Annotated in this window: 115 protein-coding genes, 1 other RNA gene, 5 pseudogenes, 3 riboswitches and 1 other annotated feature; of the genes and pseudogenes, 27 read left to right on the forward strand and 94 right to left on the reverse strand. The window is 40.1% G+C overall.

Annotation, left to right across the window (positions count from 1 at the left end; translation table 11 throughout):
• Positions 1-526: 526 nt before the first annotated feature.
• Positions 527-647: riboswitch (SAM riboswitch) on the forward strand.
• Between the two features lie 91 nt (positions 648-738).
• The 7 genes and pseudogenes from metK to OMHG_RS09890 all read left to right on the forward strand — a co-directional run bounded on the left by metK (position 739) and on the right by OMHG_RS09890 (position 8,162).
• Positions 739-1,925 (forward strand): annotated as a pseudogene (gene metK / locus OMHG_RS09860) (methionine adenosyltransferase).
• Entirely contained in the window at positions 1,922-3,421 is a 1,500-nt protein-coding gene (locus OMHG_RS09865; RefSeq protein ID WP_237566179.1) for an aminotransferase class I/II-fold pyridoxal phosphate-dependent enzyme, read from the forward strand. The pseudogene metK and the gene OMHG_RS09865 overlap by 4 nt, the downstream one beginning before the upstream one ends.
• Positions 3,422-3,433: 12 nt before the next feature.
• Positions 3,434-3,853: an adenosylmethionine decarboxylase gene (gene speD / locus OMHG_RS09870; protein WP_202594350.1), complete on the forward strand. Its 420-nt coding sequence runs from the start codon at positions 3,434-3,436 to the stop codon at positions 3,851-3,853.
• Positions 3,854-4,708: a polyamine aminopropyltransferase gene (gene speE, locus OMHG_RS09875; RefSeq protein ID WP_010650546.1), complete on the forward strand. Its 855-nt coding sequence runs from the start codon at positions 3,854-3,856 to the stop codon at positions 4,706-4,708.
• Positions 4,701-5,558, forward strand: a complete 858-nt coding sequence (speB, locus tag OMHG_RS09880) for an agmatinase (protein ID WP_010650547.1) — start codon at positions 4,701-4,703, stop codon at positions 5,556-5,558. Before speE ends, speB begins: the two co-directional genes overlap by 8 nt.
• A gap of 345 nt (positions 5,559-5,903) precedes the next feature.
• Positions 5,904-7,367 carry a glycoside hydrolase family 32 protein gene (locus OMHG_RS09885; RefSeq protein ID WP_010650548.1) on the forward strand — a complete coding sequence of 488 codons (1,464 nt, stop codon included), beginning with the start codon at positions 5,904-5,906 and terminating at the stop codon, positions 7,365-7,367.
• Positions 7,368-7,601: 234 nt separating this feature from the next.
• Positions 7,602-8,162: a histidine phosphatase family protein gene (locus tag OMHG_RS09890; protein WP_010650550.1), complete on the forward strand. Its 561-nt coding sequence runs from the start codon at positions 7,602-7,604 to the stop codon at positions 8,160-8,162.
• Positions 8,163-8,281: 119 nt separating this feature from the next.
• Here OMHG_RS09890 and OMHG_RS09895 read toward each other — a convergent pair whose 3' ends face one another.
• Positions 8,282-9,148 carry a protein-glutamine gamma-glutamyltransferase gene (locus tag OMHG_RS09895; RefSeq protein ID WP_010650552.1) on the reverse strand — a complete coding sequence of 289 codons (867 nt, stop codon included), beginning with the start codon at positions 9,146-9,148 and terminating at the stop codon, positions 8,282-8,284.
• Between the two features lie 191 nt (positions 9,149-9,339).
• On the opposite strand from OMHG_RS09895, the gene OMHG_RS18320 reads away from it, so the two are divergent.
• From OMHG_RS18320 to OMHG_RS09950, 12 genes are all read left to right on the forward strand, one after another.
• Positions 9,340-9,486: a hypothetical protein gene (locus tag OMHG_RS18320; RefSeq protein ID WP_154648231.1), complete on the forward strand. Its 147-nt coding sequence runs from the start codon at positions 9,340-9,342 to the stop codon at positions 9,484-9,486.
• 36 nt (positions 9,487-9,522) lie between these two features.
• Positions 9,523-9,708, forward strand: a complete 186-nt coding sequence (locus OMHG_RS09900; protein ID WP_010650555.1) for a hypothetical protein — start codon at positions 9,523-9,525, stop codon at positions 9,706-9,708.
• A 93-nt stretch (positions 9,709-9,801) separates the two neighbouring features.
• Positions 9,802-10,329, forward strand: a complete 528-nt coding sequence (locus OMHG_RS09905; protein WP_010650556.1) for a P-loop NTPase family protein — start codon at positions 9,802-9,804, stop codon at positions 10,327-10,329.
• A 23-nt stretch (positions 10,330-10,352) separates the two neighbouring features.
• Positions 10,353-10,565 (forward strand): DUF6366 family protein, encoded by a 213-nt coding sequence (locus tag OMHG_RS09910; RefSeq protein ID WP_010650557.1) that lies wholly within the window; start codon positions 10,353-10,355, stop codon positions 10,563-10,565.
• A 165-nt stretch (positions 10,566-10,730) separates the two neighbouring features.
• Positions 10,731-10,984, forward strand: a binding site (T-box leader).
• A 51-nt stretch (positions 10,985-11,035) separates the two neighbouring features.
• Positions 11,036-12,034 (forward strand): tryptophan--tRNA ligase, encoded by a 999-nt coding sequence (locus tag OMHG_RS09915; protein ID WP_010650559.1) that lies wholly within the window; start codon positions 11,036-11,038, stop codon positions 12,032-12,034.
• 348 nt (positions 12,035-12,382) lie between these two features.
• Positions 12,383-12,526, forward strand: a riboswitch (cyclic di-AMP (ydaO/yuaA leader).
• An 89-nt stretch (positions 12,527-12,615) separates the two neighbouring features.
• Positions 12,616-13,272: a potassium channel family protein gene (locus OMHG_RS09920; RefSeq protein ID WP_010650561.1), complete on the forward strand. Its 657-nt coding sequence runs from the start codon at positions 12,616-12,618 to the stop codon at positions 13,270-13,272.
• A complete protein-coding gene (locus OMHG_RS09925; protein ID WP_010650563.1) occupies positions 13,272-14,636 on the forward strand; it encodes a TrkH family potassium uptake protein in 1,365 nt (454 codons plus the stop codon). The genes OMHG_RS09920 and OMHG_RS09925 overlap by 1 nt, the downstream gene beginning before the upstream one ends.
• 47 nt (positions 14,637-14,683) lie before the next feature.
• Positions 14,684-15,637 carry a WD40/YVTN/BNR-like repeat-containing protein gene (locus OMHG_RS09930; protein WP_010650566.1) on the forward strand — a complete coding sequence of 318 codons (954 nt, stop codon included), beginning with the start codon at positions 14,684-14,686 and terminating at the stop codon, positions 15,635-15,637.
• On the forward strand, positions 15,624-16,487 hold the full coding sequence (locus OMHG_RS09935) for a hypothetical protein (RefSeq protein WP_010650568.1): 864 nt from the start codon (positions 15,624-15,626) through the stop codon (positions 16,485-16,487). The genes OMHG_RS09930 and OMHG_RS09935 overlap by 14 nt, the downstream gene beginning before the upstream one ends.
• 147 nt (positions 16,488-16,634) lie before the next feature.
• Positions 16,635-17,084, forward strand: a complete 450-nt coding sequence (locus OMHG_RS09940; RefSeq protein WP_010650569.1) for a GNAT family N-acetyltransferase — start codon at positions 16,635-16,637, stop codon at positions 17,082-17,084.
• A gap of 497 nt (positions 17,085-17,581) precedes the next feature.
• Positions 17,582-19,918: an RNA polymerase recycling motor HelD gene (gene helD / locus OMHG_RS09945; RefSeq protein ID WP_010650570.1), complete on the forward strand. Its 2,337-nt coding sequence runs from the start codon at positions 17,582-17,584 to the stop codon at positions 19,916-19,918.
• A 573-nt stretch (positions 19,919-20,491) separates the two neighbouring features.
• The gene (locus OMHG_RS09950; protein ID WP_010650572.1) at positions 20,492-21,211 is read left to right on the forward strand and encodes a sulfite exporter TauE/SafE family protein; all 720 of its coding nucleotides are present in this window, start codon (positions 20,492-20,494) and stop codon (positions 21,209-21,211) included.
• A gap of 677 nt (positions 21,212-21,888) precedes the next feature.
• Here the strand turns inward: OMHG_RS09950 and OMHG_RS09955 are convergent.
• From OMHG_RS09955 to OMHG_RS09965, 3 genes and pseudogenes are all read right to left on the reverse strand, one after another.
• Positions 21,889-23,031, reverse strand: a complete 1,143-nt coding sequence (locus tag OMHG_RS09955) for a glycosyltransferase family 4 protein (RefSeq protein ID WP_010650574.1) — start codon at positions 23,029-23,031, stop codon at positions 21,889-21,891.
• Positions 23,032-23,261: 230 nt separating this feature from the next.
• Positions 23,262-24,790: pseudogene (locus OMHG_RS09960) on the reverse strand (FAD-dependent oxidoreductase).
• 236 nt (positions 24,791-25,026) lie between these two features.
• The gene (locus OMHG_RS09965) at positions 25,027-25,266 is read right to left on the reverse strand and encodes an indolepyruvate ferredoxin oxidoreductase subunit alpha (RefSeq protein WP_010650580.1); all 240 of its coding nucleotides are present in this window, start codon (positions 25,264-25,266) and stop codon (positions 25,027-25,029) included.
• Positions 25,267-25,410: 144 nt separating this feature from the next.
• Between OMHG_RS09965 and OMHG_RS09970 the strand changes: the two genes are divergently transcribed.
• On the forward strand, positions 25,411-26,601 hold the full coding sequence (locus OMHG_RS09970; RefSeq protein ID WP_010650582.1) for a M14 family metallopeptidase: 1,191 nt from the start codon (positions 25,411-25,413) through the stop codon (positions 26,599-26,601).
• Here OMHG_RS09970 and OMHG_RS09975 read toward each other — a convergent pair.
• From OMHG_RS09975 to OMHG_RS10020, 11 genes and pseudogenes are all read right to left on the reverse strand, one after another.
• Positions 26,596-27,159, reverse strand: a complete 564-nt coding sequence (locus OMHG_RS09975) for a histidine phosphatase family protein (RefSeq protein WP_010650583.1) — start codon at positions 27,157-27,159, stop codon at positions 26,596-26,598. The genes OMHG_RS09970 and OMHG_RS09975 overlap by 6 nt on opposite strands.
• Positions 27,160-27,328: 169 nt before the next feature.
• Complete coding sequence (locus OMHG_RS09980) at positions 27,329-27,535, reverse strand: DUF6501 family protein (protein ID WP_010650585.1); 207 nt, start codon at positions 27,533-27,535, stop codon at positions 27,329-27,331.
• A 46-nt stretch (positions 27,536-27,581) separates the two neighbouring features.
• Positions 27,582-28,541: a peptide-methionine (S)-S-oxide reductase MsrA gene (gene msrA / locus OMHG_RS09985; RefSeq protein WP_010650587.1), complete on the reverse strand. Its 960-nt coding sequence runs from the start codon at positions 28,539-28,541 to the stop codon at positions 27,582-27,584.
• Between the two features lie 159 nt (positions 28,542-28,700).
• On the reverse strand, positions 28,701-29,099 hold the full coding sequence (gene vrrA, locus OMHG_RS09990) for a VrrA/YqfQ family protein (RefSeq protein ID WP_010650588.1): 399 nt from the start codon (positions 29,097-29,099) through the stop codon (positions 28,701-28,703).
• Between the two features lie 324 nt (positions 29,100-29,423).
• On the reverse strand, positions 29,424-29,546 hold the full coding sequence (locus OMHG_RS19240; protein WP_272913374.1) for a hypothetical protein: 123 nt from the start codon (positions 29,544-29,546) through the stop codon (positions 29,424-29,426).
• Positions 29,547-29,740: 194 nt separating this feature from the next.
• The gene (locus OMHG_RS09995) at positions 29,741-29,956 is read right to left on the reverse strand and encodes a YozE family protein (RefSeq protein ID WP_010650590.1); all 216 of its coding nucleotides are present in this window, start codon (positions 29,954-29,956) and stop codon (positions 29,741-29,743) included.
• A gap of 12 nt (positions 29,957-29,968) precedes the next feature.
• Positions 29,969-30,733: a twin-arginine translocase subunit TatC gene (tatC, locus tag OMHG_RS10000; protein WP_010650592.1), complete on the reverse strand. Its 765-nt coding sequence runs from the start codon at positions 30,731-30,733 to the stop codon at positions 29,969-29,971.
• Between the two features lie 73 nt (positions 30,734-30,806).
• Positions 30,807-30,986, reverse strand: coding sequence for a twin-arginine translocase TatA/TatE family subunit (locus tag OMHG_RS10005; protein WP_010650594.1), 180 nt, complete (start codon positions 30,984-30,986; stop codon positions 30,807-30,809).
• Between the two features lie 19 nt (positions 30,987-31,005).
• Complete coding sequence (locus OMHG_RS10010; RefSeq protein ID WP_010650595.1) at positions 31,006-31,218, reverse strand: twin-arginine translocase TatA/TatE family subunit; 213 nt, start codon at positions 31,216-31,218, stop codon at positions 31,006-31,008.
• Between the two features lie 107 nt (positions 31,219-31,325).
• Positions 31,326-31,826 (reverse strand): dihydrofolate reductase, encoded by a 501-nt coding sequence (locus OMHG_RS10015; RefSeq protein ID WP_010650596.1) that lies wholly within the window; start codon positions 31,824-31,826, stop codon positions 31,326-31,328.
• Positions 31,827-31,848: 22 nt separating this feature from the next.
• Positions 31,849-32,804, reverse strand: a pseudogene (locus tag OMHG_RS10020) (thymidylate synthase).
• Positions 32,805-32,959: 155 nt separating this feature from the next.
• On the opposite strand from OMHG_RS10020, the gene OMHG_RS10025 reads away from it, so the two are divergent.
• Positions 32,960-33,931: a C40 family peptidase gene (locus OMHG_RS10025; protein WP_010650599.1), complete on the forward strand. Its 972-nt coding sequence runs from the start codon at positions 32,960-32,962 to the stop codon at positions 33,929-33,931.
• Between the two features lie 64 nt (positions 33,932-33,995).
• On the opposite strand, the gene OMHG_RS10030 is transcribed toward OMHG_RS10025, so the two are convergent.
• Together OMHG_RS10030 and OMHG_RS10035 are read right to left on the reverse strand one after the other, a co-directional pair.
• Positions 33,996-34,586, reverse strand: coding sequence for an HD domain-containing protein (locus tag OMHG_RS10030; protein ID WP_010650600.1), 591 nt, complete (start codon positions 34,584-34,586; stop codon positions 33,996-33,998).
• Complete coding sequence (locus tag OMHG_RS10035) at positions 34,586-36,253, reverse strand: formate--tetrahydrofolate ligase (protein ID WP_010650601.1); 1,668 nt, start codon at positions 36,251-36,253, stop codon at positions 34,586-34,588. Before OMHG_RS10035 ends, OMHG_RS10030 begins: the two co-directional genes overlap by 1 nt.
• A gap of 345 nt (positions 36,254-36,598) precedes the next feature.
• Between OMHG_RS10035 and OMHG_RS10040 the strand changes: the two genes are divergently transcribed.
• Positions 36,599-36,799 (forward strand): cold-shock protein, encoded by a 201-nt coding sequence (locus OMHG_RS10040; RefSeq protein ID WP_010650602.1) that lies wholly within the window; start codon positions 36,599-36,601, stop codon positions 36,797-36,799.
• Between the two features lie 161 nt (positions 36,800-36,960).
• On the opposite strand, the gene OMHG_RS10045 is transcribed toward OMHG_RS10040, so the two are convergent.
• The 10 genes and pseudogenes from OMHG_RS10045 to OMHG_RS10085 all read right to left on the reverse strand — a co-directional run bounded on the left by OMHG_RS10045 (position 36,961) and on the right by OMHG_RS10085 (position 44,929).
• Positions 36,961-37,503 carry an isoprenylcysteine carboxyl methyltransferase family protein gene (locus OMHG_RS10045; protein WP_010650603.1) on the reverse strand — a complete coding sequence of 181 codons (543 nt, stop codon included), beginning with the start codon at positions 37,501-37,503 and terminating at the stop codon, positions 36,961-36,963.
• A complete protein-coding gene (locus OMHG_RS10050) occupies positions 37,500-38,588 on the reverse strand; it encodes a type III polyketide synthase (protein ID WP_010650604.1) in 1,089 nt (362 codons plus the stop codon). The genes OMHG_RS10045 and OMHG_RS10050 overlap by 4 nt, the downstream gene beginning before the upstream one ends.
• A gap of 44 nt (positions 38,589-38,632) precedes the next feature.
• Positions 38,633-40,132, reverse strand: coding sequence for a carboxypeptidase M32 (locus OMHG_RS10055; protein ID WP_010650605.1), 1,500 nt, complete (start codon positions 40,130-40,132; stop codon positions 38,633-38,635).
• A 2-nt stretch (positions 40,133-40,134) separates the two neighbouring features.
• A pseudogene (locus tag OMHG_RS10060) lies at positions 40,135-41,272 on the reverse strand (THUMP domain-containing class I SAM-dependent RNA methyltransferase).
• A 319-nt stretch (positions 41,273-41,591) separates the two neighbouring features.
• Positions 41,592-41,962, reverse strand: an RNA gene (gene rnpB / locus OMHG_RS17935) — RNase P RNA component class B.
• A gap of 69 nt (positions 41,963-42,031) precedes the next feature.
• Positions 42,032-42,340, reverse strand: coding sequence for a cell division regulator GpsB (gpsB, locus tag OMHG_RS10065; protein ID WP_010650606.1), 309 nt, complete (start codon positions 42,338-42,340; stop codon positions 42,032-42,034).
• A 192-nt stretch (positions 42,341-42,532) separates the two neighbouring features.
• Positions 42,533-42,937 (reverse strand): cytidine deaminase, encoded by a 405-nt coding sequence (locus OMHG_RS10070; protein ID WP_010650607.1) that lies wholly within the window; start codon positions 42,935-42,937, stop codon positions 42,533-42,535.
• An 85-nt stretch (positions 42,938-43,022) separates the two neighbouring features.
• Positions 43,023-43,370: a DUF1798 family protein gene (locus tag OMHG_RS10075; RefSeq protein ID WP_010650608.1), complete on the reverse strand. Its 348-nt coding sequence runs from the start codon at positions 43,368-43,370 to the stop codon at positions 43,023-43,025.
• Between the two features lie 76 nt (positions 43,371-43,446).
• Positions 43,447-43,656 (reverse strand): hypothetical protein, encoded by a 210-nt coding sequence (locus OMHG_RS10080; RefSeq protein WP_010650609.1) that lies wholly within the window; start codon positions 43,654-43,656, stop codon positions 43,447-43,449.
• A gap of 307 nt (positions 43,657-43,963) precedes the next feature.
• The gene (locus OMHG_RS10085) at positions 43,964-44,929 is read right to left on the reverse strand and encodes a DUF2515 family protein (protein ID WP_010650610.1); all 966 of its coding nucleotides are present in this window, start codon (positions 44,927-44,929) and stop codon (positions 43,964-43,966) included.
• Positions 44,930-45,043: 114 nt separating this feature from the next.
• Between OMHG_RS10085 and recU the strand changes: the two genes are divergently transcribed.
• A complete protein-coding gene (gene recU, locus OMHG_RS10090; RefSeq protein ID WP_010650611.1) occupies positions 45,044-45,637 on the forward strand; it encodes a Holliday junction resolvase RecU in 594 nt (197 codons plus the stop codon).
• 18 nt (positions 45,638-45,655) lie between these two features.
• Entirely contained in the window at positions 45,656-48,472 is a 2,817-nt protein-coding gene (locus OMHG_RS10095) for a transglycosylase domain-containing protein (protein WP_010650612.1), read from the forward strand.
• A 59-nt stretch (positions 48,473-48,531) separates the two neighbouring features.
• Here OMHG_RS10095 and nth read toward each other — a convergent pair whose 3' ends face one another.
• The 14 genes from nth to OMHG_RS10165 form a co-directional block, all read right to left on the reverse strand.
• Complete coding sequence (gene nth / locus OMHG_RS10100; protein WP_010650614.1) at positions 48,532-49,182, reverse strand: endonuclease III; 651 nt, start codon at positions 49,180-49,182, stop codon at positions 48,532-48,534.
• A gap of 3 nt (positions 49,183-49,185) precedes the next feature.
• Positions 49,186-49,866, reverse strand: a complete 681-nt coding sequence (locus tag OMHG_RS10105) for a DnaD domain-containing protein (protein WP_010650615.1) — start codon at positions 49,864-49,866, stop codon at positions 49,186-49,188.
• A gap of 100 nt (positions 49,867-49,966) precedes the next feature.
• Complete coding sequence (gene asnS / locus OMHG_RS10110; RefSeq protein ID WP_010650616.1) at positions 49,967-51,259, reverse strand: asparagine--tRNA ligase; 1,293 nt, start codon at positions 51,257-51,259, stop codon at positions 49,967-49,969.
• Between the two features lie 16 nt (positions 51,260-51,275).
• Positions 51,276-52,463: a pyridoxal phosphate-dependent aminotransferase gene (locus OMHG_RS10115; protein ID WP_010650617.1), complete on the reverse strand. Its 1,188-nt coding sequence runs from the start codon at positions 52,461-52,463 to the stop codon at positions 51,276-51,278.
• 15 nt (positions 52,464-52,478) lie between these two features.
• Positions 52,479-52,994, reverse strand: a complete 516-nt coding sequence (locus OMHG_RS10120) for a cell wall elongation regulator TseB-like domain-containing protein (protein ID WP_010650618.1) — start codon at positions 52,992-52,994, stop codon at positions 52,479-52,481.
• 324 nt (positions 52,995-53,318) lie between these two features.
• A complete protein-coding gene (gene dinG, locus OMHG_RS10125; RefSeq protein WP_044476949.1) occupies positions 53,319-56,117 on the reverse strand; it encodes an ATP-dependent DNA helicase DinG in 2,799 nt (932 codons plus the stop codon).
• Positions 56,118-56,205: 88 nt separating this feature from the next.
• Positions 56,206-56,589: an aspartate 1-decarboxylase gene (gene panD / locus OMHG_RS10130; RefSeq protein WP_010650620.1), complete on the reverse strand. Its 384-nt coding sequence runs from the start codon at positions 56,587-56,589 to the stop codon at positions 56,206-56,208.
• Between the two features lie 11 nt (positions 56,590-56,600).
• Entirely contained in the window at positions 56,601-57,473 is an 873-nt protein-coding gene (gene panC / locus OMHG_RS10135) for a pantoate--beta-alanine ligase (RefSeq protein ID WP_010650622.1), read from the reverse strand.
• Positions 57,474-57,521: 48 nt separating this feature from the next.
• Positions 57,522-58,511: a biotin--[acetyl-CoA-carboxylase] ligase gene (locus tag OMHG_RS10140; RefSeq protein ID WP_010650623.1), complete on the reverse strand. Its 990-nt coding sequence runs from the start codon at positions 58,509-58,511 to the stop codon at positions 57,522-57,524.
• The gene (locus OMHG_RS10145; RefSeq protein ID WP_010650625.1) at positions 58,487-59,686 is read right to left on the reverse strand and encodes a CCA tRNA nucleotidyltransferase; all 1,200 of its coding nucleotides are present in this window, start codon (positions 59,684-59,686) and stop codon (positions 58,487-58,489) included. The genes OMHG_RS10140 and OMHG_RS10145 overlap by 25 nt, the downstream gene beginning before the upstream one ends.
• 22 nt (positions 59,687-59,708) lie before the next feature.
• Positions 59,709-60,833, reverse strand: coding sequence for an N-acetyl-alpha-D-glucosaminyl L-malate synthase BshA (bshA, locus tag OMHG_RS10150; protein WP_010650627.1), 1,125 nt, complete (start codon positions 60,831-60,833; stop codon positions 59,709-59,711).
• Positions 60,830-61,252: a methylglyoxal synthase gene (gene mgsA, locus OMHG_RS10155; protein WP_010650630.1), complete on the reverse strand. Its 423-nt coding sequence runs from the start codon at positions 61,250-61,252 to the stop codon at positions 60,830-60,832. The genes bshA and mgsA overlap by 4 nt, the downstream gene beginning before the upstream one ends.
• 27 nt (positions 61,253-61,279) lie before the next feature.
• The gene (gene dapB / locus OMHG_RS10160; protein ID WP_010650632.1) at positions 61,280-62,074 is read right to left on the reverse strand and encodes a 4-hydroxy-tetrahydrodipicolinate reductase; all 795 of its coding nucleotides are present in this window, start codon (positions 62,072-62,074) and stop codon (positions 61,280-61,282) included.
• Between the two features lie 60 nt (positions 62,075-62,134).
• Positions 62,135-62,428 (reverse strand): nucleotide pyrophosphohydrolase, encoded by a 294-nt coding sequence (locus OMHG_RS10165; RefSeq protein WP_010650634.1) that lies wholly within the window; start codon positions 62,426-62,428, stop codon positions 62,135-62,137.
• Positions 62,429-62,634: 206 nt separating this feature from the next.
• On the opposite strand from OMHG_RS10165, the gene OMHG_RS10170 reads away from it, so the two are divergent.
• Positions 62,635-63,510, forward strand: coding sequence for a YitT family protein (locus OMHG_RS10170; protein ID WP_010650635.1), 876 nt, complete (start codon positions 62,635-62,637; stop codon positions 63,508-63,510).
• A gap of 55 nt (positions 63,511-63,565) precedes the next feature.
• Here OMHG_RS10170 and OMHG_RS10175 read toward each other — a convergent pair whose 3' ends face one another.
• The 37 genes and pseudogenes from OMHG_RS10175 to prsW form a co-directional block, all read right to left on the reverse strand.
• On the reverse strand, positions 63,566-64,246 hold the full coding sequence (locus OMHG_RS10175; protein WP_010650637.1) for a zinc metallopeptidase: 681 nt from the start codon (positions 64,244-64,246) through the stop codon (positions 63,566-63,568).
• Positions 64,247-64,310: 64 nt separating this feature from the next.
• Entirely contained in the window at positions 64,311-64,580 is a 270-nt protein-coding gene (locus tag OMHG_RS10180) for a sporulation protein YpjB (protein WP_010650638.1), read from the reverse strand.
• 63 nt (positions 64,581-64,643) lie between these two features.
• Positions 64,644-65,219 carry a lipoprotein heptaprenylglyceryl N-acetyltransferase LhaT gene (gene lhaT, locus OMHG_RS10185; RefSeq protein ID WP_010650641.1) on the reverse strand — a complete coding sequence of 192 codons (576 nt, stop codon included), beginning with the start codon at positions 65,217-65,219 and terminating at the stop codon, positions 64,644-64,646.
• An 87-nt stretch (positions 65,220-65,306) separates the two neighbouring features.
• Positions 65,307-66,080: a menaquinol-cytochrome c reductase cytochrome b/c subunit gene (locus OMHG_RS10190; protein ID WP_010650643.1), complete on the reverse strand. Its 774-nt coding sequence runs from the start codon at positions 66,078-66,080 to the stop codon at positions 65,307-65,309.
• Between the two features lie 15 nt (positions 66,081-66,095).
• Positions 66,096-66,770, reverse strand: coding sequence for a menaquinol-cytochrome c reductase cytochrome b subunit (gene qcrB, locus OMHG_RS10195; protein ID WP_010650645.1), 675 nt, complete (start codon positions 66,768-66,770; stop codon positions 66,096-66,098).
• A 6-nt stretch (positions 66,771-66,776) separates the two neighbouring features.
• The gene (locus OMHG_RS10200; RefSeq protein WP_010650648.1) at positions 66,777-67,289 is read right to left on the reverse strand and encodes a QcrA and Rieske domain-containing protein; all 513 of its coding nucleotides are present in this window, start codon (positions 67,287-67,289) and stop codon (positions 66,777-66,779) included.
• A 167-nt stretch (positions 67,290-67,456) separates the two neighbouring features.
• Entirely contained in the window at positions 67,457-67,918 is a 462-nt protein-coding gene (locus OMHG_RS10205; RefSeq protein WP_010650650.1) for a YpiF family protein, read from the reverse strand.
• Positions 67,919-68,008: 90 nt separating this feature from the next.
• The gene (locus tag OMHG_RS10210; protein WP_010650653.1) at positions 68,009-68,584 is read right to left on the reverse strand and encodes a ReoY family proteolytic degradation factor; all 576 of its coding nucleotides are present in this window, start codon (positions 68,582-68,584) and stop codon (positions 68,009-68,011) included.
• A gap of 35 nt (positions 68,585-68,619) precedes the next feature.
• A complete protein-coding gene (locus OMHG_RS10215; protein ID WP_010650654.1) occupies positions 68,620-69,888 on the reverse strand; it encodes a tetratricopeptide repeat protein in 1,269 nt (422 codons plus the stop codon).
• 229 nt (positions 69,889-70,117) lie between these two features.
• Complete coding sequence (gene aroA, locus OMHG_RS10220; protein WP_010650656.1) at positions 70,118-71,404, reverse strand: 3-phosphoshikimate 1-carboxyvinyltransferase; 1,287 nt, start codon at positions 71,402-71,404, stop codon at positions 70,118-70,120.
• A 27-nt stretch (positions 71,405-71,431) separates the two neighbouring features.
• The gene (locus OMHG_RS10225; protein WP_010650658.1) at positions 71,432-72,535 is read right to left on the reverse strand and encodes a prephenate dehydrogenase; all 1,104 of its coding nucleotides are present in this window, start codon (positions 72,533-72,535) and stop codon (positions 71,432-71,434) included.
• Positions 72,535-73,638, reverse strand: a complete 1,104-nt coding sequence (gene hisC / locus OMHG_RS10230; protein WP_010650659.1) for a histidinol-phosphate transaminase — start codon at positions 73,636-73,638, stop codon at positions 72,535-72,537. Before hisC ends, OMHG_RS10225 begins: the two co-directional genes overlap by 1 nt.
• A gap of 3 nt (positions 73,639-73,641) precedes the next feature.
• Complete coding sequence (aroH, locus tag OMHG_RS10235) at positions 73,642-74,016, reverse strand: chorismate mutase (protein ID WP_010650661.1); 375 nt, start codon at positions 74,014-74,016, stop codon at positions 73,642-73,644.
• A complete protein-coding gene (aroB, locus tag OMHG_RS10240; protein ID WP_010650663.1) occupies positions 74,013-75,086 on the reverse strand; it encodes a 3-dehydroquinate synthase in 1,074 nt (357 codons plus the stop codon). The genes aroH and aroB overlap by 4 nt, the downstream gene beginning before the upstream one ends.
• On the reverse strand, positions 75,086-76,255 hold the full coding sequence (aroC, locus tag OMHG_RS10245) for a chorismate synthase (protein WP_010650665.1): 1,170 nt from the start codon (positions 76,253-76,255) through the stop codon (positions 75,086-75,088). Before aroC ends, aroB begins: the two co-directional genes overlap by 1 nt.
• 138 nt (positions 76,256-76,393) lie before the next feature.
• A complete protein-coding gene (locus OMHG_RS10250; RefSeq protein WP_010650667.1) occupies positions 76,394-77,191 on the reverse strand; it encodes a CheR family methyltransferase in 798 nt (265 codons plus the stop codon).
• 45 nt (positions 77,192-77,236) lie between these two features.
• Positions 77,237-77,683, reverse strand: coding sequence for a nucleoside-diphosphate kinase (ndk, locus tag OMHG_RS10255; RefSeq protein ID WP_010650669.1), 447 nt, complete (start codon positions 77,681-77,683; stop codon positions 77,237-77,239).
• A gap of 75 nt (positions 77,684-77,758) precedes the next feature.
• Positions 77,759-78,730 (reverse strand): heptaprenyl diphosphate synthase component II, encoded by a 972-nt coding sequence (gene hepT, locus OMHG_RS10260; RefSeq protein ID WP_010650671.1) that lies wholly within the window; start codon positions 78,728-78,730, stop codon positions 77,759-77,761.
• Between the two features lie 50 nt (positions 78,731-78,780).
• A pseudogene (menG, locus tag OMHG_RS10265) lies at positions 78,781-79,487 on the reverse strand (demethylmenaquinone methyltransferase).
• Positions 79,488-79,490: 3 nt separating this feature from the next.
• Positions 79,491-80,291: a heptaprenyl diphosphate synthase component 1 gene (locus OMHG_RS10270; RefSeq protein WP_049887941.1), complete on the reverse strand. Its 801-nt coding sequence runs from the start codon at positions 80,289-80,291 to the stop codon at positions 79,491-79,493.
• Between the two features lie 107 nt (positions 80,292-80,398).
• Entirely contained in the window at positions 80,399-80,623 is a 225-nt protein-coding gene (gene mtrB / locus OMHG_RS10275; RefSeq protein WP_010650675.1) for a trp RNA-binding attenuation protein MtrB, read from the reverse strand.
• Positions 80,624-80,749: 126 nt separating this feature from the next.
• On the reverse strand, positions 80,750-81,022 hold the full coding sequence (locus OMHG_RS10280; RefSeq protein WP_010650679.1) for an HU family DNA-binding protein: 273 nt from the start codon (positions 81,020-81,022) through the stop codon (positions 80,750-80,752).
• Positions 81,023-81,486: 464 nt separating this feature from the next.
• The gene (spoIVA, locus tag OMHG_RS10285; protein ID WP_010650681.1) at positions 81,487-82,965 is read right to left on the reverse strand and encodes a stage IV sporulation protein A; all 1,479 of its coding nucleotides are present in this window, start codon (positions 82,963-82,965) and stop codon (positions 81,487-81,489) included.
• Positions 82,966-83,163: 198 nt separating this feature from the next.
• Positions 83,164-83,892, reverse strand: coding sequence for a hypothetical protein (locus tag OMHG_RS10290; RefSeq protein ID WP_010650683.1), 729 nt, complete (start codon positions 83,890-83,892; stop codon positions 83,164-83,166).
• 22 nt (positions 83,893-83,914) lie between these two features.
• Complete coding sequence (locus OMHG_RS10295) at positions 83,915-84,112, reverse strand: DUF2768 domain-containing protein (RefSeq protein ID WP_010650685.1); 198 nt, start codon at positions 84,110-84,112, stop codon at positions 83,915-83,917.
• Positions 84,113-84,363: 251 nt separating this feature from the next.
• Positions 84,364-84,624 (reverse strand): stage VI sporulation protein F, encoded by a 261-nt coding sequence (locus tag OMHG_RS10300; protein WP_010650687.1) that lies wholly within the window; start codon positions 84,622-84,624, stop codon positions 84,364-84,366.
• A gap of 59 nt (positions 84,625-84,683) precedes the next feature.
• Positions 84,684-85,721 carry an NAD(P)H-dependent glycerol-3-phosphate dehydrogenase gene (locus OMHG_RS10305; RefSeq protein WP_010650689.1) on the reverse strand — a complete coding sequence of 346 codons (1,038 nt, stop codon included), beginning with the start codon at positions 85,719-85,721 and terminating at the stop codon, positions 84,684-84,686.
• A gap of 18 nt (positions 85,722-85,739) precedes the next feature.
• Complete coding sequence (der, locus tag OMHG_RS10310; RefSeq protein WP_010650692.1) at positions 85,740-87,050, reverse strand: ribosome biogenesis GTPase Der; 1,311 nt, start codon at positions 87,048-87,050, stop codon at positions 85,740-85,742.
• Positions 87,051-87,134: 84 nt separating this feature from the next.
• Complete coding sequence (locus OMHG_RS10315; RefSeq protein WP_010650694.1) at positions 87,135-87,320, reverse strand: capping complex subunit for YIEGIA; 186 nt, start codon at positions 87,318-87,320, stop codon at positions 87,135-87,137.
• Positions 87,317-88,213 (reverse strand): YIEGIA family protein, encoded by an 897-nt coding sequence (locus tag OMHG_RS10320; RefSeq protein ID WP_010650696.1) that lies wholly within the window; start codon positions 88,211-88,213, stop codon positions 87,317-87,319. The genes OMHG_RS10315 and OMHG_RS10320 overlap by 4 nt, the downstream gene beginning before the upstream one ends.
• Before the next feature lie 172 nt (positions 88,214-88,385).
• Positions 88,386-89,519, reverse strand: coding sequence for a 30S ribosomal protein S1 (gene rpsA, locus OMHG_RS10325; RefSeq protein ID WP_010650697.1), 1,134 nt, complete (start codon positions 89,517-89,519; stop codon positions 88,386-88,388).
• 118 nt (positions 89,520-89,637) lie between these two features.
• Positions 89,638-90,222, reverse strand: coding sequence for a lysophospholipid acyltransferase family protein (locus tag OMHG_RS10330; RefSeq protein WP_010650699.1), 585 nt, complete (start codon positions 90,220-90,222; stop codon positions 89,638-89,640).
• Positions 90,223-90,266: 44 nt separating this feature from the next.
• Positions 90,267-90,950 carry a (d)CMP kinase gene (gene cmk / locus OMHG_RS10335; RefSeq protein WP_010650701.1) on the reverse strand — a complete coding sequence of 228 codons (684 nt, stop codon included), beginning with the start codon at positions 90,948-90,950 and terminating at the stop codon, positions 90,267-90,269.
• 105 nt (positions 90,951-91,055) lie between these two features.
• Positions 91,056-91,715, reverse strand: a complete 660-nt coding sequence (locus tag OMHG_RS10340) for a flagellar brake protein (RefSeq protein ID WP_010650704.1) — start codon at positions 91,713-91,715, stop codon at positions 91,056-91,058.
• 86 nt (positions 91,716-91,801) lie between these two features.
• Positions 91,802-93,145, reverse strand: coding sequence for a germination protein YpeB (gene ypeB, locus OMHG_RS10345; RefSeq protein ID WP_010650705.1), 1,344 nt, complete (start codon positions 93,143-93,145; stop codon positions 91,802-91,804).
• Positions 93,146-93,162: 17 nt separating this feature from the next.
• Positions 93,163-93,981 (reverse strand): spore cortex-lytic enzyme, encoded by an 819-nt coding sequence (gene sleB / locus OMHG_RS10350; RefSeq protein ID WP_010650706.1) that lies wholly within the window; start codon positions 93,979-93,981, stop codon positions 93,163-93,165.
• A gap of 265 nt (positions 93,982-94,246) precedes the next feature.
• Positions 94,247-94,933 (reverse strand): glutamic-type intramembrane protease PrsW, encoded by a 687-nt coding sequence (prsW, locus tag OMHG_RS10355; protein ID WP_010650707.1) that lies wholly within the window; start codon positions 94,931-94,933, stop codon positions 94,247-94,249.
• Positions 94,934-95,020: 87 nt separating this feature from the next.
• Here prsW and OMHG_RS10360 point away from each other — a divergent pair, with 87 nt between their 5' ends.
• Entirely contained in the window at positions 95,021-95,983 is a 963-nt protein-coding gene (locus tag OMHG_RS10360) for an asparaginase (protein ID WP_010650708.1), read from the forward strand.
• Between the two features lie 471 nt (positions 95,984-96,454).
• Here the strand turns inward: OMHG_RS10360 and OMHG_RS18325 are convergent, their stop codons facing one another.
• From OMHG_RS18325 to OMHG_RS10405, 10 genes are all read right to left on the reverse strand, one after another.
• Positions 96,455-96,658 (reverse strand): hypothetical protein, encoded by a 204-nt coding sequence (locus OMHG_RS18325; protein ID WP_154648232.1) that lies wholly within the window; start codon positions 96,656-96,658, stop codon positions 96,455-96,457.
• A gap of 49 nt (positions 96,659-96,707) precedes the next feature.
• Positions 96,708-97,682 (reverse strand): YpdA family putative bacillithiol disulfide reductase, encoded by a 975-nt coding sequence (locus OMHG_RS10365; RefSeq protein ID WP_010650709.1) that lies wholly within the window; start codon positions 97,680-97,682, stop codon positions 96,708-96,710.
• 123 nt (positions 97,683-97,805) lie between these two features.
• Positions 97,806-99,086 (reverse strand): Glu/Leu/Phe/Val family dehydrogenase, encoded by a 1,281-nt coding sequence (locus tag OMHG_RS10370; RefSeq protein WP_010650710.1) that lies wholly within the window; start codon positions 99,084-99,086, stop codon positions 97,806-97,808.
• A 120-nt stretch (positions 99,087-99,206) separates the two neighbouring features.
• Positions 99,207-100,142 carry a D-alanine--D-alanine ligase gene (locus OMHG_RS10375; RefSeq protein ID WP_010650711.1) on the reverse strand — a complete coding sequence of 312 codons (936 nt, stop codon included), beginning with the start codon at positions 100,140-100,142 and terminating at the stop codon, positions 99,207-99,209.
• 43 nt (positions 100,143-100,185) lie between these two features.
• Positions 100,186-100,773: a genetic competence negative regulator gene (locus tag OMHG_RS10380; protein ID WP_010650714.1), complete on the reverse strand. Its 588-nt coding sequence runs from the start codon at positions 100,771-100,773 to the stop codon at positions 100,186-100,188.
• A gap of 133 nt (positions 100,774-100,906) precedes the next feature.
• The gene (locus tag OMHG_RS10385) at positions 100,907-101,626 is read right to left on the reverse strand and encodes a metallophosphoesterase (RefSeq protein ID WP_237566180.1); all 720 of its coding nucleotides are present in this window, start codon (positions 101,624-101,626) and stop codon (positions 100,907-100,909) included.
• An 82-nt stretch (positions 101,627-101,708) separates the two neighbouring features.
• On the reverse strand, positions 101,709-102,005 hold the full coding sequence (locus OMHG_RS10390; RefSeq protein ID WP_010650719.1) for a hypothetical protein: 297 nt from the start codon (positions 102,003-102,005) through the stop codon (positions 101,709-101,711).
• Complete coding sequence (locus OMHG_RS10395) at positions 102,002-102,583, reverse strand: CPBP family intramembrane glutamic endopeptidase (RefSeq protein WP_044476910.1); 582 nt, start codon at positions 102,581-102,583, stop codon at positions 102,002-102,004. Before OMHG_RS10395 ends, OMHG_RS10390 begins: the two co-directional genes overlap by 4 nt.
• Positions 102,570-104,150: a RecQ family ATP-dependent DNA helicase gene (locus OMHG_RS10400; RefSeq protein WP_044476911.1), complete on the reverse strand. Its 1,581-nt coding sequence runs from the start codon at positions 104,148-104,150 to the stop codon at positions 102,570-102,572. The genes OMHG_RS10395 and OMHG_RS10400 overlap by 14 nt, the downstream gene beginning before the upstream one ends.
• Before the next feature lies 1 nt (position 104,151).
• On the reverse strand, positions 104,152-105,213 hold the full coding sequence (locus OMHG_RS10405; RefSeq protein ID WP_010650723.1) for a YpbB family protein: 1,062 nt from the start codon (positions 105,211-105,213) through the stop codon (positions 104,152-104,154).
• Positions 105,214-105,462: 249 nt separating this feature from the next.
• On the opposite strand from OMHG_RS10405, the gene OMHG_RS10410 reads away from it, so the two are divergent.
• Positions 105,463-105,714, forward strand: coding sequence for a ferredoxin (locus OMHG_RS10410; RefSeq protein ID WP_010650724.1), 252 nt, complete (start codon positions 105,463-105,465; stop codon positions 105,712-105,714).
• Between the two features lie 247 nt (positions 105,715-105,961).
• Here the strand turns inward: OMHG_RS10410 and OMHG_RS10415 are convergent, their stop codons facing one another.
• From OMHG_RS10415 to OMHG_RS10440, 6 genes are all read right to left on the reverse strand, one after another.
• Positions 105,962-107,149, reverse strand: a complete 1,188-nt coding sequence (locus OMHG_RS10415; protein ID WP_010650725.1) for a hypothetical protein — start codon at positions 107,147-107,149, stop codon at positions 105,962-105,964.
• Entirely contained in the window at positions 107,146-107,682 is a 537-nt protein-coding gene (locus OMHG_RS10420; RefSeq protein WP_010650726.1) for an RNA polymerase sigma factor SigX, read from the reverse strand. Before OMHG_RS10420 ends, OMHG_RS10415 begins: the two co-directional genes overlap by 4 nt.
• A gap of 232 nt (positions 107,683-107,914) precedes the next feature.
• Positions 107,915-108,430, reverse strand: coding sequence for an ECF transporter S component (locus tag OMHG_RS10425; protein WP_010650727.1), 516 nt, complete (start codon positions 108,428-108,430; stop codon positions 107,915-107,917).
• 3 nt (positions 108,431-108,433) lie between these two features.
• Positions 108,434-108,859 (reverse strand): DUF4430 domain-containing protein, encoded by a 426-nt coding sequence (locus OMHG_RS10430; RefSeq protein WP_010650728.1) that lies wholly within the window; start codon positions 108,857-108,859, stop codon positions 108,434-108,436.
• Positions 108,860-109,017: 158 nt separating this feature from the next.
• Positions 109,018-109,186, reverse strand: a riboswitch (cobalamin riboswitch).
• 56 nt (positions 109,187-109,242) lie between these two features.
• Positions 109,243-111,006, reverse strand: a complete 1,764-nt coding sequence (locus OMHG_RS10435; RefSeq protein ID WP_010650729.1) for an ATP-binding protein — start codon at positions 111,004-111,006, stop codon at positions 109,243-109,245.
• Entirely contained in the window at positions 111,006-111,722 is a 717-nt protein-coding gene (locus OMHG_RS10440) for a response regulator transcription factor (RefSeq protein ID WP_010650730.1), read from the reverse strand. Before OMHG_RS10440 ends, OMHG_RS10435 begins: the two co-directional genes overlap by 1 nt.
• Positions 111,723-111,791: the final 69 nt, after the last annotated feature.

Below are 111,791 nucleotides of genomic sequence, written 5' to 3' on the forward strand. Positions count from 1 at the left end.
GTCAATTGTTTGTAGAAATTATGGTGTGGTAACCTCCGCTCCGGAAATACACTGCGCTTTCCGCGGGCTCGCGCTAAGCCAGGGTACTACTTGCGTTTACTTCTTTGTTCCCTTGCACCGAGGAAGCCAGCTACGAAGCGTTACTGGAAAACGCAGGTGCATCTAGTGGGGTCTTAGCGTCTTCGCTTTCCCGCAGGAGTCTTCGTGTATTTCCTCCGCTAAGATTTAGCTTTCTGAATCGAATTACTGTTATTCAATTGTTAAGCTGATTGATTGGAGCGCAGGGAAGTCGACTCCAGCGGGAAAAGCAACGGCTGAAGATCCCGCAGGAAGCCGGGCTTGCTTCCGAGGAAGCTGAAGCGTTGCCCGCGGAAAGCGACTGCCCGTAGCGAAAATCGGGAATTGCTATTACGTCGCAGTTTATATATTTTATGAAAAACAACAATCTTTGAGAAAACAGCCTAAAAAAATAAATTGACATGTTATTCGATTTCGATTAACATTGTCCTCAGCATGAATAAAGTCTATCTTATTAATAGCCGTTGAGACGAGGGGTCGAAGAAACGGTGGCAAACCAATCTGGATCAAAATCCGAATATGGTGCCCAACCTGAGCACAGAGCATTCCGGTTCTGTGAACAATAAGAGGATAAGCAGCTGATCTTAATCGAAGCTTTCCTTAGGTTGTAGGAGAGCTTTTTTTGTGCCTAAAAAAGGAAATTTTTAGGAGGTTTTCGAATTGGCAGAGAAGGTTTTATTTACTTCTGAATCTGTATCGGAAGGACATCCGGATAAAATAGCAGATCAGATTTCTGATGCTGTTCTGGATGCAGCACTTGAGCAGGATCCTTTTTCCAGGGTGGCCTGCGAAGTATTCAACACAACCAATACCATCATTGTGGGTGGAGAAATTACAACTACAGCGACTTTGGATATTGAAAAAATAGCACGTGACACATTGATCGAAGTTGGTTATACGAATGATCAGTTCGGAATTGATGGACACACTTGCGATGTACAGGTTCTCGTCCACACACAATCACCAGATATTGCCATGGGGGTAAATTCATCAAGCGATACGAAGGAAATTGGAGCTGGTGATCAAGGTATCATGTTCGGTTTTGCAACAAATGAAACAGATAGTCTGATGCCATTACCGATTGAAATGGCACATACCTTGGTAAAAAAAGCTTCCTCTTTAAGAAAAAGCGGCAGCTTCAAATGGGCACGTCCCGATATGAAATCACAAGTAACGATTGATTATACGGTCCCTGATGCGCCTAGAATAGATACGATTTTGATGTCCATTCAGCATGATGGGGATTTTAATAAAAAGAATTTGAGAAATATGTTATCGAAAATATCATACAGGAAACGGCAAGGGAATTTCGTTTAAACAAAACATTTCGTACTTTAATCAACCCAACAGGAAGATTCGTGGTAGGCGGTCCGCATGGTGATGCGGGATTAACTGGACGTAAAATTATTGTCGACACGTACGGAGGAGCTGCCAGACATGGCGGTGGGGCTTTTTCTGGTAAAGATTGTACGAAAGTCGATCGGTCAGCGGCATATGCTGCACGTTATGTAGCTAAGAATATTGTTGCAGCTGGTTTTGCCGGGAAATGTGAGATTCAGTTATCCTATGCCATTGGAGTAAGTGAACCGATCAGCATTTCACTTGAAACGTTTCATACGGAAAAGGTGACACATGAGCAATTGCTACTTGCCATACGAAAAGTTTTTAACTTAACGCCAAGCGGTATCATTGACATGCTGAACCTCCGCAAGCCTCGTTACAAACAAGTTGCCGCATACGGGCACTTTGGCAGAAGCGATCTTGATCTTCCTTGGGAAAGAACCGATAAGGTGGAGGAACTACATCAGGCAATTGAAACGGCTGCATTTGCTGGAGTCGGACAATGATGAACAATGTCCATGACCTTGTTGCCAGCAAAAAGACATTGGGAGAACAGAATGAGATGCCTTTATTTGCTGCATTGGTACGTTATGCCGAGCAGGAGGTCACACCGTTTGACGTACCAGGACATAAAATGGGGGCGCAAATGAATCCCTTAAAAGAGGCTCTAGGGGAAATGACCTTGCGTATGGATGTGAATTCAATGGAAGAACTTGATCTATTAAGCCATCCGCAATCCGTCATTAAGAAAGCACAGAAGTTGGCAGCAGCCGCTTTTGGTGCAGACCATGCCTTTTTTCTCGTCAATGGTACAACAATCGGGATCCTGGCAATGATCATTGCTGTTTGTAAACCGGGAGAAGCAATGCTGGTGCCTCGTAATGCCCATAAGTCGGTAATGGAAGGGATTATTCTCAGTGGGGCAAATCCGATATTCATTCAGCCGGAAATCGATTACCATTTTGGCATATCCCATAATGTTTCAGTATCGAAGGTTAAAAAAGCAATCGACATGCATCCAGAAGCAAAAGTGATGCTGCTTACGTATCCGACCTATTTTGGTTCCATGACAGATCTAAGTGAAATCTGCCGTCTTGCTCACGAAAGGAATATAACGGTTATTGTTGACGCGGCACATGGTGCTCACCTTGGTTTTATGCCTGGTGATCTGGCTGATCCAATATCGGCTGGGGCAGATGCAGCAACAATCAGCATGCATAAGACCGGCGGTTCGTTGACGCAAAGCTCATTACTGCTTTTGCAGAATGATAGAATCCCGCCTCAAAAGATTCAGCAGGCATTGAACATGCTGCAAACAACAAGTGCGAATTACTTGCTGATGAGCTCGTTGGATGTAGCGAGAAGAGAGCTAGTCCTATATGGCAGTAAGCAATACGACGAATTAAAGCCAATTGTTGAAGAGGCAATCAAAACTATCGAATGTGCATCTAATTTTGAAGTTTTAAAAGCATCTTATGTGAAGAATCAATACAATCAAGCATATGACTGGACAAAATTAGTCATCCGAGTGAATGGGATAGGTTTAACAGGATTTGAAGTTTATAAACTATTAAAAGAAAAATATAACATTCAAGTGGAATTGGCAGAAGGCTATGTCATTATGGCAGTAATAACCAGTTCCGACTCAAAAGAATCGATTGATAGACTTGTTTTTGCCTTAAAAGAAATTGAAAGACGGTTTGGAAAGCAGATGGTGGTCATGTCCACGAATGTAACGGCCGATCTGGTGAATGAACTTGTTTTGAATCCACGCGATGCCTTCTACGCAGAACAGGAATCGATTGCAATCGAAGACGCAGCCGGCAGGATCAGCGGCGATACATTGATGATCTATCCGCCTGGAATACCTTTAGTCATTCCCGGAGAGATCATTTCAAAGGAAGTCATTCAACAGTATCATTATTATTGTGAGACCTTGGGAAATGTATTGACGGAAACCAAAGAAGCGGATCATATTACAGTTATAAAGGAGAATGTATAGATGGGATTGGAAATTACAGCATTAGGGAGACATGTGTTGATTGAATATTATGGCTGCCCAAGCGAAATTATTGAAGATAACGCCTTGATTGAGAAGTTTATGCGCGGAGCGGCAGACTATTCTGGTGCAACTATAGTGGAGTCGGTTTTCCATCATTTCAATCCATATGGAGTTTCCGGAGCCGTGATTATTGCTGAATCGCATTTGACAATCCACACATGGCCGGAATATGGTTTTGCTTCTGTTGATGTCTACACTTGCGGTGATTCTGTGAATCCTTGGAAAGCGGCAGACTATCTTTCTGAGAAACTGCAGGCCAAAAAAACAGAATCATTTGAAGTGCCTCGTGGAATGGTAGATAAAATCCGTCAATTTGCAGAGCAGGAAATCGAAGAAGTAAAAGTCAAACAAGCATTAGAAGGTGTTAATTAAATGAACTGGTATACGGAACAATGGAGCGGTGAAACTAAATTTTCCATCGCATATGATAAACAATTATATAGTGAAAAAACCCCGTTTCAGCAGATTGATTTTTATAAGGGTAATGAGTTCGGCACTTTTTTCACGCTTGATGGCTTGATGATGGTGAATGAAAAGGATGAATTCATCTATCATGATATGATTGTCCACCCGGCATTTGCCACGAACCCTGGAATTAAAAGTGTCCTGATCATTGGCGGAGGAGATGGCGGAACGGCCCGCGAAGTATTACGTTACCGGATAGTGGAAAAAGTGGTCATGGCTGAAATTGATGAGCAGGTCTTCCGTCTGTGCCAGGAATATTTGCCGATTACTGCAAGTGGTATAGAAGAAGATAGCCGGATGGAGCTGCGTTTTGAGGATGGCCTTGCATATGTAAGAAATACACCCGATCAGTCCTTTGATTTGATTCTTGTAGACTCTACAGATCCTATTTCCGTTGGAGAAGGACTCTTCACAACGGAGTTCTATAAGGAATGCTATCGTGTACTGAATAAACATGGCATCTTGATAAATCAGCATGAATCACCATATTTCGCCGAATATGCAGCCAACATGAAAAAGGCCCATCAAAAGATTAAAGCAATATTTCCAATTACAAATGTTTACCAATATCATATGCCGACATACCCTTCTGGCCATTGGCTGTTCGGATTTGCTTCCAAGTCCTATGATCCACTGCAGGATTTGCAAGCAGAAGCGTGGAATAAATTTGGCCTGGAGACGAAATATTATAACACGGACTTGCACCGGGGAGCATTTGCTTTGCCGAATTACGTCAAGGAGGCACTTGTACGCGATGAATAAATCATTGAATCTAAGTACTTTTATAGGCTGTGAAAGTTCTTATAAAGAAGCAGAAATAGTCCTGTTTGGTGTCCCTTTTGACGGTACAACGAGTTTTCGGCCGGGGACACGGTTTGCCATGCAGGAAATCAGACCAGATTCATTTGGTCTTGAAACGTATTCCCCTTATTTGGATAAGGATCTGGAAGATGCAGCAATCTTTGATGGCGGTGACTTGGAATTGCCGCTTGGAAATACGGCCAAAGCAATGGATCAGATCCATGCGTATACTCGGGAAGTATTGCAAGACGGAAAAAAATTCCTGATGGTGGGTGGAGAGCATTTGGTGAGTCTGCCGACTATTCAAGCAGCATATGAAAAGTATCCAGACTTGCATTTGATTCATATCGACGCCCATACGGATTTGCGAGAGGACTATTTGGGTGAAAAGCTCTCCCATGCATCGGTTATTCGTCGCTGCCATGAATTTCTTGGAGACGGAAGGATTTTTCAGTTTGGAATTCGTTCCGGTCTGAAGGAAGAATTTGAATGGGCTGGGACCCATACGTATCTGGAGCGTTTTTCTCTTGCAACATTAATGGAAAAGATACAAGAGCTAAAAGATGTGCCAGTCTATATCACGATTGATCTGGATGTTCTTGACCCGGGCATATTCCCGGGAACTGGAACCCCGGAACCGGGCGGCATAACCTACCGGGAACTGTTGAAAGCGATCGAACAGATGCAGCAGCTGAATCAGATTGTGGCTGCCGATGTCGTTGAATTGTCTCCACCATACGATCCATCAGGGGCATCGACTGCTATTGCGTGCAAAACAATAAGGGAACTCTTACTGACACTTACAGCATAGGACAAAAAGTCCACCGTTTGACTGAATGATGGTGGACTTTTTGGTTCAAAAACGCCGTATGATAATAGAAATACCAAGAACCGAAGAACTGGGCATATTTCCACCAGAAGTATATATACTTACAATTAGAAATGAAGATACTAAATACAGGCTGCTATTTTCCCGGCAGTTACAACAAACCCTCGGGATTTTTAGAGAATAGCTTAAGTTTAATTAAGGCGGAATACGGTAATGGAAAAATAAGATGCGTATTGTCCAGAAAATATCACAAAGAAGATAAACACAAAACGATTGGTCACTATGCATTTCTGGCCGACCTTATTTTTTAAGGAGGACTTTCTTTTAATGACAAAAACGATTTTTGAAATTGAAACGCTAATCAACAATCGAATAAAAGAAATACAGAATATGGTAGCAGATGATCCATATCGGCTGCATTATCATTTGATGCCTCAAATCGGACTGTTGAACGATCCGAATGGTTTTGCCTATTACAAGGGGCAATATCACATTTTTTATCAATGGAATCCTTTTGAAACAAAACATGGGATCAAGTATTGGGGACATTATGTTTCGGATGATCTTGTACATTGGAAAGAGCTCCCGATTGCCCTGGCACCCGATCAATGGTATGACATAAATGGCTGCTATTCTGGAAGTGCGGTTGTTCACGAAGACAAGCTGTATTTATTTTATACAGGAAATGTTATGGATGAGGAAGGAAACAGAGAAGCCTATCAGTGTATAGCTGTTTCTGAGGATGGCATCAATTTTCAGAAAAAAGGACCCATCATTCATGTGCCTGAAGGCTATACACCTCATTTCCGCGACCCAAAGGTTTATTATAAAGCAGGGAAATGGTATATGGTAATTGGTGCACAGACTTCAGAAGGGAAAGGGGAAGCAGTATTATATACTTCTCCTGACCTTGAAAGCTGGAGCTTTCAGGGCCCGCTTGCAGGAAGCGGGCATAATGGACTCGGCGATTTCGGCTATATGTGGGAATGCCCGGACTTATTTGAGCTCGACGGCCATGAAGTCCTAATTATCTGCCCACAGGGCCTAACTCCAAGAGGCTACGAATTTAATAATATATTTCATGCAGGTTACCTTGCAGGGGAAGTAGATTATCATAATGTATCGTTCCAGCATGGCCCTTTCACAGAATTGGATAGAGGTTTTGACTTCTATGCCCCTCAGACGATGATGGATTCCAAGGGAAGAAGACTTCTGATAGGCTGGATGGGAAATGCAGAGGAGGGAGAGTCAATTCATCCCACTACAAGATATGAGTGGATACACACTCTGACACTTCCACGACAGCTGGAATGGAAAAATGGCAAACTATTGCAGTACCCTGTGGTGGAACTTGAAAGCTTGCGTGAAAATCAAATAGAGTATGAGGACGTACCTGTGCATGAAGGTGAACTGTCATTGCCTAACATTCAAGGGAGTGTTTTTGAATTGGAAGTGACTATCAAATCTGGAAATCCGGATGTTTTCTCCATTAAAATCGGGCAAAATAATCAATTAAGCTATGATCAATCGACTAACACCTTTTCCTTGCAGCGGATGGACCTTGCTGACAACCATGCATTCGAGAAAAGGTATTGTGTGCTGGAGGAACTTAGGAGCATTCGGCTTTATAAAGACACTTCATCAATTGAAGTGTTTGTGAATGAGGGAGAAGAAGTATTCTCAGCAAGGATTTTTGACTATCCGAATGAGCAGGATATTAACTTTTATGCCAATGGCAGTCTCACAATGGATGTAAAGAAATGGGAGTTAAAAAAATTAAAGTGCCTTTAACACGAACCATGTGAACAAGACAATGGAAATATAAAAAAATCAAAGAAGGACAGATTCGTTAATCCGCAGAATCTGTCCTCTTTTATTTTGATTTCCCTAATTTACTAACTATTCCATTTATTGATCAAACGTTTGATCAATAAAAAATATAATCTCTTTCATGAGCAAAACTCATGTTTATAGTATAATTATTTCATATTTTATCATTGACTAATTGTCAGGGGAGCGTGACCAATGCAAACCAATTTATATTTTGTAAGGCATGCACATTCTATCTATACGCCAGATGAGATAAACAGACCGTTGTCTGAAAGTGGCATTGCTGATGTAAAAAGGGTAGCTGAGTGTTTATTCGGACAGCGGATAGACACCGTAATCTCAAGCCCATATAAAAGAGCCATTCAAACGATTGAGGCGGTTGCCGAATCGGTTGATAAAGAGATAATAGTTATGGAAGATTTTAGAGAAAGACAACTGTCTGAGACAAGCGTTGACGATTTCCAGTTCGCTGTTTCGAAACTTTGGTCCAATCCGGCATTTTCCTGGAAGGGCGGAGAGTCTAATGACACTGCGCAAGATAGAGGCATAAAAGCTACTTTTGAAGTGCTGGAAAGGTATATGGGCAAGAATGTAGTAATTGGTATGCATGGTAATTTAATGGTTCTGATTATGAATTATTTTGATGACAGATTTGATTACACTTTCTGGAGAAATTTGACAATGCTTGATGTCTATAAATTGACATTCGAGGCAAGGAAACTTTTGTTTGTCGAGCGATTATGGAAGCAAGATTAAGACATACAATCTATTCGTTCAGAAAGATCAAATGAAGCAAAAGCTTATTGTTAATATGGAGCTTACCCGACTATTAATTAAATGAAAGTAAATGTTTTCCTTATCCATCTCACAATAGATCAAAAAGGATTTCGAAATGCCGCCGGATTGTACGCCATATTCAAATAGAATAGATATTGACTGCAGGAAATCGAACTTTCATTATGGTGGATAACGATATACGGAATTTTACGTGATTGAAGCCCACGCATATTCAGAGAAAGATTTGCCAGATGTCTGAAGGATGGACTCGTTACAACATTTGCCAGATAGGCTGATTGCGTACTGCCTGCCTTTCTCATGCTATTCAAACTCTCAATCATCCTATCCGCAGTCATAATGCCTAACCCATGTCCAAAAAAGGTTCCATCGCCCATAACAACTGCGTTTTCTCCACGCCACCATGAAGCTGCCGGGTCAAAATCGGGATTGTTGAAATATACGACATCTCCAGGCAAAAAATGATTCGAATGCAGGCTTCTTATTCCAAAATCAGGGTCGAAATGCCAGCTGTATAAATAGAGATCTTGGAATAGATCATTAAACAGCTGTAAGCCAATACTTGTTAAAAGCGCATGGTAATAAATAATAACATTTGCCACAGCACATTCAAATGCATATAGGTAACTGTTTCGGTAAATATCCAGAATTGCTTCTGATGGCAATACATTAGGCTTCAGCTGGAAGCCTCCCGCATCTGTCAAATCCCAATACATCGGATTACATCTTGAATTTGCAAAATTGGCGAATTGCATATCACTCTGCTCCATGGCTCTTGCACTAGCTATTATATTTTTTCGGAGTTCAATTTCAAACATTAATTCATCTTTGGACTGATAAGCGTAAACCGTTACGCTTTCTTTCATGTTTCGGATAATGATACTTTCAATGCTGCCAGGGGCAAACAAATTGTCTCCGCTAAAGCTGATTCCTGAAACTTCAATCATTTAATTCCCTCACTCTCACCATTAAAGGATCACTTGTGTTACTACCCAATCTATTCAGTTGTCACCAAAATGTTAAAGGGCCGGAATATAGACCAATTATGAAATGTTGTCTTGATTGGCGCGACGAAAATGCTGATATTTTGATTGAATATGCTGATGTTCACGGGGAAAATGCTGATGTTCACAAATAAATGGCTGATGTTCACAAGAAAAATGCTGATGTTCATATTTGGCACCCTACACTTGTTCCAGACTTCCTGATTACAATCAGAATAACGCCTGCTAATCATCCTGTCAGTATAAAAATTTTGAAACCTTTAAGTTATGCAATCGTATAATAAGTAACCATTGATTTATGTAAAGGGGAATGTGCAATGAAAAGAAAACAGCAGCTGTATCCACTAATGGCAGGACTGGCTGGATTCGGATTGACGTTTATCGTTACGTTGCTGATTGAATCAACCCACCCTTTTTTGGCTAGTCTGGTGCTGGGTTTTATAATATTTGAAATAAGCTTTTATTACTTTCATAGCGAAGAAAAGCGGATTAATGAACTATAGCTAGCTGGCTTAATCAATGATAATTTCGATTATTATTCATTAAGCCTATTTTGTCCGCGGATTTGCAAATAAATGATAGATTCAGGTGGTCTTATGAACAGTACTGTACCGAAAAGAATACATATTATCGGCTCTGTCGGAAGCGGCAAAACTACTTTGGCAAAAGAATTATCTATTATGCTGGAGATACCATATTACGAATTGGATAATGTGGTTTGGAGAAGGTGTAATTCCGGGGACAAAAGAAGATCTGAAGAAGAAAGAGATGAGCACCTATTTCGAATCATACAATCTCCTAGCTGGATAATGGAAGGGGTCCATAATGAAGATTGGGTAAGCAATAGTTTTCATCAAGCAGATCTGATTATTTTCTTGGATACAAGGTATTCTTTAAGAACTTATCGGATTATCAAACGGTTTTTCAAACAAAAACTACGGCTAGAGAAATCGAATTATAGACCAACATTAGCAATATTTTTTAAAATGTTTAAATGGAACCGACATTTTGAAGAGGTGGGAAAAGTTAATTTCTTCAGCAAGTATGGCATGCTCCATGACAAGACAGCTGTTATTACCAATAATAACGGTATAACGGAACTCTTCAAAGCAAATAATCGATAGTTTAAACAAAGGGGGAAGATTGTGTGAACGAAAAAGAGGCTCCCGAACAGAAAAGGGAAAGATTAAGGCAAGAAGAATTGAAAAAAAATCCAATTGGTAATGCGGGCGATGCCTTTAACAGTGCTGATAGCGGCAATCTTGCTGATCTGGTAGGAGGTTTGGGCTGGAAAGGTACTGGGTTAATTATTGCTGCAATAATAGTTGGATTGCTCTTATACTCTCTCTTCTTTCGATAAGGAATAAGGAAATGTAAGCAGAGGTTTCTTTTTTCGTTGAGAATAATCTATAGAAATATAGTCCTGGCAACTGTCCTATGGTATGAGCCAGAATATTTTAATGATAGGCACTTTAAATTTAGCCTTGACCTTTTATTTTCGATAACATAGAATTAATTCAATATCAAATGAGCGATGATGAAGAATAGTAGGCTATAAGAACGGTCAAGAGAGCTGGTGGTTGGTGAGAACCAGTACGGAATTATTGCTGAATGGGCTTTTGAGCTTCTGAACTGAAAGAGATGAGTAGGTTCAGCGGAATGTCTTACCGTTAAAAGAGACCAAGTATCGAAGCAAGTCCAAGTACTGTTTCGGTATGGCTAAGTGCGTTTACATATGTAAACGAATAAAGGTGGCACCACGGGTTACTCGTCCTTATTTTTGGGATGGGTAATCCTTTTTTGTATAGATTTTATCAATGGAGGGGTAGTATGAAAAAGACGATTTTGACTGGAATAAAGCCTACGGGACAGATTCATTTAGGTAATTATATTGGAGCCATTAAGCCGGCATTGGAGCTTGCTGTAGAGGAAGATTATTCGCCAATATATTTCGTGGCTGATTATCATGGCCTAACTAAAACCATTGACTCTGAAGACTTCCGCTCCTTCTCCTATGGAATAGCTGCTGCTTGGTTGGCTCTTGGACTTAATCCGGAGAAAACGATTTTTTATAGACAATCCGATGTCCCGGAGATATTTGAATTGAATTGGATATTGAGCTGCCTTGCATCCAAAGGATTGATGAATAGGGCCCATGCCTATAAAGCCATTGCAGATAACAATAGAAAAGCGCAAAAGGATAAAGATTACGGGGTCAATATGGGCTTATACAACTATCCTATATTGATGGCAGCGGATATTTTAATGTTCCGGACAGGAATTGTTCCTGTTGGAAAGGACCAGATACAGCATGTAGAAATAGCCAGGGATATTGCCGAAAGTTTCAACCGTAAGTACGGAGAAACATTTGTTTTACCAGATTATAATATTCAGGAAGATACTGCAGTTTTGCCGGGATTGGATGGCAGGAAAATGAGTAAAAGCTATCATAATACGATTCCAATTTTTAGTGAGCAGGCGAAATTGCGAAAGCTAATAAATAAAATCAAAACGGATTCGTTGCCGCCAGAGGTTCCGAAAGATCCGGATAAATCAACTATTTTTATGCTCTATAAGGAATTTGCACTTCCGGCAGAAGTCGAAAGTATGAGACAGCAATTTTTGACAGGTGTAGGCTGGGGAGAAGCGAAAGGGCAGTTATTCCATGTTATGAATCGATTTTTGGAACAGCCGCGGGAGAGATATAAAGAACTTATGGAAAATCCGGAAACAATTGACAAGGTATTAAAAGAAGGAGCAGATAAAGCGAGAGAAATGAGTGTTCCATTCTTAAAAGAAATTAAGCGTAAAATAGGATTTTATTCATAAGTTCAGCAGGAACCGGGTTCTAAATTGTGATTAGATTTCAGTCTATGAAAGTGACTTATCGGAAGGCGCAGAAGAATGACCTTTCCATCCGGCACGGCTCTAACAACTAAAATAAGTGATTGACAAAGACGTAAAATGGGAGTATTTTGTGATTAATTGAAGCTGTTTTCTAAAGGATTGTTATATACGACGGATAATCAAAACTGTGAGTTGAATAGTAGCCCAGTTAATCAATGCTATCAGTAATTGTCCATTATTTTACAAATGACGGTATGGTTGTCTGCTTCGCTTTTAGCGGATTTTCACTCACCATACGAAAAGAGCCTTCATTAACTAAAAAATTATCTGAGCCTTTATTCGCTTAATCTATTTGAGCGGGGGAACCATATTTGATAGATATAATCTATCTGGGGTGAATCTTACCTGAGTAAGAAGGGATACTCTCCGTCCCTAATCCGACAGCTAACCTCGTAGGCGTTGAATAGTTTTCGAGAGAAGGGTCAATGGCAAAAGCCAAAAGACCAATCTTATTTCTGATGGTCTTTTTCTTTTTGGAATTTACTTAGAAAAGAGGATGTGTATTGGAAAAGCAAGTAGTCGTAATAGGGCTTGGCAGATTCGGAAGAAGTGTTTGTAAACAATTGCATGAGCTGGGTCATGAAGTACTGGCCATTGATAAAAAAGAAGAGAGAGTTAAACTTGCTTCTAATTATTCCTATTATGCTGTCGTTGCAAATGCTTCAGACGAAAGCGTACTAAAGAACTATGGAGTAAGAAACTTCGATCACGCCATCATTGCGATAGGAGACAGTATCGAATCCAGCATTCTGTGTACCTTGATTCTCAAGGATATGGGGGTAAGCAATGTCTGGGTTAAAGCAAGAGATCTGCATCATCAGAAGATACTTGAAAAGGTTGGAGCAGATCGGATTATACAGCCAGAAAAGGAAATGGGTGTGCGAATTGCCAATCAACTCGATTCTGGAAAACTATTAGATTATATAGAGCTTTCCAAGGACTATAGCATTGTTGAATTAATCGCAACTAAAAAATTGTCTGGGAAGTCTTTGATTCAATTGGATATCCGTGCAAAGTATGGTTGTACAATACTTGCCATTAAACAGGATGAAACGGTCAATGTTTCTCCTATGCCGGAAGATATCATTTCAAAAGGGGATGTATTGGTTGTGATGGGCCAAGTAAATGACTTGAAACGTTTTGAAGATAAGGGATTCTAATGAAAATATCTTTAAAGAGATTTAAGCTTACCTACTTATCAACGATTCGACTTATCGTTTTATTTTATATTGTCGCTGTCATATTTTCAGTAGTATTATTGGGTCTGCCTTTTCTTCATCATGCAGGTGAAGAACTATCGCTTATTGACCTCATGTTCACTGCAGTGAGTGCCATCAGTGTTACGGGACTTGCTGTTGTTTCCACTCCTGAAACATTTAATACTGCAGGTAAGATTGCGCTTACCTTTGTGATGCAATTTGGCGGTATTGGAATTATGACCCTCGGAACGATAGTTTGGGTAATACTTGGGAAAAAAATAGGTTTGCGAGGAAGACAGCTAATTCAAATAGATCATAACCGAGCTTCCTTAGCGGGCTCCGTTAAGCTAATTTTAAAGATCCTAAAAACCATTCTTCTAATTGAATTGATCGGTACTGTTATACTGAGTGCCTATTTCATGAATTATTTTGATTCATGGCAAGAATGTTTACTGCAAGGATATTTTGGTGCAGTAAGTGCTACTACAAATGCTGGATTTGATATAACGGGGTCATCCTTAGAGCTCTTTGCAGACGATTATTTCGTTCAATTTGTAAATATTATACTATTGACATTAGGAGCTATCGGATTTCCGGTGTTAATTGAATTGCAAAATTACATGCGAGGAGACCATTTGGATGGTAATCCAAGAAATAGCTTTTCCCTGTTTACAAAGCTGACCACACTTACTTTTTTTGCGCTTATCGCAGCTGGTGCCATTCTAATCGTTCTATTGGAATGGAATGGGTTTATGGCTGATAAGGTATGGCACGAAAGGCTATTTTTTAGTCTTTTCCAATCTGTGACGACGAGAAATGGAGGGCTTGCTACCATGGACGTAGGTGAGTTTTCTTCACCCACACTTATCGTGTTGTGCTTTCTCATGTTTATCGGTGCCTCGCCAAGCAGTGTAGGGGGCGGCATAAGAACAACTACTTTCGCTATAATGCTGCTTGCCATTTATAATTTTGCCAAAGGAAGAACTGGAATTAAGGTATTTGGACGGGAATTAGAGCAGGAAGATGTTATTGGTTCATTTATGGTTATTACAACTGCTTCCATGTTATGTATGATTGCAATTATTACACTTACTTATATTGAACCATTTTCCCTGATCGAGATTGCATTTGAAGTTTCATCAGCATTCGGAACAACAGGTTTATCTCTGGGGATTACTCCGGAATTAAGTACTGCTGGAAAATGCATTATTATATTTTTAATGTTTGTGGGCAGAATAGGAATTTTTTCATTCTTATTCCTAATAAGAGGTAAAGAAACAAAAGAAAATTATCATTATCCAAAGGAAAAGGTAATTATTGGGTAATTTGTAGTATTGAAAGCAAGATGAATCGCCGCAAAGGAGTGGACCTCATGAAACCTTTTATACTTAGTGGATCAATTCTCATATTGGCCGGCTTAATTGCTGCTACAGTGATCTATCATCAAAATTCCAGAGAAATCACATATCCTCAATTGGGACAGGCCGGAAATGTACAAGATAATCAAGTGTCCGATAGTGAACCGGAAGGACCGCAGACCGAGCAGCTGCAACCAGTAAATCGTAATGAGGCGATTACTTACACTTTGCAGAACAACGAACTAAAGATTTCTTTCAATAATGGAAATGACTGGATTAGCGTCCCTGTTGAAAAAGATGAACTATTTGGCGGGGAATATAATGGAAACGGGCAGGAATTGATTGAAAACAGCTACATTCTTAGAGAAGATCTGGCTGCGTTCTTATATGCGGACGGCGATAACTGGGAGAGTCAAAGAATAATGTTAGTCTATACGCGGGATAAAGGACAGTCCTGGGAGGAGTCAGTTGTTATAGAACCATATCCTGGTATTCGTTTCAGAAAAATTGATTTTCTGAATGAGAATTTTGGCTATGTGATTATTTCTGGTGGCCGGAGCATGTCGCAAGAAGGTTCAAGTGTCTTCTTAACAGACGACGGCGGCCAAAGTTGGAGAGAAACGAACAGCTCCGGAGTAACGAGACTAATTTCTTATGGGGGATTTATCGATGAAACGACAGGGTTCTTATCTTTTGGGACTATTAATCCAGAGGAACCTGATCTGCATGTTACCCAAGACGGAGGTAATACATGGACGAAAGCGATCGTTAACGTTCCAGAGGAGTATCAGCAGATCTTTGTAGCAGCGGAAACGCCAGTAATAGAGGATGACCATTTGACAGTACTGGTTAATCAAGGCCCCAATGGGGATTATGAGGGCGGACTCGTAAAGGGGAAATTTATATCTGAAGATAACGGTAAGACATGGGAATTTTTAATGGAGGTGATTCCTGATGAAGCAGAATAGCGCTAAATGGATGAAAATTGTTGGGTGGGCGCTATTGGTTTTCGCGATTGGATTATTCTGTTTGCAAATGGGTTATCTCGTAATCCATGAAAGACTACAAGTCGAATTTGCGGATAATCGATTATTCTATTTGATCAATATATGCTCCTCCATCTTTCTGTTACTAGCTGTCCTGCTTCTGCTTCAACTCACTAAACGCTTTAAAGCGGCAGGTTCTGTGATTGCCGCTATTTTCATATTCACCCAAGTTATATTGCTTGGTATCAGTAACCAGGAGATAAGGAACATAGTAAGTGTATCACCTGATATGAAACATGTCCTATCGATCAAAGAAAATCTGGAAAACGGAGAAGCGGTCTACTATAGAACCTATTATGGTATTCTTGCTCGTCCAAAAGAAAGATTGCCCCATAAAACGGACGGAAAATTTCAAGTGAAGTGGTTAGCCGATGACGTTGCAGCTGTTACATACAAAGCTGCAGATAATACCATTCAGCAATATATCGGCACATACGGAGATCGCGGGAGCGGCATTTCCTATTATTATGTAGGAGCGGAAATTCATGGAAAGTGGCAAGGTGATAACATCGAGGTGGTAAGTAATACAGAAGGAATTTCTGTAACCGAAAATGGAGAGACTGAATTATTTGAATGGGATAATATCGATCAATTCGGTACGCTTGCTGTTGTCTTAAAGAAAAACAACTCAGCCGTATGGAGTCTATCTTTAGATAAGAATTTTGAGGTCGATTCTGATTCTGCTAATCCCGCAGCAGGAAATATTAGCTTATATAAAGCAGACATGGAGGGCAATCAGCCAGCTACTCTCGATTTTATTGCTCCCAATTAAGTCTGTTAAGGAATCCACAGAAATTTAGAGTGAGACATAGTGAAAGAGTTGTCATGTATGCTACTGTACTATTAGGTAATAAACCATGTTAACCAATGATTACAATGGTTAATAAATCAGCATGTAATAAGGGGGAGTCATTTAGCTATGAACTATCGTAAAGCAAGTATCGAGGATATTGACAATCTGATTGGTTTAAGGAAAATTCAATTGGCTGATGAGGGGATAGAACCGAGTCTCGATATCGATAAAGAACTATATTTTTTCTTTAAAGATAAACTGGATGATGGATCCTTAATTCAGTGGGTGGTAGAAGACAATAATAAAATGATTGCTACGGGAGCGGTCATCATTTACGAATTTCCGCCAAGTTATACCAATCCGTCTGGTAAAAAGGCCTACATTACAAATATGTATACAAGAGAAGATTACCGCGGACAGGGTATTGCTACTAGTTTATTGGCAAAATTAGTGGATGAAACCAAAAATGCGGATGTAACCAAACTGTGGCTGGGAGCTTCAAAATTAGGGAGACCAGTCTATAAAAAATTTGGTTTTAAGGAAACCGATGAATGGTTAGAATTAGATCTATTGTAGAATGGAATGTGATGAATAATCCTGGATTATGGCTAAGGTGCTTAAGAACTTAAGTACCTTGCAACTCCGACTATGTGATTTTATGACAGAATCCAAGTTTAGGAAGGATAGGTTAATTGAAGAGATTTCACCAAATCCTGTATGGTTTAAAAGAGATGATTTAAATAAAACAACCTGATTGCATGTAATGTATTAATCGAGATTAGTAAAAAAACTTTGAGTTTGTAACAATCTGGGGATGTCCTTATAACGAAAGGAAAAAATGATGCCTAAAATTAATTTCGACAGGTCCTTATAAGAGATAGATGGAAACTCATTCATGAATCTGACAATAATAGAATTCTAATCAAACACATTGAAAAGCAGGGGGATTTGTGGTAAATTAATAAAGATGTATATTGTTAATTGGATTAAAACATACTCATCCTTATCTTAATTATACAATGTAATCGATTCGTTTGTCAACCTTTTTATCAACCTTTTAAGGAGTGTTCGCTATGCATTCAGAATTCCAGCCGGAGCAAAAACGATTAGACAGTGTAATGGAGACAATTAAGGAGGAAATTGGCAGACTAGAAGAGGAAACTAACAAGCGTAAAAATGAGGTAGTTGATATCCGCAAACACTTTTGGGATGAAGTCAAGGTGAGTACGGATAGTTTTGATGATTACCTTGAGACAATCATCGGCCTAAGGCAGGAGGCTCAGGCTCTGTCCGTTCAGCAGAGCACCCATAGACATACATCCAATCGATTGGCAACGCTACACCGTATGAAAGAGATTCCTTACTTCGGTCGTATTGATTTTATTGAAGAAGGAACTTCAGCAGAGGAGCAAATCTATATTGGCATCTCGACGCTCAGTGATAATGGTGGCGAAGATTTTCTTGTCTATGATTGGAGGGCTCCGATTTCGAGTATCTACTATGATTACGAGCCTGGTCCGGCCAAGTATACAACCCCTGAAGATGATATCCAAGGAATTTTAAAGAAAAAGTGGCAATATCTTATCCGCGGTGGTGTTCTTCAATCCATGTTCGATACGAGTATCACGATTGGAGACGAGATTTTGCAGCAAGTTCTTGGTCAGGGTACCGACAAACATATGCACAATATAGTTGCCACCATCCAGCAGGAACAAAATAGGATTATCCGTCATGATCAGGGGAGACTGCTTATCGTTCACGGTGCAGCCGGAAGCGGTAAGACATCGGCCGCCATGCAGCGGATTGCCTATTTGCTCTATAAATATAGAGAACAGCTGAATGCTGATCAAATTATTCTTTTTTCGCCTAATTCTATGTTTAGCAGTTATGTATCCAATGTTCTCCCAGAACTTGGTGAAGAGAATATGCAGCAAGTGACATTTCAGGAATACTTAAATCATCGTTTGAGTAAAGATTTTCTCGTTGAAAACCCCTATGAGCAATTGGAATACGTTTTATCTGCTGTAAGCACTCCATCCTATAAATCGAGACTTATTGGTATCCAATTAAAAGCATCCAGCCGATTTTTCGATGCAATCCAATCATATAGGCAGTCTCTGGAATCATCAGGTATGATATTTAAGGACATTACCTTCAGAGGGAAAACAATCATTACTGCACAGGAACTAGCTGAAAGGTTTTACAGTCATGACACTTCACTCCGCTTCCAAAATAGACTTGAAAAATTGAAGGATTGGCTAATGAAAGATATAAAAGATTTCCAGAAGGCTGAAAGGGCAAAGCCGTGGGTGCAGGAGGAAATCGAGCTGCTGAGCAACGATGATTACCATAAGGCTCATAACTATTTAGCCAAAAAACGAGGATTCAAAAGAGAATCGATTGCCGACTATGAGGTCGATCCAAAAGATCTTGCGCAATTGATTGTTTATCAGAAATTGAAGCCACTTCGCAAACGAATCCGGTCCTTTCGTTTTATAGATTTTAAAAGTCTATACAAGCAGCTTTTTACTGATCCGCTGAAGATTAAGGAGTGGATGGAAGGGGAGCCGCCATTGGAGTGGGGCGCTATATGTCAAATGACGCTGGAAATGCTGGATGAAGGCAAATTATTTTATGAGGATGCCACGCCTTTCTTATTTTTGAAAGAGCAGATTCAAGGCTTTCAGTCGAACAACTCGATTAAACACATTGTGGTTGATGAGGCTCAGGATTATTCGCCATTTCAATTTGAGTTCTTGAGGCGATTGTTTCCTTTGGCCAGGATGACAGTACTCGGTGACTTCAATCAGGCGATATTTGCCCATGCCAGCGATAAGGTTAATTTCAATCAACTCACCAGTCTTTATGGGCCGGATAAAACCGAGGTGATCAATATGACACGGAGTTACCGTTCCACCAAGCCGATCATTGAGTTTACACGAAGAATAATTCCGAATGGAGATAAAATAATACCTGTTGAACGTGATGGTGAGCGCCCTGTACTGAAACAAGTAGATAATCACGCAGAATTGCACGGCAGCATCTCTTCCAAAGTAGCGGATTTGCAAAGCCTCGGCTGCCATAGCATTGCGATAATATGCAAATCAGCCGAGGAGAGTAAAAACGCATATGAAGCTCTTGCCAGTATTGATGAAATTAAACTCCTGAAGAGCAGCTCGACTGAATATGAGCAGGGAGTAGTTGTAGTCCCTTCATATCTGTCAAAAGGTATTGAATTCGATGCCGTCATCATTTATAACGCATCAGAACTCACGTACGGAGACGAGAGCCTGCGCAGACTATTCTACACATCCTGTACGAGAGCCATGCATTACCTGCAGCTTTACAGCATAGGTGAACCGAGTCCGTTTTTACAACATGCATTGAAGGAGGATTTGATTCAAATCTGATTCATATGGTTGATTAGAGTATGAAAAAGCGATATATATTTCTTTGATTTAGTTTCTGATAATAAAAACCAAATCTTTAAAAAGAGCCAAAATCCTAGCATAATCCTAACAAAATAGAGATTTTGGCTCTTTTTACTCTAATAACTTCTCCAACACACAAAATGCGTCTTACTAGAATGGGTCATCTTCGGTATTGATAAATTAGTCGAGATGTCGCTCCAAAAAATCGATTGCTTGCATTAACCAGCCTTTTGCCTCTGTGCCAGTATATAAATGCCTTTTTATTACCTGATTTCTTTTGCTCCAAAAGCAGGGTCTGTTATGCTGAACTCGAATAGTTCTTTGTTCAAATTTGGTTTGCGCTTGATTCGGCCTTAGGAGGAATAGCAGTAAGCAGTAAGATTACTTATCTTGAAGGGCTTTAAATACAACAATTGTGTTATCATAAAATATAATTGGTTCGCTTGTTTCATTGATGATCTCAGCAAATAAATAATTAAGATTCATTTTCTGTTTTAGAGCGATTTTGAAAGGTAGCACATGCTGAATTTGATGCTTTAGGTTGGTGATCGTATGGGGGAAGAGTGGGCTGTTCTCGTGTTGGTTGTGCTGGCAGCCTCGGTATTACAGACAAGCACCGGTTATGGATTTTCCATTATTGGTACTCCTTTCTTATTGATAATGTATCCACTGCATACAGCGGTTCAAATTAATATTATCCTTTCTATTTGTCTTTCTGCTTTTATGATATTCAGAATTAGGAAAGAAGTGGATAAGACTCTTTTAATTCGACTGATTAAGGGTAGTGTTGCAGGGTTGGTTTTCGGTATTTTTATTTATCTTTTTGCAGATATACAGCTACTGAAACTAGCAGTTGGTGCTCTGATCTTTAGTTTGACGGTACTTCTTATTTTAAAAATAACAGTAGACCGAACAAAGAATAAGGATATTCTAATAGGAGGAGTTTCAGGATTATTAACAACAAGTATTGGTGTACCAGGTCCGCCGCTATTATTGTATTTTTCAGGGGCAAGAGTAGATAAAGTGACCCTTCGCAGTACGACATTGGCTTATTATCTGTTTGTTTACTTCGCTAGCCTGGTAATGCAAATATCGTTTGGCGGAACTAGTAAAGAAGCATGGATATCCTCGTTGTTAGCTATCTTACCACTATTTGCAGGAATTTTATTAGGGCAGTTACTTTTTAAATGGATTAGCCAAAATACGTTTCGGATCATTACATATATAATTTTGATATTTACAGGAGCTTATTTAATAGTTACCAGTCTATAAATTGATTTAAAATCTATTAAGCAAACGAGCATGCTTCTGGAACAAAGTGTCCTTCAGAATCAACAAATGATTGTTGACTAAGAAAGTTGTTAAAAGGTGCTATATCAGAGATAGAACACTCTCTAAGCATAAAAGCCGAATTACCCTAAGAGGAGGGGGATTCGGCTTTTATATTTGGCTTAGCTTATTTAGTATATCTATCCGTTGAAAATATGGCTGCACACTATCAGATACAGCTGTGTTATAATACCAGATCTTGAATAAACAGGCGGACGGCCTGGAAGATATACTATCATAAAGAGCGCAGGAAAGGTCTAATTTTTTGAGCTACAAAACAGAATAGACCTAAATTATATAGGCGAGTAGTTTTTCTCGACAAACAGAAGAGGATTATCCTTCTTAAAGTAATCAGTCTGTTTGAGTTTGTCCCTAGTTTACATAATATTTATTATAGGAAGTTAAATAAATGAATCGATTTTTGTCTCATTATTTAAGTATACTTGTGATAGTGAGATAAATTGAAAAATTATAGTTAAATTTTATCTTGAAATTATTACTTCTTTATTTTCATTTTCTTTTCTTATCAATTTCTCGTCAAATTCTTGCCCGTTGTTAATCCTTCTAAACTGAATCCATGATTTCATTAGATTATGTATGGAACTAAAACATGGCTGCATTTAATTTGCAACCATGTTTTGTAGATTATTATGTTTTTCGATGGTTTGATAATAATAATCCAATAACTGCTGGGATGCTTTTTCCCAAGCATGTTTCTCAGCTTCAATTCTTGCTTTTTGTTTCATTAGTTCCATTAACGCTTTATTTTCAAGTTTGCTGACTGCTTGGATCATGCTGTCGACATTTTCATTTTCAAATAATAGTCCTGTTTCTTCGTCTTTTATTTGTTCCATTGTTGGTCCGCTTTTGGCGGCAACTACCGGTAATCCGGATGCCATTGCCTCCAGTATTACCAGTCCCAGTGTTTCTGTTACGGATGGGAAAACAAATGCATCAGCTGACGCGAACGCTTGGGAAAGCTCTTCTCCATGCATGAAGCCTGTAAAGACTGTATTTGTTCCGCTGAAAGTATGCTGCAGTTCTTTTCTGGCTGGGCCATCACCGATAATAGCAAGTGTGATGTCGTCTCTTGATTCCAGCAAAGGCTTGATTTTGTGAATTTCTTTTTCGATTGCAAGTCTTCCGATAAATACGAGTAATGTTTTTGACTTATCGCCTCTCGTAAGTCGATTTCGCATTTTCTCATTGGCATAGCGTGGATTCCTATGATGGATATCAACACCGCGCTGCAGTACGTGTAGATTCTGGATTTCTTTCTCTATCAGCTCCTGTTTGATCGCTTCTGAAGTACATAGGTTTAAATCTGCAGCATTATGAAGTTTTTTGATATGTCGCCAAAGTATCGGTTTTGCAGGCTTGTATGCCCAATAATAATCCAAATATTTCGGTATATGTGTGTGGTATGTGGCGATTAAAGGAAAATCAAGTTTCTTGGCGTAATGCACTGCAGAGGCTGCAAGTAAAACCGGGTTTGCTGCATGTACAATATCAGGTTCGAAGTTTTCTAAGAGCTCTTTTACTTTTGCCGTTGGTAATGTGAATGGCCGGTAACGGTAAAAAGGAAGTGTTATCGGTTTGATGCCGATAACTTTAGCGCCTTCATAGTCTTCCACACCCAGGTCAGGAGCTATGACGAGCACCTCGTGTCCCTTTGAACGGAAATATTTGATTGCTTGGGTGAGTCGTGTAACTACCCCGTCAGTTGATGGTAGGAATGTTTCTGTTACAATTGCTATTTTCAAAACTGTACTGCTCCTTTATTCCCATGTAATGATATATTTTGTTCGATTACACGGTCAGTGTAGTTCAGGTATGATAGGAAAGAATTTATAAGCTGCTAAAAATCATTTAACAGGCTACTTAGGCCTTATGCGTATTCTATTATAATATAACTTATGATTTAACCAAAAGATAAACCATTGAAGTAAGCGAAATTTACATAGAATAAACAAAAAAAGCAGTACTTGACTGCTTAGTTGTTTGCTCTAATTCGCTTTAGCGGTTTTTTGGCCGGTCCCTCCATTACTTCACCAGTGTAACTGAATCTTGATCCATGGCATGGACAATCCCATGTCCGGTCACCGGAATTCCATTTCACTTCGCAGCCAAGGTGCGTACAAGTTGTGTCAACCATATGAATGGCTTCGTCCTTATCTTTGTAAACACCGACCCGCTTGCCATCTATCCGTGCTAATGTAGCATCATCTCGCTCCAGTTTATCGATATTGTTTTGGGTGAATTCCAGTTTTCCTTTAATCATATGCTTTGCGACATCCGCATTAATTTCCATGAATTTCTTTACTGCCGGATCAGCATGAAACCGTGATGGCGTAAATAAATCAAAATATGGGTTTTCTGTTCCGGTAATATAGTCAGTTAATATTTTTCCGGCAATCGTTCCATTGGTCATCCCCCATTTTCTGAATCCGGTTGCTGTCAGGTATGTCTTGTTGTCCTTGGTAGCTGGACCGATATAGGGAACTTTATCCAATGTTGTGAGATCTTGCGCCGACCAGCGATAATCGATTTCCTCAATCTCGAAGAATTCCTTGGCGAATTTCTGTAATGCCTCGTAATGGGACATCGTGGACTTTCCTTGTCCGGTTTTATGGTTTTCACCGCCAAACAGCAGCATATCTTTACCATCGATGTTCGCTGATCTTATGGATCGTGTTGGAGATTCTGCATTGATATACATCCCTCCTGCAAACTTTTCGTTTTGCTTGCCTGCCACTAAATAAGATCTTTCAGGATACATACGGGCAAAATAAAAGCTCCTGCTATCATGAAATGGAAAATGGGAAGCAGCTATAATATATTTGCATGTAATGCGATGCCCATTGCTTGTTAGGATGCTTGTTTTTTATTAAATTCAATATCGGCAGCAATCGTATTCTCATATACGGTCAATTGATTTTTGATCGCTTCCTCCAATAGTGCCTTTAAATATTTCAATGGATGGAATTGTGCTTGATTGTACATCACAAGACTGCCTTTTATCGGGAGATCCAGTGGCATATTATCACTTAATTTACCCTTTATTTTTAATTTGTCGTATGCCTTCTTCTCTGTGTCCAGTTTTTTTAAATAGGAAGAACTGTTCGTATATATGTATGCATCTTCGTTCCGGAAATCGCATTTAATGGCATTTTCCTTTACAGTATGCTCAATGAACTGTTTGGCCTCCTCTGCAGCCTTATAATAGAGGGATGCCTTTTCCAATCCGAAATGGCTGAGTAATTCATCGTAAATGAGTCCATGCTGTGCGGTGATTTTCGCTGTTGTATGTCCTGTTGTACCGTTTAGAATCTGACTTGCATCCAGCAATACGACTTTAAGGTTCTGCTGAGTAAGTAAATATGCTGCCGTGATTCCGGTTATCCCTCCACCGACGATAGCTACATCTGCTTTGATCGACTCTTTTAATGCGGGAAAACTTGGTAAAGAAACACTTTCCCGCCATATTGGTTCTGGTTTTTGTGGCATGTTAAATCCGGCCATTGTCCTCTCTCCTGTCTTTTCTCTAATAAACTCATTATGGACATAACAGGAAATATTATGTATTTAATCAATAATAAACTCCATTAAATAAGGAGGATGATTAACATGGACAATAAAAAAGTTGCTGTAAATCTATAAAAAAATAACCTAAAAGCTTATTCAATCGCTTTTAGGTTATTTAAATTAAAGGCTATTTTACAGATCCAACATCTTATCAGGTGTTTTACGTAAGCCGTTTATTTGTTTTCAAAAAATAAGCGGTTTAATGAAATGAATTCTGTTTCTTCAGCGGGAACCTCGTCTTCCATATAGATTGCTTCAACTGGACAGACTGCCTCGCACGCCCCGCAATCTATACAAATATCCGGATCGATGAAAAACATGTCTTTACCTTCTTCTATACAATCAACAGGACATACTTCAACGCATTCCCCTGCTTTTTCACTTTTACATGGTGAGGTAATTACAAATGCCAAGCTTATTCTCCTCCTTCTAGCTATATCAAATTAAATTTGTATGTGTATTGCATCATTATACCTTATAATCTTCAAAAATAAAAGATTCATCATTCTTTACATCTATCATATGATATATTATTCGTGACTGAAAGGAGATCGTTTATGGAAATTGCTGTTCGACCAGGCGATACATTGTGGTACTACAGTCAGTTGTTCAGTGTACCGCTAATATTAATCGAAACTTCAAATACCGGCACCGATTTTACCCAGCTGCACATTGGGCAGGTGCTGCAGATACCAGGATATGTCCAAAGCAGCTATACTATTGAAGCAAATGATAGTTTTTGGACGATAGCCAGAGAATATAACATTCCACTGGACATGCTGGAGTTGACTAATCAGGAGGTCGATCCCTCACAGCTGCAAGTCGGACAGGTTATTGTCCTTCCCGAGAGAATTACAGAGCTAGTGGTAGATGATATCAACAATTATACGTATGAAAATATGCTGGATGACATCCGGATACTGGAGACAATATATCCATTTATCACAAGGCGTGCAGCCGGGAGTTCTGTGATGGGCAAGGAAATTACAGAACTGCAGATTGGTGCCGGCATGAAGGAAGTGCATTTAAATGGATCCTTTCATGCAAATGAATGGATTACAACTCCGATTATAATGCAGTTTATTAATCAATATGCGTTATCCCTCACAAACGGATTGCCTATAAGGGGATTGGCGCTGCTGCCGCTCTATAATGCTACACAACTATCTGTTGTGCCAATGGTAAATCCGGATGGCGTTAACCTTGTACTGGGAGGCGCCTCTGCTGCCGGTTCATATAGTGACACAGTATTAGCCATTAATCAGCAAAACACGGATTTTTCTGGATGGAAAGCAAACATTAATGGAGTGGACTTAAATAATCAATACCCTGCTTTATGGGAAGTTGAAGCGGAGAGAAAGCCAGCGTCGCCCCAACCGAGAGATTTCCCTGGGTACGCCCCGTTAACAGAAGCAGAGGCAATCGCTATGGCAAATCTTGCAGTAGAAAGGAATTTCATTCGGATGAATGCCTTTCACACACAGGGACAGGTGATTTTTTGGGGATTTGAAGGATTGGCTCCTGCAGAATCATTGGAAATCGTAAGCGAATATGAGCGCGTCAGCGGATACACTCCCATTCGCTATATCGACAGTTATGCAGGTTATAAAGATTGGTTCATACAAGTTTTCGGGAATCCGGGATTTACAGTTGAACTGGGATTAGGTACCAATCCGCTTCCAATTGAGCAGTTCCCGGAAATTTATGAGGAGAGCCTAGGAATAATGCTGGCGAACCTTTATTTATGATTGTGAGACATCCCATATACATTCCAGCTCAGCAGGATGATTTTGTTCCTTTTGCAGCAAATAAATATCCGGATTTCTCAGTTCCTTCCACTGCTTGAAGCCAAAACTTGGATCGAATTGATGGAAAAAATGTGATAGTAGATTTCCATGGCTCACTATTATAGCATTACTGACAGAACTATCATCATAAATGCAACGGAGCACATCATTGCTGCGAGCAACGACATCCTTTGCAGACTCTCCGCCTGGCAGAGAGAAACCATCATCGATAAAGGACTGTTCGAGAGCTTCCAGCCAATCATCAATCGGCTCTTCGCTGAGGATTCTCTCTTGCAGACGTTCATCCGTTTTGATCGTCAATCCATTTGCTTCTGCATATGGTTTAATGCTTTCAATAGCTCTTAAAAAGGGACTCGAAAGGATTAGATCAAATGATATGTCCAGTTCTTTAAAAAAATCAGAAAGTGCTGCTGCCTGCCTGATTCCCTCTCTCGTTAGAGGAGAATCCCTGTGTTGCCCATTAGCGGCACAATGCCTAACCAAATAGATTCTTTTCATTATCGATCAGCCCTTTCGGTAATTGTCGAGATTTAGCAGATTTCCATAAATAACTAGTTATGATAGATAAATTATAACATCATCTATTTATTTAACATATAATATAATTTAATTTTACAATAAGTTTAAGGAAGTAAAAAAATAACAGGAGAAAATCCTGTTATTTTTACTACTTTACCTCTTTAAAATAATCTTTTCTAAAACCGCCGATCCGTTCACTATTATCAATTACAAAGTAAAATTCATCCGTCTCATTTTTAACGTCATATTTTTTCCCTGGTGTCAGTTTATTGTGGACGATGAATTTTTTTGCGTCTGCATGCACACATTCTATTTGCTTGATTGTCTCTCTTTGCTCCCAGTTTAAATGAATCATTTTTATTCCCTGCCTTTTCTAGTTTGCATAATAAAGTTATTGTAAATCAGTCAAATAAATATAAGTAATTTTCATACCCTTTTTCTTTCATTTCCTCTTTTGGGATGAAGCGCATTGCAGCAGAATTCATACAATAGCGCAATCCGCCGGCCTCTGTAGGTCCATCTTCGAAAACATGTCCTAAATGCGAATTAGAGCTTTTACTTCTAATTTCCGTTCGAATCATTCCATGTGTTGTATCCGTGTTATTGTTTACCTGATAGTGATCTATTGGCTTTGTAAAGCTTGGCCAACCGCAGCCTGCATCATATTGGTCCCTCGAGGAAAAGAGAGCCTCTCCGGATACCACATCGACATAGATGCCTTCTTTATCATTATCCCAATATTCATTTTGGAAAGGTCTTTCTGTTCCGTTCTCCTGTGTGACATGATATTGGATAGGTGTTAGCTTTTTCTTTAACTCGGATTTATCGAATTCCTGCTGCCAATTATTTTTAATAAAATCTTCTCTTCCGGAACCTTTTTTATAAAGTCGGTAGTGAAAAGATTGTTTTTTATAATAATCCTGGTGATTCTCCTCAGCAGGATAAAATGGCTTTGCTGGCAGGATTGGGGTTACAATCGGTTTGGAAAATTTTCCGCTCGCTTCCAGTTCCTGTTTTAACTTTTCGGCTATTTGTCTTTGCTGATCATCATGATAGAAGATGGCTGTTTGGTACGACTCTCCCCTATCATTGAATTGACCTCCAGGATCTGTTGGATCGATTTGCTGCCAGAAGGTTGAAACCAACTGCTCATAAGGCATAATCTTTGGATCAAAAGTGATTTGTACTGCCTCTACATGTCCAGTCGTATCGGAACAGACCTGTTCGTATGTTGGATTTTCTACATGTCCTCCAGTATAGCCTGAAACAACACTTTCGACACCTGGACGCTGATCGAATGGCTCTACCATACACCAAAAACATCCACCGGCAAATGTCGCTTTCTCAAAATTATTAGACATGAAACTAACCTCCTGTCCTAGTCTTTAATTAACAGTGAACCATAGAATACTCTTTTATACAATTATCTTGAAGCAGATAAACAGTTCAAGTAAGAGTGATTACTTCTATTTTTCCCTTTTTTGGTTTAAAAATCAAGTACTCTGACTTACAGATATTGCTTAGATGAACAATTTGGGTTTCGGTACACCGTCGTCTTTCGTTTTTTTGATTGGTTGTACGGGTTTATCCGGCTTGTTTTCATTCGCTTCCGGCCGTTGGACTGGATTCGTATTTGCAACTTCTTCATCACTTTTTTCTATCTCGTTAAAGGCCTTCATCATCCGGTACATCGCTGGAAGGTTTTTGATCATTGGCCCATATTCCTGCACAAGTGGCGCACCCGTCTGTACCATATTTAAAACTTGCTGTACCCCATCCAATGTCTTGGAGACATTATTCAAGCTCTTGCCGCCAAGCAGTTTGGCCGGACTGAATTTACCTGGCAGCGTTGTATTCCTTGCTGTTCCCTGAATCGGCTGCTGGTATCTGTTAAAAGGTTGTCGTGTTGGAAATAGCATTGGTATCCCCCTTTATTTTTGTTTAATTCTCTAAGAATAGTTTACGTATGCCACGGGAAATGCGTGTAGGCAATAACAGTTGTCCATTAAATATTTCCCGGGTAACCGCAGAAATCTACAAAAAACAGCTGTGCAATGCTGATTAAAGAGAAAAATTGTCAGATTTTGAGGATGTTTGACTGAAGAGGAATGGAGCTTCAGACTGTTTTTTGTGCAGATGGATGAAAAAGACACGCTCTAGCTTGCTATCCGTGGGAAATGCTGTTTAGCGGACTAGCTGGCCACCTACCTAACTGCAGTCTGAAAAGCCTGCAAACCAACGTGTTAAATATGAACATCAGTATTTTTCTTGTGAACTTCAGCCATTTTGTCATGAACATCGGCATTTTTCCGATGAACATCAGCATCTTCATTCAAAATATCAGCATTTCCGACGATTAGTCCCATTGTTCAAAAAATTGATCAAACGTTTGATCAATTTTTATAGACTGGTGGCTGAGAATTCTATTTTTCTGTGAAACTTGGTCCGGATGGAAAGCGAAAAGCTGCTGTTACCTGTCACTGCCAGATAGTCCCCAGCAAAATTAGCATAGTGGCAATCAAAAAAAACGACCATGGAATAAGCTCCAGGTCGTTTTCAATTAGTTTCTTGATTGATAGGTTTCCCAAATCTCATCAAATACACGCAGTGCACCTGGGAAAGGACTGTTCCACTCCAGGTAGTTGCTGATTTCATCATAACTTGTTGAATGCTTTGGGAAATTATGATCGGTAAAAGCCCAGTCCGCAAGTTTGGACTTATCATCCGGCTTTATTTTCCCTCGGTATGTCATTAAAAAAAGATAGAAGGAACGCATCTATTCACCCCACTATTTACCTTCGTTTTCCATAAATTCTTTATGCTTGTTCATCTTTTTGCGATAGATGATTTTAGACATTTGGATACTGATTTCATACAGGATGATTAAAGGAACAGCTACAACAATCTGCAATACAAAGTCTGGTGGTGTAATGATAACACCAATAACAATAAGTATAAAGTATGCATATTTTCTATTTTTCGACATAAAGTCCGGAGTAAGGATTCCGAGACTTGTCAGGAACATTGCTATAATCGGCAATTCGAACAACAAGGCAAATGGCAATGTTACCTTCAGCAGAAATTTAAAGTATTTATCGACTGTGAACATTATATTAAACATGCCATCATTCAGAGAAAGCAGGAAAGGCATGACTAGTTTGGTGAACACAAAGTACCCGAAGACCAAACCTAAGATAAATAACAAAAACAGTGCCGGTATGTAAGACAGTGATGCAGTTCTTTCTTGCGGCGTCAATCCCGGTTTAATAAATGCCCAAATTTGATAGGCCAAGACTGGAATAGTACCGATGATGGCAACAAGGCCAGCCATTGAGAAATATATCCAGAGAATTTCGGTCGGACTTATTGCGGTTAATACAAGATCAATATCGTTTACGAAAAACCAGTAAATATCTTTAACATAGATAAATCCTATAATAAAAAACACAATAAAGAAAACAGCAGTCACAATCAGTCTGTTTCTTAGCTCGGATAGATGACCAACCAGATTCATTTCCTTTTCACTCTCATTTTGTTGCTGATTTTCTGTCATTTTGAACACTCCCTATGAATAGCACAAAAGAAGATGTAAGGAATAACCCTACACCTCCATTTTTATCTATTAATTACGTATTAATGTTTTTTTCTTCTTCTTTATCACTTACAATATCCCTTGTTGCGTTTTTGAATTCTCTTAGAGAACTGCCAAAGGCTCTGCCGATCTCCGGAAGCTTTGATGGACCAAAGACAATTAAAGCAACAATAAGAATAAGTATTAACCCCGGAATACCAATGTTACCGAACATACCGAATCACTCCGAAAAATTATTTATCCTCTTTCTTTTCACCTTTAACGATTGTTTTTACCTCATTAATTTCGTTTTTAGCATCATCCGTTAAGTCACGAGTCGAATCTTTAAATTCCCGTAAAGTATTTCCGGCTGCTTTACCAATTTCCGGCAGCTTTTTAGGTCCAAAAACGATTAATGCAAGTACTACAACCAATATTAATCCAGGTACCCCAATATTTGCAAACATACATTCACCATCTCCATCAGTAGTCATATAATCATTTCATGTTACTTGTCCAGTTTGCAGTAAAGTACAAGTTTATAATACACGTTTAGCTTACTTTAAACAAGTTATTACTTTGCTGGTCTCCTGCGGTCATATTGGATAAAATAATAGTCATATGGATTCGTGTCGTTCTTTTCACCTTTTATTTTCGAGGTAACTGTCCACTTCTCTTTCTGGAAATCCGGGAAATAAGTATCCCCTTCAAATTCATTGTCTATCCAGGTAATATACATACGGTCTGCTATGTCCAATACTTGATTGAAAATATTCCCTCCGCCAATGATGAAATATTCCTTTTCTGGGTTTTCCCGATTCCACCTGGTTATTGTTTCGAGATTGTCAATCACTTCAATTTCTTGCGGAAAATCGTCTTTAGTTCGTGACAGGACAACGTTTGTTCTGTTTGGCAGTGGTCCTCCCATTGAATGATACGTTTTTCTCCCCATAATAATCGTATTTCCTGTTGTTTTTTCTTTGAAAAAACGTAAATCTTTCGGTAAATGCCAAGGCATTCCGTTATTAAGTCCGATAACATGGTTCTTATCCATTGCAACTAATAATGAAATCATCTTTTTTCCTCCGTTAAACTATTCAGACTGCGATAGGCGCTTTTATGCTTGGATGGGGATTATAATCAACTATTTCAAAATCCGTTAGCTCAAAATCAAAGATGGAAGACTTCCCTTTATTGATTATCAATTCCGGAAATGGTCTTATGTCCCTTTTCAACTGGGTTTGAATTTGCTCAATATGATTTGAGTAGATATGTGCGTCGCCAAGTGTATGCACGAATTCACCGACTTCCAGGCTGCATTCATGGGCAATTAAATGGGTTAAAAGCGCATAGCTTGCAATATTGAAAGGCACACCGAGAAATACATCCGCACTCCGCTGATACAGCTGGCAGGATAATTTGCCATCTGCTACATAGAACTGAAATAATGTATGACATGGTGGAAGCGCCATATTCGGAATATCTTCTGGATTCCATGCAGACACAATATGTCTGCGTGAGTTTGGGTTATCCCGTATCGCGTCAATTACCTCTTTCAGCTGGTCAATCGTTCCCTCTTTAGATGTCTTCCATTCTCGCCATTGCTTACCATACACCGAGCCGAGATCACCAAATTTTTGTGCGAAATCATCGTCTTGAAGTACTTTTTCTTTAAATAATTGCATCTGCTCCTGGTACTCCAAATTAAATTCAGGATTTTCCTGACTTCTGATTCCGAAATTAGTCATATCAGGACCTTGATAGCAATCGCTTGTCACCCACTTTTCAAAAGCCCATTCATTCCAAATATTATTATTGTTCTCCAGTAGATAGCGAATATTTGTATCCCCTTTGATAAACCATAATAATTCGCTTGCGACTAGCCGAAACGGTATTTTTTTGTTGTCAGCAATGGGAAGCCTTGCTTTAAGTCGAAACGCATCTGATGACCGAAAACAGAATAAGTTCCCGTGTTTGTTCGGTCGCCTTTTTCGGCACCTGTATCCAGTATGTGTCTGCATAGCTCCAGATATGCCTGCTCACCTTTTACCATCGTATCTCTCCTAACCTATATATCTATGTATGATCTGTTTTGATATGAATGTTTTTATTATAACAGACTTTGTAACTGAATCGTAATTCATAGTAGGATCTTTTCTCCATAATTCTAGTATAGAGAAGAAGAAAGGTAAAGGGGGATTTCATCAAGTGAATGGGACGGTAGAACATGTGTTAAAACACTCCATCCTGTACAGCTATGTGTTAAGTCAGCAATTTACCACTCTGGGGACTGCTCCTTTTGATGTAAATAAAGATATCACTGCAGGTGAACAGCCCACCTACCAATTTCATGGAGAAACAATTCGCTCGTTACAGAAGAAACGTTCCCAAATGAATTATCCGGTAGCAGTAAAGGAAATAAAGGAGATGGCTGCTGCGACAGAACAAATCATCCCTAAGATTCAGGATGGCCACCATCTCGAGGTGGAAAGAACTGCAGAACGGAAAACGTTATCCGAAATGATTGAATCGGAAAAACGGATATGGCTTAAGCGGCTAATGAAGTCAGCGGCATTAATTGAACCAGGAATATCGAGAAATGAACATGTACAAAATGTACAGGAAGCATTACATTATATGGGCTATTTTGAGGACAATGTGGATGGAATATATGGACCTCTTACATATGCTGCACTGATCAGGGCGGAAGAAGGGCTGAATCTGAAGCTGACAACAGCAAATGCAAAGGAAGATCTGGATGCCTTATATTCTAAAAAAAGCGCAGCTAAACCAACAGGGAATGTTCATAAAGCAGAGGTGAAGTCCAGTAACGCGGATGTTATCCAATCCGCTCGCGCACTGCTTGGCACTCCATATATGTATGGAGGGACTTCGCCATCGGGGTTTGATTGCAGTGGATTTATTCAGTATGTATATAGCAATCAAAAGATTACGATTCCCCGAACGGTAAGGGATATGTGGAATTTCAGCAGACCAGTTGACGTCCCTTCTGTTGGAGACATTGTATTTTTCAACACAAACAATACAGGTCCATCCCATGCCGGCATATATATAGGCAATAGTAAATTTATCCATTCGGGTTCTTCGCGTGGTGTGGAAATAAGCGAAATGAATAATGTCTACTGGAAGGAACGTTATTTGGGAGCGAAGCGGATTTAAATAGCGAATTTAATAAAGGAACAAGCAGCACTCCGTCTGCTTGTTCCTTTGAATTGGTACGAGATCATTTCCATTCTTTAAAGAATTGGTCTATAAAATCCACCATGTACTGATGGCGCTCTGCTGCAATTAACTTCGCTGTATTTGTGTGCATCAGTCCACGCAGTCTTAATAATTTATCATAAAAATGCTGGATTGAATTTTTTGTCTCGGATGGATGATAGATCAGTTGATGGTTTGCTCCACCATAGGCAAATGTCCTTGCGATACCAATCGCTCCGATTGCATCAAGGCGATCTGCGTCCTGAACAATTCGGCCTTCCAGTGTAGCTGGAACAGTTTCTCCTTTACTGTAGGAAACACCGTCGATTATCGTTATAATGTCCGAAATATCCGACTCCAATATAGCTATGCTTCGCAAAAACTGTTGCATCTCCTTTTTTGCAATCTCGGGATTGTCAAAGAGCTTATGGTCACCAATATCATGCAGCCAGGCAGCAGCTTCGCATAACGCAATATCCGCATGTTCTGCTTCGGCAATTTGTCCGGATAGTTTAACGACTCGCTGCATATGGTAGAAATCATGCCCGGTGGCATCGCGTTTAAAGGCTTCATATACATATCTCTGGATGGACTCGAGTTGATCTCTGTCCATCAAAATAGCCCCGTGATTTTACCGTCTTCAGCAACATCCATATTTAAAGCTGCTGGATGTGCTGGCAGTCCTGGCATTGTCATGACCTCACCTGTTAAGACAACAATAAATCCCGCTCCTATCTGGGGTTTCAGCTCTCTAATGCTTATTGTAAATCCACTCGGCCTTCCCAGCAGGACAGGATTATCGGATAAGGAGTACTGGGTCTTGGCCATACAGATGGGCAGCTTTCCCCAGCCTTGTTTCTCAAAGAAAGCAATTTGCTTTCTAGCTTTTGGTGAGAGATCAATATCGTCAGCACCATAAACAAGCTGGGCAATTTTTCTAATCTTTGTCTCGATATTATCATTCAATTCATAGATTCTTTTAAAATCTGATGGTGTTTGTGTCTTTTTCACGACTTTCCTTGCAAGCTCCACTCCGCCTTCTCCGCCTTTTGACCATACATCGGTCAGAGCGACTTCAATTCCTCTCACCTCACACCAGTGCTGAATGAAGTCTGTTTCTGATCTTGTGTCACGGGGGAACTTATTGATTGCAATAACATAGGGCAGACCAAAATGCTCAATCGTTTCGATATGTTTCTGAAGATTTTCCATCCCCGCTTCTAATGCCGGGAGATTCTCTTCATTTAATTGATCAATGGAGCTTCCGCCATGCATTTTTAAAGCCCTTACTGTGGCTACAATTACTACTGCATCTGTCGTAAACCCGCCTGCCAAGGATTTGATGTCGAGAAACTTTTCTGCTCCCAAATCCGCCCCGAACCCCGCTTCGGTTACAACATAATCACCTATCTTTGCGGCAGTTTTTGTAGCGATTATACTGTTGCAGCCATGGGCGATATTAGCAAATGGGCCACCATGGATAATAGCAGGTGTATTTTCTGTTGTCTGCACAAGATTAGGTCTGATGGCATCTTTTAACAGTAATGTTAAGGCACCTTCTACCTTTAGGTCTTTAACGGTAACCGGTTCTTCATCATAGGTATAGCCAATTACAATTTTAGAAATCTTTGTTTTAAGATCTGCGAGATTCTCAGATAGGCATAATACTGCCATGATTTCGGAAGCAACGGTTATGGTAAACCCATCTTCTCTTGGAATACCTTGTAATGGCCCACCCAAACCAATGACGACATTTCTTAACGCTCGATCATTCATATCCATGACACGCTTCCATTCCATTCTCCTTGGGTCAATCTTTAATTCGTTTCCACGATGTATATGATTATCTATCATAGCAGAAAGCAGATTGTTGGCACTTGTTATCGCGTGGAGATCGCCGGTGAAATGAAGGTTGATTTCTTCCATTGGAAGTACTTGGGAATAGCCGCCACCTGCAGCACCTCCCTTTAGTCCCATCACAGGACCAAGTGATGGTTCCCGCAGAGCGATAATCGCTTTTTCTCCTATTTTATGTAATGCCTGTCCGAGTCCAACAGTTACCGTTGACTTGCCTTCCCCTGCCGGCGTTGGATTTATTGACGTAACAAGTATGATTTTACCATTCGGCCTGCTGCCTAGCTTATCGAGCAGCTTATCAGACAGTTTTGCCTTGGTATATCCATAAGGCTCATAGTCCTCGTTACTCAGATTCATTGCTGCAGCAACTTCTGAAATGGGTTTTAAGGTTGCCTGTTGTGCGATTTCTATATCTGGATTCATGTTATTCTCCCCTCTATGTAGTTTATTATTAGTATAACCTTCTGACAGAATTTTTTTCAGTTATTTCTCGTTATTTTATTAGAGGAATTAATTTGCCCAACAATTTAAAAAAGATAAATTATTTAACAGATATTGAGCCCATTTTCTTGACGATGAATTCGTAATAAGCTAATATTATATATAAGCAAAGAAGATGTACGGAATCATTAATGACACAGGCAGCTTCTATAGAAGTGGATGTAATAGTGATCCTACACTTCTATAGAAGCTGCCTTTTTTTAATATTCCCGCTCGACTTTGTATTAACACGCGTTACACGTGGAATTATTAGGAGGAAAAGTTTACATGGAAAACGGAGTAGTAAAATGGTTCAATGCAGAAAAAGGATACGGATTTATTCAATTGGAAGAAGGAAATGATGTATTCGTACATTACTCTGCCATCCAGGAAGAAGGTTTCAAATCCCTGGAAGAAGGACAGGAAGTTTCTTTTGACATTGTTGAAGGCGAACGTGGCCCACAAGCTGCAAATGTTGTAAAAAGATAATCGGCATCATATATATGAAGCGGGAATCTAATTTATGGATTTCCGCTTTTTTTGGTATGCGAATTTGCTCCTCCCATCCTTTGTTAATACGAGTTGCCGTTTGAAGCTTACGATTCGCTGATCGTATAAATTAAAAAAACAGCCGAAAAGCTAAGAGCTGCCTATTTGCGCGTCTCTTTCGTTTTCGGCTGAAGCTGGACTTCATTTAGTGCCCTTTCCTCAGCTGGAATACGGACTGTTAATATCATGATATGAAGCAAAGGGAAAATGATTGCTGTATAGATCGCCCCAAAAAGTAAAGGAATGACAAAAAGTTCAATTCCTACGATAATATAGTTTGGATGTTTTACAAATTTATATGGCCCCTTGGATACCAGCTCTTCACCAGGTAAAATAATGATTTTGGTATTCCAAAACCTTCCCAGAGAATAGATACACCAAATTCGTACAAGCTGTGTCAGTATAAAAATGGCCAGCAATGTATAATTTAAGGGATAATCTATATTGTTGTTTAACCATGTTTCAAGGAGAATCGAAATAAAGAAAAGGGTGTGCAATCGAATAAACCATTTATAATGATCTGCTTCCTTCTCGATAGCTCCCCTTTCTTTCATCCACCTTTCATTACTTCTGGCAATTACGAGTTCGATAAGCCGCTGTAAAACAATAACAGTAAATAGAATCCACATATATACGGCCATCATTCATTCCACTCCAGTAATAGTAATTCAGAGCTGAATCCTGGACCGAGCGCCGACAGTATACTTTTTTCGCCAGCTTTGATATTCTGCAGCATCCATTCCCGCATAACATATAAAACCGTTGCGGAAGACATATTCCCATGATCTGCAAGGACATTATAGGAATACTTTAATTTATCTTTCGGGCAATGAACAACCTCTTCCATTGCTTCCATCACTTTTCTTCCTCCCGGATGTGAAATAAAGGAATGAATCTGATCTACCGAAAGTCCTGAATCATGGAAAAATGTATCAACATGTTTCCGCCAAAAGGAGTCGACAAGGGCAGGTATACTCTTTTTAAAGACAACTTCAAAGCCGGAATTATTAATATCCCATCCCATTACATCAACGCTGTCCCTTTTTAAATAAGAACTTGCCGATGTAATGCTTGGGACTGATTTTTTTCTATAGGATAAGTAGGGTGAATCGTCCCCGACCGCCAATGCAGCACTTACTCCATCGCCAAATAAGGCTGTCCCAACCATGTTGCTTTTCTTGCTGTCCCCTTTTTGGAAGGTCAGACTGCAAAGCTCGCAACAGATAATCAGTGCTGTTTTGGTTGGGTGGGCAGTTATCCAGTCGTGAGCACGAGCCAGACCAATCGCTCCTCCGGCACAGCCAAGTCCCCATAATGGCATACGGTTCACATCTTGCCTAAATGGTCGGGCATTCATCAGATGTACATCCATAGATGGCGTACTTATCCCGGTACTTGATACGAAAATAATCATGTCAATTGCTTCATAGGGGGGTGCACTATTCAAAAAATCAGGATTTTGCAGACAATCATCAATGGCAGCCAGTGCATATTTTTCCGCAGCTTTCTGATAGATATCGTTTCGCTCTTTAAAGCTGTGCTCTTCCACAAACCATGATTTATCTACAACAAACTGCCTGCGCTCAACTGCCGCATTATCAAATACAGGCAGCAGCCGTTTAATTTGTTTATCCGAATAGGAAAATATATCTTGTACGATCTCTTTAATTTCTGCTTGTTCAATCGTATACTCTGGTATGCCCCGCCCAATGGAACAGATATTCGTCAATTAAATCACCTATTAATATTATTTTCCCCCTGGCAAATATCAAACTATAATTTATATATATCTGTATACTTTTCGGTTAAATAATTTACAAGATAGTCTGGATTTAAGGATTCATTGGTGACGTCTTTAATAATTTCAAGCGGTTTTTTCATTTTTCCATATTGATGAATATTTTCTGTCAGCCAAATTCTTACCCTGTCGAAATTACCGGCTGAGATTAGGTCATCTATATTCATTTCTTTTAACAGGGCTGACTGGAATTGTGCTGCATACATATATCCGAGAGCATAGGAAGGGAAATAACCAAAATCCCCACCGGCCCAATGAATGTCCTGCAGCACTCCTTCTCTATCTGTAGGTGGCTCTATTCCTAGATAATCGACCATTTTTTCATTCCATAAATGAGGAAGATCCTTTACTTCTATTTCACTATTGATCAATGCCTTTTCCAGCTCATACCGAATCATGATATGGAGCGGATAGGTGAGTTCATCTGCTTCGATCCGAATGTTGGATGGCTTAACTTCATTTATGGCACGATAGAATTCATCCATGCCCACGGTCTGGAAATGCTCCGGGGCATAGGTTTGGAACCGCTGATAATGATTGCTCCAAAATGATTTGCTCCTGCCTATAAAGTTTTCCCAGAATAGTGATTGTGATTCATGAATACCCATGGATGTTCCAGTTGCAAGAGGCGTATTGGCAAGCTTTGCACTAATATTTTGCTCATAAAGTGCATGGCCGCCCTCATGAATTGTTCCAAATACGGCCATCCGAAAATCCTCTTCATCGTATCGGGTTGTTATCCGTACATCGTTTAAATTTAATGTGATTGCAAATGGATGGATTGTGTCGTCAACGCGTCCCGATTCAAAATCATATCCCATTTGTTTTAAAATTTCGATTGTAAAATCTTTCTGGTTTTGCTTGGGGAAATGCGCCTTCAGTATGGACGAATCCGGTTTAGCATGACTCGCATTTATTTTGTCAACAAGATTACTGAGTGAATCTCTAAGTTTCGGAAATACAGTATCTAAAGTTTTCGTTGTGATGCCAGGCTCATAATTATGTAACAACGCATCATAGATATTATCTTGATATCCCCAGTATTCAGCAAACCTTTTGTTATATTCCACAAGCTTTTCTAAGTATGGCTGAAATAATGAAAAGTCCGCCTTTTCCCTTGCTTCCTGCCATACGGCTTCAGACTTGGATTGAAGCATAACATATTCTTTGTATTCATCGTTCGGTATTTTGCCGTTTCTGTTATAGGTTTCCTCGCACTCCAAAACAAGTTTTTGCAGCACTTTATCTTCAGTATTATTTTTAAGCATATCGATAAAGAACTTCATCTTCTCGGAGGTTTCCAATTGATGCAGTTTGTCTGCCAGAAATCCGACGACTTCGGAACGCTGCCCGACTGCCTTTTTAGGAATTTTCGTGCGCATATCCCAATGTGCCAGGCTCAGAGCTTCACGGTAAGCATTCTGTTCATTCAATAAATCTTTGAAATCCTGTTCATTTTGATAAGTGTTCTCCAAATTTATTCCTCCCTTACTTTTTGTCCGAAATACTGAAAATAATTGGTTTGAATAAATCCGTTAAATAATTTCCGTTTCTTGGTTGCTTTTTGACCATACTCTTTTTCGAAAGCTTCAAACGCTGTAATGATATATACGCTCCAGGAAGGATGGTTTTTCATGATATTTCCGAGATCACTGTACATTTCTGCAACCATATCTTTATCTCCGATACGTTGACCATATGGAGGGTTGCTGATGATATACCCATTATTACTGCGTATAAATAAATCGCTTACCTGCATTTGCTTCCAGCTAACCAGATCGCCCAGTCCCGCTTCGATTGCATTGTCTTTGGCAATCTCGATCATTTTATGGTCAATGTCAGACCCTGTAATATCCAGTTTTTTGATCATAGTTTGCCAAGTCTTCTGCCTCTTCAAATGCATCTTCCCACAATTTTCTTCTAATAAACATCCAGTCTTCAGAGGCGAATTCACGATTGAACCCTGGTGCGATATTCTGGCCGATAAGTGCCGCTTCGATTGCTAATGTACCCGACCCGCAAAATGGGTCAATTAAAGGATATTCTGGTTTCCAGTTCGTCAGCAGCACGAGCGCAGCAGCAAGTGTCTCCTTTAATGGTGCTTCCCCCTGCCCGACACGATAGCCGCGCTTATGCAGGCCAGCTCCGGACGTATCAAGCGTCAAGGTTACAACATCCTTAAGAAGCGCAACTTCCGTTTTATATAATGGTCCGGTTTCAGGCATTTTGCTTGCGAGACCGTACTTTAACTTCAAACGTTCAGCGATTGCTTTTTTAACAATTGCCTGGCAATCGGAAACACTGAAAAGCTTTGATTTGATGGATTTACCGGAAACAGGAAATTGTCCATCCTCGGAAATAAATTGCTCCCATGGCAATGCCTTTGTTGCCTCGAAAAGTTCATCAAATGTTAATGCTTTAAACTGGCCGACAACCAGTTTAATCCGGTCTGCCGTTCTCAGCCATAAATTACAGCGCGGAATAGCTGAAAAGGGCGCTTCAAAAATGACCTTTCCATTATCCACTGTTACTTCATATCCCAATGATCTAACCTCTTGTGCAACTACGGATTCCAATCCCATTGCAGCAGTTGCAATTAATGTTACTTTCTGCATTTAACTATTCCCTTCAAATTTAAATTAATTTCAGTTTACCACCAATAAAGACGGAACAAAAGCGGAAGCCCCCCGTTCAGCGAGTGCGGACTGGACTGAGCCGCAGGAGATAAAGGAACCACTGCGAACCGAGTGAGCGGATGGTGACTTATCGAACGGAGGTAAAGGAAGTCCAAAAATCGCTGGGGACAGAAGCTGGATGAACAAAAGCGGAAGCCCCCGTTCAGCGAGTGTTTTAATTCACGCAAAAAAACCCTTTCTTGAGTCATTATTGACAGAGAAAAGGTTTCGATTCATATTTATTTAAGACCGTTAAATGCTCGGTAAGCCATGTTCTGTGCCATTGTACTGCAAACGGTGGTCATCCTCGTACTCCGGCTGTAATCATCTATCTACAAGTAATACTTGTCCCTTTTTCGGTTGAATTCCCTACTAAAGGATGCCCCTACCATTATTTGGGTTGCTCACTCGCGGGGTTTACCTCGTTCCACCTGAAATGTTTCCATTTCAGCTACGTCACTGTGGCACTTTCAAGAATAATTCCGTATCATTACTGACTTAGGAATATCTTCTGCCGTTAGCTAAAAGCTACCTTGACTTATGAATTCATCAAGCGCGAACACTACAAACATCTCAGTTTGTGTGAGCATGGACTTTCCTCTGCACGGTATGCAGCGATTACATGAGCATTTAAGTAACATATTACATTTTATCATAATTGCACTGCTTTATCAATCCAAATTAAAAATGGAAAGCGTATTACTCGCCTGCATCAGCAAACTTTTTACCGAAAACAGCCTTTTCCAGATTGGATAGACGTTTTAGAACATCATAGTTAACCTGAGGATTCGCTTGTGGCGCCCTTGTGCGTGTCTGCTCAGTTGTATTTTTTCTAAGCTTCTCATTCTCTGCCTGTAAGCGGTCGATTTCCTGTTTGAAAATGTCATAGTCCTGAATCACAACATCAAGAAACTCATCTACTTCTTCTTGATTATATCCTCTCATTGCTGTTTTGAAATCTTTCTCCAGAATGTCTTTTCCACTTAATTGAATACGGTTAATACTCATTTTATCACCTCATGATCTGCAAATACTTGTTTATTCAAATTTTTTTCGCTTCATTTTAAGTTTATTATTCCATTTTTACTTTAGTACTGAAATATTACTTTTTATTATACCATAAAAAAGGAAACTGGATATCAGTCTCCTGCCATATATGAGAATTGCCAATAAATAATGCAACAGATCCGCCCAGTGTTATTAGCCGTTTTCGGGCATATCATGCGTTTCGAAGGAGAACGGTAGAAGTTCTTCCATCGTAAAAGTTTTAGTCTCGTTTTTTAAATTTGTCAAATGAATATTCATGGTTTTCGGGAAGAATTCACTCATCACTTGCCGGCATGAGCCGCATGGAGGCACAGGCCGAGCGGAATCAGCTGCAACTGCCAGCTCCTGGAATTCTGTTTCCCCTTCGGATATAGCTTTAAATATAGCTACCCGTTCCGCACAGCAGGTTACAGGATATGCAGCGTTTTCTATATTACAGCCCGTATATACCTTCCCTGACTTGGTAAGTAATGCTGCACCAACCTGGAACTTGGAATACGGTACATATGCTTGTTCTCTGATTTTTAATGCAGCTTCCACTAACTCTTTATTTATCATCGTCGTATTCACCCTTTATTGTTTGTGCAGGTAATTATAAGAGAAATAAGAATTATTGTAAAGTTTTGCCTCCATTACCTAGATTTTATATTTCACTTAAAAGCAGGTCAAACACATAAAGAATGGAGTTATGCAATTCCATAAATCGTTTTCTTCTTGCATCGACATAATAACTGTGCATTAGAACCAGTTCCATATTTTCCTTTGTAGAGGTTACCTGCTGTGGATGCACCTTTGCTTTCCTTGCTTTAACAACCTCCAATGCCGCCTCTTCCCACTCTTCCAAAAGCTGATATACAGGGTTCGTTTCCTCTTTTACTTTCTGGAAAAATTCCTTGTCTTTTGTATTTTCTGGTGGCGTGCTATGTTCGAAAATATCTTTCAATCTTGTCAAATGCCTTTTTAAAAGCTCTGTTTGCTCTCTTAATTCCATAAATTTTCCGCCTTTATACATTAGTAGCTATATTTACTACTTTATCATCTTTGCATGCAGAAGGCATCTAATCCGTTCAGCCGTTAAGTTTTTCAATTGCGTTTTTCGTATAGTCAATCTGATGAATTTCTTTTTGGAAATGCATCCATACTTCCCTATCCACATTAACCTTTAGCTTTTGATCGATGAATCGGAGCTGTTCGGCCATTACCATTAATGTTGCATGTGCATCTTTTTTGCTGATGCCGTTTCTGCTGGCTTCTAATTCATTCAAAACTGCAGTCATGTCCATCACCCTCGTTATTTATTTTGGTTAGTAAATAATTCGCTGTACCGCTCTTGTTCTCCTCTGACTTCGACAAAACTAGAAGGAATGATACAAAACTAGTGCAATTACTTATCTTTTTACTAAAATTAGACAAACTAAAGTAAAAGGAGGTGTTCCGTGTTGAGAAAATCCAATAAAAATAAAGAAACAAATATGAAAAGCCAACATGAAAAATCGTTAAAGACTGGTGACAAAAAATTGGACGGTCCCAATCGACCATCTACTTAACCAATAATTAGTTTAAGAAAAAGAGGATTTGTACATTCTAATGGTACAAATCCTTTTTAATGAGCTGTTTAAGATGAAAGTAAGTATAGAGCAACTTTCTTTTCAAGTAGAATGACTTTCCGATTTCAAGGTTGGACGGCAGACCTTGCGACTGCTGCCATTTCCTTTTTACACCCCCTCTTTTGTACCAATCATTTCGAATGATATCCCGGTGGGCAATGATTGGGTAAACCGCTCTTAGAAACGGGGCTCCCGGAAGATTCAGATTTAAAAACTGTTCGTACTCCCGACGTGATCCCGTTGGTTCAACGGACACAATAAAATCAAGGATACCTTCCTGGATATTGGGAAATTCGAGCATAGCCGCAATTTTCTGGCCAACGTCTATTCGTCTGTCTATTTTTGTGAAGTTGTGTACATAGGTACCATGCAGATGACCGAAACAGTCAGGAAGCAATACGGCATTCATGAATAAATGATTTTGCAGTCTGTATGGAAATGCCTTGAACACTTTTTTGTCAAAGAATTGCTGTTCAATGGTAGGATGCTGTATCAAATTCTGTTCATTGATTATCAAGGCGTTCAGCAGCCTAGCCTTATCATTGGATTTCCAGAAGTGATTCCATTCCATAACCATGAAACGAGACACATGGAATTTCGTCAGCAAATGAAATAATGGGCGGTTATATTTTCTGGATAGCTGGTACATGAGCAGCTGTGGAAATGCATCGGAGAATATTAGCCAGTTTGCCCTTTCATAGGTTGTAAATAAAAGTTCCCGTTCTTTAATGCCTAATAACCCCCGAAATGGGGGTAAATATAAATCAGTCATGTTCCAACCGGCGTTTCGGGATACAATCGCTGCAACGAGAGACCATCTTATCTCTGGAAAGCGAAAATAGAAGTTCTGATATGCCTTTGTTCTTGAGATGTTATCTACATTATGTGCTTTCGTCTTGAATGTTATATAATGTAAGATAGAATGGTGTTGTTCGGTTACCATGGACGACACGTTCTTTCTTTTCTAATAATGGCTGATACAGATCAGGTGATGTTAAAAGTTATCATTTACCTTTTTTTCTGATATCATACTGTATTATGCTGGGAGGGGAAATTTTTGAACTATCCAAATGGACAGAGAAAAACTTTGCCGGTAAGGAAGTCTACATCGGAACAGGATAATAATATTTTCAGTAATCGGGGAATGACATTAGAAGAAGATATCAATATAACGAATCAATTTTATCTTGATACTGATCAGGCTATTATTCATAAAAAGCCAACGCCGGTACAGATTGTAAAAGTCAATTATCCGAAACGCAGTGCTGCTGTGATAACGGAAGCATATTTCAAACAAGCTTCCACAACAGACTATAATGGACTTTACCGTGGCAGATATGTTGATTTTGAGGCAAAAGAGACCAAAAACAAAACACTTTTCCCTTTAGCTAATGTTCATGATCATCAGATTCGCCACATGGAATCAATCGTAAACCATGGGGGGATTTGTTTCATGATTATACGATTTGCGGCATATGAAGAAACCTATTATATGCCAGCAGAGAAACTTTTTTCATACTGGTACGACAAACTACAGGGAGGAAAAAAATCAATCTCATATGAACATATCAAACAGGATAGTCATTTGATCCCTTTTCATTATCAAAGACGAGTCGATTATATATCTATCATAAATAAGCTTTATTTTTAGAGACGGAGGTATGAAACGATGGCAGAAAATAGCCAAAGTCGAACAGCAAGACGAAACCAGAAGAAATCAAAAAGCAAGAAGAAACCTGCATGGAAAAAGATCTTGAAAATAGCTCTTATTGTTATATTAGCACTTGGAATTGGTACAGTGGGCTTAATTACGTATTGGATAGCAACAGCTCCGGATTTGGATGAATCAGAGCTTTCTGTCCCCTTCTCTTCTACTTTATATGACAAAAATGGCGAAGAATTTGCAGATTTAAGCGGTGAGCAGAAACGGAAACCCATTCAGGCTGAAGACCTGCCACAGGTACTGGTAGATGCCGTAACAGCTACGGAGGATGCAAGATTCTTCGATCATCCTGGGGTTGATATCCGAAGAGTTGGCGGTGCTGTATTAGCTAACGTGACCGATGGCTTCGGGTCCCAAGGGGCAAGTACCATCACACAGCAGGTCGTGGAAAGAGCATTCCTGACACCAGATAAGAAAATCAGTCTAAAAGTACAGGAAGCATGGCTTGCATTGCAATTGGAACGCGAGTATTCGAAAGATCAGATTCTGGAAATGTACTTGAACGGTATATTCTATGGAAGCAATTCCTATGGTGTTGCCCAAGCAGCCGAAACCTATTTTGGAAAGACGGATTTAAATGATCTAACGCTGCCTGAAGCAGCTATATTAGCTGGCTTGCCACAGCGTCCAACAGCATATAACCCATTTGAAAATCCGGATTTGACGAAAGAAAGAATGAATACTGTACTGACCCTGATGGTTAGACATGGAAAGATTTCCCAGGATGAAGCGGATGAGGCAAGAGAAGTCGATATCCCTTCCCTTCTCGTGGAATCCCGTCCAAATCCAACAGCATATCAGTCATTCATCCAACAAGTTGAAAAAGAAGTCAATGAAAAAATCGAAGGAACTGACATCAATACGGCCGGATTGAAAATCTATACGACATTGGATTCGAGCATCCAGGAACATGTGGAGTATTTACTGACAGATTCTGATGAAAATCCAATAAAATATCCGGATGATACCCAGGCAGCTATGGTTGTATTGGATACGAAAACGGGTGCAGTTCAAGCTATTGGCGGTAGCAGAAATAATGACGGCAATTATGGTTACAATTATGCTACGCGCGGCGGAACCCAATTGGGGTCGACAGCAAAGCCAATCATGGCTTACGGACCTGCAATCGAATATAATCAAATGTCCACCTATCATCAGATAAATGATGACGAACCATTTGCCATACCAGGAACTGAAACTTCAATCCGGAACTGGAACCGTCAATATGGGGGATGGATGAGTGCAAGACACGCATTAAACCAATCATTAAACGTTCCGGCTGTAAAAACCCTCCAAGAGGTTGGCATAGATAATGCCCAGAAGTTTGCAGAAGGACTCGGAATTAAATTTGCCGATGATCAAATGGTTCTTACGGATGCAATTGGTGGTGCGGGTACGAATGTAACACCGCTTCAATTGGCAGGCGCATTCCGTGCGTTTGGTAATGAAGGGATCTACAATGAGCCATATACGGTTACCAAAGTAGAATTCCCAGATGGCAAAGTAGTTGAACTAAAACCAGAGCCTAAAGCGGTAATGGCCGATTCTACTGCTTATATGACAACAGATATGCTCAAATCGGTTGTTACGGAAGGTACTGGTCAAGCTGCAAATGTACCTGGTGTCCCTATCGCAGGAAAAACGGGTACAACTAACTTTACGGATAAAGAAGGAAGCCCGGACGCTTGGTTTGCAGGCTATTCGACGAATTACACCATTAGTGCCTGGACAGGCGGCTATGATGAAAATAATAAGCGTGTAGCACTGCAAGATACGAATATATCGAAAGCCTTATTTAAAAATACAATGACGAAAATCTCGGAAGGAGTCGAAACTGCAGATTTTGAAAAACCAGACTCGGTTGTAGAAGTTGCAGTTGAAAAAGGTTCCAATCCCGCTGCCCTTCCAAGCGATTACACACCGTCTTCTGAAATTGTGAAGGAATTGTTTGTTAAAGGAACAGAGCCGACAAAGACATCCGAAAAATTCGACGAGCTTGATCCAGTTTCTGGATTGAAAGCCAATTATGATGAAGAGTCAGGTGCTGTACAGATAGAATGGGATTATGATTCAGATGCGGAAGTATCGTTCGAAGTCAGTGCAAGCGTAGATGGAGGTCAGATGCAAGGACTTTCATCAACGGAAGATACCTCCATGGAAATTTCCGAAGTGGAACCTGGGTCTGTTTATGAAATCCAAGTTGTCGCAACAAGCGGATCCATGTCAAGTGAGCCAGCTGCAACTTCCATAACCATACCTGGCGGAGAAGATGATGAAGAAATTCCAGCTGTAAGCGGCCTATCTGCCCAATATATTGCCGATCGATCGCTGATTGATGTTTCCTGGAGCTATGATGGCCCTTCAGCGTCCTTTGAAGTATCTGTCAATGGCCAAACACAGACCGTACAGTCTGAAGGAATTGAAGTAAGCGGCGCAGCCCCAGGTGAGTCCTATAGCATCGAAGTTACTCCAATCAGTCAGACAGATGATGGTGATGTAAGAGGTCCTACCCAAACCACCACTGTCGATGTACCTGCTGAAGAAGGACAAAATGGCAACGGTGGAAACAATGGCAATGGAGGCAACAATGGAAACGGCGGGAATAACGGTAACGACGGCAATGACGGCAATGAAAATGGCAATAACGAAAATAATGGCAATAGCAATAACGGTGATTCCGATAATCAGGACGAAGCAGATGAAAATGAACCAGATGAAGACGAACCAGATGAAGATGAGCCAGAAGAGAATCCCGAAGAATAACCAAAAAGAGGAAAACTCGATTATGAGTTTTCCTCTTTTTTATTGCGGGCTATTCTATATTAAAGGACTTTTTTCATCCGTTTCTGCCCTTCCCTGCATAGTTCAAGCAATGGGCATTCCGGACAATTGGGATTTCTTGCTTTGCAATGATACCTGCCAAAGAAAATCATTCGATGATGGGTAACACTCCATTCATCCCGCGGAACCTTGCGCATTAAGGTCTCTTCCACTTCTATAACAGAATCTTTCCATCTGCTAATACCTAAACGTTTAGAAATTCGTTCCACATGTGTATCCACGGCAATTGCCGGTTCATTAAATGCTATAGAGGCAACTACATTTGCAGTTTTCCTTCCGACTCCCGCAAGCTTCATCAATTCCTCTTTCGTCTGTGGTACTTCTCCATCATAGTCATCCAGCAGCATTTGACATAATTTTTTAATGTTCTTGGCTTTCGTACGATAAAGACCAATGGACTTTATATCCTGCTCCAGTTCTTCAAGTGTAACCGCAAGATAATCTTCCGGTGTTTTATACTTTTTAAATAAACCTGCAGTGACCTTATTGACAAGCTTGTCTGTACATTGGGCAGATAAAAGTACGGCAATGACAAGCTCAAAAGGATTGGAATGTACAAGCTCACCTTTGGCATCCGGAAACATTTCCGCCATAGCATCAAGGCAATACCTGATCTGCTTTCTATTTAGCATTTCTCAATCTTCCCCTTCTAGCCAGTTGTAATAAAATGAGGTATCTCTTTTATCGGTTTTTTCTTCCTTTGTGGTTTGCTGTCTGCTATGGAATTGTTTACTGGCATTCCGTGCCTGTTCAACTGTATGGATCCCCTTTTTCTTCCACTCTCTTAGTATGCGGTCAATATATTTGAAATTCAATTTGCCCATTAATACAGACTCTCTTAAGCCGGCTTTAATCAAGGAAGGTTCAATTTGATCTTCATCTAGCCATGCATTGACTGTTTCGATTTCAAATGGGGAAAGTGGTCTCCCGAATTCCTGTTCAAACAGGATGAAGATGGTTCCAATAGGATCATCTTCCTTTTTTTCTTCTTCACCGTAAAGTTTTTCCCATAAAGGATCAAGACAATAGCCTTCACTTAATTGATGGTTGTCGTTTTCCTTCTGTTCGATGGAAAGGAGATTCTTCTGCGTCAATTTCCGTAGTATATTGGCACATTCTTTTTCATCCATTGTGACATATTCTGAAATTTCGAATGGTGTAGGAAAATCATTGTTAGTCTCCAGGTAACGCAGTAATTGAAGAATAATCATTACCTCTTTTTCAGTGAGACCAATCGATTTGTATTTCAAAAGCAATATACTTGGAATGTGCATCTGATTGATTAGGATTTGTTGAATTGATATTTTTTTTGTCATGATTGTACAGCACCTCAATATAAGTATAGCATGATTAAATATTGCAATTAGAGAAAATTAAAATCCCTTGCTTCATAACCGCAAGGGATTTGAGATTAATTTAAGGATACAGACGGTTTAGTAATCTTGGGAATGGAATTGTCTCCCTTACATGGTCAACGCCTGACAGCCATGCAACAGTTCGTTCCAGTCCAAGTCCGAATCCGGAATGCGGAACACTTCCGAATTCTCTCAGCTCGAGATACCATTTATAGGCGTCACCTGTCAGCCCATGCTGTTCATAGCGTTCTCTCATTAATTCCAAATCATCGATACGCTGTGAACCTCCAATAATTTCCCCATAGCCTTCTGGAGCGATTAAGTCAGCACAAAGGACGACATCTGAACGAGTTGGATCAGGCTTCATGTAGAAGGCTTTAATTTCAGCTGGATAATTGGTTATGAAAACAGGTTTGTCAAAGCTCTCCGCTATAGCTGTTTCATGTGGAGCACCAAAGTCTTCTCCCCATTCAATATCTTCAAACCCTTTTTCTTTTAGCAATTCAATTGCATCATCATAAGAAATTCTTGGGAAAGGTGCTTGAATAAGTTCCAATTTAGAAGTGTCGCGTTCTAGGATATCCAATTCAAGCTTACAATTCTCCAATACGGATTTAACAATATAACTCACATAATTTTCCTGTATTTGAAGACTTTCTTCATGATCGACAAAAGCCATCTCAGGTTCAATCATCCAAAACTCAATTAGGTGCCTGCGTGTTTTGGATTTTTCAGCGCGAAAAGTAGGTCCGAACGAGAATACTTTACCGAATGCCATTGCAGCAGCTTCCATATACAACTGACCGCTTTGTGATAAATAGGCTTCTTCATCAAAATATTTCGTATGGAACAATTCTGTCGTCCCCTCTGCTGAAGAGCCTGTGAGAATTGGCGGGTCGATTTTCACGAATTCATTTTCATTAAAGAACTGGTAGGTGGAACGAATGATTTCATTCCGGATTTTCATAACGGCATGCTGTTTCTTGGAACGCAGCCATAGATGGCGATGATCCATTAAAAACTCGGTGCCATGTTCTTTGGGGGTGATTGGATAATCCGTTGCTTCATGGATCACCTCGATTTCACTAACTTGCATTTCATAGCCAAAAGCAGAGCGCGTATCCTCCACAATCTTACCTGTTATGTACATGGATGTTTCCTGGGTAAGATTTTTTGCCTTGCTAAACGTCTCTTCGGATACGTCACTTTTAACAACAACCCCCTGGATGAATCCTGTTCCATCGCGCAGCTGCAGGAAGGCTATCTTACCGCTGGATCGTTTATTTGTAAGCCATGCGCCTATCGTCACGGTTTTATCTTGATGCTTGGGCGCTTGTGATATTGTTATTTTCATAAGATTGTCCTCCATCTTACTTTGCCTGATGATTTTCGACAAAGCGTTTTATTCTTTTTGCTGCCTCTTTTAATTCTTCCATTGACAGGGCATAGGATAAACGCACATTCTTCGGTGAGCCGAATCCCGAGCCCGGTACAAGTGCAACCTTCTCTTCCTCAAGCAATGCTGCTACCCAATCGTCAACATTCGAAAATCCATTCGCTTGTGCAGCCTCAATTGCATTAGGGAACAAGTAAAATGCACCTTCAGGCTTGATACAGTTTATGCCAGGAATAGCATTGATGAGTTCATAGAATACATCAAGTCTGTCTGAGAAAATCTGTTTTAATTCTTCCGTTGTACCTACTTCTGTTTCATATGCAGCAAGTGCAGCATATTGGGAAATAGAAGTGGGATTTGATGTGGAATGTGAAGCAAGATTTGTCATTGCTTGAATAATTTCCTTTGGCCCAGCTGCATAACCAATTCTCCAACCAGTCATGGCATGCGACTTGGAAACCCCGTTCACTATAATAGTCTGTCCTTTCAGCTCATCGGAAAGAGATGCTACAGAGATATGGGGGTTTTCAGTATAGATCAGCTTTTCATATATTTCATCTGAAATGATCAGTATATCATGTTTTAAGCATACTTTGCCAATCTCTTCAAGCTCCTGCTTATTATACATCATTCCAGTTGGGTTTGAAGGCGAATTGATAATTACAGCCTTTGTTTTATCAGTAATAGTATTTTCCAGTTCATCTGGTGTTATTTTAAAATGGTTTGCTTCTGATGCGTTCAGAAATACAGGGCTTCCTCCGGCTAATTTGATTTGTTCAGGATAGCTCACCCAATAAGGTGTTGGAACGATTACCTCGTCCCCATTGTTCAGCAAAACCTGGAATAATGTATAGAGCGCATGCTTAGCTCCAGTTGTGACGATAATCTGATCATTTGGATATTCTAATCCATTATCAGTTCTAAACTTTCTGGAGATAGCCTGTTTCAGTTCAACAATTCCACCTGCAGCGGTATACTTTGTCATGCCCTTGTCCATTGCTTCTTTTGCAGCTTCCAATATGTAATCTGGTGTATTGAAATCAGGTTCTCCTGCCCCTAAACCAATCACATCATGCCCTTGTTTTTTTAGTTCTTTTGCTTTTGCGGTGATTGCCAAGGTTGATGAAGGTGATAACGTTTTTACTCTTTGTGCTAATTCCATTCTGTTTGCCCCTTTCTATTTAAACATCCTGGTGATTCGGTATTGTTCTACCGGCGTACCATCATAAATCGAAACATACTCCATCACATAGCGATTATCGCTGTCATGATACGTTATTTGCCATAATGCTTCATTGCTTTCCAACGCTGGTACTATCTTCACGAGCTCACATTCGTTGCATTTGGTTTTCCAAAGATTAAGAACTTCCTCCTTTGGCATGATTTCCGCTCTATCCAATGTTGTTAATTCTTTTTCTTTGCCTTCAAGTGGATAGAAAATAAGCTTCTCTTCTTCTTTATTGTTAATTCCAAAGATAACATGGTAGGCCGAAGATCCATTATATTGCTCGATATTTTCAACTTTTTCTATGGCTGTTTGACTCATAATTTGCTCGGAGGTTTCGTCAAATCCTGCCGTTTTATTGTCATACAATACATTATATAAGTACACTGCATATATCAGGCAAGCCAATATAACAGCCAGAATTAACATTGAAACCCATAATAGCCAGCTGGTGTTAGAATTACGCATAAAACTCATCCATCTTTATGATCATTTTATTCATTTGAGACGAAAAGCGGAACAAATGCAGCGAATTTTTAAGTCCCATATTCATCTCCACCTCCAATAGGATTCTTTTACGTTTTATCAATATTTACTATACATAGCACCACAAAGTATGTAAACAATAAGAACAAGTTAAATTGATGAACGAAGCATAGTTCCAGTTTACCAGTCCAGATCGGTAATTTGCCTTGTTTCATCAATTTGACACAAAATATTCCTGACCCACGCACAACAACTGATTATACTACTGACACAGCTTAGGCGTGTCAGTAGTTTTTTATGGATGCATTAAAACCAATCTTCTGCCCTGCTTAAAAGCCTTTGGGTCGAGTCGAAGGATGTGGGGACCTCTGGTATGGATTCAGTGAAATATTTGCCATACTTTGTCTTTACAATCCGAGCATCACAGACAAAAACAATTCCTCTGTCACTGGAAGAACGTATTAATCGGCCAAACCCCTGCTTGAATTTGATGACAGCATTCGGTAGCGACAATTCCATAAATGCATTTTCTCCGTTCTCTTTAAGCAATTCTGCTTTTGCCTCGAAGACAGGATGGTTCGGCGGCTGGAAAGGGAGTCTTACAATCATCAGGGATGACAGGTCCTCCCCAGGGATATCCACTCCCTCCCAAAAGGAACTGGTACCAAGCAGGATTGCCTGGTCAAAAGTCTGGAAGTTCTTTTTTAGCCTTGATCTGCTGCCACTTGTTATTCCTTGCCCAATCAGCACAAATTCATTATCGATAATTATTTCCTTTAACAGGTTATATGATTTTTTCAGCATATCATAGGAAGTAAATAATACGAGCATCCTTCCTTTGGTGATTTGCGCCAGCGAGATGATTGCCTCGCAGGTTGCATAAATGAAGTCATCCACATTACCGAATTTTATGTCGGGAAAATCATTCGGTATCAGTAATTGCACCTGATCCTGATAGGAAAATGGCGATTCAATCTTTTTGGTCAGCAGACGGTCATTTTTTAAACCAAGCCTTTTTTGGATAAATTCAAAGGAATTTTTCATCGTAAGCGTTGCACTTGTTAATATAACACTTTTTTTGCTCTGGAAGAATTCCTCTGCCAGCAATCGCGAGATATCGGTAGGCTCACTATATAAATAAACAGCATTCCTCGTTCCTTTTGTGTCAATTTCTATCCATTTGATCTGGGGCACATTTCCTGCTGTGAAGAATAACGATTCCAGTCCATCAATAAATCTCTGGAATATATCAGTCATTCCCAGCAAATCTTCTTTATCGTATTTATCAAGGAGTTCCTGTTTGGAAAGATACTGTTCTGTTATAGCAAGGATATGAATCAGATCCCTCATATAAAAGGTCAGCCTCGCAACCATTTCTTTTATAATATCCCATGTTGTCTGGTCTTCTTTGCCTTCTTCAAACCGGTACTGCAATCTGCCTATATCACTTAGCGATTTACTGTTTTTATGCTGCGATACGACATATTGGTAAATGGTATGAAACAAATCATCTGTTTCATCTTTTGCCTTATCCAATATATCGTCCCATTTTTCCATTGGAATCTGTTCGTCGGTCAATGAATAGTTCTCCATCAATTTTCCAAACATTTTACCATCATCTGAATGGCCGATCTGATTGAACAAGTACTGCATGTTGATATAATCCATCTTCATGCCATAATGATGTGAGGCCGTTTCTTCAAAGTGATGGGCCTCATCAATTATTACCTTTTCATACCCAGGTAAGAACTGATAATTATTGAACATATCTGTACATAATAATGCATGATTCGTGACGATAATATCTGCTTTTTGTGCCTTTCTCCGAGCCTTCTGATAAAACGATTTTGAAAACCACGGAGATTGGGGATCAACACCATTCTCCGAATCCGTTGAAATATTTTTATAGAAAAAGTATCCGCTTGTGGGCAATTGAACTTCATCTATATCTCCTGTAGCGGTCTCTGTTAGCCAGACGAGCAGCATTGCTTTTGTCAGGGCCGTATCATAATTATCAGACTGGTTGTTATCCAGTTCATGGGCAAACTTTTCCAGGCTTATGTAATGGCTTTTCCCTTTCAATAGAGCCACTTTAAAAGGAATATCTGTTAGGTTGCGGAACGAAGGTATTTCCTCATCAAGCAATTGGCTCTGCAACTGGGTTGTATAGGTGCTGATGATAACCTTCTGATTGGATTTCACTGCCTCAAAGACAGCGGGAATCAGATAGGCAAGAGACTTACCAGTCCCAGTTTCTGCTTCAATTAACGCATGGTTCTTCGACTGAAAAGAGTCATATATTGCCTCAGACATTTCGCGTTGTCCTGCCCGTTTTTCATACTTGTCAAATTGCTTTTGCATCGTGCCTTCGTCTTCATAAATCCCATCCAAATAGTCACCAAAAGAGCTTTCTATAAGATGCGTTTCGTTCTGAGCGTCTTCGATGTTCTTAAAAGCCAATCCATTGAGCGAAATAATATCACTTTCATTGTTTGAAAATGCCGTTTCATCCAATCTGTCTGAAAGAATTTCATACGCATTCGAGATAAACACTTTTTCCAATTTCAGCAAATGAGCGATTGTCTCATATGGTAACGAATTCAGTTTCTCCCTCAGCTTTAAAAATAATTTGGCAGTCACATATGCATCCGATAGGGCACGATGCGGGTCCTGATGATGGATATCCAGATATTCTGCAAGCTGTCCCAATTTATAGCTTGGTGCTTTTGGAAACAGGATTCTGGATAGTTCGACCGTATCGATAACAGGGTTAGTCAACCGTTCCCTGCCATTAGCTGCTAGTTCGGCATTAAGAAAACCAAGATCAAATGAAACGTTATGTGCGATTAAGTAGCTATCCTGAAAAATCTCGATTATTTTGTCAGCTTTTTCATAAAATAATGGGGCTCCTTCAACATCCTCATCTGATATTCCGGTCAATTTTGAAATAAATGGTGGAATGGATTGATTAGGATTCAAAAAGGTCGCGTGGGTATCTGTGATGATATCATTTTCGATGACCACAATGCCGACTTCGATTATTTTATCATTTTTGGACGGAGAGTGTCCTGTAGTCTCAAGATCTATTACTACAAATTTGTCCACCTTTTCCACCTTGCTTTCTAATTCCAATTAATAGTAAAACTCTTACCATAGGAATCGATAAGAGTTCGAAATCTTACATGAAGAAAGCCTACGTGAGAGTTAAAGGAGGCTCTTGTTCGATAAGTTGCTCAATCTGGTTAAGTTCGTTCATGATAGCAACCTTTGGTCGATGTGATTCCAGCTCTTCTTCGGAGACAACTGCATAGGAGACAATAATTACAGTATCGCCTTTTTGGACAAGCCTTGCTGCTGCACCGTTAAGACAGACCACTCCTGAACCTTTTTCGCCAGGAATAACGTAGGTTTCCAGCCGGGATCCATTATTATTGTTGACTATTTGTACTTTTTCATGTGGTAATATATCGACCTGCTCTAAGATGCCTTCATCGATTGTTACACTTCCGATGTAATTCAGATTCGCCTCTGTAACTGTAGCACGATGAATTTTACTTTTCATCATTGTGCGGAACATCTATCTTCCCCCTAATCCAATCGATTGATTTTTTCTCCCTTAGCAGTTAATAATATATTATCAATCAGCCTTGCTTGATTAAAATGAACGGCAACAGCCAGAATAATGGTCCCTTCAATTTTCGCAATTGGCTTCAGTTCGGGATAGCTCAGGAGTTCAACGTAGTCCACTCTGCCGGAAATATGTATGCTCAAATAGTCATGAACCTCTTTTTCAATGATAGCAGGAATATTCATACCGTCAACTACTAATTCCTGACCGAACTGCAGGCTTTTATATAGCCAGGTTGCTTCTTGACGCTCCCTATTATCCAGAAATATGTTTCTGCTGCTTTTGGCTAGCCCATCGGCTTCACGGGTCGTAGGGACGCCAATTAATTCAATTGGGAAATTCAGATCGTTTAGTAAGGCATCGACCACGGCAACTTGCTGTGCATCTTTTAGGCCAAAGTAAGCTCTATCAGGCAGAATGATATGGAATAATTTTGTCAGTACCGTTATAACACCGTCAAAATGTCCCGGTCTTGACTTGCCGCATAATACTTCTGTTCTTCCTTGGATATGCATATCGATCAACGATTTCACCGGATACATTTCCTTTACGTCGGGAAGAAAAAGGTAATGGATGCCTGCTTGTTCTGCTTGCTTTATATCTTTGCTTTCATCTCTTGGGTATTTTTCATAATCCTCGCTAGGTCCGAATTGCAGTGGATTGATGAATATGCTTGTTATTGCGATATCATTTTCCGTTTTAGCGTTCTGCATTAAATTCAAATGACCTTCATGGAAGGAGCCCATCGTTGCAACATAGCCGATTTGCTTGCCTTCAAGCTTTAACTGTTTGCTAATCCGCTGCATTTCACTTATCGTACGGATAACTTCCATTTCTTTCCCCCCTGCAGGTTACGGATGAAATTATGAACGTGATTTTGTTTATTTATTTTCCGGGAACCAATTTATTTCTGCCGAGTAGAGCTTTATCGCTTCGCCAGTCCGTGATTCTGTCAGCAATGCCCCTTCTTCAGAAATTCCTAGGAAAGTCGATTCCCATTCATCTTTGAATGTTTTTATTTGGATGGGCTGACCAATCTTAAATCCATAACTTTCCCACTTTTCCTTAACAGGAGCAAAGCCAGATTTCATGTAGGCATCAAAGGATTTTTCAAAAGATTTCAGCAATTCCTGAATCAAATGTGTAATTGGCCAATCCTGCCCAGTCTCTATCTTGAGAGATGTAGCCTTAGATTGAATGTCCTCCTGCAAGTCTTCCTTTGAATGATTCACATTCAATCCAATTCCTATCAATATATATTGAATGCGGTCTTGTTCAGCCTGCATTTCAGTCAGGATTCCCGCTATTTTCTTTTGGTTCAGCAATATATCGTTGGGCCACTTGATATGGGCTCTCGTTTGTACAGTTGATTCAAGTACGTCCGCTAGTACGGTTGCAGCCAGTAATGTCAATTTAGAAGCATCATTAGGCAGCATTTCCGGTCTTAGCAGGATACTTAGCCAGATACCCTTCCCCTTGTTGGAATGCCAGGTACGGTTCATCCTTCCTCTGCCTTCTGTCTGCTCATCGGCAATAACGATTGTACCATGTGGTGCATTTTCCAGTGCGGCCTGATGTGCCAAAGTCTGGGTAGAACCTGTCTTTTCTTTATGTATGATTGTTTTAGCAATCCATTTAGTATCGAGTCCCCATTTGATCGTATTACTGCTCATTGTTTCGGGATATGCTGTGATTCGGTATCCTTTTCTTGGTCTAGCTTCAATCTGATAGCCATCTTTTTCAAGATCCTTCATATGTTTCCAAACAGCATTTCTGGATATATGCAACGAATCGGATAATGCCTGTCCGGAAATGAAACGATCTTCATTCTCAGCAAGAAGGGTTATTAATCGATCGCGTGTGGATTCCATTTTATCCAGTCCTTTATGTCTTTAAGATTATTTTTAACATTACCTGCTGCAACTTCAGCTTCTATTTGTTGGATTAGACGATGCAGCCAAGGTCCTTTTTTTCTTTCTGGATACATTTCAATAAGGTCATGACCATTGATGGCGAGCTCTGTTCGCGAGCGAATCTCTAGTTTACCTGCAACAGATGCCATCTCATCTGTCGTCAATGATTTTGGATGCATGACATTGACAAGACGCACGAATCCATCGTAGTATCCCGGGTCCAATTGATATACGAGCATTAAATCCAGCCCATTCTTTTGATATCGTTCATATGCCTTCAGCAATTGCTGTGCTTCCATTTTAATTTTATTGGAGACCTTCCATTGCCTTACCCATACTTCAATGCTGACTTCAGGCTTAATCAGATGGAATAGAGAAATAACTTCTCCAAATGAACAGAGGGGCAGCATTGTTGACGGAATGGCGTCTATGAGATCAGTATGTTTGTGAAACACCGGTAGATAGTTACCTATTTTCAGTTCCTTTAAGTATTCGATTGCACGATTAACATGTACACCTGCAAATAGCTTGGTGAATTCATTTGTGATTCGTTCAACTGCCAGGCTTTCAATTTCGCCTCTCAATGCCCTCATATCTTCCAGTGTCTTTGGATGGATGGTAAAACCAAGCTGACTGGTGAATCGAAGGGCGCGGATAATCCTTAAGGCATCTTCTGTGAATCGCTTGTAGCCATCCCCGACGGTTTGGATTACTTTCTTCTCAATATCTGCCCTTCCACCAAATAAATCAATGATATCACCGTCTAAATCCATAGCTAGTGCATTAATCGTAAAATCACGTCTTTCCAGGTCTTTATCAATCTCATCGATAAATTGGACTGAATCCGGATGACGTTTATCTGAATAATCGCCATCGAGACGGAAAGTGGTTACTTCATAGGACTCGCCCTCGTGCCGTACGATGACTGTTCCATGTTCAATCCCCACTGGAATAACCTTAGGGAAAATTTTTTGGATTGTTTCAGGCGGGGCTGAAGTGGCAATATCGATGTCGCCTAAAGCTCTGTCAAGCAACAGGTCACGTACACAGCCGCCAACAAAATAGGCCTTATAATTGTGTTTTTCAATTTGTTCCAGAACTGGTTTTGCTGCTGCAAATGGTTTTGGTAACATGGGATCACCATTTTCTTTTTGATTACTGCTTCAGTACTGAATCATAAAGTCTCAGATACTGGTTTACAATTTTAGTTGATTCAAAATGCTTCATACTGTGTTCAAGTGCGTGTTGGGAAAATTGTTTCAGCAGCTGTTCATTTTGCAATAAGTGAACGGCATGTCGAGCAGTTGCCTCGATATCTCCCAATTCAACAATATACCCAGTCTCTTCATGGTTGATCACTTCGGGAATGCCGCCAATGTTTGTTCCGATACAAGGTACACCGCACGCCATTGCCTCAAGCAGCACCAGGCCGAAGCTCTCTTTTTCCGACATCAATAATTTAATATCTGCGATTGACAATAACTCACTTATATTATTCTGTTTTCCCAGGAAAAGTATATCTTCTTTCATGCCGAGACGCTCTGATAGCTGTACTAAACTAGAGTATTCAGGGCCATCCCCTACAAGTAGAAGCTTACTTTTCACCTGTTTTCTAATTTTTTCAAAAGCTAGAATGATATCTTGGACTCTTTTCACTTTCCTGAAATTGGAGATGTGTATGAGTACCTTTTCTTCTTCTTTAATACCGTACTGTTCTCTAAGCTTCGGCATATTTTTTCTATTGTATTCCTCTTCGTTTACAAAGTTATAGATGACGGATATCTCTTTATTTAACTCGAGCATCTCGCTTGTTTGACTGGCTAGATTATTAGAAACAGCCGTAACCGCATCTGACTTCTCAATTCCGTGCTTTATGATCTTCTTAAATGTGTGATCGATTCCAAGCACGGTAATGTCAGTACCATGAAGTGTCGTGATGATTTTCACATCGTGTTCCGCAATATCCTTTGCCAATATCGCACAGATTGCATGCGGCATAGCGTAATGGACATGCAAAATATCCAGTTTCTCCTGATCGATTACTTCTGCCATTTTTGCAGCGAGTGCAAGATCATATGGCGGAAATTGAAAAACGGGATAATGATTCATTTCAACTTCATGATAATATACTTTAGGATGAATTTTATTTAAGCGGAACGGTATGCTCGATGTTATAAAGTGTATCTCATGGCCTTGCTCTGCTAAAAGCTTACCGAGTTCTGTCGCGATCACTCCTGAACCGCCCACACTCGGGTAGCATGTTATTCCTATTTTTTTCACGTATTTCCTTCTTTCTGCTGTTTTTCCTTGATAATTTCCCGCCATTCAAAGTCTCCGCGGTCCAAACCGCGCAGGAAAATTTCAGATGCCGCAATATTTGTTGCCAGCGGGATTTGATATACATCACATAATCGCATGAGTGCACTTACATCAGGTTCATGCGGTTGGGCAGTGAGCGGATCTCTAAAGAAAATGACAATGTCCATCTCATTCTTTGCAATCATTGCTCCGATTTGCTGGTCGCCGCCGAGAGGGCCGGACTGAAATCTATGGATATTCAGTCCGGTTGCCTCCGATATGAGTTTTCCGGTTGTTCCTGTTGCATAGAGTTTATGTTTTTGCAGTATATGCTTATATGCAATACTGAAACGGATAATATCATCTTTCTTCTGGTCGTGTGCAATTAAGGCAATATTCATAGAAACCTTCCTTCACAGTAATCCTAACTATAAAATGTTTTCAAGACCGTATGCAAGTTCCTTCATGTCCATCACTTTATGTACAGATAATTTAATTCCTTCCATAAAGGAGCCGCGGTTTAAAGAGTCGTGTTTAATCGTTAGCGTCTGGCCGGAGCTCCCAAAAATGACTTCTTGGTGTGCAACAAGCCCAGGTAATCGCAAGCTGTGAATGTGCATACCATCCATTTCGGCACCTCGCGCTCCGCTGATTGTTTCCTGTTCATCAGGATGCCCCTGTTTCTTCGGTTCTCTTGTTTTCATTATCAGCTCTGCTGTCTTTTTAGCGGTTCCAGAAGGAGCATCCAGTTTTCTATCGTGATGTTTTTCAATAATTTCTACATCGGAAAAGTACTTTCCTGCCATTTCGGAGAACTTCATCATAAGTACAGCCCCAATCGCAAAATTGGGAGCTATGATGCACCCCGTATTTTCTCCCTCTGCTAATTGAGCAATTTCGCCGATTTGTCCATCGGTGAACCCAGTAGTACCGACAACTGGTCTGATGTGATGTTCTATTGCCGTTTTTGTATGATAGTAACCAACCTCTGGTACCGTTAAGTCGATGAATACGTCTGCATTTACCTCTTGAAAACATTTCTCAATATCTTCATAAATAGGTACAGGCAAGCTTGGTTGTCCTTCTATATCTTTTAATTGTTTGCCGCTGTGCTTTCTGTCAATGCAGGCTACCAGTTTAAAATCCGATTCGTTTTCCACCATTTTTACAGCGGCTGACCCCATTCTTCCTCTTGGTCCCGCCAGAATGATATTTATTGCCATGTTCAATTCTCCTTTAAAAAAGTTGTCCAAAATTACTTCTGATGTTTCAGGGATTCCGTTTTACTGATCTTTACGAGTCCAGCGGTCTTTGTCCCTAGTTTCGATCTTTTTGATTGCGATATCGAATGCTCCTGAAAGGTCAATATCCAAGGAATTGGCAAAACAGGCAAGTACAAAAACAATGTCGCCAAGCTCCTCTTCGATTGTTTTCTCCTTTTCAGTTGCTTTTTTTGGCTTTTCACCATGGTAATGATTTACCTCGCGTGCCAGTTCTCCTACTTCTTCCGTAATTCTTGCCATTAAGGCAAGTGGAGAAAAGTAGCCTTCTTTAAATTGTGAGATATAATCATCCACTCTTTTTTGAATATCTTTCGTGTCATATAATGGTGCTTCGATAGTAGCTCACCTCTTTTTATACTCTTCTTCTATCATGTTAGCTAAAAGGAAGTGGTTTGACAAATTTTTGATACAGGTAGGGATTAAATTGTCCTAATAAACTTTATTTACTATAATTAAGTAGGATTGTTATATAGACACTCGATCAAGTTAGGAGGAAATAGATGATGTTCGGATTAAAATTGAAAAATATATTGTTTATATTGCTTGGCGCGGCCATCTACTCATTTGGCATCGTTCATTTTAATATGCAGAACAATCTTGGAGAAGGCGGATTTACCGGTATAACACTGCTGCTTTATTTTCTTTGGAGATGGGATCCGGCCATTACCAATATCGTACTGAATGTTCCATTATTTCTTATAGGCTGGAAGTTCCTTGGTAAGAATACATTTTTATATACCATTATCGGAACCTTTGCAGTATCTTTGTTTTTGAGGATTTTCCAAACCTATCAGTTTTCAATCCACCTGGAGAATGATATGACCCTGGTAGCACTGTTTGCCGGAGTATTTATCGGTGTAGGGCTTGGAATCATCTTCCGTTATGGAGGGACAACCGGCGGAGTAGATATCATTGCAAGGCTCGTCTATAAATATGCCGGATGGAGCATGGGAAGAACAATGTTCCTATTTGATTTTGTTGTCATAACGGCTTCTGTCTTTATGGTTCTCGACCTTGTTGAAGGGATGTACACACTTGTCGCCGTTTATCTGGGCGCAAGGGTAATTGATTTCATACAGGAAGGCGCCTATTCAGCAAAAGGGGCAACCATTATTTCAAACAAGAGCAGTGAGATTGCAGAAAAAATACTTACATCCATGGACCGTGGGGTAACGGTTCTCGATGGACGCGGCAGCTTTTCGGGAGAAAAAAGGGACGTTCTCTATTGTGTTGTAGCAAGAAATGAGATTGTGCGGTTGAAAAGTATTATCAACAGCGTGGATCCTCACGCATTTGTGGCAGTCACGACGGCACATGATGTAATGGGTGAAGGATTTACATTGGATGAGAACAAAAATCCGATCAGAGAAGATTAAACAAACCAGTTTGGCCAAAACAAAAAGGGATGACAATTTGTCATCCCTTTTTTATCTATTCTCTGCTTGAAAGGTAAATCAATACGAATCTCAATAGTTCTGCAACAGCCACAAGAGCAGCAGCTACATAAGTCAATGCAGCAGCATTGAGGACCTTCTTCGTTTCACGCTCTTCATTGTTTCTGATTACGCCAGATGAAACCAACTGTGTCATGGCACGGCTGGATGCATCAAATTCTACAGGCAATGTTACCACCTGGAACAATACAGCTGCTGACATGAAGATAATTCCCAGAAGGAGCATATTGGTCATACTGAAGAATATACCCGCCATGATAAAGAAGAAAGAGATGTTGGAACCGAAGTTGGCAATTGGCACTAAAGCGCTTCTCAACCGCAAAAATGCGTATTCCTGCTGATCCTGAATAGCATGTCCGACTTCATGGGCTGCTACGGCAGACGAAGCCATTGAACGGCCATGATAAATCCCTTCGGAAAGATTGATTACTTTTTTCCTTGGATCATAATGATCGGAAAGCATCCCTTTCGTTTGTCCAATTCTTACATCATATAACCCATTTTCATCCAATATTTTACGGGCGACTTCAGCGCCTGTCATAGCAGATGATGTAGGTTTTTTTGAATACTTTATATACGTGCTTTTAACCCTTGATTGAGCCCAAATCGGGATAATCATCAATAACGCAATGTAGATTAGGTAACCACCCAAACCCATTTTCATTCCTCCAGTAGAAGTTAGACTTGTTTATCTAAGGTCAATTTTAGTCAAATTTACCGAATTAGTCAACAGATTTATCCTTCTTTCCAACTTCTTTTGCTTCTGCTTTATATTTTCTCCAGCTTACATAAGATAATGTAACAATAATGCTTCCACCCACGATAATAGCAGTCCAAATAAACGGGGTAATAACAATCTGGTTTTTCGAGACATCTCCCTTAGCGATTGCAGTGCTTGCCTCAACCGCTATTGGGCCAATTTGGCCGTACAGCAATATCCCTATGAGCACTGCGGCTGTGATCCGAACAAGAAGTTTCCATCTGTTTACCATAGAGATCACCTCATAAACTTGATATTAATTAAGTGTATGATGGAATCCCGCAGCATATAACAATTAGTTCAATGGCTTGTTCCTTTGTGTGAGCCAATAGGCAATGAAGATGGAAATGATACTTAGCCAGAAAGTGAAGTAACCAATTTCATTCATGTACTTATTCAGTGATGAGTACGCTGGCATCATAGCAAATACATAATCGATAATATCGTTATGCAATGTCCAGACCGCAGCGAAAGCAATATGCCTTAACTTAATTTTATAAAATGGTGCATATAGAATGCCCTGAATCGCCATCCCCGCATGGGAAGCGATTAGCATATATCCCTGCCAGCCTATCGATCCTTCAACGATTAAGGTTAGAACGTTCATAACTACTGCCCATGTACCGTATTTGAATAAAGTGATTATCGCAAGGGCTTCGATGTAAGGTATATTTTTCCCAAACAGAAAGAACAGCAAAAATATAGTGAAAAATAAACTTGCGGTTGGACTATCGGGAACGAAAACCAGAAAAATATCTGGCGTTGCAGCAAGCTGCCCTTCATACCAATAATAGCCATACAGAGTACCGAAAAAGTTAATTAACAACAGGCAAAACAGAAACCTTTTCTCCTGCAATATGTATGTAATCATACCTCTATCCTTTCTATATGAACTGAATGCGATGTAAAAAAACACCTTCACCATTCATTATGGCAAAGGTGTTTAACTTAACGAATATTACTCTGCAGATTCATTAACGGATATGATGAAATCTGCTAATTGCTCAAGTTCCTCATCCGTTCCCTGGAATTGATCAGGAGGCATTGAGCCTGTTCCTTCTGTTGCAATGGTCATAATCTCTTCAGCAGACAAATCAATCCCCACTAAAGTAGGTCCTGCTCCACCTTCCAGTTCAGCACCATGACATGCCACACAGCTGTTTTCATAAGCAGCATGTCCAGGATGTTCCGTATCGATGGTTACATCTGATTCCGGAATCGGCTTATTTGCTTCTACACGGCTCTCCCAATCAACGTGAGATGCAGAAGTATAAGTCAGCCATACAACTGAAACCAATGCGAGAAGCATCATACCTACTGCAATCGGACGCTGATGCGGTCTGCGTCCAGGACCGTTGTCCAGAAACGGAGCGAGAAGCAATGCTCCGAATGCAAGTCCTGGAAGTATTAGAATCCCAAAAAGTATAAAGTCTCCACTTGCAAATTTGTATTTCAATAATTCATACAGAAATAAAAAGTACCAATCCGGCAGTGGGATATACGAAGCATTCGTTGGATCTGCCATTCCCTCTAAAGGTGATGGATGAGCCAATGTCAAACATAGGAATCCAACTAAAAATACTGCACCGGCCAACCATTCTTTTAATAAAAAGTTGGGCCAAAAAGCTTCTGTTCTACCAGGATACTCAGAATAATCTTTCGGTATATTTGGTTTCCTTTCAGCAGAGATACGTGAATCTCCGACAAATTTCATACCTTTACCCTTATGCATCACTTGCCCTCCTTTTTATAGTGGTCCGGATATACCTTGTCTACGAATTAAAATAAAGTGAACCGCCAATAGTGCGAATAAGGCTGCAGGCAAGAAGAAGACGTGAATGGCAAAGAATCTTGTCAGAGTCTGAGCACCAACGATGGTTGCATCTCCAGCCAGCAATGTTTTTAATTGCACTCCGATAAACGGAACCTGTTCAGCTATTTCCAATCCAACCTGGGTTGCAAAATATGCTTTGTTATCCCAAGGAAGTAAATATCCAGTGAAACCTAAACCTAGCATAATAAAGAAGATCAGCACGCCGACCATCCAATTAAGCTCACGGGGTTTTTTATATGCGCCTTGGAAGAACACACGTAGAGTATGTAATAATAGCATAACAATTACAACACTGGCACCCCAATGATGCATTCCCCGTACGATTTGCGCATGGGCAACTTCGGTCTGTAAATAATAAACCGACTTCCAAGCATTTTCAATGTCCGGCACATAATACATCGTCAGGAACATTCCGGAAAGAATTTGAATTACAACAACGAAAAACGTCAATCCGCCAAAACAATAAACAAATGCAGAGAAATGATGGGCGGGGTTAACATGTTCCGGAACCTCGTGATCGGCAATATCGCGCCATATTGGCGTAATATCTATACGATCATCAATCCAATCATATATTTTCTGTAACATAATCCATTACGCCTCCCCTTGTGGTTTTGCATCGCCAAGGAACAGCATGCCATCCCTTACTTCCTGCTCATAGACATCCAGTGGTGCTAAAGGTGGTGTACCTGGAACATTGGTACCATCCTTCTCATAGCGTCCGTCATGGCATGGGCAGTAGTATTGATTCGGATAATCTTCGCTGCCTTCCCATGAAACAACACATCCTAAGTGTTTACAAACCGGGGAAAAGGCTACAATCTCATCATTTTCATTTTTATAAACCCACGCAGAGCGATTTACCTCAGATTCATACCAGCCATCTACTTGGTCTATACTCCAATCGATTCGCTGAGGATCTGATGTAATGTCATCAACAGATAATCCTACATTTGCCAGATCACCTGCTGCAGTGTGTTTCAATACGGGATCAACTGCCATTCTTATAGGAGATATTAGTAAGCCGGCTGCCATAAATCCCCCTACCCCTGTAAGCGTATAGTTCAGAAACTGTCTACGGGATACTTGCTGTTTTTCATCACTCATGATTTTCCCCCCTCTTTACAATAGTCACGGACATATATAATTTAATTCAGATTACTAGGACAATACCATGATAGCGCAATCTTTTTATTCGGTCAATATAAAACAATATTCACAATCAATAGATAGGATAAAAACACACTTTACAGCAGCATTCGCCAATTTTTTGGCTACTGCCAAAACGACCTGATCAATTCAACAGTCTGTCCAACCTGATCCCTGATTATACGTTGCATCTCCTTGGAATTGATATCTTCAGTCTGGACGGCAGGCATCCATAATAAATGACTTGAAAGATCCTTTTCTTGTTTTTTCCAGCTGGAATCGAATGTAATAAGAAGGATATGGGAAAAGGGCTGTTCCGTTATCTCATTCCCCCAGGCATTCAGCCGATTTATTTCATCTTCTTTTTTGGCAGACTTCAAATAATGGTAAGGAGGTGCCAGCATAATTCTCCCTGTCAGCTCCTTTTCGATATCCTGTGCAAAGATTGTCATTGCTTCTGCCTGCTGGGCGTATTTCTCTGCCTCTGCATCCCCTGACATCTGAAAAGGAATTAATGGAATAATAACGGTGTCTATGTATTCTTTAGCCTGTACATATGTTTGGAGGTCAGATTTTCTCCATTTCATAAAATCATCCTTTCTGTTCTGTATTTACCTCAGATGTTTTCCAATTATATCATTTATAAATCTTATCTTATATAGGCAAAAAAAATCAACCTATTCCTCCGAAGAGTCAGGTTGAAGTGCTGCGATGGATTTGAGGTCATTCAATTTTTTTGAGAGAATTCTAAATTCTTCCTGATTCATCTCATCTAGTGCACGGTCAATTTGCTTTAATAATTTTTCCTTTTTATATTCATATAAAGAATAGTTCAATAGCTGATTTGCCAATGCTTTTTCATGATTCGTTATATAGTAGTCGGCAGGTATAAAAGGATTCTCTTCCAAAACAGAAGCGTAATAGGAATGCTGATTTGACCGTTTAAAATTCAATTGCAGGTATAGTGGTTCATTCTGGTTCAATCGGATCTCATGGAAAGATTTCTCTGCATCGGTTGTGACCAAATGGTTTTTGTAAAAACGAAAAGGTACTTCTTCTGAACAGTGGCTCGTCATCATAATCCCTCTTGGACAATACTTTACATCTCTGACGAAATGCACATTACCAAGCAGGTCGTTGTGATTGACCAGATAGTTTAGAATCCAAACGCTTTCCCGTTTCTTTAACCGGTAATGATTCAGGAACCACTGAATAAAACTTTTCTTATCCTTGGCAGTGACAGGAGTGATCATCTTCTTTCTCCCCCCTTTTAAAGTTTTACAAAACCCTACAGATCCAGTTCATACGTTTGTTTTAACCGGTTAAGGTATGCCTCGGTTTCCTCATCGAGGGGTTGAAGTCTGACGTAAGCTTCAAAAATTGGAATGGCATCAGTAATTCTGCCCTCTTCTGTAAGAAAGAAGCCGTATTCCTTCAGAAAATCGCTATCTTGATTTAGACTATTATATGCTTCCTTATAGTGTTTTAATGCATCATCATATAATTCAATTTCAATAAATGCACGTGCAAGTTCCCAGTCATACATCGGATCGTCTGCGCCAGTTTTTTTAATCTCTTTTATCAAGTCTGTAATCGCTTCAGAGTCTTCATTCTTTTTAAATAGTTCAATCAAAAACAGGACAGCTTCCTTGAAGTCAGGGTCCAGAGCAATTGCTTCGCGAACGAACTTTTCGCTTTCTTCATCCTGATTGAGGTGATGGGCAACAGTACCGGCAATAAAGTATAGTTCTTTATTGAATTCATCTCGCTCAAGCCCTTTGATTGCCGTTTGGAAGGCCTCCTGAACCATTCCTTCTGCTTCGTATGCTTTTGCAAGCTGATAATAAACGGTATTATAATCTTCATCCAGCTCCAGAACATGTTCCCATGCGTTGATTGCAATATCATTTCTGTCTGCCTGGAATGCGGTTACGCCATACTTGAACAGCTTGTCTGCATTTTTATTTTCATCATCTTTAAAATGGATTAATGCTTTCTCGTACTCTCCTGCAGCTGCGAACGATTCACCAAGCCGGTCATCAATCGAAATCTGCGCAACTTCACTCTGCTGTTTTTTGACGTTCTCATAGAAGTTAATCGCTTTGAAATATTCCCCAATTGAGAAATATAGTTCACCAAGTGCAAAGTCGATAATAATTTCATCCTTTGAAAGCTGCTTTGCAGTAAGCAGTTTCTGTTCGGATACTTCAAATAAACCTTGTGCCTGATATAAATCCGCCAGCTGGATTAATGCCTGGACATATGCTGGGTCCTCTGTATTTATTTCGTTAAGCAGTGTGATGGCCGGTTCGTCTTCTTCCATTTCAATAAAAATATCGGCCAATGAAATTTTCAAATCACTTTCATCAGGATAGAGATCAAGCAATTCCTCTAAAATCTCCCGGGCTTCCTGCAAGAAACCCCATTGAAGATAAAGTTCGGCAATCGTATATTTTTCATCATCAGTTGCTTTTTTCAGATAATTCCGCAGCATACTGATTGCTTTCTCAATTTGATCATTTTCCACTAATTGTACGGCTTCCATAATGGTGTCCATAAAGAACATCCTCTCTACATGTACTGCTTATATTAAATAATAACAGACTTCATCATACCTAAAATAGTTTTTTGGTTCAACTATATAAAATTAAGAGAATCTGCATGTCAGCAAATCCTCTTAAGTACAGTACCTGTCGCAAGTTATATTGTTGAAAACTGTCTGTTGATTTCTCTGCTTTCTCACGCTTAACCAAGAACAGAAATCCATCAGAAAACAGTCTTAGCGATTACATGAGTGATTCCAGATCCGTGAAAAACCCTGGATAGGATATGGATATGCATGAAATGTCATCGATTATTACTTCACTTTCCGAAATTAATGAAGCGATAGCACCCATCATTGCAATACGGTGATCATCGCAGGATGCGATTTTACCACCATTTAATGGTGTTTTGCCCTTGATGATCATCCCATCTCCAGTTGGGGTGATGTCTGCCCCTAAGGTTGAGAGCAGCTCGGTTACAGCATTTATCCTGTCTGTTTCCTTCACACGCAGTTCTTCAGCATCTTTAATGGTTGTTATTCCTTCAGCCTGTGTCGCGAGTAAGGCAATAATCGGAATCTCGTCAATCAGACGGGGAATGATATCACCTTGAATAACGGTCCCTTTTAATTTAGCATAGGATACACGTATATCGCCAATCGGTTCACCACTGATTGCTTTCTCATTTTCAATTTGTATATCCGCTCCCATATCCTCTAGTACTTCCATGATTCCGGTACGGCTCTTATTCAATCCAACATTTTTCAGAAGTATGCTGCTGCCCGGAATAATGGCTCCTGCTGCAAGAAAAAATGCTGCAGAGGATATATCGCCCGGTACCTGAACATCGGTCGCGGTCAGTCGCTGTTTGTTTGTAATTATAGTCGTATTGCCCGCTGTTTGGATGTCTGCACCAAAAGCCTTCAGCATATTCTCTGTGTGGTCTCTCGTTGGGATTGTTTCGGTTACAGTTGTTTGCCCTTCTGCCAGCAGTCCTGCCAGCAGCACAGCTGACTTAACTTGGGCACTCTTGACAGGCAGCGTATAATCAATCCCTTTAAGGGTGCTTCCACGGACGGAAATCGGCAGTAAGCTTCCGTCACTCCTGCCATCAATCATGGCACCCATCTTCCTTAATGGGGTCACAACCCGATCCATCGGGCGTTTCGATAAGGAAGCATCGCCATAACTGACTGTGAAAAATGGCAGTCCGGAAAGTATGCCGAGCATCAGCCTTGTAGTTGTCCCCGAATTGCCAAAATAGAATGGCTGCTTTGACTCTGTCAGACTGGTTATTCCATCACTTTCAATCACGAGATCTGTTCCATTTTCACGAATGTTTACTCCCATCTGGCGAAATGCATGGACCGTTCTCTTGCAATCTTCACCATCGAGAAAATTGGTTACATTTGTTACCCCATTGGCCAATGAACCGAATATGACCGCACGGTGTGAAATCGATTTGTCGCCCGGCACTTCAATTGTACCGGCGAGAGTGCCGTTAAATGGCATTAATACTTTTTCGCTCATTGTTTTCACTTCCCCTGTATTTAGGTGTCAGTTTTGTATCATCGTTTCATATCCTTCAGCCATTAATAACTTCGAACTCTTAGACTGCGCTTCCTTTGTATTAAAGCTTAACCTTAAAGCACCGGTAATATCTTCACGAACTTCCAGTATTTCAATATTTTTAATGCTTATATTTTTGTTGGCAAGCAACTGTACGACGGAACCAATTGCACCCGGCTGGTCACTGATGTCGACATATATATCGTAAAACGAAGGGATAGCCCCTTTTTCTGATTCTGCCAGGCCGTCACGATAAAGTTTTGCTTTATCCAGATATGTAATCATTTTCTCTTTTTCATTGTTGTCTAATAGGAATTTTAATCCTTTCATTTCTTCTATCCACTCTTCCAGAAGAACAGACATCTTGCCCTTATTGTGATAGAAGATATCCTGCCACATCTTCGGATTGCTGGAGGCTATCCTTGTTATGTCCCTAAATCCACCGGCGGCAAGCTTTGGCAGGAATGAATGTGTGGATTCCCACTTTTTGGCCTGATGAACAAGTGAAGATGCAATTAAGTGCGGAAAATGAGAAACCACTCCCGTCATTTCATCGTGTTCATCCGGTTTAAGAACGACAAATTTACTATTTGTATGACGCAAAATTTCCTGTAGTGCAGTCACCTTCGATCCACTGTCTTCTTTAGTGGGAGACAGCACATAAATCGCATTTTCAAATAAATGTTCCTTTGCTGCCTGGACGCCCTTTTTGTGGGATCCTGCCATTGGATGACCCCCAATGAATGTTACCTTTTCATTGGATAAATGGCCGGCCGCCTCCATGATAGGACTTTTTACAGAAGCGGTATCTGAAACAATCACGCTTTTATTAAAATCTATCGTATTGATTTCATTTATCAATGAGATTGTTTCTGAAATGGGTGCTGCCAAAATAATGCAGTCTGCTCTTTTGGCAGCTTCGGCAAATTCTGTGCTGGATTCATGAATGATCCCATTCATCAGGGAAAATTTCAGTGAATCTTCATTCAGATCATATCCAATGACATGATTATCCTTGTCTTTTGCCATCCCTTTTGCAAGAGATCCGCCGATTAATCCCAAGCCAGCAACTAGTATGTTGATCTTAGCCATTACAGCACCTTCATCCTATCTTGATAAAATTGAAGGAGCAATCTCTGAAGTTCTTCCATCTCCTGCTCGGTTCCGATGGACACTCTGATTGTACCGGGTATTCCAAGTAATTCTCCAGGGCGGATAATAAAACCATTCTCTACTAGATACTGATACATTTCCATACCGCTTACAGGAGTATGGACAAGCAGGAAATTTGTTTCGGAATCATAGTATTCCCAGCCGATAGTATCCAAAAACGTTTCGAAAGCAGCTTTTACCTTCTTGTTTTTATCATATGTATGTTCAATAAAGGACTGATCCTCTAGAGCTGCAACAGCTGCAAATTGGGCAATGGATGTTGTATTAAAGGGCCCCCTGACCTTATCGAGAGTTGTCACAATCTGTTCATTGGCAATACCATAACCGATCCGGAGTCCGGCCAAGCCATATGCCTTCGAGAAGGTTCTCATGACAATCAGGTTATGGAATCGATTAATATAGGACAATGCATTTACATCTGCTTCCCTATCCATGAATTCATAATAAGCTTCGTCAAATGCCACAACTACATGTTTTGGGCATTTGTTCATGAATGATTCAAAATCCTTGTCAGATATAACGGTTCCTGTTGGATTATTGGGCGAACATAACCAGACGATTTTTGTCTTTTCATCGATTGCGGCAAGCATTCGTTCCAAATCATGATAACCATGCTTATTGGTTGGGATTTCTTTTACTGCAGCACCTTCAATCAATGCATAATGTTTATACTGCGGAAAGGTTGGTGCAGCCATGATGACATTGGAACCTGCAACCAGAAATGAGCGGCAAAGCATCTGAATGATCTCTTCTGTACCACTGCCAAAAATAAATTGATTCTGATTGAAATTCAATCGAAGAGACAGTGACTCCCTCAGTTTACCTGTATAACCATCCGGGTAGATATTGAATTCGGGCAATCCATCTATAAGGTTCTGTCTTACTTTTTCTGAATAACCGTATGGATTTTCATTAGATGCCAATTTGACAATATGATCTAATCCGTATTCTTCTTGTATTTCTTTTGTCTGTTTGCCTTGTTTGTAAGGACTGAGCTGTGTTAGAACTGGTTTACCCTCCATCTGTTATTCTCCTTTGTCTTTTACTAAATCCGGACGCAATTTTACTGCTTCGTTATGAAAAACATGCTGCACCTCTTCTTGTGATTGAGCGGTATTGGCCACCATCATAATCCGAATGCATTTTTCAAGACTTCCAGGTACATCGATTTCTGCCATACACATGACGGGAACATAAGTCCAGCCATCTAGCTTACGCAATGCTCTGGCAGGAAATCCTGCATTTAAATCCTTCGTGACAGATATAAAGACATGTGAAATTGTTTCTGGCTTTATATTATTTTTATGGACCATTTCTTCAATCAATACTCTAGTGTTCTCAATTATCTGTGTTTCCTCATTTTCAGAAACTGTAGTTGCTCCTCGTATTCCTCTTGTCATTTCCCTATCATCCTCACTATAAACGAATGTAAGTATTCAGTTACCTCAGCATCTTCCAGTTCCTTAACGACCGGAAAAGCTGTCTCCTTGAGCAGAACCATCTGGATTTTACTTTTTACGGATTTCTTATCTGCCTTCATTCTACTTATTAATTGTTCTGTATGATATTCGAAATTATCAAGCGGATAGCGATTTTTTTCAAGCCATAATCGGAGTGCATTGAAAGGTACGTTGGCAGTTAATGCCTGTTCACTGACATGCAGGGAAAATAGGAGTCCAATTGCTACGGCTTCACCGTGCGTTAGCGATCCATAGCCTAGTTCCGATTCAAGGGCATGCCCTAACGTATGACCAAGATTTAAATGCTTCCGGACGCCGGACTCTTTCTCGTCTTCCTCCACAATTTGTGCTTTTATTTTGATACCAAGCTTCAGATGAGTCTGCAGCTCATTGCTGTCCAAACTATATATATCTGTCTGAAGCAGCATATCAAAAAAGCTCTTATCCGCAATCAATGCCTCTTTAATTAGCTCTGCATAACCGGAACGCATTTCGCGTTCATTTAGTGATTGCAATGTATCGGTATCATATACGACGGCTTGCGGCGGGTAAAAGTTGCCAATCAGGTTTTTCCCTAATTCGTGATTGATTGCCACTTTACCGCCAACACTGCTATCGTGGGCAAGTACCGTTGTAGGGATCTGAATATAATCTATTCCGCGCATGAACGTTGCTGCTGCAAATCCGGCCAGATCACCGACGACACCGCCTCCCAAGGCAATGATTAAAGATTCACGATCAAGCCCGAACTGAATTGCATCGGTCTGCAGCTGATAAAAGGTTTCGATATTTTTCGATTGCTCCCCGGCGGGAACGATTGACTTGAAAACAGGCTTTTCTGGAAAATTTTTTATAATATCCTCCAAATATAATGCTGCGACATTCTCGTCGGTAACAATAAGTATGGAAGAATAGTCCTTCGTCAAATACCTGTTCAAGTTATTGCGGACACGTTTTCCAACCGTAATATGGTAGGAATTTGTACTTGATTTAACGAAAATAGCTTCCACTAAAAACACCTGATTTCTTCACGGTAGTCATCCAATGCCTTTTTGAGCTGTTTAAACTGATCACTTGGAAATTGCTCTGTAATTGCTTTAGCAAGCTCAAAGGCTACCACATGCTCCATTACGACAGATGCAGCAGGAACCGCACAGGCATCTGAACGCTCAACTGTAGCCTTAAAGGGTTCTTTTGTCTCAATATCAACACTTTGAAGCGGTTTTTTCATTAATGTCGGGATTGGCTTCATGACTCCTTTTACGACAATTGGCATACCAGTCGTCATACCGCCTTCAAAGCCTCCGAGCCTATTTGTAGTCCGGTAATATCCTTTCTCCTTATCCCAGGCTATTTCATCGTGGACTTGGCTGCCGAACAACTCAGCAGCCTTAAAACCGATTCCGAATTCAACGCCTTTAAATGCATTGATACTCACCACGCTTCCGGCAATTCTGCTGTCCAGTTTACGATCATAATGTACATAGGATCCAATCCCGGCCGGCATTCCTTCAACATAGACTTCACAGACTCCGCCAATGGAGTCCCCTTCTGCCTTTGCGCTATCAATCGCATCCATCATTTCCTGCTCGACATTTTTATCAAGTACCATCACAGGTGATTCCTGTGATATGCTAATTCGTTCTTCCATTGTTAGGGAATCATTGTCTTCAGCCCGTATGCCGGCAATCTCTTTTACATAACCGCAGACTTCAATCCCGAGATGCTTGAGCAGTGTTTTTGCGACTGCCCCTGCTGCCACACGTGCTGCCGTTTCTCTGGCAGAAGACCTTTCCAGTACATTGCGCATATCACGATGGCCATATTTCAGTGCTCCATTCAAATCGGCATGGCCAGGACGAGGTTTTGTAACGACCCGTCTCATGTTGGATTCGTCTTCCATAGGGGCTTCTCCCATGATATCTGTCCAATGTTTAAAATCATCATTATGTATTACCAGGGAAACGGGAGAACCTAACGTATAACCATGTCTTATTCCACTTGTAACTTCGACAAGGTCTTTTTCGATCTGCATTCTTTTTCCACGACCATAACCTCCCTGCCTCCTTAACAAAGATTCATTAATATCATTGTTTAATAATGGCATTTGGGAAGGAATTCCCTCAATAATCGTTGTAAGCTGTTTACCGTGGGATTCCCCTGATGTAAGATAGCGCAATGTAACATTCTCCTTTACTGTATAGTTGATAGAGTATCGATAAGTATAAAGTTTTGCTAATTACTATATCATATCTGCTTTTGGTTATGTTGCATTTATTTAGAAAAAATTGATTTTTGTTTTCGATTTTCGTCAAAGTTACTGCTTTTGATAGAAAAATGTATCGGCTAGATTTAAAGCAAATTGATTTGGATTGAAAATCTGCTCCGTACTTCCGACAAACAATACACCGTTTGTTTTCAGTGCGTTACTGAAATTTTGATAGATTGCTTCCTTTGCCTTATCTGTAAAATAGATCAGTACATTCCTGCAGACAATCAAATCGACATGGACTGGGTATCGATCCGCAAGCAAGTTATGTTTCTTAAATGTAATATCTTTCTTTAATGCATCATCAATCTTGTAGAGACTGCCGGTTTTTGTGAAATATTTTTTACGCAATGGATTGGGCAGTTCTTTTAATGCCTGCTCTGTATAGACCCCTTGCTGTGCTTTGCTCAGAACAAGCTCGTCAATATCTGTGGCCAATATCTGAACAGCGGCAGCAGGAAAATGTTCTTTAATCATCAAGGCTAGGCTATAGGGCTCTTCCCCTGTCGAACAGGCAGCGCTCCAAATGGAAAGTCTGCCGTTATTTTGCAATAACATTGGCAAAATTCTATCTTTTAAAACATCCCAGCGTCGCGGATTACGATAGAATTCGGAAACATTAATCGTTAATCGGTCGGTAAATTCCTTTAGCAGCATCTCATCGTTGCATAAGGCATCAAAGTAGATAATAAATGAAGGAAATCCCCTTTTATTCCTCAATGTGGTTAGCCTGCGTTTCATCTGTGTTTCTTTATATAATTGTAAGTCGATCCCGAGTTTTTGTTTTACTTTCTTTGTAAATTCTATGTAATCATCAATCATAAGTTCAGCGCCTCTTCCAAACATAATGTTAAAAAACCTCCGTTATGTTAAACGGAGGCCAATGCTACTTTAATAGATCCATTCGCTATCTTGCTTCGAATAAGATACAATTTCATTTTCATTGAAGAACAATGAAATTTCTCTTTCTGCACTTTCCGGTGAATCTGAACCATGGATGATATTCTTTCCTACAGTTACACCGAAGTCCCCGCGGATCGTACTTGGAGCAGCTTCAAGAGGATTCGTTTTACCCATCATATTGCGGGCGGTTGCGATTACATTTTCGCCTTCCCAAACCATGGCAAAAACCGGTCCGGAAGTAATGAACTCAACTAGGCTACTGAAGAAAGGTCTTTCTTTGTGTTCGCTGTAATGCTTTTCTGCAAGCTCATTGGATATTACCATCAATTTAGCCCCTGCAAGTTTAAAACCTTTTGCCTCAAAGCGATTAACAATCTCACCAATTAGATTGCGCTGCACACCATCAGGTTTAACCATTAAAAATGTCTTCTCCATTTTTCCACCTCTTCTATGTATTAAAAAGACTAACCTTTAAAATTTTAACAAATTTCAGCAAAAATAACAATTGCATTATGAGCGTCTTTTACCAATATATTTGGCGATATCCTGCAATGTCCGTTTAGCCCTTGTTTCAGGAAGATGATCAAGTGATTGCAGCGCCTTTTCAAGATAGAGATCACTAACTCTGTATGACTGCCTGATCGCATCCGTGCTTTTAAGTTCGCTTATTAAACGTTTCATTTTCTGTTCATCTACTGTTTCTGGATCCATGAAAGTTTTGTGCATCATGCTCTTAAATGCTTCGTTTTCCTTTGCATACAATACGGGAAGCGTAATATTTCCCTGCAGCAGATCATTGCCAGCGGGTTTTCCCAGTTCTTTGGAGGACGAGGTGAAGTCAAGGATATCATCGATGATTTGATAGGACATCCCAATGTTATAACCATACTGATATAATTTATCAGCATCCTTTTCACCAAGTCCACTTACAATCGCACCCAATTTACAGCTGCTTGCAATTAGCAGTGCGGTTTTTCTCTTGATTCTTCTTAAATAATCACGCAGTGTCTGATCCCAGACAAACTTATCTTTAATTTGCTCTATTTCCCCAACAGAAACTTCAACAAGTGTTTTGGAAAGTAAACGATGCATCTTGGGATCATTTATTGTCGTAGCTTCTTCCAATGCCCTTGCCAATAGGTAGTCACCTGTATACATGGCAACTCTGTTGCCATATAGTGATTTTGTTGTCGGCTTCCCTCTGCGCAATTCTGCTTCATCAATCACATCATCATGTACTAATGTTGCCATATGTATTAATTCCAGAGTTACAGCCACTTTTCTGATAAGGCTCAAATCGTAATTCCCCAATTGCCCTGCCAGCAAAACAAAAACAGGGCGAATCCGCTTTCCCCCTGCGTCCAATAATTCGGTAGATGCTTTACGCAATATAGGATGTTCCGTTTGAATGCTCTCATGTAATGCAGATTCAATTATATCCAGATCCTTTTTCAAGAATCCATAGATTTTTGGTAGTCTCATATATGTCACCTTATCTTAACCTTGAAAAATATAAATCAGTATCAGGAAATTTAATTTTTGTAGCCCATGTGCATTGCTGCAACTCCGCCTGTATAGCTTTTAACATCAACACGGGAAAATCCGGCATCTAAAAATAGCTGTTTCAGCTGCTTCTTGCCAGGGAAATCCTTTGCCGATTCCTGGAGCCAGGAATATTCTTTATAGCTTTTTGCAATGATTCTCCCAAGCAGCGGCATGATGAAGCGAAAATAGAAATAATAGCCTTGACGGAAACCGATCATTGTCGGCTGTGATGTTTCGAGACAAACGACTTTTCCGCCGGGTTTTACAACTCTGTGCATTTCTTTGAGTACTGTTAGATAATCCGGCACATTTCTCAATCCGAAACCGATAGTTACATAATCAAATGTATTGTCTTCAAAAGGAAGCTCCATTGCGTTTCCGTGGATTAGTTCGAGCTGGCTGATTTTCAACTGTTCTTTTTCTCTTCTGCAACAGAAAGCATGTTTTTGCTGAAATCAAGGCCAGTAACAGAACCGGTTTGTCCTACCGCTTCCGCAAGCGAGATGGACCAATCTCCTGTTCCGCAGCATACATCAAGGGCACATTCTCCTTGTTTCACGTCCATGCGTTTCATGACATCTTTACGCCAGGCTTTATGCCGTTGAAAGGAAATAATGGAATTCATGGAGTCGTATTTCGAGTAGATGTTTTCAAAGACATGGTGCACGCGTTCTTCTTTTGATTGTTCCTGCATAAATTAACCTTCTTCCACCATCGACGAATTATTGCATTCAGTATCCTGCAATCTATCATGGATATAGCTTTTGAAAAATGAGTATTTCTCAGGGAGAGTTGAACAGGAACGGCTTATTTCCGTCTTATTGTTTCGGATCAGAGCATTGACTTTATTTATAAAAAAAGTATTAGTGCTGGTTTCATCGTATGCCTGCCATTTTTTCTGTAATGGGAAATGACCGGATTTCTCTGCTTCTATCTTCTCCTGGATTACTCTATCAGTGAACAGCCAATCTGAGATTAGCTGATTAAGTGAACTGTCGTATATAAATTCAGCGACATGCAACAGCAGCATGGCGTCTAATTTCTTTGTTGCTTCAAAGAAGTCTTCTAGGTTGTCCAATTCTTTATAGTAAAGGCTTATTTTATACTCATTGATTTCTTTAATCGCGGCCGCAAGTGTATGTATAAATTCGATATCCTCTATCTCGGATAAAAGGAAGTAGTATAACCCACTATAATAGTCACCGGCGAGAACCTTGAGCTGCTTTGAAAGTTTTTCCTCTTTAGATTCATTAGAATTGTTTTGGGCTGGCACAAGCTCATGTGTGTCCAAAGCAATCTGGACCAGCATCGTGGTGATAATGTACCTTTTTTTCTGTATTTCGTCCAATGAGTCTTTATGATCAACCAAAGCAGTTAACAAGCTCAGTTTTTCTTCATCGATTTTCGGTTTCTTTAAATATTTTTCCAGATATTCATGCTGGATCTTTTCTTCTAGGAGTCCCCTTATGTTATGCGTTTCTGTGATAGAAGTGTTCAAAGATATCACCTGGGTCCTTTCATCCTTTCGAGTGCTGTAGTTATTATAGCATATTTTGTCTGTTATAAAAATTATAGAATTTTGATGAAAGGCAATATGTAGTGTATTTAAGTGTTCTCCATTTCTCCATGACTTGTCTGAATGACGGCTTTGCCTCTGACCTTGACTGCTGAAGTATGCTCCGTAAATTGAGCAATCATTACTTCTCCTTTATCCAGTTTTTCTGAATGATGGAATTTCGTATCATTGCCGCGTGTCAAACCAATAACATTGACACCATCTTCCAAAGCTTTTATAACGAAAAAATCTGTACCGACAGATGAATTATTCATGTTTATTACTCGCCTCTTTTTATATCTAATATGTCCTATTCCATTTTTGATGTCAATTATTTCATCTCAATTCATACATAGAAAAAGGGTACGTATAATTACGCACCCTTCATCGCCCTATGTAAATTATTTTACGCTATCTTTAAGGGCTTTTCCTGGTTTGAAAGCAGGAACTTTGCTTGCAGGAATTTCGATTTCTTCTCCAGTTTGAGGATTGCGGCCTTTACGTGCTGAACGCTCACGTACTTCAAAGTTACCAAATCCGATCAACTGTACTTTTTCACCATTTTTAAGTGAATCCATGACAGATTCGAATACTGCGTCTACAGCTTTTGTTGCGTCCTTTTTGGAAAGTTCGCTTTTCTCAGCAACTGCATTCACTAAGTCTGTTTTGTTCATGACATTCACCTCCTCCCAAAGTGTTTAATTCGACATGGGAACAAATTGATTCAAAGTAAAAATTTGCTCGCTTGTTTGTCTTGTTTAAACGAAAATGTCACCTTTATCAAGTGATGACAAGGCTTATATTAACTGAGTTTCCAATAAAATTCAACAAAAACTATCGATTTCTGCGATTTTTATTTGATTAACGGCTAAAAATGGACCTGAAAAGGTGTGCTTAAGCCATATCTTGCTAATTAACAGAAACCCAGTAATAATAAGCCTTGAAGCCAACTCACTATACATATACGACGTTTAATATCTATTTCCTGCCGTTCCAGCAAAAATTTTTGGGAAACTAACGGTTCTTTTTGAAAGCAATCTTGATTTTTAGGCGTATACTTGTCCAAAATTGCAAGTCATTGCAGATGATGAGATGTTCTAATCTGCAGGCAAAATAAAAAGCAGCTTGTGATAAGCTGCTATAAAATAATGGCTATTAGGCCTCCAGAACCTTCGTTAATGATACGTTCCAGTGTATCCTTCAATTTGTATCGTGCATTTTCAGGCATTAACGATATCTTCGCTTGGATTCCCTCGCGAACAATGGAGCTAAGCGATCTGCCGAAGATATCCGATTCCCAGATGGATAATGGATCCTCTTCAAAGTCCTGCATCAAGTAACGGACAAGCTCTTCGCTTTGTTTCTCGGTACCAATGATGGGAGCGAATTCAGATTCGACTTCAACTCGGATCATATGGATGGACGGTGCTACTGCCTTTAATCGGACACCGAATCTTGACCCTTGACGAATGATCTCCGGCTCATCCAATTGCATATCCTCCAAAGTAGGTGCTGCAATCCCATACCCTGTTTGTTTCACCATCTGAAGTGCACCAGCTACATGATCATATTCCCGTTTGGCGAAAGCAAAGTCCTGCATCAGCTCCAAAAGATGATCTTTTCCGCGGATTTCTTCCCCTACAATCTCTTTAAGTATCTCGTCATAGAGATAATCGGGGGCATGCAAGTCGATTTCAGCTATCCCTTCTCCCATTTCCATGCCTGCCAGGTTTGCCTTATCGATATATTCATATTCTGAAAAGTTGCCAACGATATGGTCTACATCTCTCAATCTCTTGATATCCTTTACCGTTGTTTGAATGGCTTCCTGATAGTTTTCTCTCAGCCAATGGTTTTCCTTCAACACCATTACCCAACTTGGGAGATTGACATTCACTTCCAATACTGGAAATTCAAAAAGCGCTTCGCGAAGCACGTTATGGACGTCATGCTCGGTCATGGATTCAATGCTCATACAAAGTACCGGTATATCGTACTTTTCAGTCAGGTCCTGACGCAACAGCTCCGTTTCCTGGCTGGTGGGCTTGACAGAATTGACAACCATGATAAACGGTTTTCCAACTTCTTTTAATTCTTCAATGACTCTCATTTCGGCATCTTCATAATCTTGTCTCGGTATTTCGCCAATTGTTCCGTCAGTAGTGACGACAACACCAATTGTGGAATGCTCCTGAATGACCTTTCTTGTTCCTATTTCTGCGGCGTCATGGAACGGAATCGGGTCCTCATACCATGGTGTATTAATCATTCGAGGTCCATTTTCATCTTCGAACCCTTTTGCGCCTTCAACTGCATAACCAACACAGTCAACAAGGCGAACATTAACATCCAAGCTCTCATCCACTGTCAGTTTCACAGCCTGGTTTGGGATGAATTTCGGCTCTGTTGTCATAATCGTACGTCCTGCTGCACTTTGGGGCAATTCATCGTGGGCTCTTGATCGTTCGCTTTCATCTTCAATATTCGGTAATACAACCAGCTCCATGAACTTCTTGATAAATGTCGATTTTCCTGTACGGACTGCACCAACTATTCCTAGATAAATATCTCCATTTGTCCGCTTCGAAATATCTTTAAAAATATCGATTTTTTCCAAAAGATCCCCTCCCGATCTCCGTACTTTAATATGGACCACCCGCAATTTATTGACATTATGAGTCTATGATGTTGTCCTATTAAAATATGACTTGATTAATCCTTTTTCAAAAATTTATTAAGACAAAAGTCATTTTAGGATGTAATAAATGCCGGAAATAAAAAATCCCTTGCAACAATATATGTTACAAGGGAGCTATTATTCATTTTTCTTTAAAAATGCCGGTTTGCCATTTTCGATTGTGTAAGGGAGGGAATACGCGGGAGCAAAGGGAGTGTTGTCGGTAAGAATAAACCGAATGTCTTCACCTTCCGCATAATCATGTTCATATTCCTGCAATGCACGGTTTAGATCAATACTATAATCAACATATAGATTCCCATCGACATCCATTATAATTGGAAGGCTTTCCTGGGAATAGGGACTGACTACTGTAGGAGGACCCTCCAGACCCAATTTCTCATAATCTACGGTATAGATACCGTCTGTCACTTTTTCACCATAAGCGGGATAAAGATGTTCATTACGGTAAAGATCGAGTTGAACATTGACACTTCTGATTGCTTCCGTAATGCGCAAATCGATCAATTTTACGGTGGGATTATCTTCTGGTGTCAATAATGTGTACTGATAAACGCCACCCTTTTCATAGGCATTTCCCGGGATTTCGGCCAAATAGCCCTTTTCCTTTAATATCGAGAAGTCAATCAGGTATTTTTGAAAGATTGGTGTATCGCTTGCCTTCGTTTTAATTGGAACAAGCCCCTGCTGTTCTTCTTTGTAGCTGTCGACAGCCTGTTGAACTGTTTCCAGCTGCTGTTCATTCGGTATCTGGTTTTGTTCCAGCTCGCTTTGGGGGTATAGACAACCACTTAAAAGCATTATTAACAAAACCATACCGGCAATTCGAGAATATGTATGTTTCACTTTCTGCTGCCTCCTTATAAGCTTACCTTGTCGGGCCGCTTAGTACGACATAAAGTATGATCAAGCCGCCTGATATCAAGCTTAAATATGCCAGAATCGAGACGACTCCAGCCAACCATCCTTTAAGTTTGTTTCTGCTCAGTACAATTAATCCTATAGAAAGAATAAGTAAAAACATTCCAACAAAAGAAATATACATCATAAGCATCGATACTGACAACGATTTCACCCCTAATCAAACAGTTTACTTTGCAAAAGTATTATAACATAAGGTAAAAATTACATATATCATATTGATATTGTCGCAATTCTTAATATCTGTCCCGGTATAAGAATAAAACCCGAAATGAAGGGGGTTTCTTCATTTCGGGTGACTAAATAAGATCCTTTTGCAACTCTATCCATGAATGCTTGTGCGATTTATCTTATGCAGGGATCTGCTTTTACGTATCCTCGATAGCCTATGAATGGCTATTTTTTAAATATTTGATTCAGAGATTGCAAATCCCCTGGCATTTTGTTGTTAACAATGGATTGAACGATTTTGTCTTCTCTTTCTTTAGACAATGGTTTGTCTGCCATTTTTGATAAATGACGTACTAAATTTCTAACTGTCTTCTCATCCGAAAAATTTGCATTTTTGACCTTATCCGCGACTTTCATTATATCATCCGGGTTTATATTGGAGTTTTTCTGGATTTTATCAAACATGCTTTTTTGAAAATTATTCACTCGTTCTCCTCCTTGCTATGTTCATTCAACATAGTATATGCAAGGGGAGGAGTTACGTGTTACATGTAGCGTTCATTAAGCAATCTGGCCAGGTCATCCATCTCTTCCCGTTTATCTCTTTTCATCAGCTGGTCGACAACAGCTCTTGGATCTTTATTTTCGAACAATACTTGATAAATTCCTTCGGTGATCGGCATCTCTATTTGTTGGTCCTTTGCAAGCTGATAGGCTGCCTCAACAGTTCTGACGCCTTCTACTACCATTCCCATTTGTTCCAGGACTTCATCCAGTTTATTCCCTTTCCCCAATAGGTTGCCTGCCCTCCAGTTTCTGCTGTGGACACTTGTGCATGTCACAATTAGATCGCCGACCCCTGACAATCCGAGGAAACTGAGCGGATTGGCACCTAGCGATGTACCGAGTCTGGCGATTTCAGCCAATCCCCTTGTGATAAGTGCAGCTTTTGCATTATCGCCATATCCTAGACCGTCGGAGATGCCGGCACCTAGGGCAATGATATTTTTTAATGCCCCGCCTAGTTCTATTCCAAGGATATCCGGGCTCGTATATACCCGGAAGGAATCATTATTGAATAAGTCCTGAGCTATCTTAGCGTTTTCCATGTTCTCAGAGGAAACGGTAACGGTTGTAGGATGCCTCAATGCGACTTCTTCAGCGTGACTTGGTCCAGAAAGAACGACAATATCCTCATATGCATACTGGTTCATTTCTTCTGTAATGATTTCAGAAATCCGTTTTAATGTAACCGGTTCAATCCCTTTTGATGCATGGATAATCGTTACTTCATTATCGTTCAGTAAATCCTGCAATTGCCGGCAGACTTCTCTAATTCCTTTAGTCGGAACTACCATTATGATGGCACTGACACCTTCAACAGCTTCACGCAGATCGTGAAAAGCAGTAATTTGTTCAGGAATGGATACATCGAGGTATTTTTCATTTTTATGTGTCTGATTGATGGCTTCCGCCTGTTCCTGTCGATGGGACCACAAATGGACATCATGCCCATTATCAGACAAAACCATGCTTAAGGCCGTTCCCCAGCTGCCGGCACCAAGTACTGCGATTTTTTTCAATTATCTCACTCCTGTTTTCTATTGTCTTCTTCTTGCAAATAGTTTTATCGGTGTACCAATAAATCCAAATGCATCCCTAATTTTATTTTCCAAAAAGCGTTCATATGAAAAATGCATCAGATCGGGTTCATTTACAAAGATAACAAAACTAGGCGGCTTCACAGCTACCTGTGTCGCGTATAGCACTTTAAGGCGTTTCCCTTTGACAGTCGGTGTTGGGTTCATCGCTATTGCATCCATAATAACATCATTCAGCACATTGGTGGATACTCGTTTTGCGTGGCTTTCACTGGCGATTTTAATAGCTGGAATCAATGTATGCAGCCTTTTCTTTGTCTTCGCTGACAGGAAAACAATCGGTGCATAATCCAAATAGAGAAAATGGGCCCGTATTTTTGTTTCAAAATCTTTCATTGCCTTCTCATCACTTGCAACTGTATCCCATTTATTGACCACAATGACAACAGCTCTGCCGGCTTCATGTGCATAACCGGCAATCTTCTTATCTTGCTCTCTGATGCCGGTTTCAGCATCAATCAGTACTAGAACAACATCGGAACGCTCAATTGCCCTTAGTGCTCTTAATACACTGTATTTTTCTGTCGTTTCATATACTTTACCGCGTTTGCGCATACCAGCAGTATCGATAATGATGAAATCCTGATCGTCCTTGTGGAGACGGGTATCGATTGCATCCCTTGTTGTCCCTTCGATTTCACTTACAATAACCCTTTCCTCATTCAATAGGGCATTGACCAAAGAGGACTTGCCAACATTCGGTCTGCCAATGAGACTGAAATAGATTGTATCCTCTTCAGCTTCTTCTTCAGCAAACACGGGGAAATGTTTGACAACCTCGTCCAAAAGATCACCTAAACCAAGACCATGGGACCCGGAAATAGGGAATGGTTCACCAAAACCAAGTGAGTAATACTCATAAATGGTTTCGCGCATTTCTGGGTTGTCCATTTTATTGATGGCAAGTACCACCGATTTGTTTGACTTAAACAATAATTTGGCTACCTCTTCATCTGCCGCTGTAATTCCCTCTTTCCCGTTCAGGATAAAGATAATCACATCAGCTTCGTCAATCGCTATCTCGGCCTGCTGACGCATTTGAACAAGCAATGGTTCATCGCCGATTTCAATTCCTCCGGTATCTATCAGGTTAAAATCCTGATTGAGCCAATCTGCAGATGCATATATTCGATCACGGGTTACTCCCGGTATATCTTCTACGATCGATATTCTTTCTCCAACCAGTCTATTAAATATAGTAGATTTACCAACATTTGGTCTTCCTACAATTGCTACAACAGATTTCCTCATAATAAAGGACATCCTCTCTCTTTGTGTCTATTTGCCTTAACTTTAATTCATTCTAGCAAAAGAAGGTAAGATTAACAATTCTTATCAGTGTTTCACGATGATAAATAACTCTTCGCTAAGTGCATGTGATATCCCATCGGTAATTGCCTCCAGGTTTGCTGCCACATATTCCATTTCCTTTTTGGTATCACAAAAAAAGATGGGGGAGCCACCCGAAACCTTCTGTCTATTTGTTGTAATAATAGCCAATATAGCCTTCTCTATCATCATTTGCTCTTCTCTCCTTTTTTCAGCGAGTTGGATTCAGAAGGCATACGCACTGCGCTCTCCAGTACTGGAACAGAGCCGATTACATCCATAGCTGTCTTGACATCACGTATTTGCGGAAGGATAAAGATACCCAAACGGCCATCATCCAAATCGCGTTTAATCAACGGTGTCAGTGCTGGTGTGCCAGAGTCCCGAAACACGCCCAGTGATGATGATACATCGTGAAGTATTGCCTGACGCTGACCGAGATTGCCGATTGTTATGATGATGTTGATATTTTTGGGAATCAATATAAAGCCCATTCCATATTTTAAAATTTCTTCCTGCCGTTCTGGAAGCCCAATGTTCATGATGTAAATATTATCCACATAGAGCCCTGCACCATCAAAGCTCAACTTGGAGTGCTCTATGTCCACTATATCTTTTAATGTGGAACCGCTCATCAATACCTGCCCAATGATAAGGCAGATTGCCCCTACCGCAAGCGCTGCAAAAATATTCCATACGATAAATGAAAGTGTCGCCAGAAATGCCGTGAACATAACCAGGTAATTCCTGCTTTCGAAGGATATGGCGATGCCTTCGATATAGGTTTTCCCCCTTGAAACAAGTTCAAAGCTATCCACTTCGGCCAGAGTACTTCTTTCCATGTTGCGTACGTCTCTGAATTGGGTTGCAGCCACTGTCAACAATGTCACTGCTGTAAACTCTTTTTCCATAATTGCAGGTACTGCCAGAGAACCCAAAGAGGCAGCGATAAATCCCAGTGATAGATGAATGATCTTACCATGCAGATATGTCGGGTATTGACGGTAATCCGTGCGCAGCATAATGATTCTGCAAATGGTTCCTATTATGACTCCAATTATTATGGGGAGTGTATATTCCATCATTTTATTTACCTCCAGGATAAACGAAATAAAAGCTTCGATATTCCTTTTTATTATGGCTTAATCTGATAAATATAGTACCGTTAATTGGAGATGTTTTTGTGATTGGATCGGCTGCGCTCACGAAAGCTACCAATAAAAAAAGACCCCTTATTTAAAGGGATCTTTGAAAAATTTACTTTTTATATTTATCCAGTTTATCGCCTATGAAATCTCCAAGCTGAAATCCGGACTGTTCTTCATCTTTTTCATATTGCTTATATTCTTTTTGTTCCTGCTCTTGCTCCAGTTCCTTGATGCTTAGAGAAATGCGTTCTTCTTCCTCGTTGACATCAAGTACCTTCACATTGACTTTTTGTCCGACCTCAAGAACTTCTTGCGGTGTAGCGATATGTCTGTTGGCGATTTGGGAGATATGGACAAGTCCTTCAACCCCTGGCAGAATTTCGACAAATGCTCCAAAGTTAACAAGGCGTTTAACGGTTCCTTCAATTGTTGACCCTGAAGCTACACGGCTTTGGATATCTGTCCATGGCCCGGGGAGGGTGTTCTTATGTGATAATGAGATACGCTCATTGTCACGATCCACTGAAAGGATTTCGACTTTAATCTTGTCTCCCTCTGATACAACATCGGAAGCTTTTGCTACATGTTCGTGTGCCAGTTGCGAAATATGAACAAGTCCATCGACACCGCCAAGGTCGACAAATGCTCCAAAACTGGTAATTCTCTGAACAGTTCCCTCCATCACCTGACCGGCTTCAATCGATTGGAGAATATCATTTTTCTTTGCACTTGCTTCTTCCTCGGCAACCGCTCTGTGGGAAAGGATAATACGGTTTTGATCTCTGTCAAGATCGGCAATTTTCACAGTAAGCGGCTTATTCAGGTATTCTGAAAAATCTTCGACAAAATGAGTCTCCACTAGTGATGCCGGAATAAAGCCCCGCAGACCTACATCAACTACAAGTCCGCCTTTGACAATCTCTTTGACAACAGTTTCAAACACTTCTCCGCTTTCATACTTTTTCTCAAGATCTTCCCAAGCAGATTCAGAATCGACAGCCTTCTTGGAAAGTATGATTTCATCATCTTCCACTTTCTTTACTTTCAAGGTTACAGAATCTCCTTCTTTTACTACATCACCAGTTGTTTCAACATGTAAACTTGAAAGTTCACCAATTGGCAGGATTCCTTCTGTTTTATAGCCGATATCGACAAGAACCTGTTTTTCTTCCAGTTTAATCACAGTTCCTGTGACCGTGTCTCCTACATTTAATTCCTGTAAATCTTTGTTTTCTTCACTCATATCCATAGCCCTCCTAGGTACACTCCAATATCCAAATTATAATGGAAATAGTAAGAATGATTAAACATATTCTTTCTATAACTTCTAATAATTACAATTATTTGTCAAGTAAAGTCAATTAAAATTGATGCTTTTCTTTTAATAATTTAATTTCGTGCATGATGGCATCTGCTGTTTCCTGTGCAGTTAATTTGGCCTCTCTGTACAAATCCATGCTGATCGGTTTACCATAAACAACTTTCGTTTTCTTAAATGGTTTGTATGAACCAATTATTGCGCATGGGATAATGGCGGCTTTGGAACGAAGGGCAAAAAAGCCTGCTCCTGCAAGTGGTTTTCCAAGTTCGCCTGTCTTGCTTCTAGTTCCCTCTGGAAATAATCCCAATGTCTCTCCATCTTTTAGAATTTCAAGTCCCCTTCTCAATGCGTTCCGATCCGCGAGCCCTCTTCTTACGGGAAAGGCCTGAATCCCTATTAATAATTTCCCTAAAAAAGGTTTTTCAAACAATTCCCCTTTTGCCATAAAATGGATATCCCTTGGGGAAGTTATGCCGACTACCGGCGGATCCAAATTTGAAATATGATTGGAACAAATGATTACCGGCCCTTTCGATGGCACATTTTCCTTTCCGATCACATGGATTCGGTATAAAGGAAATAAGATAAGAGCAACAACAGATTTAGCAAATTTATATAAATTCATTTTTATTCTCCTCTAGCAAATTCAAACTACTTCCTTTTATCTGTTTAACTATTTGCTGCCGTTTTTTCGAATTCCATCAAAATCCGCTCTGCTACCTGATTAATGCTTAGGGAAGTCGTATCTACCTCAATTGCATCAGCTGCTTTAATCAGTGGTGATGCTTCACGGCTTGAGTCAATTCTGTCTCTTTCCTCAATTTCACTTTTTAAGGTTTGCATGTCGGAAGGAATGCCTTTTTTATTATTTTCGTCATATCTTCTCTTTGCTCTTTCTTCCACCGATGCGATTAGGAAAATTTTAATCTCAGCATCCGGAAGAACGTGTGTTCCAATGTCTCTTCCGTCCATAACTACTCCGCGGTTACTGGCCATGTTTTGCTGTCTATTGACCATTTCTTTTCTGACTGCTGCATGCTTGGCGACATAAGAAACCTTTGTTGTAACATCCTGGAATCGAATTTCCTTCGTCACATCCATTTTGTCCATGATGACAACTTGTCCGTTTATGGTTTGCTTTAATTCAATATCAGTATCCATTAATAGGTCCAGAATCGCTGTTTCATCTTCTAAATCAATCTTTTGTTTCAGCGCCTTTAATGTCAACGCCCGATACATGGCACCTGTATCAATATAAACATAAGATAGTTTTTCAGCGATTATTTTTGCTACTGTACTTTTGCCGGCTGCTGCCGGTCCATCGATTGCGATTGCGATGCTTTTTTCTTTCATAGTTGAATTTCCTTCCTCTCATTACCGTTAAAAAACTTGGCGGGTGCCAAGTTTTGTAGACTTACTTATTATCAATAATAACATAACCTAAAAATGGAGGTCTATTTAAATTCGTTCTTTTTGGCGTGCTTCCCGTTGTTTTTCAAAACAGAATCTTACAATTTTTTGTCTGTCCGCTTGACCGATTGAGTCGAATTTCAGCGATACCAGGTTAACCCTATTGTTTACTTCTCTAATAAGTACAATCTCTGTTTGGCCATAGACATAATGGTATTCACTATTCTGCATGGGAAGCGGGAGCCACACATCGGCCTTTGAATTGATTTCCAATTGGATGTTCTTCGGTACAACAATAGCCATACCTCCGCCGCTGATGTCCGAGGTCACCGTTGTGAATGGAGCGAAAAGCTTGTCAGCACTGTGGACTGCAATATCGACGGAGGTTTCAATTCTTACATACTCGCGCCGCTGAATCCGCTTAATATCCTCATTTTCTGGAATGGTAATCGCCAATGCTGGAATATTCATTTTAACTTTATCCACAATTTTTGATGTGAATTGGTAAATAGCCTGGTCATTCCCAATGAAGGTGACAGAAATAAAGGTGCCTTTTTTTAAATGGGCTGTTCTTTTGGTTTTTGAATGAATGGGATAATCTATCATAAAGTACTTCCTGTTTTTTTCTACTATCTTACAATGGTATTCATGGATTTCACCCGTTTTTGCTTCCCTGATTTCTAAGTTCAGCACTGTTCCTATTTTCATTTATATCCCCCTTGACTTTCACCCGATGATACTATATGCCTATTATTACAGAATTTTAGAAAAAGGGAAAGGCTTTTTGCCTTTCCCTAAAAATTAGCTGCAAAATTAATTTCAGTTCCGCCAAGTCTCTCCACTTTTTCTTCTTTTCCGTTCATGGCATTGATGAAAATCCGGTACGTATCGTTATCCAGCACTCCGAGAAATTCATACGCTAATACTTCTTCTCCCATGTCATTATCGATTACTGCCAAGAATTGCTCCTGTATATCGACATTTGGGTTAACGTTATTTCTTGCCTCGGTTTCAGAAATTTCCGGTTCCGGTATTTCACGTTCGGTGTGATTCATAAAATAGTTATTTGCTGTCAGGCCAATAATTTCTCCGTTATCTAGAGCAACCTTGACTTCCACAGCATCAGAGTATACACGGACATCATTTTCATTATGGAGGAATGAATATACGCCAATATTGTTATACTCGCTGCTTTGGAAAAGCGACATATCCTCTAGATCGTTGGTGTTCAGATATTCTTTTGCTTTTTCAGCACCTGCATTCAAGCTGACCTTGGCATCGTTGATTGGCCGGGTGATGAGAAGGGTTAACGGGTGTCCTCCCTGTTTTGACATATCCATATATGCCCGCTTTTTGTCCGTGTTATATGAAATACTATACATAGGTATGTCTGAACCTTCGCCAGTTTCTGCAATGGTCAGTTCATCTTCCTTTTCTGCACTTAAAATCTCTTTGCTTTTGTTTAGGGCCTCTTCCTCACTGATTTCTTCACCAGTCAGCGATTTATATTGATGCTCTTTTGTAGATGTACCGATTATTGCGGGACCGGTATTGTTCTCTGCAAATTCTTCTACTGACTTCTCAACCGTCTTAAACCCATCAATAATGGTGTTATCCACCTGTTCATCCTCATTGGCAAGTGCAAGCTGCACGTCCATCCACCTCAGATTATTCTCGAGAGCGATATGCTGCACTTCCCTTAATTCATTTTTGATATCGCCTGATTGTTTATATAGATTCTCTAATCTTTCCGACTCTTCGTCTGTAAGCGGGGAGTTTTCCAGATCTCTTACCGCGGTATGATATGTGAAGTCTCCTATTTCAGAAAGAAATTCTTCCGTTTTGTTAAATGGCAGTAAACCGAGTGGGAGCTGTCCGACATTGGCCAATGCATCTGAAGTGATTCTCCAAATTTCTACAAATTGCGGGGATAGTCTTTCCGTTGAATTCATCGCAATTGCTGTTCCGATTTGGTCATGTAAATGATCCATATTATAAGTAAGCTCATGGAACGAACGCTGGTACGTATTTTCTGCCTGAATCAAGATTGCGTTTTTTTCCTGATGTTCCAAATATCCCCAAAATGCTGTCCCTGCAATACCCACTGTGAGTACTGCGATTAATATCCACCGAATCATGTATTACTCACACCTTTCTATTTACAGAATATATGCTTTCCAATCTGTTTGATCTGCGGCCTGGTCCATATCCAGCCAGAAGTTGCTGTGTCAGGGTTGAAATAGTAAAGTGCATTACCTGAAGGGTCCCACCCATTAATGGCATCAATGACTGCCTCTTTTGCCCTTTCGTTTGGTGTCAGCCAAATCTGCCCGTCTGCAACGGCAGTAAATGCCCTCGGTTCAAATATTACCCCGGAAGCTGTATTTGGAAAGGTAGGACTTTCAACCCGATTTAAAATGACGGCAGCTACTGCAACCTGCCCTTCATATGGTTCGCCCCGTGCTTCCCCATAAACGGCATTGGCCATTAACTGAATATCGTTTTGAGAATAACCTTGCGGGACATTTACGGCAGTTACATTGTCACCACTACTTGTATCATTATTAGCCGTTCCCTGGGATGTTGATCCACTTCGGTCACCGCCTCCATAATGGGAGAAATTTTCTCCTGCATTGATCTTTCCTTTAACATAACCTTCGTCATAATCGCTCGCTTGGACAAGTTTGTCCTTTGTCGTCTGTCCGGCCAACCCATCTATCTCCATGCCGAACTCGTATTGAAAGTTTCGAAGCGCCCAATAAGTTCCCCATCCAAATACACCATCAATTTTTCCATTATAGAAACCTAAATATTGTAATCTGGATTGCAGTTCAATGACGTCATCGCCGACCGCACCCTGCTGTATTACTTGAGAACTGAATGCCTTGGCAGTATTTGTGGATGAATCTGTTTGAAGCACAATCAATGATAAGCTGATAATCAAGAATAGAAAGGCAACTCTCCGGTAAGTCATACTTTATCCTCCATTCGTTCGTTTGGATTGCAAACCTATTTTTTGAGTAATTATCCTTTTTATTCATGTTTGGAGATTTAATTAAAGACTGCTTTTGCGAGTATCATTGTTTTCATCTCTAAAGAGGAAGCAATTTGTACGTAAAACCGCCTGTTGAAGGGAGCTGCGTAGTGTAATCAACCGATGGATATATGTGGGGCAATAAGACCTGCTAAAACAAAATTCTTTTAAGTGAGAGCGAAAAAAACTCCTGTAATCAATATGATTACAGGAGAAAGGTTTCTTTATCATTTTCATACGAATTCAAATAAGAATCGTTTGCAGCCTTCATTCTCTGTAAGGCTACGATCCAAAGTACAATCATGAAAGGGATAAGCAGATAGAACCAGCTGCTTGTTTGGCTATAACTCTTGAGAATGAAGTTATATGTTCCATGCAGCATGAATGGAAACAGAAAAGCCAGTGCGATATTTAGTTTGCGGTTTTGCTTTGACATCTTGGCCTTTCCTAAATAAAAGCCCATAATGATACCGAAAAGCGCATGGGAAGAAACTGGAAAGAAAGCCCTCAGAAAAGCATATTCAATTCCATTTGTTAATAGATATAAAATATTTTCTACTGATGCAAATCCCAAACTGATGGAAACCGCATAGACAATTCCATCATAGTGGTTATCGAATTCGGGATGATTGTATATTAGAAACATGAATATGAACCATTTGAAAAACTCCTCGAACAATGCAATCTGAAAAAAGGATTCAATAAAACTGCTATCACTTACATGTTCTGTAGTGATGGCATATTGGATGAACATAATCGGAAACACCAATAAAGTACCAGAAATAAATGTCCGGACTATGATTGGCAACGGTTCTGTTATTCTATCTTTCAAGTAAATGAAAGACATTAAAGCAACTATGGGAGCTATTCCAGCGGACAAGATTGCAATCATGGTTTCATACCCTTTCCAATTCCATTACTTTTATCGTATCATTAGTTATTGGTAATGGAAATAGAAAATTATAAGCGGGTGATATTGATGAAGAAAGTACTAATTATACATACTGGTGGAACCATTTCCATGCTAGAAAATAAAGAGACCGGAGAAGTAAATGCTGCAGATAGTCATCCATTGACAAAGACGATTGATCAGTTGAAAACATTTGCCGATATTGAGGAGCTTATTATGTTTGATCTGCCCTCCCCTCAGATTACTCCAAATCATATGCTTAAACTGGCTAATAAAGTGAATGAAATAATCGATGGTTTCGATGGAGTCATTGTGACACATGGCACAGATACCCTTGAAGAAACCGCGTATTTCCTTGATTTGGTCCTGACGACAGACAAACCAGTAGTCGTGACAGGTGCAATGCGCTCCAGTAATGAAATTGGCTCAGATGCATTGTATAACCTAATCAGTTCACTGCGGGTTGCCGTTGACGATGAAGCAAAAAATAAAGGTGTACTCGTCGTGATGAATGATGAAATACACGCGGCAGAAAATGTAACAAAGACATCAACCAGCAATGTCGCAACCTTTCAAAGTCCCCAATTTGGACCTATTGGTGTGATTACAAAGGATTCGATTATTTTTCATCGGACAGTGATCACCAGACATAAGCAGCCGATCGAAACAATCTCAAAAAATGTATTTCTGCTAAAGGCCTTTGCCGGGATGGACGAACAGCTCCTTCATGCAGTTTCTGCTGCAAATCCTGACGGTCTCGTTATTGAAGGTCTTGGTCAGGGGAATTTGCCAAAGACAACGGTTGAGCCGATCCGGAATCTGCTTAGGAAAAAAATTCCCGTTATACTTGTATCAAGATGCTTTAATGGTGTTGTACAACCGACCTATGGTTATGATGGCGGCGGAAGACAGCTGAAAGAAATGGGTGTCATATTCGCCCAGGGATTATCTGGACCAAAGGCGAGAATCCGGTTATTGATTTCCCTTGAGCATACAAAGGATTTAAGTGAATTAGTAAGGCTCTTTTCGTAAGTATCGTTGTCATCTCTAACATTCTATTTGATAGAAACAGCGATGTAACAGGAACGGATTGGTGCTTTATCCCCACTCCGGAAATACACTTCGCTTTCCGCGGTCTCGCACTAAGCCAGGGTACTACTTGCAATTGCTTCCTTGTTCCCTTGCACCGAGGAAGCATACTGCGAAGCGTAACTAGAAGACGCAGGTGCATCTAGCGGGGGCTTAGCGTCTTCAGTTTTTCTGAAGACAAAAAAGCCAAAGTGAATTTCCTCATTCTATGCTGCTCTGTCAATTTTTTGTAGAAATTATGGTGTGGTAATCCCCACTCCGGAAATACACTGCGCTTTCCGCGGGCTCGCGCTAAGCCTCCTCGCTCGCAAAGTTCGCTCTCTGTGGGGTCTTAGCGTCTTCGCTTTCCCGCAGGAGTCTCCGTATATTTCCTCCGTTGTGTTGAGTGGATTAACATCTTATCATATTTAACTTTTAAATCTCTAAATAATCATTTCTTTGAGATTGATTGGAGCGCAGGGCAGTCGACTCCAGCGGGAAAAGCAACAGCTGAAGATCCCGCAGGAAGTGGGTTTCTTCCGAGGAAGCTGAAGCGTTGCCCGCGGAAAGCGACTGCCCGGAGCGGAAATCGGCCGGAGCAGTTTTCGTGTTTATTGAGTTTTTTCTTAAAACAGCCAATAGAAAAGATATTCCAATGAATAAATAAAAAGGGATAGCAGAATTTCTGCTATCCCTTATGTATGGATTTGGCTATCGCTTCTCCGTGGAACCTTCCGTTTTCAATAAATATTTCATTGTTATTATAACCGGCAGCCACTACCCCTGCTATATATATACCATCTACATTTGTTTCATATGTGTTCGGGTTATAGTCAGGTTTGCCGTTCTCTTTGTCAATTTGGATACCCGCATCGATCAGTAATGTATAATCAGGCCTGTATCCGGTCATTGCAAATACAAAGTCATTTTTCAGTGAAGTTTCCTGTCCGCTTGCATTATAAATAACCTTGTCGTCTTTTATTTCAACTACTTGAGCATGGAAAATCATGTTAATAATGCCTTTATTGACTAATGATTTAAATTCCGGAATAATCCATGGTTTGATGCTTTTTGAATACTCTCCTCCACGATAAAGCACAGTGACATGTGCACCTGCACGATGCAGTTCGAGTGCTGCATCTACAGCAGAGTTTTTCCCGCCTATCACAACAACATCTTTATCGTAATAGGGATGGCCCTCCTTAAAGTAATGCATGACCTTTGATTTATCTTCTCCAGGTATGTTCATCGTGTTCGGCTGATCATAATAACCGGTGGCAATAATTAGTTCCGATGCAATATAGGAACGGGTTTCTCCATTCAAAAGCTTGGTAGAAACCTGTATATCATCTGCTGATTTGCTGATGCTGATTGCCCGTTCATATGTATTCATACGCAATTTCATCCGCTTTGCTACTTCCCGGTAATAGGACAGGGCCTGAATTCTGACTGGCTTTTGCTTTTCGTTAATGAAAGCCATGTCTCCCAGCTCCAGTTTTTCACTGGAGCTAAAGAAGGTCTGATGCGTTGGGAAATTGTGAATGGTATTTACAACATTCCCCTTTTCAATAATTAATGGATTTATTCCGAGCTTTTTCAACTCTATCGCAGCAGACATACCACAAGGTCCACCACCTATAATAATTACTTTCTCTTTTTGCATGGCTATGCACTTCCTTATACTTATGAAATGTGTTCCGTAAAATTAAAAACTCTTAACCTGTAAGAGTTTTTTATTTAATATAGGAATTATGTCTTTACTCTGAATGTACTGAATCGAACTGAACTATACCCATCCGCGGAATCTGGAAGCCTCAGCCATTTTCCGAACACCGACCATATAGGCAGCAAGACGCATATCAACACGTCTCGTTTCAGCCGTTTGATAGATAGAATTAAAGGATTTAATCATAATTTCATTTAATTTCCTGTCTATTTCTTCTTCTGTCCAATAAAATCCTTGGTTATTCTGTACCCATTCAAAATAGGATACCGTAACCCCGCCAGCAGAAGCCAGCACATCTGGGACAAGAAGTATACCACGTTCAGTAAGAATCCTGGTAGCTTCCATGGTGGTTGGCCCATTTGCAGCCTCCACCACTATACTTGCCTTGATTTTGTGGGCATTTTCTCTGGTAATCTGATTTTCCACTGCGGCCGGAACGATAATATCACAGTCCAGTTCAAATAATTCTTTGTTGGAGATAGTGTTGTTGAACAGATTTGTGACGGTCCCAAAGCTATCTCTCCGGTCAAGCAGGTAATCGATATCTAAACCATCCGGGTCATGCAATGCTCCATAGGCATCGGAAATTCCGACAACTTTTGCACCAGCATCATAAAGGAATTTGGATAAAAAGCTTCCGGCGTTTCCAAAGCCCTGGATAACCACTCTGGCCCCTTTTATATCAATGCCTTTCTTTTTGGCAGCTTCGTTAAGCACAATTGTAACACCTTTAGCCGTCGCAGACTCCCTGCCATGCGAACCGCCAAGCACAATCGGCTTTCCAGTGATAAATCCTGGACTGTTGAATTCATCAATCTTACTGTATTCATCCATCATCCATGCCATTATCTGAGAGTTGGTGAAAACATCAGGTGCTGGAATGTCCTTTGTAGGTCCGACAATTTGGCTGACAGCGCGGACGTAACCGCGGCTTAATGCCTCCAGCTCCCGAAAAGACATTTCACGAGGGTCGCAGATAATTCCTCCCTTTGCACCACCATATGGAAGATCAACAATACCAGCCTTAAGACTCATCCAAATAGATAATGCCTTAACTTCTGTTTCTGTTACATCCGGATGAAAACGGATTCCTCCCTTAGTTGGGCCAACTGAATCATTATGCTGTGCACGATAGCCGGTAAAAACTTTTACCGAACCATCATCCATCCGTATGGGAATGCGCACTGTCATCATTCGTAATGGTTCTTTTAATAATTCAAATACTTCGTTAGGGTAACCTAGTTTTTCCAATGCGGTTTTTACAACAGTTCGTGTTGAACTTAATACATCCATGTTTTCTTGGTTTGCTTTGGTAGAATCTGCTGCTTTATCGGCTACCATGTATTAACCTCCTACAAATATACATAAAAGTTTTATACATCCTACTCAGAGATTAGTATACACTTTCGTGACAAATATGCAATAAATATAAATTGCTTTCAGATAGCTTTAAATGGCGTTTTATTTGCGGTTTTCCATCGTTAATGACACAAATTTTTCTATCATTTCCCCGTAGTCAATACCGATAGATTTTGCCGCATCCGGGAACAAACTGGTCGGGGTCATTCCCGGCAAAGTATTTACTTCAAGAATCACAGGCAAATTTTCTTCAGTCAGAATAAAATCCACCCTCGAATATACTTCACAGCCAAGCGACTGATGTGCAAGGACTGCATAGGATTTTATTTTGCTGGTAGTTTCTTCGTCGATTACTGCTGGTACAATATGTTCACTGCCGCCTGGAGCGTACTTGGATTCATAATCATAAAATCCATTTCTAGGTATGATTTCTATAATTGGCAATGCCTCTTCTTCACCCTTTTGCCCCATCACAGCGACAGTCAGTTCTCTGCCTTTGATAAACTCTTCCACCAAAATCGTGTCATCACTTGCTGCGGCATTATGGACTGCATCTGCAATTTGTTCAGCATCCCTAACAATGGTCAGACCTAGTGTAGAGCCTTCCTTGTTCGGCTTTATGACAAACGGCGGCTGGAAAGCCTGACTGATTTTCTCTGCAATCTGTTCGGTATTATTTGCTGGTGTAACCGCATATACCTCACTCTTTGCCAGCGGGATATCATTCATCTTGAATACTTGCTTTGCTTTAGCTTTATCCATAGCCAATGCTGAGGCAAGAACACCGGACCCGACATATGGCAGACCAAGCATATCCAATAATCCCTGAATTCTTCCGTCTTCACCAAATTTACCGTGAAGTCCAATATAAACAAGGTCTACATTCAAATTAACGATATTGCTCAAATCATTTGGATTGAAATCAATCCCTAATACCTCATGTCCTTTATCTTTTAAAGCATTTATAATTCCTTGACCGGAAGATAGGGAAACTTCGCGTTCTCCGGAAATCCCCCCATAAAGTACTGCGATTTTCATTTTTTTGGCACTCCTTCATTCTTCTCTATATCTGGATTTGTATCTAATTGGTTTCATAAAATGTTTCTATAATTTGTTTGATTGCATCCTTCTGAAAGATGACTTTTCCATACTCCTGTAGTCTATAGGAGGTAATAATGCTTGGATTGGAGTATTCCGACATTACACCTATAATGTCTTCTTTATTCATATCGGAAAGGTCACCTTCATCTAAGACGATATAATAGCGTCCATTCATATGGTATACTTTTCCGCCATCAATAGCTAATGGGAATAAGTAGGAGGCAACCTGGATAATGTCCTCAAATTCTTCAAAAGAAAAGATCAGTTCTTTACTTTCATCAAGAGTCACCTTCATCTCGATAAAATCTTCATCCAAACTGAAATCTTCATATTGCTGGGTAACAAAAATATGCATGCCTTGTGCCTGCATAAGGTGGACCTGTACAAGCAGCATTCCTTCGAGTTCAATACCGAGTTCACTGCTGGCCTCATACATCATATCACTAAAAAGGTTACGGACGCTCGATGCATCATGCCATAAATCGTCTTTTGTAAAACCGCGTTCAATCAAATCATCAAACGTTAAAAAAATTTTAAACTGGTCATTAGACAAACGTTCTATACGCATACTGCATCCCCCTCATTTAGGTGCCTATTGGTAACGAATTGCTATCCTCATTATAGCAATTAAATGTAATAGCAAGCACTTTATACACTATATGCATATCATCTATATGTTGAACAGTGCAATATGTTTATCTTTACTTATTATTTCTAAAAGTAATCTCATGGCATTCCGCTTTTGTCCCAATCCTAAATGGAAGCAAACGGTAGCCATATCCTTCGCTTACCAGTCTATGCGTAGTCTGATCAACCTGATAGCCACCTCTTTGGTAAGGGCCATATCCGAAGATGCGAATCTGCCCGCCATGCGTATGACTTGAAAGGAATGTATGTATTTTATGTTGCTCTGTTTCAGGTAATTCATCAAACGTACTTGGTGAGTGTGCAGTTAAAATTATATATCCTTCTTGATTATCGTCAAGAGCAAAGCCAGTTCCTTCTCTTTCATCCTCTCGATAATCCAGTCCAATAAGGGTAAGACTGGAGTTATTTCTGGAAAAGGTTGTTTTTGCTTCTTTCAATATAGAGACGTTTTCTTCAGCGAGCAACGAAGAAATCTTCTCTTGGCCAGCATCATAGTCATTATTGCCCCAAACAAAATAAATTGGAGCATCGAAGTTTTTCAAGACTTTGAGATTTTGTCTGGTTCGATTGACCGGAACCCATTTCTCCGTTAAGTCACCACCAATCACAACGGCGTCAATTGCAGAATGTGCCTTGATAAGCGTACTCTTTCTTATCCGCCTTCGGTGAATGTCAGAAATGAAAAGTATTCGAAAACCATTAAATTCATCGGGCAATCTCTCGTCCACAATTGTCCGCCTGTCCAATGTATCATGGTGTGCTTTATACGTCATGTATACAATTGGAAGAGCTGCTGTGCAAAGAGGCTTTATTATTTTGTTAATCAACCGCATCTTCTCCCATTTTCCAGTCTAATTAAAACCATTCATTCCCTAAAAAATAGTATGCTCCAATAAATATGATGATAAGTATTAAAATAACGGACAGAAAACGAGATAATGGTTTGCTGATTTTCAGGCTCATCCGGGTGTTTTCCGAATGTATCTCTTTTCTGGGTGGAAGATTAAGGATGTCAACTTCACGTCTCTCATCTGTTTCTGCAGATTCAACATTCACATCAGCTGTATCCTGTTCACGTTCATTTTCCAATTCTTCTACCAAATTTCGCAGTTCTTCTGCTTGATCATTTGATTCCTCTAATTTTGAATTCATTGCAGGACACCTCGCTTCTTATAACGGATTACCATTCCTAATAAAAAGTCGACCAGAAAATGGAGGGTGATCGTAACCAGCAGATTATTAGTCCGCTCATACATGTATCCAATAAAAAAGCTTATAAACATAATGGAAATAAATAATACCGGCTTCTTTAAATAGCGTAAATGCACAAAAGCAAATAGGGAACTTGCAATTAAATACCCGAATACGTTTTGGATTACTCCCCTAAACAGCAATTCTTCAGAAATAGCGACAAATAATGTGAAGCTAAAAATAAATCTGACTGACCGGTTACCAAAGATTCGCTCATTGATTCCATCATCATCATAATATTTTGGAGAGAGCCAGAACAAGAAGAGAACGTCAATCGAAACGATTAATAGTCCCGGCAGCACCCCGCAGAACAATAGTTCGGTTATATCCCATTGGAAATACAGCTGCCAATCCGTTAATTTATCAAAAAGGAAGCCGCTTAACAGAATGCTTAAAATGAAAAATAATGACTGTGAGAGAAACAGCTGTTTTTTTAGTTCGGAATCAGACAGCTGCTTAATAATTTCACTTTGTTTCATTATATTCTCCAGCATATTCTCCTGCCATACTATCTCCACCCAATAAAAGGTCTTGCAGCTTCGCCTGCCAGCTTGAAAAATATCGCTGGTTAGCGGATGTTTCCACTGGCTTCCAGTCACTCCATATGAAACCGCAGCTGCTGCAGCATGAGTGCTCCGGAATTCGATAGGTTGACTGAAAAGATCTGTACAGGCCTTCACGAAGACAGGTTGCTGTATGTACCCAAGCTAGAACTTCATTTAGCTTGTCTTCCTTGTATAAAGTACGTTCTTTTATTAGATTCTTTAGGGATTCCATTACATATTGCCAATTCTCTTTTTGATAAAAGATATGATTATTTTTTATAATACCATGTTTTTCTAATTGGTAACGAAAAAATCTCCATTGTGTTTCACTTAGCTGTAATTGATTGGCCATTTGCTCACTCGTAGCATGATCGATTGCCTGATCTCCCTTTGACATCCAATAAAGCTGCTGAAATAAGTTGGCTAAATCTGTTTCATCCGGGAGTTCATTTTTAATCATATTCGTTGGGATAAAAGCGTCCATCGGCGAAAACAACAATAGACCAACACTGGATTCCCCGTCTCTTCCAGCCCTGCCAACTTCCTGAATATAGGATTCCAGCTGCAATGGAAGATGATAGTGGATAATTAGCCTAATATTTGGCTTGTTTATCCCCATCCCAAAGGCACTAGTGCAGCAGACGATATCAAGCTGGTCATTCATGAATTGCTGCTGTATGGAAATTCGATCCATTTGTTCCATGCCGCCATGATAGAAAGCAACTCGTCTGTCCGGTAATTTTTCTGATAACAATACTGCAATCTTTTCTGCTGCAGCTCTGCTTGTGAAATAAATCAATGATGGCACATGGTATTTCTTGAATAGCTGTATGATCAGGTCCGTTTTCTCCAAATCATCCACTACTTTTTCAACACAAAAAGTGATATTTTCCCTGTCCATCGGATAGACTTTCTTGATCATATCCGGTCTGTTCAGCGAGTGGATTATATCGCGCTGTACTTCGGGTGTAGCTGTCGCGCTTAATGCCAGTACTGTTGGCTGGTTCAAAGCCTTGATTGTTTCGCTAAGTTTCAAATAATCTGGCCGGAATTCATGTCCCCATTGTGAAATGCAGTGTGCCTCATCGATTACAAACAGCCGTACATCCAGCCTGCTTAGGCGTGAGACCAATTCCGTCTGCTGCAATATTTCAGGAGATACATACAATAGCTTATAGCTTGCTAGATTATGATAGACCGACCTTCTCTCTGCTGGGCTCATGAAACTGTTGATGGCTACTGCTTCTTTAAAATTATTCGCTTTTAATTCCTTTACTTGATCAATCATTAAAGAGATCAAGGGGGATACAACTACTGTTAAACCTTCCTGGATCCTTGCAGGCAGCTGATAGCATATTGACTTACCTGACCCAGTCGGAAGGATCCCGAGTACATCCTGTCCCTGCAATATATCCTGTATGATCTCCTTTTGGCCTGTCCGAAACGACGTATATTGAAAATAATTCTTTAATGCATCTTCCAATAATGGAGTATGCTGCATATTAATCACCTTGTTTTTCCTTATTGACTGCCAGCACCAGCCTGATTTGAAAATAACTGATATGATCGCTAACTGCATGTTTAATATCTTTTAATCTAAAGGACTTGTATTGATTTACTGCCGATAAAATTTCATCGGTCTCCTCGGCAGTCACATATTTGAGTACAGGGAAATCGGATTCATATAAAGCGACTTCCACAATATGGTCGTGGATGGTATTTGTTTTAAGATTCCTCATGGCAGCGATTTGATCGATTGTATAGTTATTACTTAGCAGCTGATATGTTTTGTGTGCTGAATGCGTAATTTGACCGGAACCCATTAGATCCTTTAAGATGTAGGCCAATAAAGGAAATGCCTTTTTATCTTCTATAACAGTCGCTATCATTTTATGTACAATACCAGTAAGTAAAAGGTGTACGTGATCGACTTCCATGCAATATTTTTCAGACAGCTGGCCTATGCTGAGTCCATATTTTCTATATCCGGTCATGCGGTCGACGAAGACAGAAGCATCTTCGTCAGGTAGCTGCAGTAATATGCTATAGATCTCTTTATGTAATTGTTGGAGTATCGCCGCTTCCTTTGTCCTCATCTTCCTATAGGACTGTTTAACCCATTGTTCAGCAGAATGGTTATCTGTTACAGGGATAAAATGATAATGCTTCATTCTCACATTTGTCAGAGACTGTATAAGCAGCAGCATCCGCAGATGAAAGACAGCTGCAATTTCATTGTACTGTAATCCATGGAAATATTCGATTTTGAGCTGCTGCTCATGTTCGGTAAGCCAAGATACGGCAGACTCTGCTAATCTGTATATACCTTCCTGATTTTCATCGCTAAGCAAGTAACCGGAGTCTTCCAATTTCGATATTCGCCTATTAAATCCTTGTTTGGTAAGATTGCTGTAGATTCCATAGAATCTTTCCAATTGATATAGATGTGCATCCTGTAAGGTCTGAATCGATTTTTTACCTTTCAATAAATGATAAATGTTGGAAGCAGTTCTTTCTCCTTCCAAATTTGAAAAGCAAGTTAGGATGATAGCCTTAAAAATCAAATGAATTCCTCCTTTCCGATTTGTTGATAAGCTATATTTACTTGAAAGGCAGTTTTTTAAAATCTAGGATAGTCGACTCCGGGAAAATCAACAGCAGAAGCGCCGCCACGGAAAGCCGCTGTTGCTGTTAGGAAGCAGTTTCTATCAGCTGTGTATTAAAACAACAATATTTAGGAACAGAATATCTATTGAAATAAACACTATTCAGTTTTAAAATAAGCAGTGGGTTTCGTTTTAGGAGGAAAATGAATGTCAAAATATACGATTGTTGATAAAGATACCTGTATTGCCTGCGGGGCATGTGGTGCTGCCGCCCCCAAAATATTTACATATGATGATGAAGGCCTATCCTATGTGTCTATTGACGATAACACCGGTACTTCTGTTATACCAGGGAAATGGGAAGATGACTTGCTGGATGCGCACGAGGGATGTCCGACAGAATCAATCAAAGTATCTGACTCGCCCTTTAATGGAACAACATTTAGCTATTCAGAATAGTATTTAATCTCTAGAAGTCAAGTATACATGGAAAAAGTGTTTTTGAAAAATGATATTTCAAAAACACTTTTTTATTCAAGCTTTTTTTAAAAAGAGGGCTGCTTAGGTAAAATCGCTGAATGATGGTCGTGCTTCTTCCATCTATCCTTACATTTTTTCTGTTGAAGCTAATAGTGCTTTCCACAATGCAAACCTAGCGGCAGTTAATCCCATTCATAGTAAAGCGAAACATTAAAATCCTGCCTTTTCAGTCCCTTAAATCAATTGGATTGACCGCTGCAGGAACAGAAATTGGTTCGGGAAGATAATAATGACCTATCTGATCAATAGGAGCATTCGTGAATTGGACATATTCATAGCCATAACTTTTGGCTGTCATGAGCATTGCTTCAATCATGGTCAGCTCCTCCTGCCCGTTTTCAATACGGTCCCCTTCCTGAAAGGTGATAACGAGTGTATTACCGGTCACTTTAGTTGTGAACTGTATATCATCTGGAATAGTACGATTTATATTAAATTCTTTCTGATCATTTCTCATTTCCGAAAAAGCTTGATCAATCGTAAGATCCTCTGAATCTGAAACCGGGAGCAAAAATTGACGATTGTAGAGCTTATAAACTGTTTTGGTTTCCTGCAATGGAATTTCCTGGATGGTTCCATATGGTCCAAGATCAACACCATTATTATCTTTGGAATGTAACACGGCTTTATTTATGCCGTATGGAGTGAACATCGCCGTAAGCATTTCTGCGAAAATATTAGCATTTGAAGAGCCCTCACCGATTGAGAATTCTTCTCCCAGATTGATCAGAACCTCTGATTTCTTTAGCTCAAATGTTACACCTTTCAGCATATATTCATTTAAACCCCATTCATCGTTTTTCATATAACGATCCAGCTTATTGTAATATTCATGAAGGTTTTCATTGTCAGCTATAAGAAAAGAGATTGGAATCACGTACTGCTGCTGGATATCTGAACCGGCACCATGGACAACTTTCATTCGATCATCATTTTCATTAAGAACATAACTTTCCATGGGTACTTCTGCGATCCTATTAGATTGTTCTTGTTCTACCGCTTGCCCTGCTGCATTTGAACTTGAGTCCTCTTCTATTCGATTCATGATACCTGATTCGGTCGCTTCCTTGCTTTCGCTGTAAGTATCTGCCATTTGCATATCGGCGTTTTGATTTTCTTCGTTCGCCGGCATATTCTGGAACAGGATGAACGGAATAAAGATGAGAAGTGCTACAGCTATTAAAGTAGCTGATGCGGGTATGAATTTTGATGTTTTTCCTTTGTTTTTCTTATCATTTGAAACAGCCGAGGAAATTCGGTTATATAACGCAATTTTCTCTGTGTTGTCCTTTATGACAGGCAATTCTTGAATATTTTGAATGAGCTCTTGTTGTTCGTTGTCTGTCCTGCTCACGAAATATCCCCTCCCTTCTCTTTTTCATCAAGCATAAGTCTTTTTAATGTTTTGAGACCTCGATGCTGTGTTGTTTTGACTTTACTTACACTGAAATTAAGAATTTCCGCGGTCTCTTGAATGGAAAATGATTGCAGGTACCTAAGGATCAATACGCTTTTCTGATCGATAGTACATTTATCCAGATAGTAATAAACCTGTTTAATCTGCTCATTTTTAACTGCGAGTTCCTCAGGCAGATCATTTTCTGCTGGAAGCATTTCACCCTTTTCTTCCCAATTAAAAAAATCCAGGATTCTATTCCTTTTCCGCTTTACGGAACGGAAATAATCATATGTAACATGCCTTGCAATCGAGAAAAGCCAAGTCTTTTCACTGCTTTGACCTTTAAAGTTCTCATATGACTTCAATACTTTAATATAGACTTCCTGGACCAGATCTTCCGTAGTTTCCTTATCTTTCACCATGTAATATATATATTGGAACATATCTTGATGATAGTTATCGTATAACGAATCGAAAACGGCCTTCATAGAGAGCCTCCGTTCAGCTAAATAGTCGTAATAAATATGAAAAGGTTACAATAATACTATATGTTACTAATTAAAAGTGCAACAGCCTCCGTATAATAATTACCCATCCATGTAAGGTTATGGGGTCCAGGGCCTTAATTTAACGTGTAAACGGACATTGTTCTATCATCTGCAGCGATTCAAGAGCAGCAAGACATTTAAAAGGAGCAAAATAAAAAAATACCAGCCGTCTTCAGCTGGTATTTTTTATAGTAAATCTCTGATCGGCATATTTATGGAATAAGTGGGAGATCAGCGGATATAAAAGTACAATAAATACGGCATTGCCAATAGCATGGCTCGTATCAAAAGGCAGTCCCGCAAGATAGTACGGCCAGAACATTCCTGTGAATTGATAATTTGTCAGGGAAAGAATAAAGCCATACAAATATCCACTGAATATAGCAAACAGGATGATAGCGGGCAGAGGAATTCGTTTAAACAGTCTGCCGAGGATACCACTTAATAATCCGATAATACTCCATGAAATAATCTGCCACAAAGTCCATATCCCCATCCCCATCAGCATGTTGGAAAGAAATGCAGTTAAGATTGCCAAAAGGAATGCCGAAAATGGTCCAAGGATAATCCCGCATATGATAATAAGCGATGTTACCGGCTGCACATTCGGAATGAACTGGAAGATAAATCTTCCAGCAATGGCCATTGCTGCCAATAAAGCAATGATTGTGATTTTATAGGTGTTCATAGCTTATTCCCAGCTTTGCAAATCAAAGACGACTTTATCTCCCGGTGAAAGTTCATATTCATCTGCCCCAACAGTTGCCATCTCATCATTGACAAAGTACATCCAGGCCGTTTTATCTTCCTCACTAGCCGAGACTCTTTCGATTGACGTGATGTACGCCCCATCTCTCTCGATAAAGAAATTATCCTCCATTACATCCAGCAAAATCTCGCCTTCTTCAATTTGGATTTCTTGTTCGTTTACAGACTCTTGCCCCTCGTTGATGGATATCGTTATGCGAACAGAGTCTTCTGGAACCTCTTCTGTTTGTGAAGTATTGTTAGTACTGACAGAGGTATTGCTGCCCTCTGTACTCTCTTCGGGTGAACAACCGATCAATAACCCGATTCCCAGAATAATGACTGCAACCTGCATCATCCATTTTTTCATGATATTCTCATCCTTTATAAAAATTATTATTGGAACTGAATCTCTCCAAAAAGAAAATCCGCCTCAAACAATCCAGGCGGATAACAGACATACAAATAATATTAGATAGCAATTGCAATATGTATTCGTAAGTCCCAACAGCTCTTATCCCCGGAGCATGGAAACAATTGTAGATGGCAGGTCTACTGACTGATGATTCAAGCCTACTTTAAGCCCTTCCCATATGATTAGACATACAGTGGATTGCTTATTTCGTAATCAATTACAGTTGCGAGGACAGCTCCAGAATTTCACTGGATTCCCTTAGCCAATTACAATATTCATAATAGTATTCAATTCCAATACAGTCATATCATAGCATACGGAATTTCGTAAGCATAGTTTTATTTGTCGCTGTGATTCTGAGGCAAATTAAAACTGAAGGTTGTGCCTTGATTCAATTTGCTTTTCACCTGAATATTGCCTTGATGTGCATCGACGATATTCTTGGCAATTGCAAGGCCAAGCCCTGTTCCCTTTTTCTCTTTGTTGCGGACTCTTGATTTATCCGCCTTATAAAAGCGCTCAAAAATAAAAGGTAAATCCTCTTCAGGTATACCGCTGCCGCTGTCTTTCACTTCAACCTCCAATGCATCAGAGCTATTGGTGACCGAAACTTGTACGGTTCCCCCTTCTGTTGTGTGTCTGATGGCATTGTCAATCAGGTTTGTAAAGACCTGCTCAATCCGATCCGGGTCGAGATTTGCTGTCGGATGATCGATTCTTGATAAGAAGTTTAGCTCAATCCGATTATCGGAAGCGAGACCCTTGAATTTATTTACGACTCGTTTTACATAAGAGGCAAGTTCAACTGGTTCAATATTCAAGTGAATCTGTCCTGCTTCCATACGGGCAAGATCAAGCAATTCATTAACGAGCCGTCCCATTCGCAGAGATTCCTCATGAATGATCTGGGCCAGTTCATTTTTAGCTTCATTCGTATCAGCGATGTCATCAACAATCGCTTCACTGTAACCTTGCAGCATTGAAATCGGCGTCCGCAATTCGTGGGATACATTGGCAATGAAATCTTTACGAAGTTTATCCAACCGTCTTTCTTCAGTCATGTCTCGGACGACGGCAACCGCACCCCTTACATAGGACTGATCATATAGCGGTGTCATCAGCATCACATAGTTTCTTCCTTGCAGTCCAAACTCCCGCAGTACTGCCTGTTCGGTTTTAATAACTTCTTGAAGCGCCTCGCTTAGTTCGACCGGAAGCTTGTGGTTGTCAATCTCATCAACGTCATTCTCGTAATACCAGTTTTCGATATATTTTTGTGCCGGCGGGTTGATGACGAGAATGTCTCCGTTTCGATTCAGTGTAACCACGCCATCGGCCATGGAACTTACGATACTTGACAGCTGTTCTTTTTCCTGCCGCAATGCATTAATGTGAAACTTAAGCTGTCTGCCCATACGATTGAATTCCATTGCAAGCTCCCCGATTTCATCATGTGTGAGCACAGGAACCTTCGTATTGAACTCTCCTCTGGTCAAATCGTAGGCTGCCTCCCGCATTTTGATCAATGGTGACGTAATACGTGTTGATAGGAATACAGCAAAGAAGGTGGTCAGCATAATGGCAATTCCTGCACTGAGCAGAATTAACTTTGTTGTTTGGGCCTTGGTCTGATTGATGATATCCAGAGACTGAAACACAAATATTGCACCATCATCATTTACTGGTGCTCCTACCATAATGATTTCTTTCTCTTTATCGGGAAGGCTAACCTGCTTCTTTATTTCGTGCTGCCTGCGTGTGACTTCATCGAACTCATCCCTTGATTCAAGCCAGGCACCATCCGGCAGTACATTTTCATTACTGCTGGTGGATACCCACATATCATTCTCTCCATAATAGATAGCAATCCGACTCGAAGGATCCTTCAGCATTTCTGACATATCTTCTATAAACGATCGTTCCTGGTCCAGTTCCACCAAGGAAGAAATTTTGGTTGCTGTCTGAAGCATTTCGTCTTCCGCTTCCTGAATATGAAAGTTTTCGAAGAATTCCATCAGGAAAATTGACAGGATGGAAAGTACGAAGGCAACGAGCAGCAAGATTGTTAAAGAAAGTTTACCAACTACACTGCGCCAGAACATTATATGTCATCAACTTCGAATTTATAGCCTACTCCCCAAACAGTCACAATCATTTTTGCAGCTGATTCGGATACATTGCTCAACTTTTCGCGAAGTCGTTTAACATGAGTATCTACGGTGCGAAGGTCCCCAAAAAATTCGTATTGCCACACTTCTTTAAGCAAATGCTCTCTATTGAATACCTTATCAGGTGATTTGGCCAGGAAGCATAACAGTTCATATTCCTTCGGTGTAAGACTGACCTCTTCTCCATCAGCAGTAACCCGATGGGCATCATGGTCAATCGCAATATGTGGAAATACCAAAATATTTTTAGTGGGTGTTTCCGTTTCTGTGAATGAAGCGGATGATACTCTCCGTAATAATGCTTTGATACGCAAAACAGCTTCCCTCGGACTAAACGGCTTTACAATATAATCATCAGCACCAATTTCAAAGCCTTGAACTCGGTTGGCTTCTTCCCCTTTTGCGGTCAGCATGATCACAGGGGTGTTTTTTTCTTTTCTTAGTTCCTGACAGGTCTCAATGCCATCCATCTCAGGCATCATGATATCCAGTATAATCAAATCATATTCTGTATTTAAAGCCTTCTCCAAGGCGTCCTTGCCATTTTCTGCTTCTTCAACCGTATAATCTTCCCGCTCGAGGTACATACGAATGAGTCTGCGAATTCTTTCCTCATCATCTACAACTAGAATTTTTGCATTTGAATCCATGTAAGCTCCCCCTATATTCAACTCTAATAATAAATTATAAACCAATACTATAAAAATGTATAAAAAAAC

Source organism: Oceanobacillus massiliensis str. N'diop, from assembly GCF_000285495.1.
Classification (GTDB): domain Bacteria; phylum Bacillota; class Bacilli; order Bacillales; family Amphibacillaceae; genus Oceanobacillus; species Oceanobacillus massiliensis.

Coding starts and splice junctions, on each gene's coding strand:
- OMHG_RS09865 (WP_237566179.1), top strand. CDS start 1,922: ATGATGAACAATGTCCATGACCTTGTTGCCAGCAAAAAGACATTGGGA.
- speE (WP_010650546.1), top strand. CDS start 3,854: ATGAACTGGTATACGGAACAATGGAGCGGTGAAACTAAATTTTCCATC.
- speB (WP_010650547.1), top strand. CDS start 4,701: ATGAATAAATCATTGAATCTAAGTACTTTTATAGGCTGTGAAAGTTCT.
- OMHG_RS09885 (WP_010650548.1), top strand. CDS start 5,904: ATGACAAAAACGATTTTTGAAATTGAAACGCTAATCAACAATCGAATA.
- OMHG_RS09890 (WP_010650550.1), top strand. CDS start 7,602: ATGCAAACCAATTTATATTTTGTAAGGCATGCACATTCTATCTATACG.
- OMHG_RS09895 (WP_010650552.1), bottom strand. CDS start 9,148: ATGATTGAAGTTTCAGGAATCAGCTTTAGCGGAGACAATTTGTTTGCC.
- OMHG_RS18320 (WP_154648231.1), top strand. CDS start 9,340: ATGGCTGATGTTCACAAGAAAAATGCTGATGTTCATATTTGGCACCCT.
- OMHG_RS09900 (WP_010650555.1), top strand. CDS start 9,523: ATGAAAAGAAAACAGCAGCTGTATCCACTAATGGCAGGACTGGCTGGA.
- OMHG_RS09905 (WP_010650556.1), top strand. CDS start 9,802: ATGAACAGTACTGTACCGAAAAGAATACATATTATCGGCTCTGTCGGA.
- OMHG_RS09915 (WP_010650559.1), top strand. CDS start 11,036: ATGAAAAAGACGATTTTGACTGGAATAAAGCCTACGGGACAGATTCAT.
- OMHG_RS09925 (WP_010650563.1), top strand. CDS start 13,272: ATGAAAATATCTTTAAAGAGATTTAAGCTTACCTACTTATCAACGATT.
- OMHG_RS09930 (WP_010650566.1), top strand. CDS start 14,684: ATGAAACCTTTTATACTTAGTGGATCAATTCTCATATTGGCCGGCTTA.
- OMHG_RS09935 (WP_010650568.1), top strand. CDS start 15,624: ATGAAGCAGAATAGCGCTAAATGGATGAAAATTGTTGGGTGGGCGCTA.
- OMHG_RS09940 (WP_010650569.1), top strand. CDS start 16,635: ATGAACTATCGTAAAGCAAGTATCGAGGATATTGACAATCTGATTGGT.
- helD (WP_010650570.1), top strand. CDS start 17,582: ATGCATTCAGAATTCCAGCCGGAGCAAAAACGATTAGACAGTGTAATG.
- OMHG_RS09950 (WP_010650572.1), top strand. CDS start 20,492: ATGGGGGAAGAGTGGGCTGTTCTCGTGTTGGTTGTGCTGGCAGCCTCG.
- OMHG_RS09970 (WP_010650582.1), top strand. CDS start 25,411: ATGGAAATTGCTGTTCGACCAGGCGATACATTGTGGTACTACAGTCAG.
- OMHG_RS09975 (WP_010650583.1), bottom strand. CDS start 27,159: ATGAAAAGAATCTATTTGGTTAGGCATTGTGCCGCTAATGGGCAACAC.
- OMHG_RS09980 (WP_010650585.1), bottom strand. CDS start 27,535: ATGATTCATTTAAACTGGGAGCAAAGAGAGACAATCAAGCAAATAGAA.
- msrA (WP_010650587.1), bottom strand. CDS start 28,541: ATGTCTAATAATTTTGAGAAAGCGACATTTGCCGGTGGATGTTTTTGG.
- vrrA (WP_010650588.1), bottom strand. CDS start 29,099: ATGCTATTTCCAACACGACAACCTTTTAACAGATACCAGCAGCCGATT.
- OMHG_RS19240 (WP_272913374.1), bottom strand. CDS start 29,546: ATGGGACTAATCGTCGGAAATGCTGATATTTTGAATGAAGATGCTGAT.
- OMHG_RS09995 (WP_010650590.1), bottom strand. CDS start 29,956: ATGCGTTCCTTCTATCTTTTTTTAATGACATACCGAGGGAAAATAAAG.
- tatC (WP_010650592.1), bottom strand. CDS start 30,733: ATGACAGAAAATCAGCAACAAAATGAGAGTGAAAAGGAAATGAATCTG.
- OMHG_RS10005 (WP_010650594.1), bottom strand. CDS start 30,986: ATGTTCGGTAACATTGGTATTCCGGGGTTAATACTTATTCTTATTGTT.
- OMHG_RS10010 (WP_010650595.1), bottom strand. CDS start 31,218: ATGTTTGCAAATATTGGGGTACCTGGATTAATATTGGTTGTAGTACTT.
- OMHG_RS10015 (WP_010650596.1), bottom strand. CDS start 31,826: ATGATTTCATTATTAGTTGCAATGGATAAGAACCATGTTATCGGACTT.
- OMHG_RS10030 (WP_010650600.1), bottom strand. CDS start 34,586: ATGGACAGAGATCAACTCGAGTCCATCCAGAGATATGTATATGAAGCC.
- OMHG_RS10035 (WP_010650601.1), bottom strand. CDS start 36,253: ATGAATCCAGATATAGAAATCGCACAACAGGCAACCTTAAAACCCATT.
- OMHG_RS10040 (WP_010650602.1), top strand. CDS start 36,599: ATGGAAAACGGAGTAGTAAAATGGTTCAATGCAGAAAAAGGATACGGA.
- OMHG_RS10045 (WP_010650603.1), bottom strand. CDS start 37,503: ATGATGGCCGTATATATGTGGATTCTATTTACTGTTATTGTTTTACAG.
- gpsB (WP_010650606.1), bottom strand. CDS start 42,340: ATGAGTATTAACCGTATTCAATTAAGTGGAAAAGACATTCTGGAGAAA.
- OMHG_RS10070 (WP_010650607.1), bottom strand. CDS start 42,937: ATGATAAATAAAGAGTTAGTGGAAGCTGCATTAAAAATCAGAGAACAA.
- OMHG_RS10075 (WP_010650608.1), bottom strand. CDS start 43,370: ATGGAATTAAGAGAGCAAACAGAGCTTTTAAAAAGGCATTTGACAAGA.
- OMHG_RS10080 (WP_010650609.1), bottom strand. CDS start 43,656: ATGACTGCAGTTTTGAATGAATTAGAAGCCAGCAGAAACGGCATCAGC.
- OMHG_RS10085 (WP_010650610.1), bottom strand. CDS start 44,929: ATGGTAACCGAACAACACCATTCTATCTTACATTATATAACATTCAAG.
- OMHG_RS10095 (WP_010650612.1), top strand. CDS start 45,656: ATGGCAGAAAATAGCCAAAGTCGAACAGCAAGACGAAACCAGAAGAAA.
- nth (WP_010650614.1), bottom strand. CDS start 49,182: ATGCTAAATAGAAAGCAGATCAGGTATTGCCTTGATGCTATGGCGGAA.
- OMHG_RS10105 (WP_010650615.1), bottom strand. CDS start 49,866: ATGACAAAAAAAATATCAATTCAACAAATCCTAATCAATCAGATGCAC.
- asnS (WP_010650616.1), bottom strand. CDS start 51,259: ATGAAAATAACAATATCACAAGCGCCCAAGCATCAAGATAAAACCGTG.
- OMHG_RS10115 (WP_010650617.1), bottom strand. CDS start 52,463: ATGGAATTAGCACAAAGAGTAAAAACGTTATCACCTTCATCAACCTTG.
- OMHG_RS10120 (WP_010650618.1), bottom strand. CDS start 52,994: ATGCGTAATTCTAACACCAGCTGGCTATTATGGGTTTCAATGTTAATT.
- panD (WP_010650620.1), bottom strand. CDS start 56,589: ATGTTCCGCACAATGATGAAAAGTAAAATTCATCGTGCTACAGTTACA.
- panC (WP_010650622.1), bottom strand. CDS start 57,473: ATGGAAGTTATCCGTACGATAAGTGAAATGCAGCGGATTAGCAAACAG.
- OMHG_RS10140 (WP_010650623.1), bottom strand. CDS start 58,511: ATGGAATCCACACGCGATCGATTAATAACCCTTCTTGCTGAGAATGAA.
- OMHG_RS10145 (WP_010650625.1), bottom strand. CDS start 59,686: ATGTTACCAAAACCATTTGCAGCAGCAAAACCAGTTCTGGAACAAATT.
- mgsA (WP_010650630.1), bottom strand. CDS start 61,252: ATGAATATTGCCTTAATTGCACACGACCAGAAGAAAGATGATATTATC.
- dapB (WP_010650632.1), bottom strand. CDS start 62,074: ATGGCAATAAATATCATTCTGGCGGGACCAAGAGGAAGAATGGGGTCA.
- OMHG_RS10170 (WP_010650635.1), top strand. CDS start 62,635: ATGATGTTCGGATTAAAATTGAAAAATATATTGTTTATATTGCTTGGC.
- OMHG_RS10175 (WP_010650637.1), bottom strand. CDS start 64,246: ATGGGTTTGGGTGGTTACCTAATCTACATTGCGTTATTGATGATTATC.
- OMHG_RS10180 (WP_010650638.1), bottom strand. CDS start 64,580: ATGGTAAACAGATGGAAACTTCTTGTTCGGATCACAGCCGCAGTGCTC.
- lhaT (WP_010650641.1), bottom strand. CDS start 65,219: ATGATTACATACATATTGCAGGAGAAAAGGTTTCTGTTTTGCCTGTTG.
- OMHG_RS10190 (WP_010650643.1), bottom strand. CDS start 66,080: ATGCATAAGGGTAAAGGTATGAAATTTGTCGGAGATTCACGTATCTCT.
- qcrB (WP_010650645.1), bottom strand. CDS start 66,770: ATGTTACAGAAAATATATGATTGGATTGATGATCGTATAGATATTACG.
- OMHG_RS10200 (WP_010650648.1), bottom strand. CDS start 67,289: ATGAGTGATGAAAAACAGCAAGTATCCCGTAGACAGTTTCTGAACTAT.
- OMHG_RS10205 (WP_010650650.1), bottom strand. CDS start 67,918: ATGAAATGGAGAAAATCTGACCTCCAAACATATGTACAGGCTAAAGAA.
- OMHG_RS10210 (WP_010650653.1), bottom strand. CDS start 68,584: ATGATCACTCCTGTCACTGCCAAGGATAAGAAAAGTTTTATTCAGTGG.
- OMHG_RS10215 (WP_010650654.1), bottom strand. CDS start 69,888: ATGGACACCATTATGGAAGCCGTACAATTAGTGGAAAATGATCAAATT.
- aroA (WP_010650656.1), bottom strand. CDS start 71,404: ATGAGCGAAAAAGTATTAATGCCATTTAACGGCACTCTCGCCGGTACA.
- OMHG_RS10225 (WP_010650658.1), bottom strand. CDS start 72,535: ATGGCTAAGATCAACATACTAGTTGCTGGCTTGGGATTAATCGGCGGA.
- hisC (WP_010650659.1), bottom strand. CDS start 73,638: ATGGAGGGTAAACCAGTTCTAACACAGCTCAGTCCTTACAAACAAGGC.
- aroH (WP_010650661.1), bottom strand. CDS start 74,016: ATGACAAGAGGAATACGAGGAGCAACTACAGTTTCTGAAAATGAGGAA.
- OMHG_RS10250 (WP_010650667.1), bottom strand. CDS start 77,191: ATGTTTGGAAGAGGCGCTGAACTTATGATTGATGATTACATAGAATTT.
- ndk (WP_010650669.1), bottom strand. CDS start 77,683: ATGGAGAAGACATTTTTAATGGTTAAACCTGATGGTGTGCAGCGCAAT.
- hepT (WP_010650671.1), bottom strand. CDS start 78,730: ATGAGACTACCAAAAATCTATGGATTCTTGAAAAAGGATCTGGATATA.
- mtrB (WP_010650675.1), bottom strand. CDS start 80,623: ATGAATAATTCATCTGTCGGTACAGATTTTTTCGTTATAAAAGCTTTG.
- OMHG_RS10280 (WP_010650679.1), bottom strand. CDS start 81,022: ATGAACAAAACAGACTTAGTGAATGCAGTTGCTGAGAAAAGCGAACTT.
- der (WP_010650692.1), bottom strand. CDS start 87,050: ATGAGGAAATCTGTTGTAGCAATTGTAGGAAGACCAAATGTTGGTAAA.
- OMHG_RS10315 (WP_010650694.1), bottom strand. CDS start 87,320: ATGATGATAGAGAAGGCTATATTGGCTATTATTACAACAAATAGACAG.
- OMHG_RS10320 (WP_010650696.1), bottom strand. CDS start 88,213: ATGATGGAATATACACTCCCCATAATAATTGGAGTCATAATAGGAACC.
- rpsA (WP_010650697.1), bottom strand. CDS start 89,519: ATGAGTGAAGAAAACAAAGATTTACAGGAATTAAATGTAGGAGACACG.
- OMHG_RS10330 (WP_010650699.1), bottom strand. CDS start 90,222: ATGAATTTATATAAATTTGCTAAATCTGTTGTTGCTCTTATCTTATTT.
- cmk (WP_010650701.1), bottom strand. CDS start 90,950: ATGAAAGAAAAAAGCATCGCAATCGCAATCGATGGACCGGCAGCAGCC.
- OMHG_RS10340 (WP_010650704.1), bottom strand. CDS start 91,715: ATGAAAATAGGAACAGTGCTGAACTTAGAAATCAGGGAAGCAAAAACG.
- ypeB (WP_010650705.1), bottom strand. CDS start 93,145: ATGATTCGGTGGATATTAATCGCAGTACTCACAGTGGGTATTGCAGGG.
- sleB (WP_010650706.1), bottom strand. CDS start 93,981: ATGACTTACCGGAGAGTTGCCTTTCTATTCTTGATTATCAGCTTATCA.
- prsW (WP_010650707.1), bottom strand. CDS start 94,933: ATGATTGCAATCTTGTCCGCTGGAATAGCTCCCATAGTTGCTTTAATG.
- OMHG_RS10360 (WP_010650708.1), top strand. CDS start 95,021: ATGAAGAAAGTACTAATTATACATACTGGTGGAACCATTTCCATGCTA.
- OMHG_RS10365 (WP_010650709.1), bottom strand. CDS start 97,682: ATGCAAAAAGAGAAAGTAATTATTATAGGTGGTGGACCTTGTGGTATG.
- OMHG_RS10370 (WP_010650710.1), bottom strand. CDS start 99,086: ATGGTAGCCGATAAAGCAGCAGATTCTACCAAAGCAAACCAAGAAAAC.
- OMHG_RS10375 (WP_010650711.1), bottom strand. CDS start 100,142: ATGAAAATCGCAGTACTTTATGGGGGGATTTCCGGAGAACGCGAAGTT.
- OMHG_RS10380 (WP_010650714.1), bottom strand. CDS start 100,773: ATGCGTATAGAACGTTTGTCTAATGACCAGTTTAAAATTTTTTTAACG.
- OMHG_RS10385 (WP_237566180.1), bottom strand. CDS start 101,626: ATGACGTATAAAGCACACCATGATACATTGGACAGGCGGACAATTGTG.
- OMHG_RS10390 (WP_010650719.1), bottom strand. CDS start 102,005: ATGAATTCAAAATTAGAGGAATCAAATGATCAAGCAGAAGAACTGCGA.
- OMHG_RS10395 (WP_044476910.1), bottom strand. CDS start 102,583: ATGAAACAAAGTGAAATTATTAAGCAGCTGTCTGATTCCGAACTAAAA.
- OMHG_RS10400 (WP_044476911.1), bottom strand. CDS start 104,150: ATGCAGCATACTCCATTATTGGAAGATGCATTAAAGAATTATTTTCAA.
- OMHG_RS10410 (WP_010650724.1), top strand. CDS start 105,463: ATGTCAAAATATACGATTGTTGATAAAGATACCTGTATTGCCTGCGGG.
- OMHG_RS10420 (WP_010650726.1), bottom strand. CDS start 107,682: ATGAAGGCCGTTTTCGATTCGTTATACGATAACTATCATCAAGATATG.
- OMHG_RS10425 (WP_010650727.1), bottom strand. CDS start 108,430: ATGAACACCTATAAAATCACAATCATTGCTTTATTGGCAGCAATGGCC.
- OMHG_RS10430 (WP_010650728.1), bottom strand. CDS start 108,859: ATGAAAAAATGGATGATGCAGGTTGCAGTCATTATTCTGGGAATCGGG.
- OMHG_RS10435 (WP_010650729.1), bottom strand. CDS start 111,006: ATGTTCTGGCGCAGTGTAGTTGGTAAACTTTCTTTAACAATCTTGCTG.
- OMHG_RS10440 (WP_010650730.1), bottom strand. CDS start 111,722: ATGGATTCAAATGCAAAAATTCTAGTTGTAGATGATGAGGAAAGAATT.